Raw genomic sequence first — 115,343 nt, 5'->3', positions numbered from 1 at the left:
CGTAAGAAAGATGCATCAATGGTGAAAATGGCAGAGGCAGTTAAGAATGGTGAAGCAGACGCTTGCGTATCAGCAGGGAATACAGGTGCATTAATGGCCGCTGGATTATTTGTAGTAGGTCGTATTAAAGGTATTGATCGTCCTGCATTATCAACTACCTTACCAACTTTAGATGGTAAAGGTTTTGATATGTTAGATCTTGGATCAAATGCCGATGCAAAACCAGAAAACTTGGCTCAATTTGCAATTATGGCTAGCATTTATGCACAACAAGTACGAGATATTCAAAATCCAACAGTCGGATTATTGAATATCGGGACAGAAGATAAAAAAGGAAATGAGCTTACTAAAGCTGCTTTTGGTTTATTGCAAGAAGCACCAATTAACTTTATCGGTAATGTTGAAGCACGTGAATTATTAAATAGTGCTGCAGATGTTGTCGTGACTGATGGGTTTACAGGTAATATGGTGTTAAAAACAATCGAAGGTACAGCTGATAGCATCTTTTCTATGTTAAAAGGAGCATTTATGGCTTCAGGGAAAACAAAAGTTGCAGCGTTAATGATGAAGAGTAATTTAAAAGAAATTAAAACTAAAATGGACTACACAGAGTATGGTGGAGCCGCTTTATTCGGTTTGAAAGCACCGGTAGTAAAAGCGCATGGCTCATCAAATGCAAATGCTTTTGCTAGTGCTATTCGCCAAGCAAATATTATGGTTAAACACAACGTATGTGCAACGATTGATTCTACAATTTCAAAGGAGAACTAATCATGACGAAAATCGCTTTTATCTTTCCAGGACAGGGCTCACAATCAGTTGGTATGGGAGCCGAATTTGTGGCTGAGCACCAAGAGTGCAAAGCCTACTATAATAAGGCAGATGAATTATTAGGTTATTCATTATCAAAGTTAATGCTTGAAGGTCCAGCTGAAGATTTGACATTGACTTACAACGCGCAACCTGCATTGTTAACGACAAGTGCAATGATTGCTGATAAACTGACAAAAGTAGGTATTACACCAGATTACACTGCGGGACATAGCTTAGGTGAATATACAGCGTTAGTGGCTTCAGGGGTAATGTCATTTCAAGATGGCGTACAAGCCGTACATAGTCGAGGAATGTTTATGAACGAAGCAGTACCTGCAGGTGAAGGCGCTATGGCTGCTATTTTAGGCTTGGACCGAGATGCGTTGAAAGCTGTGACGGACGAAGTTTCAGCATCAGGAGAAGTTGTACAGCTTGCTAACTTAAATTGCCCAGGTCAAATTGTGATTTCTGGTACAAAGACTGGAGTAGACAAGGCGAGTGTTAAGGCGAAGGAAGCAGGAGCAAAACGTGCACTTCCTTTAGTAGTGAGCGGGCCATTCCATTCTGAATTAATGCGTCCAGCTGCTGGCAAGTTACAAGAGAATTTAAAGCAAAAAGCAATGCAAGATGCTAAAATTCCAGTAATCTCAAATGTTACGGCTAAACCAGTAACAGAACAAAATGAAATCCAGCAACTATTAGTAGAACAATTGTACTCACCTGTATTATGGGAAGATTCTGTTCGAAAAATGATCGACCTGGGTGTGGACGTATTTATCGAATGTGGTCCTGGAAAAGTATTAAGCGGACTTGTAAAAAAAGTAGATCGTCAAGTGAAAACGTATTGTGTATATGATGAAGCAACGTTTGAACAAGTTGTAGAAGCGTCGAAGGAGTGGTCTCATGAAGAAGCTAGAGGGTAAAACAGCTGTTGTAACTGGTGCTTCAAGAGGTATCGGCCGTGCCATTGCATTAGAATTAGCAGAACAAGGTGCGCGGGTTGTTGTCAATTATAGCGGTAGCCAATCTAAAGCTGAAGAAGTAGTAGCAGAAATTACTGGGAATGGCGGCGAAGCAATCGCAGTCCAAGCAAATGTAGCTGATGCTGACGAAGTAACAGCTTTAATGAAGGCTGCAACAGATACATTTGGTAGTCTTGATATTCTTGTAAATAATGCTGGGATAACACGTGATAATCTATTAATGCGTATGAAAGAACAGGACTGGGATGACGTAATGAATACTAACCTAAAAGGTGTATTCCTATGTACGAAGGCTGTCTCACGCCAAATGATGAAACAACGTGCTGGTCGTATTATTAATGTTGCATCGATTGTTGGTGTTTCTGGTAATGCAGGTCAAGCAAACTATGTTGCGGCAAAAGCAGGTGTTATTGGTTTAACGAAAACAACTGCAAAAGAATTAGCAGCGCGTAATATTTATGTTAATGCTGTAGCACCTGGTTTTATTGCGACAGAAATGACAGATGAACTGCCTGCTGAAGTAAAAGATCAAATGCTTGGACAAATTCCATTAGCGAAGCTAGGAGATCCAAAAGACGTTGCAAAAGTCGTACTATTTTTAGCGTCAGATGATGCAAGTTATATTACAGGACAAACAATCCATGTAGATGGTGGAATGGTCATGTAATTTATGCCTATGAACAAACGGGCTTTTTATGTATAATCATTGAGGGGAGGTGACAGATTTGGCAACTGTTATAGAACGTGTAACTAAAGTTGTTGTTGACCGTTTAGGTGTCGACGAGAGCGAAGTGAAATTAGAAGCTTCTTTCCGTGATGATTTAGGTGCGGATTCACTAGATGTAGTAGAACTAGTAATGGAACTTGAAGAAGAATTCGATATGCAAATTGACGACGAGGATGCAGAGAAAATTGCAACTGTTGGAAACGCGGTATCATTCATCGAAAGCAAAATTGGCTAATTATACATTGCTAGGGGCACTTCTTTCATAATTTTGAAGGAAGTGTCTCTTTTTGTTTTTGCACATTGTAAGAGAAAAAGGTAAACTAAACAGGAGTATCAAAAGGAAGATAAGAAGGTTGATGACGATGATGAAAAAAAAGGGACTCTCACAAAAAAATGGTGCAATTTCCGAGAAAGCACGCCTCCAATTTGAGGAATTATTAAATAATTTAGGATTGCATTTTGATAATGCAAGTTTACTTTACAATGCATTTACGCATTCATCATATGTGAATGAGCATCGTCGTAAACTATTTGAAGATAACGAACGCCTAGAATTTTTAGGAGATGCAGTGTTAGAACTATCTGTCTCTAAATTTCTTTTCCTTAAATTCCCTAAAATGAGTGAAGGTGAGCTTACAAAATTGCGTGCAGCAATAGTATGCGAACCGTCATTAGTCATTTTTGCAAATGAATTAAACTTTGGGAAATACGTTTTACTAGGAAAAGGTGAAGAATTAACAGGTGGTCGAGAACGCCCAGCTCTTCTTGCAGATTGTTTTGAAGCATTTGTTGGTGCACTATATTTAGACCAAGGATTAGAAACAGTCGTTGGATTTTTAGAACGTGTCGTTTATCCAAAAGTAGAAATCGGTGCTTTTTCGCATGTGATGGATTTTAAAAGTCAGCTACAAGAAATGGTGCAACAAGCCAATTCTGGTGCGCTTCAATATGAGATTATTAATGAAAACGGACCAGCACATAATCGTACATTCGTGTCACATGTTTTATTGAATGAGCGCGAATTAGGTGTTGGTCACGGAAAATCGAAGAAAGAAGCTGAACAAAGAGCTGCTCAAAGTGCAATGATTGAATTGCAAAAACAGTCAGCTGACAATCAGGAGGTATAATTTTGTTTCTTAAACGGCTTGAAGTGATTGGTTTTAAATCTTTCGCCGATCGTATTGGAATTGACTTTGTACCGGGAGTTACTGCTGTCGTTGGACCAAATGGCAGTGGAAAAAGTAACGTAACGGATGCAATTCGATGGGTACTCGGAGAACAATCCGCAAAGTCTCTTCGTGGTGCAAAAATGGAAGATGTCATTTTTGCTGGAAGTGACTCGCGCAAACCGCTTAACTTTGCAGAAGTATCATTGATATTAGACAACGAGGATGAACGATTACCAATCCCGTATAACGAAGTAAGTGTCACTCGTCGAGTATACCGCTCGGGCGATAGCGAATATCTATTAAATAAACAACAATGTAGATTAAAAGATATAACGGATTTGTTCTTAGACTCTGGTCTAGGAAAAGAAGCTTTCTCGATTATTTCACAAGGTCGAGTAGATGAAATTTTAAACAGTCGTCCGGATGATAGACGCTCTATTTTCGAAGAGGCTGCCGGTGTATTGAAATATAAGCAACGTAAGAAAAAAGCCGAGCATAAATTATTTGAAACAGAGGATAATTTGCATCGAGTCCTTGATATATTGCACGAATTAGACAATCGTATCGAGCCTTTGAAAATACAAGCGTCAGCTGCTGCGGATTATTTAAAGATGTCCAAAGAATTAAAGGACATTGATATAGCGGTTATCGTTCATGATTTACGTGTGTTGCAACAAACACTTGAAACAATTATGCGTGATAAAAAGCAATTTACGGTGACTGAGCAAGAACATATACACAATATGGAGAATAAAGAGTCACAAGTGGCTTCTATTCGAAAACAAATTACTAAACTAGATAATTTACTAGACCTATCGCAACATCAGCTTGTGGAAGCAAGTTCAGAAGTAGAGCGATGGGAAGGTCGTAAAGTATTAATGGCTGAAAAACGTCATAATGCCAGTGCGCAACTAGAAAAATTACAGCAATCACTTGAAAAAGCCCAAATCGCTGAGCGAGAGTGGCACGTACAACAAGTAGACAAACAAGAACAATTAACAATAAGACAAAAAACGTTTCAATCATTGAAAAAAAGTGTGAAACAGCTAGAAGATAACTTAAATCGTTCATCAACGGACATTGAAAAAGATATCGAAAACTGGAAAAACACATATATTGATCGCCTCAATGAAGAAGCAACAGTTAAAAATGAATACAAAAATATAACACAACAGCTAGAACAACAAGAACAAGCTTCGTTCAAAATCACTAACCAATCGTCAGAAATGGCAGAGGAATTAACTCAGTTGACGAAAGAACAGCAGGTTGTTGAAAGTAAATTAAACGATGTGAAGCAACAGCTAGAAGAAAAACTGGCTGCTTATTCAGCTTGTCAATTGGAGCTAGCGAGTGCGACAAAACAATTTGAAAGCAAACAAGATATGCTTTTTAAAGGCTATCAACATTTACAACAGTTAAAGTCTCGGAAAGAAACTTTAGCGGAACTTGAAGCAGACTTCTCAGGCTTTTTCCATGGTGTAAAAGAAATTTTAGTGGCTAGAGAAAATAAAAAACTCTCTGGTATTCACGGCGCTGTTGCAGAGTTAATTCAAGTTAGTGGAGAATATACAAAAGCACTTGAAACAGCATTAGGCGCAGCTTCTCAACATATTGTGACTGAAACTCAACAGGATGCTCAAAAAGCTATTGCATGGCTAAAAGAAAAACGAGCAGGTCGTGCAACGTTTTTACCGAAAAATGTTATGAAATCTCGAAAAATATCACGTGATGCACTTGGAGCGGCTGCAACTCATCCGTCGTTTATTAATACTGCAGATGAGCTAGCAACATTTGACCCAACATTCAAAACGATTGCAGAAAATTTATTGGGTAATGTATTAGTTGCAAAAGATTTACAGAGTGCAACACAAATAGCCAAATCATGCAATTATCGTTATCGCGTAGTAACGTTAGATGGTGACATAGTAAATGCCGGCGGTTCACTTACAGGTGGTTCTACAAAACAACAAACATCGTTATTTACTCGTAAAGCAGAACTGGAAGACTTAACTGGTCAGCTTGTGCAAATGCAAACAAAAATAGAACAAGCTGAAAAAGTTGTTGCAGAGCAAAAAAACTTTGTATCTGTTAAAACGGTTCTTCTAGAGGACTTACGTAAGCAAGGTGAAGTGTTACGTGATGAAGAATTTGAACTGAGTGGACATTACCGTGAATTAGAAGCAACGACAAAACGACTTGCATTACGTGTTACTTTAGTAGCTACTGAAAAAGAAGATGCTACCGATCGCTCTTCAAATTTACAAGAAAGTCAAATTTCTGCTAAAAAGCGTTTGAAAGAATTAAAGGAAGAGCTTGCTGAGATAAATACGACAATAGAACAATTAAATATTCTTAAAGTACAAAGTGAAACAGCTCAAGATGCATTGAAAGAACAGTATGCAGAAAAGCGCTCAGAGCTTGCCGTACTACAAGAACAAGTAACGCAACTAAAACAAGCTTCTGAGGAAGTAACCGTGCAATATGACAAGGCGAAGTTGGAAGTCAATAATATTAGTCAAGAAATCAAATGGTTGACGAATGACGAAAGTCAAAATGGACCGTCTGATGAAGAAATAACAGCAAATATTACTACTTGGCAGTTGAAAAAAACTGATTTAATATCGACCATTGCTACAAGTAAGGAAGAAAGAACTCAGCTACAAGTTACTTTGGATAGCTGTGAAGTGGAACTGAAGGAATTACAACGAGTGCATAAAGGCTTATTAGATGGCTTGCGTAATTATGATGTAAAACTTTCTCAACTGGAGTTTTCTAAGCAAGCTTTATTAGACCAACTTGCTGAAGATTATGAGCTTTCTTTAGACGAAGCCATACGGGAAGTAAATGAAGATATAGATGTTGAGATATCAAGAAGAAAAGTAAAATTATTAAAGCAATCTATTATAGAACTAGGTCCCGTAAACTTAAATGCAATAGAAGAATTCGAAACCGTTTCAGAACGACATACTTTTTTAACAGATCAAAGATCAGATCTCATGGAAGCGAAAGAAACATTGCATGAAGCGATTCGTGAAATGGATGAAGAAATGTCAACACGCTTTAACGAAACATTCTTGAAAATCCGTGAACACTTCCAAGTTGTTTTCCGTGAATTATTTGGTGGCGGTCATGCAGATTTACAGCTAGTTAAGCCTGACGATATACTCGAAACAGGAATTGAAATTGTCGCTCAACCACCAGGGAAAAAGTTGCAAAGTTTAAGCTTACTATCAGGCGGAGAACGTGCTTTAACGGCAATTGCACTACTGTTTTCTATTTTAAAAACGCGTCCTGTACCGTTCTGTATACTAGATGAAGTAGAAGCTGCACTTGATGAATCGAATGTTACTCGCTATAGTCAGTATTTGAAAAAGTTTAGCCAAGAAACACAATTCATCGTTATCACGCATCGCAAAGGTACGATGGAAGGTGCGGATGTATTGTACGGTATTACGATGCAAGAATCAGGTGTATCGAAACTAGTATCTGTGAAATTAGAACAAGAAGAACCGGTTCTTGTAGGACAAAGGAGCGAATAACAATGAGCTTTTTAAAGCGTATGAAAGAAAAACTAATGGGCGCGAAGCCTGAAGAACTTGATGTACAATCGGTAGAGACAAGCGTTGAAAAACCGTTTGACGATGTGGTAGTCCCTCCAGACCGAGAAGTAGCTGTCCCAACTGTAGTTACTCCGGAAATTGAGCGAGAATCTATTGCATCTGATCAAGCTCCTCAAGAAGGAGAATCACAAACTAATGAAGTAATCGTCGTTGAAGAATCAACAACAGAAGTTGTAAAAGTGGAAGAACCCCAAGAAGAGAAAAAATCAAAATGGGGCTTCTCAGCATTTTCGATTACAGAAAAATTCAAAGCGGGCTTAGAGAAAACACGTGATTCATTTACATCAAAAGTGAATGATTTAGTAGCTCGTTACCGTACAGTAGATGAAGATTTCTTTGAAGAACTTGAAGACTTATTACTACAAGCGGACGTTGGTTTTGAGACTGTAATGGAGCTAATGGATAAATTACGCTTTGAAGTTCAACGTCAAAATATTAAAGATACGAGCGGTATCCAATCAATTATTTCAGAAAAGCTTGTTGAAATTTACGAATCAAGTGATGAAGAGTCAATTGAGTTAAATATACAAGATGATGAGTTAACAGTTATTCTTTTTGTTGGTGTGAACGGTGTTGGTAAAACAACAACAATTGGGAAATTGGCGCATCGTCTAAAACAAGAAGGGAAATCAGTAATACTTGCAGCAGGTGATACATTCCGTGCAGGTGCGATTGATCAACTTCAAGTTTGGGGAGACCGTGTTGGTGTGGAAGTTATTAAGCAAGCAGAAGGATCTGATCCTGCTGCAGTAATGTATGATGCCATTCGTGCAGCCAAAAATCGTGGAGCAGATGTACTTATTTGTGATACAGCGGGACGTCTGCAAAATAAAGTTAACTTAATGAATGAATTAGAAAAGGTACACCGTGTAATTTCCCGGGAAATACCGAATGCTCCGCATGAAGTTTTATTAGCTTTAGATGCAACTACTGGACAAAATGCACTAGTGCAGGCACAGACATTTAAAGAAGCAACAAACGTGACAGGTATTGTATTAACAAAACTAGACGGTACTGCAAAAGGTGGTATTGTACTTGCTATTCGTAACAAATTGCATATTCCAGTAAAGTTTGTTGGCTTGGGTGAGAAAATGGATGATTTACAACCATTTGATACAGAACGCTATGTGTATGGCTTATTTGCTGATGCACTTGATCAACAGCTAGCAAAAGAAGAGGAATTAAACGAGCAATAAATAGATAGAAGAAGGATGCATAGCTTTTTGGCTATGCATTTTTCAGCTTTGTAGATTTGGGTTTATATGAGGACTAAAATGTATTTAGACAAGTATATTTACTTGACAGAAATCGGATTATTCCTTATGATACTAAAAGAATGTGTAAAACAGGGGAGAGATTTCTTATGCTTCTTGAAAAAACGACACGCATGAACTTTCTCTTCGACTTTTATCAAGCATTGTTGACTGATAAACAACGTAGCTATATGCAACTTTATTATTTAGATGACCATTCTCTTGGTGAAATTGCTGAAGCTTATGAAGTATCGCGTCAAGCAGTTTACGATAATATTCGTAGAACAGAAGCGATGCTTGAAGAATATGAAGACAAACTTCGATTATTCGAGAAATTTCAAAACAGACAACAAATAATTGCAGAGCTATCGAAAAAAACTACTGACAATAGTGCCTCGCAAACTGTGTGGCTAGAACTTATTGAGCAGTTAAAGCAATGGGATTAGGAGGCGGCATGCATGGCATTTGAAGGATTAGCGGAGCGACTCCAAGGCACGATTTCGAAGATTAAAGGCAAAGGGAAAGTGACGGAACAAGACGTTAAAGAAATGATGCGTGAAGTCCGTTTTGCCTTAATTGAAGCGGACGTAAACTTAAAAGTTGTAAAATCTTTTATTAAGCGCGTTAGTGAACGAGCAATCGGTCAAGACGTCATGAAAAGTCTAACACCCGGTCAACAAGTTATTAAAATCGTAAAAGACGAACTGACAGAATTAATGGGTGGCGAACAAAGCCCTATTAAATTCTCTCAAAAACCACCAACTGTTATTTTAATGGTAGGTTTACAAGGTGCCGGTAAAACAACAACTACTGGTAAACTTGCTAATGTTTTACGCAAAAAGTACAATCGTAAACCATTGCTTGTGGCGGCGGATGTCTACCGTCCAGCAGCCATTAAGCAATTGCAAACATTAGGTGATCAGCTATCTTTGCCGGTATTTGCTCTTGGTACGGAAGTATCTCCTGTGGATATTGTTCGCCAAGCGCTAGAACATGCAAAGGAAGAGCATCATGATGTTGTATTAATCGATACTGCAGGTCGTCTTCATATTGATGAAAACTTAATGCAAGAATTGAAAGATATTCGTGCATTAAGAGAACCAGATGAAGTCTTCTTAGTTGTCGATTCTATGACAGGTCAAGATGCTGTAAATGTAGCTAATAGCTTCAATGAAGCAGTAGGTATTACGGGTGTAGTTCTAACGAAGTTAGATGGGGATACACGTGGTGGTGCGGCTTTATCAATCCGCTCTGTTACAGAAAAACCAATTAAATTTGTCGGTATGGGTGAGAAAATGGATGCTTTAGAGCCATTCCATCCAGAACGTATGGCTTCACGTATTCTTGGTATGGGCGACATGATGTCCTTAATCGAGAAAGCTCAAGCAAACGTTGACGAAGAAAAAGCAAGAGAAATGGAAGAAAAGTTCAGAACACAGAGCTTTACTTTCGATGATTTCTTAGATCAAATGAGCCAAGTAAAAAAAATGGGACCTTTGGATGAAATTTTAAAAATGCTTCCAGGTGCCAATAAAATTAAAGGCTTAGAAAATGCGAAAATCGATGATAAACAAATTGGGCATATAGAGGCGATTATTCTCTCGATGACGCCAGCTGAAAAAACGAACCCTGAGATTATCAACTCAAGTCGTAAAAAACGAATTGCAAAAGGTTCAGGTTGCTCTGTTCAAGAAATAAACCGACTTTTAAAACAATTTGAAGATATGAAGAAAATGATGAAGCAAATGACGGGTATGACGCAAAAAGGGAAGAAAAAAATGAAACTTCCTGGTTTGGATTCACTGTTTAAATAACTTTTTAATCTAAAATTTAGTGTGTTAAGAAAAAACACTTTACAAACAATCCAAAGCTTGCTATTATACTATCTTGTGTGAAACTATTCGGAGGTGCAATTAAAAATGGCAGTAAAAATTCGCTTAAAACGTATCGGGGCAAAAAAAGCTCCTTTCTATCGTATTGTAGTAGCAGACGCTCGCGCACCACGCGACGGCCGCTCAATTGAAACAATTGGTACATTCAATCCTTTAACTACTCCAGAAGAAGTTAAGATTGATGAAGAAAAAGCATTAGCATGGTTAGCAAATGGTGCAAAACCATCTGATACAGTACGCAACTTGTTCTCATCACAAGGCATTATGGAAAAATTCCATAACTCAAAAATCAGTAAATAATCGGAGGTGACAGCATGAAGCAGCTGATTGAAACAATCGTTAAACCTTTAGTCGATTATCCAGAAGAAGTTCGTATTATAACCGAGGAGAGTCCGAATCGGATTGTATATAAACTATCTGTTCACCCTAGTGATATGGGCAAAGTAATTGGTAAACAGGGCCGTGTTGCAAAAGCGATGCGTACAATTGTTTATTCAGCAGCGGGCAGTCATCATAAGAAGAAGACGTATGTCGATATTCTAGATTAGTCAAAAAGGAGGGAGCTTTAGTTCCTTCCTTTTTTGTTACGATTAAAATCAATTAGTCCTCTAATAATGTATTGAGGATGTTCACATATTTATTAAGAGGTGATTTAGATGGAATGGTATAACGTAGGTAAAATCGTTAATACACATGGTATAAGAGGTGAGGTGCGTGTCATCTCACAAACGGACTTCCCTGAAGAACGCTATGTAGTGGGAGAACAAATTGCACTGTTTAAGAAAGATTCTAAAAAACCATTGCGACTAACAATCGCATCAGCCCGTGCTCATAAAAACTTCATTCTACTAACGTTTGAAGGATATCCAAATATTAATGATGTAGAAGACTTCCGTGACGGTATTTTAAAAGTATCAGAAAAGCAACTAAGTGAATTAGCTGATGATGAATACTATTACCATGAAATCATTGGCTGTACTGTTTTTGATGAAGAGGGTACAGAAATTGGACAAGTGAAAGAAATTTTCGAAACCGGTGCTAATGATGTCTGGACTCTAAAAGGTGTTAATGGTAAAGATCAATATATTCCAGTAATAGACGACGTCATTAAAGAAATCGACGTTGACGAGAAGAAGATCATTATTCATGTGATGGATGGTTTATTATCATGATGAATATCCACGTACTATCGCTATTCCCGAATATGTTTGAAGGCGTATTTGGTTCTTCTATTTTAAAAAAGGCTCAAGAAAAAGGAGCTGTTACGTTAGGTGTAACAGATTTTCGTGAATTTTCAATTAATAAACACAACCAAGTGGATGATTATCCGTACGGTGGAGGAGCTGGTATGGTATTAAAGCCAGAACCCCTTTTTAACGCCGTAGAAGCGCTTGTAAGCGAAGGAAAAAAGCCGCGTATCATTTTGATGTGTCCACAAGGAGAACGCTATACACAGGCTAAAGCAGAGGAATTAGCGCAAGAGGAAGACTTAATCTTCCTTTGTGGTCATTATGAAGGTTATGATGAGCGTATTCGTCAGCATCTTGTAACGGATGAAATTTCTATTGGGGATTATGTCTTAACGGGTGGTGAGTTGGGGGCAATGACGGTGATTGATAGTGTCGTTCGCCTGTTGCCTGGGGTTTTAGGCAATAATGATTCACCTGTATTAGATTCTTTTTCAACTGGTTTACTAGAACACCCACATTACACTCGTCCTGCTGAATTCCGTGGTATGAAAGTGCCAGATGTTTTACTTTCTGGTAATCATGCAAAAATTGACGAATGGCGTGAGCAACAATCTATAAAAAGAACGTTTGAGAGACGTCCGGATCTGCTTGAAAAAATGGAGTTAAATCCAAAGCAACAAAACTACTTGGATATATTAAAATCGGGTAAATAATTATTGCATATTATCATATCATGTGATAATATTAAAAATGCATTTCTATGAGAAATGCCGAATTACGGTGTTCCGCTGTATCATCAAGAGGAGTTACAAGAACATCTGTCTAAGGAGAGAAAATAATGTCAAACATCATTACAGAAATCACTAAAGAACAACTTCGCACAGACATTCCTGCGTTCCGCGCTGGAGATACTGTAAAAATCGACGTTAAAGTAGTCGAAGGAACTCGCGAACGTATCCAAGTATACGAAGGAGTAGTTATTAAACGTCGTGGTGGCGGTATTAGCGAAACTTTCACAGTTCGTAAAATTTCTTACGGCGTAGGTGTTGAGCGTACGTTCCCAGTTAACACTCCAAAAATCGCTAACTTACAAGTAGTACGTCGCGGTAAAGTACGTCGCGCTAAATTATACTACCTACGTAACTTACGTGGTAAAGCGGCTCGTATTAAAGAAATTCGATAATACATTTTTTTGCCGAAGAGAGAGCTTGTTTTACAAGCTCTCTTTCTTTTTGCTTGAAATGATAAATCCTTGTACAATAAGAACAGAATAGTCAAGGGGGACATCGAAATGGAAAAAACAAAAAAAGAGAAAAATGAGTTATGGGAATGGACAAAGGCATTAGTCATTGCTTTTGCATTAGCTGCAATTATTCGTTATTTTTTATTTACGCCGATTGTAGTAGATGGCGAGTCTATGATGCCAACCCTTGAAAATGGCGACCGCATGATTGTAAATAAGATTGGCTATAAAATCGGTGACTTGCACCGTTTTGATATAGTTGTATTCCACGCACCGGAAAAGAAAGATTATATTAAACGTATTATTGGTTTACCAGGAGATCAGGTAGAATATAAAAATGATCAGCTTTATATCAATGGCAAAGCAATTGCTGAGCCTTATTTACAACAATATAAAGATGAAATTACGGATGAAGGTACATTAACTGAAGATTTTACACTTGTGGATATCCCGGATATGGAACAACTGGATAAAATTCCGGATGGTTATGTTTTTGTAATGGGAGATAATCGTCGTTATAGTAAAGATAGTCGTCACATTGGGATTGTATCAGTAGATGAAATTATCGGTAAAACAAGTATTGTTTTTTGGCCTTTTGATCAAATTGGTACCGTGAAATAACGAATAGGAGTGAAACACATGACCATTCAATGGTTTCCGGGACATATGGCGAAGGCTCGTCGACAAGTAACCGAACAACTGAAATTGGTTGATATTATTTTTGAATTGATTGATGCACGCTTGCCATTATCTTCAAGAAATCCAATGTTAGATGAAGTAATTCATCAAAAAACACGTTTACTTATTTTGAACAAAGCGGATATGGCTGATGAAGTTCAAACACGTAAATGGATAGATTATTTTGAATCAAAAGGGCACAGGGCTGTGGCTATTAATTCATTAGATGGTAAGGGACTTAATAAAGTAACTAAAGCCGCACAAGAATTACTAGCAGAGAAATGGGATCGTATGCGCTCAAAAGGTATGAAACCTCGCGCAATTCGTGCAATGATTGTAGGTATACCAAACGTAGGCAAGTCGACATTGATTAATCGACTTGCTAAAAAGAATATTGCTAAAACAGGAAATACACCTGGTGTAACAAAATCACAACAGTGGATTAAATTTGGTAAAGAGCTTGAACTATTAGATACACCGGGAATTCTATGGCCGAAATTTGAAGACCAAGAAGTAGGGTATAAACTTGCCTTAACAGGTGCTATCAAAGATACCATTACAAATATGGATGACTTAGCTATATATGGATTAAACTTTTTGAGTAAGCATTATAAAGGTCGAATGGAAGAGCGATATAAATTTTCAGAAGTCAGTGAAGATCTTGTAGAGACTTATAATCATATCGGTCAATTGCGTAGAGTATACGCAACTGGCGGTGAAATTGACTATGACCAAGTTGCTGAACTAATTGTACGAGATATTCGTAACCAGCAATTAGGTAAGCTGACATTCGACTTTGTAGAAGACATAATCGAAGAATAAAAACTAACCTTTTTTACCTTTTGGTGAAAAAGGTTTTTTTCTAGATTTTTTAGAAATAGTGCCGATAGTATAAATAGATACAAAAGGGAGTTCTAGTTTTGAAAACGATAAAAGACATTAAAGAAGCATTAAATAATGAGCAACAATACCAATCTTGGATGGTGGAGATAGAAGCAGATGAACGCTTGGGCGTACAAAAAGCATGGCAACAATGGCTTAGAAAAAAAACGAAGCTAGACAAACTATTAGCCGAGCATCAGGCGAAACTGGAATTCGACAATGCTTATCGGCCACACCCTACTGCAAGTATTGCAGGTACAGATGAAGCAGGGAGAGGCCCGTTAGCAGGTCCTGTTGTTACAGCAGCAGTTATTTTACCTAAGGATTGTCCGGAGCTTGTTGGGTTAAATGACTCCAAACAATTATCAAAAGAAACAAGAGAAGCATTTTTCTCTAAAATTATGGAATGTGCTATCGCAACATCTATTCATTTTCAGCCTGAAGAAGTAATTGACAATCTCAATATTTACGAAGCGACAAAGCAGTCAATGAAGGCTTCAATAGAAACACTACAAGTGAAACCTGATTTTGTTTTAGCGGATGCAATGACTTTACCAATCGATATTCCACAAGATTCCATCATTAAAGGTGATGCCAAAAGCTTAGCAATTGCAGCAGCTTCAATATTGGCGAAAACAGCGCGGGATCACTATATGGAAGAAATGGATGAAAAATACCCTCAATACGGTTTTGCACAACACGCAGGTTACGGTACAAAACAACATTTAGAGGCTTTACGTGAATTTGGACCTACAGACATTCATAGAACAACATTTGAACCAATTAAATCAATGATTCTTAAGAGAGGGTGAAGAGTATTGGCTTATACTTCGTTTTCGTCCATACAAATGCAACAAAATCAAAGTTTAAACACACAACAACCAGTGGCTTTAAAACAAGGCCAAGTATTTCACGGTACGATTAAACAGCTTTTTCCTGACAACCAAGCAGAGGTGCAGCTAGGTGGTCATCGTTTTATGGCAAAGTTAGAAGTGCCAATGCAAGCTGGTAATGCACACTATTTTCAAGTAACAGGCATAGAGCCAGACTTACAACTTAAAGTCGTATCGGGTCCTATTAATCAAACAGGAACAATAACACAACAAATTAATCAATTATTAGATTCTATGCATCTTCCGAAGACATCGGAAATGCAACAAATTGCAGCCTATTTCTTAAAGGAAAACGTGCCGATGTCCAAAGAACAGTTAACGCAAGCAGAACAGTTGGTAAAACAATTACCTGCTGGTGTTACGATGAAGGATGCCTTACATGCTTTGCAAAAAATAATTGACTTGAAAATGCCTATGCAACAAGACACATTCCAAGCACTCATTCAAGGTGGGATGAAACAAGGTTTTACACAAACAATTGATGCTTTACGACAACTATTGCAACAGGATACATCCTTATCACCAGCTATACGCGACCAACTATTACAACAATTACAATTGCTAGCTAAACCGTTTGAAACAGAAACAGGTGGTGCAATTTTAGCGAAAATTATTCAATCTTTAACAGACGCAAATACATCGTCTACTGATAAGAATATTCTAATCCAAATGCTCAAAGAGGTAGGTATCTTACCAAAAAACGCTAATATTTTTAATTGGTCGACAACTGCATTGCAAGGACCATTTGTATCACATTCCAACTCAATTGGACATTTATTACAACAAATTCAAACGGCAACACCAAAGGAAGCTACGCAACTTATCTCCCAATTACAAATGGCAATTACAAATAATGCCGATTTTACAGATTCTCAAAGAGCAGAGCTACAGCAGAACTTGATGAAATTCAATGCTGCTCAATCATCACAACAAGCGTTGTCAACGCTTGTGAAGGAACTGCAGGGACAGTTAGGGAAAATGAGACAAATGAGCATTACAGCACCTTCTACGACGCAATTACTGCAAAGTATTCAGTCTGTTAGTCAAAAAGATATGCCAGACTTCATCACCCAGCTAAAGGTATCCATTGAATCACAAAGTTTATTATCAGCTTCACAGAAAGAAATTCTTATTAATACCCTTGGGAAATTTTCACTGGCAAACAATACCCCTCAATCAATTCAAGTTTTGGGTAAGGAATTACAAGGTCAGCTAATGCAAGCATTTAGCCGAATAGCAGAACAACAACCTTTCAAAACTGATGAACAAAATATAACAGCTAAACAACATTTAATAACATTAATGAATGTGTCTAATTCAACGACTGATGATATGACATTTAGAGTGTTGACACAAATCACAAGTAAGTCTGGGGAACCCTTCATTCAGCAACTTGTATCGCAAGCTGAGCAGAGTGTTCATAATGCAATTGATAGTAAAGCTTTAGAGTCTGCTATGAAACAAACTTTGCATCACCTAGGATTAAGCTATGAAGCAAAATTATTAGATAAAACAGCAGATATGCAGCAACTTGCAGGGCAATTGAAACCACAGTTATTATCATTGTTACAAGAGCCTACTGCTTCAAATGCTACAAAAGCAGTGGCCGAGCAAATCGTTGCTCGTATGAATGGTATGCAATACTTATCAGGAGAAAACGGACCTCAACATCAACTGATTATGCAAATTCCATTAGAGTTTTTTGGACGAAAAACAGATGCCACATTGCAGTGGAATGGTCGTATGAAGGACAATGGTAAAATTGACGCAGACTATGCGAGAATTTTATTTTATTTGCAATTGAATTCACTTCAAGAAACAGTAGTTGATATGCAGGTACAGAGTCGCGTCGTCACAGTAACTGTTTACAATGAGAATGATCAGTTGAAAGAATTAGCAGAGCCGCTTAAAACAGCATTAAAAAAAGGATTATCATCACATGATTATCAATTATCAGGGGTCTTTATGAAAAAATTCGCAGAAAATCAACCAGTGAAAACGACATTAAATGCAAAAACTTCAAAGGATGTCAACGGGGGAGTCGATTTCCGCATATGACAGTAGAAAAACAACAACTTGAACGGAAAGAAGCTGTTGCCCTTTCCTTTAACCCAGGTGGGTTTGAAGCTCCTAAAGTGATTGCGAAAGGTAAAGGGAAAATAGCGGAAAATATTTTAGAACAAGCAAAAGATAATAATATCCCAATTCAAGAAGACCCATCCCTCGTCCAATTATTAGGGCAACTGGACTTAAATGAGTCGATTCCAGAGGAACTATACCAAGCAGTTGCTGAAGTATTTGCGTTTATTTACCGTTTAGATAAAAATTATGAAAATTCAAAATAATGGTCGAAAAAAGTCGATATAAGTCGCGGTCAAAACATTGATATATGTATATTTCGAGCGAATTTGCGGATAACTAAAGGTGAAAGTCGAAATAACAAGAATGTAGACATAGTGAATCAGATTATATACAATGGTTATGTAATAGTTAAACTCTATGGGATTTTGATGGGAGGAAGTTAGATGAATATCCATGAGTACCAAGGGAAAGAAATTCTAAGACAGTACGGGGTATCAGTTCCAAATGGCCGAGTAGCATTTTCACCAGAGGAAGCTGTAAAAGTAGCGAAAGAATTAAGTACAAGTGTAGTCGTTGTTAAGGCTCAAATCCATGCAGGTGGACGTGGTAAAGCAGGTGGCGTTAAAATTGCCAAAAATTTGGACGAGGTACGTTCGTATTCGAAAGAATTATTAGGGAAAATCCTGGTCACTCACCAAACTGGTCCAGAAGGTAAAGAAGTCAAGCGCCTCTACATAGAAGAAGGCTCTGATATTAAAAAAGAGTACTATTTGGGATTTGTAGTAGATCGTGCAACTTCTAGAATTACTTTGATGGGGTCTGAAGAAGGCGGGATGGACATTGAAGAGGTTGCTGAAGCAACCCCTGAGAAAATTTTCAAAGAAGTAGTTGATCCAGCTATCGGACTAACAGGTTTCCAAGCACGTCGTCTTGCGTTTAATATGAATATTCCAGACAAATTAATAAATAAAGCTGCATCACTTATGCTTGGAATTTATAAAGCATTTACTGAAAAAGATGCTTCTATTTTAGAAATCAACCCACTTGTTGTGACTGGTGATGGTAACGTAGTGGCGTTAGATGCAAAATTCAACTTCGATGGAAACGCTTTATATCGTCATAAAGATGTTGTTGAATTACGAGATTTCGAAGAAGAAGATCCAAAGGAAATTGAAGCTTCAAAATATGATTTAAGCTATATTTCATTAGACGGTAGCATTGGTTGTATGGTCAATGGTGCTGGACTTGCTATGGCTACAATGGACACCATTAGTTATTATGGCGGATCACCCGCAAACTTCCTGGACGTTGGGGGCGGTGCAACTGCTGAAAAAGTAACAGAAGCCTTCAAAATCATTCTTTCTGATGCAAGTGTAAAAGGTATATTCGTTAACATTTTCGGGGGTATCATGAAATGTGATATTATCGCAGAAGGTGTTATTACAGCGGCCAAAGAAGTTGGCTTAAATGTACCATTAGTTGTTCGCTTGGAAGGTACGAATGTTGAACTTGGTAAAGCGTTGTTAAATGAATCGGGTATTAATATCGTTACAGCAGATTCAATGGCTGATGGTGCAAGAAAAATTGTAGAACTTGTAGGCTAAGAAGGGCGGGGACTTGAAATGAGCGTTTATATTAATAAAGAAACTAAAGTGCTTGTACAAGGGATTACAGGGTCAACGGCTCTATTCCATACAAAGCAAATGCTAGAATATGGTACAAAAGTTGTAGCAGGAGTTACACCTGGTAAAGGTGGTACAACTGTAGAAGGCGTACCGGTTTTTAACACGGTGGTTGACGCTGTTGAAGCAACAGGTTGTAATGTTTCTGTCATCTACGTACCAGCACCATTTGCGGCAGACGCGATATTAGAAGCTGTAGATGCTGATTTAGATTTAGTTATTTGTATTACTGAGCATATCCCGGTATTAGATATGGTTAAAGTGAAACGTTATATGGAAGGTAAGAAAACACGTCTAATTGGTCCGAACTGTCCAGGTGTTATTACTGCAGATGAATGTAAAATTGGTATTATGCCAGGTTATATCCATAAAAAAGGCCATGTAGGAGTTGTTTCACGCTCTGGTACATTAACTTATGAAGCTGTTCATCAACTTTCTCAAGAGGGTATTGGTCAAACGACTGCTGTTGGGATTGGGGGAGACCCAGTTAATGGTACAAACTTCATTGATGTTTTAAAAGAATTTAATGAGGATCCTGAAACTTATGGTGTCGTAATGATTGGCGAGATTGGCGGTACAGCAGAAGAAGAAGCAGCTGAGTGGATTAAAGCAAATATGACAAAACCTGTTGTAGGCTTTATTGGTGGACAAACTGCTCCTCCTGGGAAACGTATGGGCCATGCTGGTGCCATTATTTCTGGTGGTAAAGGAACAGCTGCAGATAAAATTAAAGCAATGAATGCAGCTGGAATCCAAGTAGCAGAAACGCCATCTGTTATTGGTGAAACATTTATTAAAGTTATTAAAGAACAAGGTTTATACGAAAAATGTAAAACCCATTAATATAGAAGGTGTAGCAAAGTCATATTAGACATTGCTACACCTTTTAAGTAGTTATCTGAATGGAGGGCAAAGATGAATGAAGTACAATTGACGCAGAGACTCTTAGCATTGCATTATGTATTTCCCGTGCCTCTAAACAGGTTAGCGCCTTTGTTTAAAGAGGATGTAGAACTTGTAAAATTTGAACAAATGTCCACACAAAAAATTGCGCAATTATTAAATCTCTCCTATGAAAAAGCTACTAGATTAAGAGTTGCTTATATAGAAGCAATGGAAACCCCCTTACTCCAAGCTTATGAACAAAAGTTGATTACCCCTATTCCGTTCTTTCATCCCTTATTCCCTAAAGAGTTATTCGAATTATATGATCCTCCTGTATGTCTATATGTAAAAGGTAAAGTAGATTTACTAGTAAACAAACGTAAGATTGCTATAGTTGGTTCTAGAAAGGCGACAGCCTATACAGAAAATGCATTACAGTATATTATGCCGGCATTGGTAGAAAATGATTATATCATCATCAGCGGCCTAGCAAAGGGAGCTGATCGAATGGCGCATGAAAGTGCAATTGCAAACGGAGGTAAAACAATCGCAATTCTTGGACATGGATTATTTCACCTATATCCGAAAGAAAATAAGAAATTAGCCGAAATAATTAGCAAAGATCATTTATTAATGACAGAATATCCGCCATATATCGAGCCGAAACGATGGTATTTTCCAATGCGGAATCGTATTATTAGCGGTATATCAAAGGCAATACTAGTCACTGAAGCCGCTGAAAAAAGCGGTACTTCCAGTACAATGGACCACGCCTTAGAGCACGGGAAAGAAATTTTCATTGTACCTGGAGATATCACATCAAAACTTTCATTAGGACCTCATAAATTGCTCACAGAAGGTGCTACACCAGTCTGGAATGGTTATCAAATAATAGAAGAATTAGAAAGATATTTTATTTGACGATGAAATATAACTTGCAAAAATTTCTTTTCTGTTATACATTTTGCAACAGGTATTCTTTTGTAAACGCTAAGAAAAAAAGTTATAGTTGAATGGTAAGGTTTTTAACAATATTTTCATGCACTTATTCAATTTTAACAAGTGAAACTAAAGAAAATGAAACATCACCTCTATAAGGGGGAACTCACATGTCGGATTATTTAGTAATAGTAGAATCGCCCGCAAAAGCAAAAACAATCGAGCGATATTTAGGGAAAAAATATAAAGTAAAAGCATCAATTGGTCACGTACGTGATTTACCTAGAAGTACAATGGGAATTGATACGGAAAATAATTTTGAACCAAGATACATTACCATTCGTGGTAAAGGTCCTGTTTTACAAGATTTAAAATCCGCAGCTAAAAAAGCCAAGAAAATCTATCTCGCGGCCGATCCAGATCGTGAAGGAGAAGCAATTGCTTGGCATTTAGCAACAGCTCTTAACATTGATATAAAATCGGACTGTCGTGTATTATTTAACGAAATCACGAAAGATGCTATTAAAGAGTCATTTAAGCATCCACGTCCTATTGATATGGATTTAGTTGATGCTCAACAAGCACGTCGTATTCTAGACCGTCTTGTAGGGTATAACATTAGTCCTCTTCTATGGAAGAAAGTCAAAAAAGGTTTATCTGCTGGTCGAGTGCAATCAGTTGCACTACGTATGATTATCGACCGTGAAAACGAAATTAAAAACTTCCAGCCTGAAGAATATTGGACAATCGAAGGTAACTTTGAAAAAGGTAACAAGCAATTTGATGCTATTTATTATGGAAATAGTAAAGAGAAAATCAAATTGTCTAATGAAGCACAAGTAAAAGATGTCTTGAAGCTAATGAAGGGCGAAGATTTTGAAGTTGCAAAAGTAGTTAAACGTGAGCGTAAGCGTAATGCGGCTCCATCTTTTACAACATCATCCCTACAACAAGAAGCCGCTCGTAAATTAAACTTCCGGGCGAAAAAAACAATGATGCTTGCACAGCAATTATACGAAGGTATAGATGTTGGAAAAGAAGGCACGGTTGGTTTAATTACGTATATGCGTACCGATTCGACACGTATATCTGAAACGGCGAAAAAAGAAGCATTTGAATACGTGCAATCAACATACGGTAACGAATATACAACGCCCCTTGATCAACAAGCAAAAAAATCTGAAAAGGCGCAAGATGCACATGAAGCAATTCGTCCAACAAGCACGTTGCGTACTCCTGATCAGTTAAAAGCTGTTTTATCTAGAGACCAACTTCGTCTTTATCGTCTAATCTGGGAACGCTTTATAGCGAGCCAAATGGCATCAGCTGTATTAGATACAGTAACAGCAGACTTACAAAATGGTGATGTATTCTTTAGAGCTACAGGTTCTCAAGTGAAATTCCCAGGTTTCATGAAGCTTTATATTGAAGGGTCAGATGACCAAAAAGAAGAAAAGGATAAGCTATTGCCACCAATGGAAAAAGGCGACATTGTAAAATCCTTGAATATTGAACCAAAACAACATTTCACACAGCCGCCACCTCGCTTCTCAGAGGCGCGACTTGTTAAAACGATGGAAGAAATAGGGATAGGTCGACCGTCAACTTACGCTCCAACATTAGATACAATTCAGAAGCGTGGGTATGTCACATTAGATAATAAACGTTTTGTACCTACAGAATTAGGTGAAATTGTTCACTCATTAGTTTTAGAATTTTTCCCAGATATTATTAATATCGAGTTCACTGCAAAAATGGAGCACGATTTAGATAGTATTGAAGAAGGTAATACAAAATGGGTGAGTATCATCGATGAGTTCTATCAAGATTTTGAAAAACATGTACAACACGCTGAAGTGGCAATGGAAAAAGTTGAAATTAAAGATGAACCTGCTGGTGAAGATTGCGAACATTGTGGTTCACCAATGGTATTCAAACTTGGTCGCTATGGTAAATTCATGGCATGTAGCAACTTCCCTGATTGTCGTAATACTAAAGCAATTGTTAAAGCAATCGGCGTAACATGCCCAACATGTAAAGAGGGAGAAATAGTAGAACGTAAGAGTAAAACAAAACGCATTTTCTATGGTTGTAATCGTTATCCTGACTGTGAGTTTGTATCATGGGATAAACCAATTAACAGACCATGTCCAAAATGTAGTGAATTATTAGTTGAGAAGAAACTGAAAAAAGGCGTGCAAATTCAGTGTACGAAATGTGACTATAAAGAGACAGCATCACAATGATGAGTAAAAGAAAGAGGTATATATTAGCATGACAACAATCGTAAATGTAATCGGTGCAGGACTAGCAGGTAGTGAAGCAGCTTGGCAAATTGCGAAAAGAGGCATTCAAGTTCGTTTATATGAAATGCGTCCAGTAAAACAAACGCCTGCTCACCACACAGATAAATTTGCAGAATTAGTATGTAGTAACTCACTACGTGCCAATAACTTAACAAATGCTGTTGGCGTTATTAAAGAAGAAATGCGTATGTTAGATTCGGTTATTATAGAAGCAGCAGATCGTAGTTCAGTTCCTGCCGGTGGAGCGCTAGCGGTAGATCGCCACGAATTCGCTGGCTATGTAACAGAAAAAGTCAAAAATCATCCACTTATTGAAGTAATTAATGAAGAAGTAACTGAAATTCCTGAAGAGGGTATAACAGTTATTGCTACAGGTCCATTAACTTCAAAAGCATTAGCAGAACAAATTCAAGCTTTAACAGGAGAAGAATATCTTTATTTCTATGATGCAGCTGCGCCGATAATAGAAAAAGACAGCATTGATATGGATAAAGTATATTTAAAATCTCGTTATGATAAAGGTGAAGCAGCATACTTAAATTGCCCAATGACTGAAGAGGAATTCAACCGTTTCCAAGAAGCCTTAATTAACGCTGAAGTTGCACCATTAAAAGAGTTTGAAAAAGAAAAGTACTTTGAAGGTTGTATGCCGATTGAAGTAATGGCTGCACGCGGTCCGAAAACTATGCTATTTGGTCCTATGAAACCAGTAGGCTTAGAAGATCCTAGAACAGGTAAACGTCCCCATGCAGTTGTACAACTACGCCAAGATGACGCTGCAGGTACGCTTTATAACTTAGTAGGTTTCCAAACACATTTAAAATGGGGAGCACAAAAAGAAGTATTTAGTATGATTCCTGGTTTGGAAAATGTGGAAATCGTTCGTTATGGTGTTATGCATCGAAATACTTTTATCAATTCTCCTAAAGCATTAGCACCAACTTATCAACTAAAAAGTCGTCCAAACATTTTCTTTGCCGGCCAAATGACAGGTGTAGAGGGTTATGTTGAGTCAGCAGGTAGTGGTCTAATTGCAGGTATTAATGCTGCACATCTTGCAATGGAGAAAGACTTGTTAATCTTCCCAGCAGAAACGGCTTTAGGAAGTATGGCGCGTTATATAACAGAAGCGGATTCAAAGCACTTCCAACCAATGAATGTGAATTTTGGTTTATTCCCTAAACTGGGTGAAAAAATTAAATCGAAGCAAGAACGCGGAGAAAAACACGCAGAGCGCGCATTGGCTGCTATTCAAAATTTTAAAAATACAACAAATATCTAATTGTTTTAAGCCTTTAAAATTGTTACAATTTTAGAGGCTTTTTTGTTTATAAATGAAGATAATTTCTCATAATTGAAAATAAGATACAAATAGTGGTAATTCGATAGTTAGAATAATACATTTAAGTGTAACAAAGTTATCTAAAAGACATGAATAAACTTTTCTTTAAAAACTTTATTTTGACTTATGAACTGAAGTGTCGAACAATTCACATGAGTGTGTTATACTCATATGTGCCTTAAACAACTAGGATTAACATTAGCTCTAGATTAGTACTCGTTTTTGCTTTATAAAAATGCTTAGAGTTAGATGGTTAAATTTGGAACTTTTATTAACGAGGTGTTCAAATGAACATACGATCTGAACAAGCACTTGAGCAATTTGTTATTTACATTCAATTAGAAAAAAATTTTTCACCATTAACAGTGCGAGAATATCAATCTGATTTACATGAATTTTTATCTTTCTTAAAAGTAGAAGGCGTAGTAGATTTAGCTGATGTTGAATATATTCACGCACGACTTTACGTAACAAAATTGTACGAAGAAAAAAAAGCGAGAACAACTATCTCAAGGAAGATTTCCTCAATCCGTTCTTTTTTTCGTTTTTTGAATAAAGAATATGGATTGGATGATGCCGGCTTTCAAGCCCTTTATCATCCGAAAAAAGAAGATAGATTACCGCGCTTTTTTTATGAAGAAGAGCTTGCCAGATTGTTTCAGGCAAACGAAGGGGAAGATCCGAAGTCGTTACGAGATACAGCCATTCTTGAATTGTTGTATGCTACAGGTATTCGGGTTAGTGAATTGACATCTATTGAAATGAAAGATGTTGATTTTTCGATATGCATTTTACGTGTGATGGGAAAAGGGAGAAAAGAACGTTATGTACCATTTGGACATTTTGCTTCGGAGGCATTGCAACAATACCTAGCAAATTCACGTCCTAAACTTATGAAAGGCCTTCAAAACCCTCAACTATTTGTCAATATGCGAGGTGGAGCCCTTACTGCAAGAGGTATTCGTTATATATTAAATGATATGATGAAAAATGCAGAATTACATTCTAATATTTATCCTCATATGTTAAGACACACCTTTGCCACGCATTTATTAAACAATGGAGCAGATTTACGTACCGTGCAAGAATTACTCGGACACGCAAATTTATCTTCTACGCAAGTTTATACGCATGTGACAAAAGAACATCTAAGAAACACATATATGAATGCTCATCCAAGAGCGTAACAATTGGGAGGAGGGTTATTATGGTTGAAATGCATGCAACCACAATTTTTGCAGTACAACATAAAGGGCAGAGCGCGATGGCAGGTGACGGACAGGTGACACTTGGTAATGCAGTCGTGATGAAACACACAGCTAAGAAAGTGCGTCGTCTTTATAACGGTAAAGTATTAGCGGGGTTTGCTGGTTCTGTTGCTGACGCGTTTACATTGTTTGAAATGTTTGAAGGGAAACTTATGGAGTTTGATGGCAACCTTCAACGTGCTTCAGTCGAAGTAGCTAAGCAGTGGCGCGGAGATAAAATGTTGCAAAAATTAGAAGCAATGTTACTTGTGATGAATAGTGAAACACTACTACTTGTTTCTGGTTCTGGTGAAGTCATTGAACCTGATGACGGCATCTTAGCAATTGGCTCGGGAGGTAACTATGCTTTATCAGCTGGTCGAGCGTTGAAGCAATACTCTGGTGAAACATTATCGGCAGAAGAAATTGCAAAAGCATCGCTTGAAATTGCGGCAGATATTTGTGTATTTACGAACCATAATATTATCGTGGAGGCACTGTAACTATGACACAACAACAAACGCCTAGACAAATGACCGAGTATTTAGATCGTTATATCGTTGGACAACGTGATGCTAAACGCGCGGTAGCTGTTGCGCTTCGTAATCGTCATCGTCGTCAACTTTTAGATGAAGAGATGAAAAATGAAGTCATCCCTAAAAACATCTTAATGATTGGACCAACTGGAGTTGGTAAAACGGAGATTGCTAGACGTATCGCACGTTTAGCAAAAGCGCCTTTCATAAAAATAGAAGCGACAAAATTTACTGAAGTGGGTTATGTAGGTCGTGATGTGGAATCGATGGTACGTGACTTAGTAGAAGTAGCTAATCGACTCGTGAAAGAAGAAAAATATGAAGAAGTGAAGGACCAAGCTGAAACACTAGCTAATGAACAAATTGTAAAATTACTTGTACCGAGTATGCGTAAAAAGCAATCAACTTCAAATCCCTTCGAAATGTTTTTCGGACAAAATTCCGAGAAGGAAGAAGAAACAACTACAGATGATACAGAAATACGTTTAAAACGTTCGCAAATTGCAGAAGATTTAAAAGCAGGTAAGCTTGAAGATGAGTGGATATCTGTAGAAGTGACGGAACAAGCACCATCTATGTTTGGTGGGTTTCCTGGAGCGGGTATGGATATGGGTGGTAGTAACATGGGTGATATGTTATCAAGCTTAATGCCAAAGCAAAAGAAGAAACGTCGTCTACAAGTAAAAGATGCTAGACGTATACTTATAATAGAAGAAGCTAATAATTTAATTGACTCTGATGAGGTTTCTCAAGAAGCAATTACGCGTGCTGAGCAAACGGGTATCATCTTTATCGATGAAATTGACAAAATTGCAAACAAGAATGGCAATTCTGGTTCTGCTAATGTATCAAGAGAAGGCGTTCAACGTGATATTTTACCAATTGTTGAAGGTTCGACTGTTAATACGAAGTATGGTCCTGTCAAAACAGATTATATGCTATTCATTGCTGCAGGTGCATTCCATATGTCTAAGCCATCAGATTTAATCCCTGAGCTACAAGGGCGCTTCCCAATTCGCGTTGAATTAGAAAAGCTGACGAAGGAAGACTTCGTACGTATTTTAAAAGAGCCAGACCATTCGTTAATTCTTCAGTATAAGGCATTACTAAATACTGAAGGTGTTGAAATTGAGTTTACAGAAGAAGCGATTGACCGTATTGCGGAAATTGCAACATTCGTTAACCAAGAAACAGATAATATCGGGGCACGCCGCCTGCATACGATTTTGGAACGTCTTTTAGAAGAGTTGTCATTTGAAGCAGCAGATATCGCTCCAGCTCACATCGATATTACACCGTCATACGTAGATCAAAAACTTGGAGAAATTGCTAAGAACAAAGATTTGTCTCAATTTATTTTATAGTTTATAATCTAGGTTGTTATATGAAAATTTATAAAATTATGAAAATTAAATAAACTACGCAGAAAATATTACAGGAGGCTAAATAAAAATGAATTTATTAGCTAAAACAAGAAAAATTAACTCAATGCTTCAAGCATCTGCTGGGAAACCAGTTAACTTTAAAGAAATGGCTGACACATTAGGAACAGTCATCGAAAGTAACGTATACATTGTAAGTCGTAAAGGTAAATTATTAGGTATTTCAATTACTCAACAAATTGAAAACGAGCGCATTAATAAAATGTTTGAAGAGCGTCGTTTCCCTGAAGAATATACTCAAAATTTATATGACTTCTCTGAAACTGCTCCTAATCTTGATGTCCATGATGAACATAGTGCATTCCCGTTTGAAAACAAAGAGCTTTTCAAATCAGGTCTAACTACAATTGTACCGATTATTGGTGGTGGCGAACGCCTAGGAACATTAATTTTAGCACGTCTAGCAGGTACTTTTGAGGATGACGATTTAATCCTTGCTGAATACGGTGCAACAGTAGTAGGTATGGAAATTCTTCGTGAAAAAGCTGAAGAAATAGAAGAGGAAGCTCGTAGCAAAGCAGTCGTACAAATGGCGATCAACTCATTATCATACAGTGAATTAGAAGCTATTGAGCATATCTTCGAAGAACTAGATGGCAGCGAAGGATTACTAGTCGCTTCTAAAATTGCTGACCGAGTAGGTATTACACGTTCAGTTATCGTTAATGCTTTACGTAAACTAGAATCAGCTGGTGTAATTGAATCACGCTCACTAGGTATGAAAGGTACGTATATTAAAGTATTAAACGATAAATTCCTAAATGCATTAGCAGAAATCAAAATGCGCTAATAATTCCGACCTAACTATCCCAAAGTCTATGGAAGACTTTGGGATAGTTTTTTTATACCACTAAATCAATAATTGTACCTAGTGAATTATTGATCTATATTTGAAAAATCATTAAAAGACAAAGGGAATTCAAAAATATTGTCGATTAAAATGGTGGATTTACAAAATCAATTGAATATGCTGAAAAAACATAATTCTTTTGTATGAAATGATTATATAATATATAGTTACCATTTTACCTTTTAAAAAGGATGGAAAGTAATGAAAAGGTAGTTATTTTTAGAATAAATTAGTAAAGAACTATTATTATATGTGAAGTCTGTTATAGTAATATCAAGTTAAATTATTAGAAAATTGTACAAAAAATATCAAATGAATATGTGTCGAATTGGTGTTATTAGGAGGATTTAACTTTCTAATAATATTGAATGGCTAAGAAATACCTATAAACTCAATAGCCGCTTAAGAAGTGGATAAAATAAAGGATTAAGTTTATTAACACTATTGTTATAGTGAATAATACCTTTACCCCTTATAGGATAAGGGGTTTATAAGTTTTGAAAGAAAAGGGGAGTAAAGTGATAAAAATGGGTTTTTGTACCTATCAAAAAGAACCTAATACGGATAGACACTAGGATACATCTCTAATACAATTAGATAGTAAAAATAAAATTGAAATTTGGTAGTTTATATCGAATTGGGGTGAAATATTTGGATTTATTTAGTGGAACGATAAGTAATTTGGAAAACGGCCTCGCTTATGCTACGGTGAAGAATAAAACAATCGCTCAAAATATAGCGAATAATGACACACCAAACTATAAGGCGAAAGACGTTAGTTTTAAAAAAATGTTAACTGAGGCACAAAATACATATATTCAAGCAAACAGAACAGATCAAAGACATTTTGATTTTACTACTAAGAATTCGACACCAGGTGTTTATAGTTATTCTAATCTTCGCTACCGAGAAAATGGTAATGGTGTAGATATGGATAAAGAACAAGCAAGTTTGGCGGAGAACACAATTTTCTATAATGCCTTGGTTGACCGTATTAACGGTAAATTAAATACATTACAAACTGTCATTAAAGGGGGTAACTAATTTTGTCTATCTTCCATAGTATGAACACGACTGGCTCAGCACTTACTGCTCAGCGTCTAAGAATGGATGTCATTTCGTCTAATATGGCAAATGTCGATACTACACGAGCGACAATGGAAAATGGTGAATGGGTTCCGTATCGTCGTAAAACAGTAACGTTAACTTCGAAAGAAGGACAATTTTCTAATTATTTAAATACGGCAATGGGTTCAACAAGTAAACAAGGAGTTGGCAATGGTGTCAAAGTGACAGGGATAAATAATGATACTGAAACACCATTCAAACTTATTTATGATCCAACACATCCAGATGCTAATGATGAAGGTTATGTGCAAACTTCAAATGTTGATCCTTTAAAAGAAATGGTAAACCTAATATCTGCTACACGATCATACGAAGCGAACGTAACGGTTTTTAATGCAAATAAATCGATGCTAACAAAAGCTCTAGAAATAGGTAAATAATTTCAATAAAGGAGGATGGGTTAATTGCCAGTATCACAAGTATCTGTAATGCAACCAGTTCAACCAACTATGACACAAAGAGTTGCTGAAACGATGCCTACAGAATCAAAAGAGAGTTTTGGAACAATGTTAAAAGATGCTATTCAATCTGTAAACGACAGTCAAGTCGCTTCAGATAATATGACAACTAAGTTGATAAACGGTGATAATGTTGAACTTCATGACGTTATGATTACTTCTCAAAAAGCGAGTATAACATTGAATACAGCATTACAAGTACGTAATAAAGTAGTAGAGGCGTATCAAGAAATTATGCGAATGACAGTTTAATTCGAACGGTTAGTGCGGATTTAACCACGTATTAGAACATTCACTATAACCGGAGGCTTAAAATGAATGAAAGACTGACAAAAATCAAAACCGACTCCACGAGGTTTTGGGGAAGTCGTACGAAAGCACAAAAAGGTACGTTAATAGGTTCCCTTCTTGGAATTATTATTTTGGCAGCTGTTATTACATACTTTGCAACTCGAGTTACGTATGCGCCACTTTATTCAGACTTATCGACTGCTGAAGTAGGGAAAATAAAAGAAACCCTTGATGCTCAAGGAACAAAATATAAAATTGCACCAGGTGGAACATCTATCTTAGTTCCAGAAAATCAAGTCGATCCACTATTAGTACAATTAGCATCGGAAGGTTTTCCTCAATCTGGTAAAATAGATTACTCATTTTTCTCTCAAAACGCTGGATTTGGTATGACAGATAATGAATTTAGCGTTCTAAAATTAGCTTCTACACAAACAGAACTAGCTAATTTAATTAAAGGTATTAAAGGTGTAAAAGACGCCAAAGTAATGATCACTTTACCTGAAGAGGGTGTATTCGTAAGTGATACACAGCAACCAGCTAGTGCATCGATAGTTTTGAATACGGAACCAGGCTATCAATTTACTGAAACGCAAATTCAAACACTTTATAATTTGGCATCTAAAAGTGTTCCGAACCTAACACCCGAAAATATTGTAATTACAAATCAATACTTTGAATATTACGATTTACAGTCTACTAATACTGCAACAGCGGGAGCTAGTGGAGCGGATGTCAATCAACAATTGACACTTAAAAAGCAAATTGAACGTGATTTGCAACGCCAAGTGCAAACAATGTTAGGTACTTTAATGGGAGCAGATAAAGTAGCCGTTGTAGTGACTACTGATATTGATTTTACCCAAGAACAACGTGAAGAAAATTTAGTTGAACCAGTAGATAAAGAGAATATGGCTGGTATCCAAATCAGTGCACAGCGTATTAGTGAAACATTTACAGGTACTGGAGCAGCAGCTTCGGGTACACCAGAAGCTGAAAATGCAACTGATAATTTTACAAACTATCAGTCTGGGTCAACTGGAGATGGAGATTACGAGAAAACTGAAGAGACGATTAATAATGAAGTGAATCGTATTAAACGTCAGATTGTAGAAAGTCCGTATCGTATTCGTGACTTAGGTATTCAAGTAATGGTAGAACCACCAACTGCTAACGACGCAACGACATTACCAACAAATGTACAACAGGATATTCAAAGTATGCTTGCATCAATCGTCCGTACTTCAATTGATAAAAATGAAGCTGGACAATTAACTGATGCTCAAATCGATCAAAAAATAAATGTTACTGTTCAACAATTGAATGGTAAAGCACAATTAGCTTCAACTGAGACAAGTAAAATTCCATGGTGGGTATATGTGATTGGCGGTATTTTAGTAGCTGCTATTATTTTACTAGCATTCTTTATTTTACGTTCTAGAAAACAAAACGCGACAGAAGAAAATATGATTCTAGAAGATCAAGAGGAAATAGTTGAAGTAGAAGATATCTCTACAGAAAAAGAAACAGAATCAACCGTACGACGTAAACAGCTTGAGAAGATGGCAAAAGACAAGCCAGATGATTTCGCGAAATTATTACGTACATGGATAACTGAAGATTAATGGGGGGAAAAGCTGTGTCAAGGAAAGAAAAAGGTTTATCTGGTAAACAAAAAGCAGCACTCCTGTTAATATCACTAGGACCAGAAGTGTCCGCTGCGGTATATAAACACTTAAGCGAAGAGGAAATAGAACGTTTAACGTTAGAAATTTCAGGAGTTAAAAAAGTTGAACCAGAGATAAAAGAAGAAATCATCGAAGAGTTCCATAATATTGCACTCGCACAAGACTACATTTCTCAAGGTGGAATTGGTTATGCGAAAACTGTATTAGAAAAGGCTCTTGGATCGGATCAGGCTCAAACAATTATCAATCGATTAACATCTTCTCTACAAGTAAGACCTTTTGATTTTGCGAGACGCACAGATCCTGCTCAAATTTTCAACTTTATTCAAAATGAACATCCGCAAACAATTGCGCTAATACTTTCATATTTAGAGCCACAGCAAGCGGGTATTATACTTTCATCTTTACCTCAAGAGGTACAAGCTGATATAGCGAAACGTATCGCAATGATGGATTCAACATCGCCCGAAGTTATTAGTGAAATTGAATCAGTATTAGAACGCAAATTGTCATCAACTGTGACGCAAGATTACACCGAAACTGGTGGCGTTGATGCAGTTGTAGAAGTCCTTAATGGTGTTGATAGACAAACAGAAAAAACAATTCTGGATGCACTTGAAATTCAAGATCCAGAACTAGCAGAAGAAATCAAAAAACGTATGTTTGTCTTCGAAGATATTGTTACACTGGATAACCGCTCAATTCAACGTGTTATACGCGATTGTGAAAATGAAGATTTACTCCTTGCAATGAAGATTTCAAGCGAAGAAGTAAAAGAAATTATTTTCAAAAATATGTCCCAACGTATGGCTGAAACATTTAGAGAAGAGATGGAAGTAATGGGACCTGTTCGCCTGAGAGATGTTGAAGATGCACAAATGAGAATCGTTGCAGTAACACGACGCTTAGAGGACGCAGGTGAAATCATTATCGCTCGTGGTGGAGGAGATGACGTCATTGTCTAGAATCATTCGATTCGATGATACTCTATCATCCAAAGAGAAAATTAGAACAATTGAAATACGCGAGTTAAGATTGCCCGAAGATCAGCAAGAAGTCGTTGAGGATTATTCCTTAGAAGATGTAATAGCTGAAAGAGAACGTATTATTGCTGAAGCGCAGTCCGAGATTACTATTCAACAACAAAAATTCTTCGCACAGTGCGAAGAACAACAGCAGGTACTTGATTTTGCTAAAGAGCAATGGGAACAAGATAAGCTTATTCTTCAACAACAAGCTTACGATGAAGGTTTTCAGCAAGGCTTAGAAGAAGGACGCTTAAAAGCTGAAGACAATATGTCAGAAGCAGTTCAAATAGCTAATGAAACTACTATCAGTTCACAAGAAAATGCTCAACAATATCTAGAAAGTCAAGAAAGAGTCATTTTAGAACTGGCTATGAATGCTGCGACTCGCATTTTAGGGACAGCCTTAGAAGAAAATGGAGAGCTGTTTTTGAATGTGGTCCGTCGAGGTTTAAAAGAGGCAAGAGAGATGAAAGAAATTAAGCTGTATGTATCACTTACTTATCATAAGCTCGTATCAAGTCATCGAGACGAATTAGCTTCCATCTTCCCAGTGGATGTCCCATTCATGATTTTCGTAAATGAAGAACTAAATGATACGGATGGTTATATCGAAACAAATCACGGAAGAATTGTCGTGAGTATCGATGAACAGCTTAATGAATTACGATTGAAACTAATAGAAATATTAGAAAGCGTGGATCAGAAATGATGAAAGCGTCGCAGTTGGTTGAGCATATTCCATCAGTACAAACATTTAAAAAGTATGGTCGAATAACTCGTGTAGTTGGTCTAATGATTGAATCGCAAGGTCCTGAAAGCTCTGTTGGTGATGTATGTAAAATTCATGTGCAATCTTCAAAAAATGGACCTACAGAGATTTTAGCTGAAGTTGTCGGTTTTAAAGATGAAATCGTTGTACTCATGCCGTTTACATCAATTAGAGAGATTTCGATAGGATGTTTAGTTGAGGGAACAGGGTCACCTTTAGAAGTAAAAGTAGGGCCTGAACTTATTGGTAAAGTATTGGACTCAATGGGATTACCTATTGATGGACACAACTTACCAAAAGGCCTTGCTACTGTTCAGACAGAGGAAGACCCACCAAACCCTTTAACTAGACCACCTATAAATGAAACCCTTGAAGTGGGTGTAAAAGCAATAGATGGCATGTTAACGGTTGGTAATGGCCAGCGTGTTGGTATATTCGCCGGTTCAGGTGTTGGTAAAAGTACCCTCCTAGGAATGATAGCGCGAAATACAGAAGCAGATTTAAATGTTATCGCACTTATTGGAGAACGTGGTCGTGAGGTTCGTGAATTCATCGAACGAGATCTTGGCCCTGAAGGCTTGAAGCGCTCAATCGTTGTCGCTGCTACATCTGATCAACCTGCTCTGATGCGTATTAAAGGGGCATTTACAGCTACAGCAATTGCAGAGTACTTCAGAAATAGAGGACTAAATGTCATGCTCATGATGGATTCTGTCACTCGTGTTGCTATGGCTCAACGTGAAATTGGTTTGGCGGTTGGTGAACCACCTGCTACGAGAGGTTATACACCTTCTGTATTCTCTATTTTGCCAAAGTTATTAGAACGAACAGGTACAAATGAACATGGTTCTATAACAGCTTTCTATACGGTATTAGTAGACGGGGATGACATGAATGAACCAATCGCAGATACAGTACGAGGTATTTTAGATGGACATATCGTGCTTGATCGTACATTGGCAAATAAAGGGCAATATCCGGCTATTAACGTTTTAAAAAGTGTCAGCCGTTTGATGAATCATATTGTCTCTAAAGAACATGTACAAGCTGCAGAACGGTTGCGAGAACTGTACTATACGTATAACAAATCAGAAGACTTGATAAATATAGGTGCCTATAAGCGAGGAACTTCCAAAGAAATTGATCAAGCCATTCATTATGAGCCTCTAATTACAGCATTTTTGAAACAAGGATATTTAGATAATGTTAGTATGCAGCAGAGTGTGAATGAACTAATCAGTTTATCGAATGGTGGTGGGCTGTAAATGAGCGCATATACATATCGCTTTGAAAAAGTAATGACAGTGAGAGAGCAAGAAAAAAATGAAACAGAAATTGCTTATAAAGAATCTGTCAGAGTTTTTGAAGAAGTAGCTACCAAACTTTATAATCTGCTAAAGAAAAAAGAAGATCTAATTGGTTTTCAACAACAACGAATGTCTACTGGTTCTAGTATCGATGAAATTCATCATTATTCAAGATTTATTGATAGTCTTGAAAAGACAATAGTGGATGTACAGCAAAAGGTTATTCAAGCTCGCTCTAAAATGGAGTGGCATGAACAGAAACTGCTGGAAAAGTCGTTAGAGTTTCGGAAGTATGAAAAGATGAAAGAAAAAGATCTTGAAACTTTTAAAGAAGAACAAGAAAGACTTGAAGCAATTCGACTAGATGAACTATCATCAGTCGCATATTACAACAAAGAAATCAGGTGATGGCATGGCGAAAAAAAATTTGGAGCATACAAAAGCTTCGGAAATAAAAGCACCTAGTACGCTTCAAAGGCTTTTTTATTGGGTGATTATACCATTACTATTTACAACTGCCGTTCTCCTGATCATTGCGCATTTATTAAACGTAAATGTTTTTGAAAAAGCAAAAGAATGGACAAGTGGTACAGCCCAAAGTACTAACGAAAAAGTGTTAAATGAAAATGATGCAAAAGAAAATGCTAAACAAACTGTGGAGCTAAAAGCTCAAATTAAAGAAAAAGAAGCCCAAATTGCGCAATTACAAGGTCAAATAGAAGACTCGAAAAACGAAAAATCTAAGCTAGTTATTGAACAAGATCGACTAATAGCTGAAATCGATAAGCTTGAAAAGGGAAAAGTAGAAACACAAAAAGAATTTAGCAGTATAGTGTCAACCTTTGAAAAAATGACACCAAAAGCAGCAGCTCCAGTCATCATAAATATGAGTGATTCGGAAGCAATTAAAATACTAGCTAGCTTAAAACCTGAAACGTTGGCGAAAGTATTAGAGAAGATGCCAGCAAAAGACGCTGCACGATATACGGTATTGTTAGCTAAATAAAAATTCTATTAGTCGGAAGGAGGTGAAATCATGAATATAGATTCGATACAAATAGAAGCACCCAAAGCAAGTAGTCAATCAAAAAATTCAACTGATAGCTCAACTAATACTGGATTTTCGGATTACTTGTTATCTTCTAATAAGACTGAACCGCCAACTTCATCTACAACAAATAGTAATAGTAATCAAAGTAATATAGATAAGTTGAATAATCAGTCCATAAAGGAATCCACATTTAGCTCAAATAGATTATCTATCGATCTATCAAGAGGTCTAGAAGGTTTACTTGGACAAGTGCTAAAAAGCAATACTGCTGGAGATCAAGAACAAGCAATCACTATAGAAGATATGTCAAACATCCTTGGTGTAACTTCTCTAACTGATTTAAATAAATTGCTGAACAGTGCAATCGATGAAGCTACTCTAAGTACTGAAAGTATTTCATTAGATAAATTAGGCGAGTTGTTAGGAGTAAACGTTGAAGATTTACAAGCTGCGATTCAAAAGTTAACAGGTGATGATACACAGGCAAAAGATGTTTGGGATTTACTTGCCGGTATCGATCAAAATGCCTTTGCATTTATGCAGAATTTGATGGCTTCTATTAGTGGAGAAAAGGGTGCAACAGTTTCTCAAAATCAGGCTTCAGATGTACTGAAATTTTTAAAATTAGTTGAGCTTGCAGTACCTAAAACAGATTTAGTCTTAAATCAGGAATTACAAGTATTTCAAGTGAAAGAATGGATGTCTGCTTTATCTACAAAAGTAGAACAGCTTCTAAATCAAGCATCGAGCAGTCAACTTCCACTCATAAAATCTAAAGATGTACAACCATTAATGCTTAATTTAACCGATGCCAGTGCCAATGAAAGTGTAACAACAACTTTGACAGAAACAAAAGGTACAGCTAACACGACTGTGACATTAACATTACCAACAAACAAGGCTTCTCAGGCTGAAACGTTTGTCAAAGAGTTCCAAGCAATTATGAATCGTAGTCAAACTTCAAATGCACAAGGAATGACGAAGCTTTTGATTAAACTGTACCCAGAAAATTTAGGGACGATTCGTGTGGAACTAGTACAAAAAGATGGTGTTATGACAGCTAGATTGTTAGCCTCAACAGCACTTGGTAAAGAAATGCTAGATAGTCAGTTAAATACTTTAAAACAAGGTTTAGTTAACCAAAATATACAACTTGATCGTATTGATGTCACACAAGCCTTAAGTGATGCAAATCGTCAAGAAAAAGGCCAGAATCAATTCAATCAATCATTTAAGCAACAAGCACAGGACCAAGACGCTAAAAATAAAGACGAGCAAGATGAAGAACTAACATTTAGCGACTATTTAATGGAAATGGAGGTGTAGGATTATGGCAGATACAACGAAAATTCCAGATAAAAAGAGTATTTTAGATGATTACAATGTTGCCAATAAACCATCTAACCAAAGACAAACAGGTAACTCTGCTTTAGGTAAAGACGCATTCTTGCAATTGCTAATTACACAATTACAAAACCAAGATCCAACAAACCCAATGGATGATAAAGAATTTATCGCACAAATGGCTCAATTTTCATCTCTTGAACAAATGACGAATATGACAACAGCACTAGAGAATTTAACGCAATTACAACAACAATCGCAGTTAATTGAATTTAATTCATTCATCGGCAAAGATGTGAAATGGCATGAAGTAACAGATAAAAAAGGTGAAGATGGTAAACCGATTGTTAATGAAGGAACTGGTACTGTAGTTCGAGTTAAATACAATGGTGAGGGAGTTATCTTTGTATTAGCAGACGGTAAAGAATTAACACCATCAAATATTTCAGAAGTGATTAATGGAAGTACAGGCAGTACCGGGGGGTCCCTAGTAGAAGCGAGTATGTTAATTGGGAAAAATATTACATACAAAGTGACTGAGGATAAAGATGATAATGAAGAATCTGAAGAATCTCCAAATGAAGTAACTAATGAAGCAACCGTCCAATCCGTTTCAAAAAAAGATGGACAAATCAAATATATACTTAGTAACGGTGATGAAGTAACAGCTGATCAAATCGTGTCCATTGCTCAAGGGAAATAAAATATATGGTGGATAAAATTAGATTTCAGCAACATATACAACAACTTCAACCAACTTTAAGACAACAGTCAATTGCAAGACCGAATGTTTCTACAAGCAAACAATCCTTTAGTCAAGAGTTAGAAAAAGCAACAAGTAGCCAACAGTTAAAGATAAGTAAGCACGCTTCAGTTCGTCTGAACGAACGAGATATTCATATTGATGAAAAGCAATGGCAAAGAATTACTGAAAAAGTATTCGAAGCACGCTCAAAAGGTGTGAATGATTCACTTGTTTTAACTGATCAGGCAGCGCTCATAGTTAGTGCGAAAAACGCCACAGTAATAACAGCAATGGATCGTAATGAAGCAAAAGATCAATTATTCACCAATATCGACGGCACAATTGTGCTGACATAAGGCAGGACCTTTTAAGGGTGCCTTAGTACTGCCAAATGACAGAAGCAGTACACTCTAAAATCGAAGGGAGAAAATTAAGTTATGCTACGTTCAATGTATTCAGGCATCAGTGGTCTTAAAAATTTCCAAACAAAATTAGATGTAATCGGTAACAATATCGCCAATGTTAATACCTACGGGTTCAAAAAAGGTCGCGTCGTGTTTAAAGATGTATTCTCACAGACAAGCGCAGGTGCTTCAGCGCCGACTGCTACTACTGGAGGTACAAACCCAAAACAAATTGGCTTAGGTTCTCAAATTGCTGCAATAGATACAATGCATGAAGGTGGTTCATTGCAAACCACTAACCGAGTGTTAGATTTAGCGATTTCTGGTGATGGATTCTTTGTTGTTATGGATAAGGATGGGAAAAACTTAAAGTATACACGTGCTGGGAACTTTTATATGGATAAAAATGGAGACCTAGTTAATGCTGAAGGTAAGTATTTAAAAGGAACTGCTGGAGTAATAAATATTCCTACAACTGCTCAAAGTATGTCTGTCGGTAAAGATGGGTCTGTAGATTATGTTGATGAAGCAGGTGTATTGCAAAAAGCAGGTCAATTAGAATTAGCTAAGTTCCCAAATGCTGGAGGTTTATCTAAGGAAGGTTCTAATTATTATAATGAAACTTCAAACTCAGGGGCACCTACAGTAGGCACAGCTGGTCTAAAGGGTATTGGTGTAATCGCTTCTGGTGCTCTCGAAATGTCCAACGTAGATCTATCAGAAGAATTCACTGATATGATCGTAGCGCAACGTGGTTTCCAGGCGAATACACGTATTATCACTACATCAGATGAAATTTTACAAGAGCTTGTTAACTTAAAACGATAAGTTTTAGCTAAAATTTTTTCATTAAAAGGAGGGGGCTGGGTCGGCTCTCATGACTCGGCCCTTATTTCCTATGATTACAGTAACTAAATTAAATGGTAAACCATTCTCATTAAATGCTTTATACATAGAATCGGTCGAGGAGTTTCCTGATACGACGATTACGTTAACGACCGGACGAAAATATGTTGTATTAGAAACTGAGAAAGAAGTGAGTAATCGTATGATTGCTTTTTATCACAGTGTTCAGCTCCTATCAAACCCGCACTTAAGAGGTGAAGAAGATGAAGAATAACAAACTTTTAACCATTATGTTGATTATCTTAGTTTCAATTACACTGCTTGGTGTTATTGCATTGGTAACTGTCAATCAGTTGAACAAAGGAAGTGCCAAAGAGCCAAGTATCGATGATATCATCGAAGCTTCTGTAGATGTTCCAGAATTGACAACAAACCTTGCCGGAACAAATTTTGTTAAAATTTCACTAAAAATCCAAACTGATAGCAAAAAAGCTGCTGAAGAAATCGGTAAACGTGATTTCCAGGTGAAGAGTATTGTGATTGAAGAAATGTCAGAGATGACAAAAGGTGATTTAGAAGGAAAAAAAGGAAAGAAAATGCTACAAACAACGTTAAAAACAAGATTTAATGAACTGATGCAAGACGGTAAGGTACAAGAAGTTTACATTACTTCCTACATCATTCAGTAAGGTCAATTATTTTGAAATGGAGGTGGGAAAATGGCAGGAGATGTGTTATCCCAGTCCGAAATTGATGCGCTTTTATCAGCGTTATCAACGGGTGAGATGACGGCTGATGATATTAAGAAAGATGAAGAGGCTAGAAAAGTTAAAGTTTATGACTTTAAACGAGCTCTACGTTTTTCAAAAGATCAAATCCGAAGTTTGACCCGAATACATGAAAACTTTGCACGTCTTTTAACGACGTTTTTCTCAGCTCAGCTTAGGACGTACGTGCAAATAACTGTAGCTTCTGTGGATCAGATTCCATTTGAAGAGTTTATTCGTTCAATTCCGAATATGACACTCATAAATGTTTTCGAAGTACCACCTTTAGATGGCAATATCCTAATGGAGATTAATCCTAATATTGCGTATTCAATGCTAGATCGTTTAATGGGTGGAACTGGAGCAAGTCATAGTAACGTCGATAACTTAACTGAAATTGAAACAAAAATTATGACAAATTTATTTGAACGTTCGTTCGATAACTTGCGTGAAGCATGGGCAAACATAGCCGATATTGATCCAGCTTTATCTGAGCTTGAAGTGAATCCACAGTTCTTACAAATGATTTCTCCAAATGAAACGGTTGTTGTTATTTCATTCAACTCAATCATTGGAGAAACAAGTGGCATGATTAATATTTGTATCCCTCATGTCGTATTAGAGCCGATTGTACCGAATCTATCGGTTCGTTACTGGATGCAATCTAACAAAAAAGAAGTTTCACCAGAACAAACAGCAATTCTTGAAAATAGTGTGAAACAATCTAATTTACCAGTAATAGCAGAGCTTGGTAATGCTGAAATAACAATTGAAGACTTCCTTCTATTGTTGCAAGGTGATGTTATTCAACTGGATCAGAAAATTAGCCAACCACTTACATTAAAAGTTGGCGATATACCTAAATTTACTGTTCAACCAGGGAAACTGAAAAAACGAATGGCTGTTCAAGTTTTAGAGTCTTTGAAAGGAGGAGACGAAGTTGATGAGTGATGAAATGTTATCACAAGAAGAAATTGAAGCCCTATTAAGAGGCGAATCTCCAGAACTAGAAAATAAGAAGTCTTCTCAAATTGAATACAAAGTAGAGGAATATTTAGATGCATTATCTCAAGATGCACTAGGTGAAATCGGTAATATTTCCTTTGGTAGTTCTGCAACGGCGTTATCATCGTTACTTGGCCAAAAAGTTGATATTACAACACCAACAATCAGTATGATTAATCGTGATAATTTGGAGGAAGAGTTTCCTCATCCATATGTAGCGGTTCAAGTAGAATATACGACGGGCCTTGTGGGTATGAACTTATTAGTCATCAAACAATCGGATGCAGCAATTATAGCTGATTTAATGTTAGGTGGAGATGGTGCTAGCCCTGCAGATGAACTTGGTGAGATTCATTTAAGTGCTGTACAGGAAGCAATGAATCAAATGATGGGTTCTGCTGCAACATCTATGTCTACGATCTTTAATAAAAAAGTGGACATTTCACCGCCATCAATCGATTTGATGAATATTTCAAAAAATGAAGGTAGAGATAATATTCCGGAAGAAGATTTACTTGTTAAAGTTTCATTCCGCTTGAAAATTGGTACTTTAATAGATTCAGATATTATGCAACTACTACCTCTTGGATTTAGTAAGAAGTTGGTTAACCAATTACTGAATCAAGATACTGAAGAAATTGCTTCAACTATGGTTGCGCCTGCGCCAACACCAACACCACAGGCAGCACCAGTTCAAGCACCTCCTGTACAACAGGTACCAGTAGCCCAACCTGCTCCAATGCAAGAACAACAATATCAACAATCGTATGCAATGCCTGAAAGACCAATGTATACACAACAGCCAGCAAATGTACAACAAGCGCAATTTGCTAGCTTTGAAAATGCATCATTGAAGCAAGCAGAAGCTAGAAATTTGAATATGCTACTTGACATACCACTGCAAGTTACTGTTGAATTAGGACGTACGAAGCGTTCCGTAAAAGAGATATTAGAACTAGCAAGTGGATCTATTATTGAACTTGATAAACTTGCTGGGGAACCGGTTGATATTCTAGTAAATAGCCGTCTCATTGCTAAAGGAGAAGTAGTTGTAATAGACGAAAACTTCGGTGTTCGTATTACAGATATTTTGAGTAAAGCGGATCGCTTAAACAATCTAAGATAGATAGTTATTGGAGGAGTTAGACATGTCTAAAAGGATTTTAATTGTGGATGACGCAGCTTTCATGCGCATGATGATCAAGGATATTTTAACAAAAAATGGTTTTGAAGTTGTGGGGGAAGCTGGAGATGGTGCTCAAGCTATTGAGAAATACAGCGAATTAAAACCAGATTTAGTAACAATGGATATTACTATGCCTGAGATGGATGGAATTGCCGCATTAAAATCTATTAAAGAAAAAGATCCAAGTGCAATTGTTATTATGTGCTCAGCAATGGGACAACAAGCAATGGTAATCGATGCAATCCAAGCAGGTGCAAAAGACTTTATCGTAAAACCTTTCCAAGCTGACCGTGTTATCGAAGCGATCCAAAAAGCGTTAGGTTGATCAGAATGTTTTATAAAGCCTTATTGAAACTGATGTTGTGTGCATCATTATTAACAATTACATTAATTAATCCTATGCTAAACCCGACACCAGCCTTTGCTGAGAAGGGTGGTATGGTGGATGATTGCTATAACAAAGATAAAGATGTATGCAAAGAGGATTCAACTACAGCTGTCGATAAAAACACACAATCGACAGCTGTCGGCTTGTCTCCATGGGATTATATTAAAATGGTCCTAGCTCTTATCTTTGTAGTAGCCCTATTGTACGGAATGTTAAAATTCGTCAATAGTCGCAACCAAAAATATCAACATAATCAATTGATGCAAAATTTAGGTGGATTATCTTTAGGCCAACAGAAATCGGTGCAGCTCTTAAAAGTAGGAGATTCGCTCTATTTAGTTGGCGTAGGTGAAGATGTACATATTCTTAAGGAAATCTCAAACGAAGTCGAAAAAGAGCGTCTAATGACCTTATATAACGATAAACAGGAATTTGCAAATCAAGTTCCATATATTGCAGACCTTTTTACTAGTTTAAAAGAAAAAGTACGACCTTCATCAAAAGTAGATGAAAAACCAAATGAAGAATTCAAAGATCTTTTTCAACAAAAAATCTCAAAAATAAAATCTGATCGTAGTAAGGATTTGAATGAGTGGAAGCAAAAGGAGAGCGATAAAGAATGAGTGATTTAGTTAATTATTTCTCAGACAGTAATCCATCCAATGTTTCTACTTCTGTAAAACTGATGTTAATGCTAACGGTCCTATCATTAGCACCAAGTATATTAATACTAATGACATCCTTTACGAGGATTGTTATAGTCCTATCGTTCGTACGTACAGCTCTAGCTACACAACAAATGCCTCCAAACCAAGTAATAGTTGGATTGGCACTTTTTTTAACATTCTTTATCATGGCACCAACATTCCAAGAAGTGAATAAAGAAGCATTACAGCCTCTTTTTGATGAGAAAATCACACTGGATGAAGCTTACGACAAAGCGAGTGGGCCATTCAAAGACTTTATGAGTCAGCATACAAGACAGAAGGATTTAGATTTATTTTTAAAATATTCTGGTGCAGAACGTCCTGAAACGATTCAGGATATTTCATTAACTACTTTAGTACCTGCTTTTGCGTTAAGTGAGATTAAAACTGCTTTTCAAATTGGTTTCATGATTTTCATACCATTCCTTGTAATCGATATGATTGTCGCAAGTGTATTAATGTCTATGGGGATGATGATGTTACCGCCAGTTATGATTTCACTACCATTTAAAATCCTATTATTTGTACTTGTAGATGGCTGGTATCTTGTAATGAAATCATTGCTGCAAAGCTTTTAGGGGATGAATCAATATGACAGGTGAAATGGTCATTTCAGTTGCAGAACGTGCGATCATGGTTGTCCTACTTACTTCAGGGCCTTTATTACTAATCGCTTTAATTACTGGTTTGGCGGTCAGTATTTTCCAAGCAACGACACAAATTCAAGAGCAAACGCTTGCCTTTGTGCCAAAAATTATCGCTGTTTTAGTCGGTATTGTGTTTTTTGGACCTTGGATGCTTACGCAAGTGACTTCGTATGCAACAGATATTTTTGAAAATTTACTGCGATATGTAGGGTGATCGAATGGAAGAACTAGTACCTAAAGTAACTGTGTTCCTTCTCATTCTTGTGCGAATCTCGGCATTTTTTATAACGGTACCCTTGTTTTCTTATAAAACAATCCCGTCGAAAATGCGACTTACATTAGCGGCAGTAATTGCATGGATGATGTACTACACAATTGACGTTACTCCTATGGAAGTAAACGGGGAATACATATTATTAGTTATGAAAGAAGCCATGGTTGGTTTAATTATCGGCTTAATTGCTTATATGATTATGTCAGCTATCCAAATAGCAGGAAGTTTTATAGACTTCCAAATGGGTTTTGCTATTGCGAATATTATAGATCCACAGACAGGGGCACAAAGTCCTCTCTTAGGACAATTCTTTAATACATTGGCATTGTTAGTATTGCTAGGTATCAATGGGCATCATTTACTACTAGATGGTATTTATTATAGTTATGAATACTTGCCAATTGGTGAAATGTGGCCATCCTTTGGATCGGAAAATTCCACTGAATTTATTATTAAAATGTTTGCTACAGTGTTTGGTATTGCCTTTCAAATGGCTATCCCAATTGTTGCTACGTTATTCTTAGTTGATATTGCTTTAGGGATAACAGCTAGAACAGTTCCACAGTTGAACATTTTTGTGGTTGGTTTCCCAATTAAAATTGGTGTGAGTTTTCTAGTTCTTGTAGCAATGATGGGGGTAATGGTAGCAGTTATTCAAAAGTTATTTAATATTATGATTGTTAGTATGCGTGATTTTATGGTTCTAATAGGTGGTGGATAAGATGCAATATATTCGTCTAGACTTGCAATTTTTTGCGGGAGAAAAAACTGAAAAAGCAACGCCAAAGAAACGATTAGATGCCCGAAAAAAAGGTCAAGTATTAAAAAGTCAGGATGTCACAAGTGCAATTGTCCTCCTATCTGTTTTTTTATTTTTATTATTTGGCGCCGCCTCTATGCGAGATAGCGTCATGGCATTTTTTAAACAAACATTTAGTCGATACTTGTTAGTTGAATCCATTTCGATTAGCTCAGTTATGGAAGTCTATAAAGAAGTCATGATTGAGATGGCATTTGTCTTGTTACCTATTATGGTGATTGCGGTAATTGCTAGTCTCGCGGGAAACTTCTTTCAATTTGGATTACTTTTTACAACAGAGTCATTAAAATTTGATTTAAAGAAGATTGATCCAATTAAAGGCTTAAAACGGATGTTCTCAATGAGGGCTATTATTGAGTTATTAAAATCAGTTTTAAAAATAACCTTTATCGGATCAGTTACAACAGTTATTCTTCTCATGAATATAGATGATGTACTAAGTTTGTCTTTTAAATCTCCGTGGGTCACTTTAATAACTGTTGGAAAATTAACAGTAATAATGGGGATTGCAGCTTCACTTACATTATTTTGTGTGGCAATCTTGGATTATTTCTACCAGAAGTTTGATTATGAAAAAAACTTAAAAATGTCCAAGCAGGATATTAAAGATGAATATAAAAATACCGAGGGTGACCCTCTCATAAAATCAAAAATTAAACAACGTCAACGTGAAATGGCCATGCGTCGTATGATGTCGGAAGTACCTAAAGCGGACGTGGTTATAACCAACCCAACCCATTATGCAATCGCGCTGCAGTATGATGATGAAAGTATGGATGCGCCAAAAGTTGTAGCTAAAGGGACCGACTTTATCGCACAAAAGATTAAATTGATTGCCAAAGAAAATGATGTTGAGATGGTGGAAAATAGACCATTGGCTAGAGCAATGTACGATCAAGTGGAAGTTGGGGGCCGCATCCCAGACGAGTTTTTCAAAGCGGTTGCGGAAGTTTTAGCTTATGTATACCGTATTAAACGCAAAATTTAAAGTTTTAAGCAGGAGGGACAAGTATGAAAATTCGCGACATAGGGGTATTATCGGCAGTTATTTTAATTGTAGCGATGCTCATTATCCCTCTACCTCCGTGGATGTTAAGCTTTCTCATTATTATTAATATATCGCTAGCGTTATTAGTTTTATTAACAGCTATGAACATGCAAGAGGCACTTCAATTTTCAATTTTCCCATCATTACTTTTATTACTTACATTGTTTCGCTTAGGATTAAATGTTTCAACAACCCGAGCAATTTTAAGTGGTGGTGAAGCTGGGAACGTAGTTGAAACATTTGGTACCTTTGTTGTAGGTGGCAATATTCTTGTCGGTTTAGTCGTGTTCGTAATTTTGATAATCATTCAGTTTATCGTTATTACGAAAGGGTCTGAGCGTGTTTCTGAAGTTGCAGCCCGTTTTACATTGGATGCGATGCCAGGTAAGCAAATGGCGATTGATGCAGATTTAAATGCAGGATTAATTTCTGAAACAGATGCTCGTCAAAGACGTGAAAAAGTAAGTAATGAGGCCGATTTCTACGGAGCTATGGACGGTGCCACAAAATTTGTAAAAGGGGACGCCATTGCAGGTATTATTATCGTCATCATTAACCTGCTTGTAGGAATGATTATCGGCGTTGTGCAAATGGATTTAGAGTTTTCTGAAGCAGTGCATTTGTTCTCTACTTTAACAGTAGGTGACGGTTTAGTATCACAAATTCCAGCATTATTAATTTCTACAGCAACTGGTATTGTAGTAACCCGCGCAGCTTCTGACGGTAATTTAAGTACAGATATTACGGGGCAATTACTTGCTAATCCGAAGTTGTTGTATATTGCAGCAGGTACAATCTTTCTGTTAGGGATTGTAACTCCAATTGAATTAATTTATACAGTGCCATTGGCTGGGCTACTTGCATTCGTCGCCTATCGTATAAGTCATCAAAAACAAGAAGAAATTGAAGAGTTACAAGAAATTGAAGAAGAAGTGGCTTCTGATAATCTGAAAAGTCCAGAAAATGTCATTAATTTATTGAATGTTGATCCAATTGAATTTGAATTCGGATATGGATTAATACCATTAGTAGATGCAGCCCAGGGTGGGGATTTATTAGATCGTGTTGTAATGATTCGACGACAACTTGCGCTTGAGTTAGGGATTGTCATTCCGGTTGTTCGTATTCGCGATAATATTCAATTACAACCGAATGAATATCGTATCAAAATAAAAGGGAACGAACTTGCGCAAGGTGAACTATTATTAGATCACTACTTAGCAATGAGTCCTGGAGATGATGACTCCATTGAAGGAATCGATACAGTAGAGCCCTCATTTGGTTTACCTGCAAAATGGATTACTGAGCAAGTGAAAGAGGAAGCCGAAATGCTTGGGTATACAGTAGTAGATCCGCCTAGTGTTGTTTCTACTCATTTGACTGAAATTATTCGTGCAAACGCTTCAGACTTACTTGGTCGCCAAGAAACAAAACAATTAATCGATCATTTAAGAGAATCAGCACCAATTTTAGTTGAAGAGTTAACACCAACGCCATTATCAATTGGTGAAATTCAAAAAGTATTGGCAAAATTATTGGAAGAAAATGTTTCAGTTCGCAATTTACCAATTATTTTCGAGACATTAGCAGATTATGCAAAGCTAACATCAGATGTAGATGTTCTTACTGAGTATGTCCGCCAAGCACTTGCTCGTCAAATTACTGCTCAGCATGCAGGCAGTCAGCCAGAATTAAAAGTATTAACTGTAGCTGCTAAAGTGGAAAAAATGATTGCAGATAGTATTCAACAAACGGATCACGGAAACTATTTAGCGATGGATCCACAAGATTCTCAAGCGATATTAGAATCTATTGCAAGAGAAATAGAACGTATTGCATTCTTTGAACAATCTCCGGTGATCTTATGCTCACCAGCTGTTCGAATGTACCTACGACAATTGACAGAGAGATATTTCCCTCAAATTCCAATTCTTTCGTATAATGAACTGGAAGCATCAATTGAGATCCAAAGTGTTGGGGTGGTGAATGTTGAATGAAAATGAAAAAGTATGTAGCACCGTCAATGCCAGCCGCAATGAAAAAAGTTCGTGCTGATTTTGGTGATGATGCAGTCATTGTCAATTCAAAAGTAGTTTATTCAAAGGGTTTTTTAGGATTATTCAAAAAGAAAAGTATTGAAGTGGTAGCAGGGCTAGATCGCGCAGAAGTAAGAGAGTCTGCGCCTCTTCTAGCTCCAGTTCAGCCTTTGATTGAAAAAAGTATTCATTCAGATCAAAATTCTGAAGAAATCAAAAAAGAAATAGCTGATCTAAAATTACTTATGCAATCAATGCAACGACACTCTGTAGGGGCCAAGTATCCAGATGAACTCTTACCTCTGATTGAACAACTAGAGAAACAGGAGCTAAATCAAGAGCTTGTCACATGTATTGGTGATGAGCTTTTTGCAATTATAAAAAATAGTAAAGGAGATTTATTGCAAGAGGAGCTTTTCAAACTTGCAAAAGAATCTCTAATAGCTAGTATTGAACAACTTCCTTTCGGTGGCATTTCTTATGAGAAAAAATATATAAACGTTTTAGGACCAACTGGAGTTGGTAAAACGACAACAATTGCCAAAATGGCTGCTAGAGCCGTACTTGAGAAGAAACAAAAAATAGGTTTCATTACGACTGATACGTATAGAATTGCTGCGATTGAACAATTGAAAACGTATGCGAATTTATTACAAGCACCTGTAGAGATTGTTTACAACAAACAAGACTATGAACATGCGCTAGAAAAATTTGATCATCTAGATTTAATCTTTATAGATACCGCTGGGCGTAACTACAAAGAAGTGAAGTACGTAGAAGATTTACAAAAATTAATCGATTTCGAACAAAACATGGAAAGCTTTTTAGTCCTATCAATGACATCAAAAGAGCGAGACATGGAAACGATAATTCAACAATTTTTGGCATTTCCTATTACTAAACTAATATTTACTAAGCTTGATGAAACAAATTCTATTGGCTCAATGATTAATTTAATGGTTAAATATAATAAAGGACTTGCTTACTATACGACTGGTCAAGAAGTACCAGAGGATATTGAGGAGGCTTCTTTAGAAAGTGTAGTTGAATTGTTCTTTCAAGGAGATAGGAAATGAGAGATCAAGCAGAATCTTTAAGAATGTATATGATGCGTAGCCAAGGATTAATAGGGAAATCTATTGCGGTTGTCAGTGGTAAAGGTGGCGTTGGAAAAAGCAATTTCACCACGAATTTTTCTAATACTTTAGCCTCTTATGGTAAAAAAGTTGTCATTGTTGATATGGATATCGGGATGGGCAATATTCATATTCTTTTAGGTGAAAGTGCTAGGAAAAGTTTGAAGGACTATTTACAGGGGGAGTGTTCATTACAAGAGGTTATTTTTGAGGGGCCAAATGGTTTGCAATATATTTCCGGTGGTACGGGTATGGTTGGGCTAATGGAATGGTCTGATAAAATGTTTAATCGTTTGATTGAAGCATTTGAAGCGTTGCAAAAGTCATTTGATTACATAGTGTTCGATATGGGAGCAGGAGCAACTAATTGGTCTTTAGATTTGTTAGTCGCTGTTGAAGATATTATTGTCATTTCTACAACTGAGCCAACATCAATTACAGATGCTTATTCAATGATGAAATATATTCACTTTAAAGACCCAGAGAAAAAATTCTATCTTCTTTGTAATCGTACAATGGATCAAGAAGAAGGTCCTGATGCCCTTAGACGTTTAAGCCATGCTATGTCACGATTTTTGTCAAAAGAAGTCACTGTGTTAGGGTCTTTACCTGAAGACCCACTTGTAAGACAGGCTGTTCGTAAACAAGTTCCTTTTTCGATTTTATTTCCAAATGCGCCAATTACGAAAACGTTACGAGATATAACTTATCGTTATATGAAAGATTGCATTGAGGAAGTACATGCACCGGCTCAGACGAATAAGTTTTTGTCTAAATTGAAGAGTATTTTTTCGAAAGGTCGTGATTAGTTGAACATTTCTCAACCGAAAAAGTTACTCATCGTTGATGATTCTGCTTTTATGAGGAAGCTCATATCAGATTTTTTTACGGATAATACTAAAATACAAGTTATAGGCACGGCTCGTAACGGTAATGATGCATTGCGCAAGATTAAAAGTCTTAAGCCTGATGTTGTGACTATGGATGTTGAAATGCCAGAAATGAATGGTTTAGAAGCTCTTAAAAGAATCATGGCAGAGTCACCAGTACCGGTTGTTATGCTATCAAGTACGACAGAACGGGGTGCGGATTCGACCTTAGAAGCAATGGCAAATGGTGCTGTTGATTTTATTGCTAAACCTAGTGGTACAATTTCGCTTGATTTACATAAAATCAAAAATGATCTTGTGTATAAAGTTGAACATGCTGCAAATGTACAAGTTTCAAAACTTCGGCAAACGATTGTCCAATCAAATACAACTAAATTAACTGGAGAATTGAGTGGTTCTGGTCTTTTATCACGAAATGTACCGAGAGTTCAGCAACAGATAAGAATGGCTGAAACAGCTGCAACACAAGTCAAAAAAGAATGGTCAGCTCATACTAAGAAACTGATACTTATTGGTACTTCAACTGGAGGTCCAAGAGCTTTACAAGAAGTCATTACTAAAATACCGGCAACCATCAAAGCTCCCATCCTAATAGTTCAACATATGCCTGCTGGTTTTACAAAGTCATTATCCAATCGATTAGATCAACTGGCTGATATTACTGTAAAAGAAGCTGAAAATGGTGACATTTTGCAAAATGGAGTTGCTTACATAGCTCCTGGTGGCTATCATATGAAACTTCGCAAAATAGGTATGTCTTATGGCATCACACTAGATGCTCAAGAGCCTCCTCGTGGAGGGCATAGACCTTCTGTTGACGTACTTTTTGAAGATACTTGTCAATTTCATGAAATTGATAAAATAGCCGTTATTATGACGGGAATGGGTGCCGATGGAACGAAGGGTTTAATTCAATTAAAGAATACAGGAAAAGTTATAGCCATTACTGAATCTGCTAATACATGTATTGTGTATGGCATGCCTAAAGCTGCTTTTGAAACTGGATTAGTTGATGAAGTAGCGGATGTAGATGATATTGCAGATACGATAATGAAATATTTGCCTTAAAGGGGGCCATTCTATGGATACGAATCAATATTTAGAAGTGTTTATTGATGAAAGTAAAGAGCATCTTCAGTCTTGTAGTGAAAGTCTACTAGAATTAGAGAAAAACCCAGATGATTTAGCAATTGTGAATGATATTTTCCGTAATGCTCATACATTAAAAGGTATGTCAGCGACAATGGGCTTCGAAGATTTAGCTGATTTAACTCATAAAATGGAAAATGTTTTAGATGCTATTCGTAACGAAAAGATTAAGGTTACACCAGAAATTTTGGATGTTGTCTTTGAGTCAGTAGACCATCTTGAAGAAATGGTTAACGATATTGCAAGTGGTGGAGATGGGAAAAAGGATGTAAGTGCAACAGTAGAATCTCTAAAGAAAATTGAATTAGGTGAAGTATTTACGAATACAATTTCAAATAACGAAGTGGCAGCAACTACAAATGTTGAACCCGCAGTGTTACTTGAATACGATGACTTTGAATTAACGGTTATACAACAATCACAAGAACAAGACTTTAACACTTATGAAATTTCAGTTCATCTACGTGAAGATTGTTTATTAAAAGCAGCACGCGTATATATGGTGTTTGAATTACTTGAAAAATTGGGTGATGTTATCAAATCATCTCCTTCTGTTGAAAAGCTTGAAGAAGAGCAATTTGATAATGACTTCTATATTGCCTTTATAACAAAAGAGCCAGCTGAAGATATTGAAAAGAAATTGTTAAAAGTATCTGAAGTAGATCGTGTCATTGTACAGCTAGTTGATTTCCAAGTCTTAAATCAAGCAATGCTAGGAACGGTAGAAACTCCACAAATTGAACAAGCCGTTGTAGAACAACCACAACAACAGGTTGCCAAGAAAGAATCTGTCGATGCACCTGCTGCTAAAAAGACACCTGTAAAAAATGGTGGTGGTCACGCAACTAGTAAAACAATTCGTGTGAATATTGAACGACTTGATATTTTAATGAATCTGTTTGAAGAGTTAGTAATTGATCGTGGGCGTTTACAATCAATCGCGTCAGAATTAAATCATAGCGAACTAAATGAAACAGTTGAAAGAATGTCCCGAATTTCTGGGGACTTACAAAATATCATTTTAACAATGCGAATGGTGCCAGTTGAAACAGTATTTAATCGTTTCCCTAAAATGGTGCGACAGTTAACGCGTGAATTAAACAAAAAAGTAAATCTAGAAATTATCGGAGCTGAAACAGAATTAGATCGTACTGTTATTGATGAAATCGGTGATCCACTTGTTCACTTAATTCGCAATGGCTTAGATCATGGTGTTGAGAGCCCTGAAGTACGTCGTGCTAAAGGAAAACCAGAAGAAGGTACAATCGTTCTGCGTGCTTACCATAGCGGTAACCATGTCTTCATCGAATTAGAGGATGACGGCGCAGGTATTAACCGTGAAAAAGTATTGTCTAAAGCAATCTCTAAAGGTGTCGTAACGCCAGAAGTTGCAGCATCAATGACAGACAATCAAGTAAATGAATTAATTTTATCATCCGGGTTCTCAACGGCAGACGTTATTTCAGACGTATCCGGTCGTGGTGTAGGACTAGATGTAGTTAAATCCACAATAGAATCTTTAGGTGGGAATATTACAATCGAATCGACTGAGGGTAAAGGTTCATTGTTCTCAATTCAACTACCGTTAACATTATCTATTATTTCTGTAATGCTTGTGGAAATTGAAAAAGAGATTTATGCAATTCCTTTATCTTCAATTATTGAAACATCAATTATTCGCTCTTCGGATATTATGAATGCACACAATCAAAAAGTAATTGATTTCCGCGGAAAAGTTGTGCCTCTTGTATTTTTAGAGGAAATCTTTGAAGTACCACGTAATGAAGCAATAGATGAAGAGTTCCATTCAGTGGTCATCGTCCGTAAAGGTGAGAAAATGGCTGGACTAGTTGTTGATTCATTTATTGGACAACAAGAAATTGTTCTGAAAGCTTTAGGAAATTATTTAACAAATGTCTTTGCTATTTCTGGTGCAACAATTCTTGGTAACGGAAAAGTTGCATTAATCGTAGACTGTAACGCGCTTATTAAATAATGAAATGATTGAAAGAGGTGTAAATGATGGTAAATACGCTCGATATAGAAAGTTTGAAAGTAATTGTTTTTCAATTGGCAGATAAAGAGTACGCAATTCCTGTTAGTCAAGTTCAAGGAATTGAAAAAACAATGCATATTACACGTGTTCCAAAAACACCGAGATACGTGAAAGGTGTTATCAACTTACGAGGTGTAGTAACGCCAATCATTGATTTACGCGAACGTTTTGACTTGGATACTTCTTCAGATAATGAAAGTACTAGAATCATCATTATTTCATTGGATGAAATGGAAGTAGGATTTATTGTTGATGCAGCTAATGATGTAATGGATATACCAAAGGAATCAATTGAACCGCAACCTGAAGTGGTTGGTTCATTAGAAGAAGAATTCATTTCAGGTGTTGCGAAAGTCGGTAAGCGCCTTCTTATTTTGCTTCATTTAGATAAAGTACTAAATACGTTAAAGTAAAGAAAGGTATGAACCTATGACATTTCAAGATAAAATCACGTCATTACATTTAGATGTTTTGAAAGAGATTGGTAACATTGGAGCAGCGCATGCTGCTACTGCTCTTTCATCTTTATTGAATACAAAAATAGATATGCGTGTACCGAAAGTTGAAATGGTGTCATTTAATGAAATGATGGAAAGAGGTGGCGGTGCGGAACAAGTAGTCGCTGGCATCTATTTGAGAATTGAAGGAGATGCTAAAGGTGGAATGTTCTTTATTCTACCGATTGAACAAGCTAATCACTTCATACAAAAATTAATACGAGATGAAGGCTTTGATTTCCGTAAAACACCTGTTTCCGAATTAGGTTTTTCTGCAATGCAAGAGCTCGGAAATATTTTATCGGGCTCATACTTATCAGCGCTCTCGGATTTCACTGGTTTGAAAATTTATCCAACTCCACCTGCGTTAAGTATTGATATGTTTGGTGCTATTATCAGTTTTGGATTAATTGAAGTATCTCAAGTGAGCGATCATGTTATCGTCATTGATACTACGATTTATGAAGAAAATATGGGAGATACAGAGACTGTAAGAGGACATTTCTTCTTGTTACCTGATCCCGACTCCTTTGAATCTATTTTTAGAGCATTAGGAGTTTCTTAATATGATAGATAGCCCTAGTGTAGTCAAAGTAGGAATAGCTCAAATGGACGTAGCAAAAGCGCCTAACACAATCCGAACATCTGGATTAGGTTCATGTGTAGGTGTAGTGTTATATGATGAATCAAAAGGGATAGCAGGGTTAATTCATGTGATGCTTCCAGATTCACAACTCGGTAGAACAGACTCGATCAATGTGGCGAAATTTGCCGATACAGGTATTCCTGCCATGGTAAATCAACTGAAACAAGAGGGGATCCAACTTTTTAAGCTAAAAGCAAAAATAGCTGGAGGGGCGCAGATGTTCCAATTTACATCGAGTAGAGATTCTATGAGAATTGGACCACGCAATGTAGAGGCTGTGAAGTTGCAATTAAAGAAACTGTCCATTCCTCTAATTGCGGAAGATACTGGTGGTAGTAGTGGTCGAACGATAGAGTTTGATTTACAAACGACCAAATTAAATATTCGAACAGTAAATCAAGGAGTGAAAGATATATAATGGTTGGTTCTATTTTATGGAATTGTTGGGCTTCTCTGATTGGATTTTCAATTTATTTTTTCATAACATTCCAATCATTTAAGACGCCAACGACGATATTATCAAGTTCATTTATTGTTGCGTTAGTCGTATTTTTAATTGCGTTTTTAGTACGTTTTGTCATTGCATTTGTCTTTTTTTCACCACTATCAGAAGAGACTCATGCTGAGGGTGAACTTGCAATGAACAATGAACAAGTAAAAGAGCAACAGACTGGTCAAACGAATAATAACATTGAAGAAAATGCTGAAGAAGTAGCAAAAGTAGTTCAATCCATGATGTTAGAAGACATCAAATGATCATGATTTGCTTGGAATTAGAGGATTTTATACAGAAATAGATTGATATAATAGATTTACAAATTGTACTTTACTAAATGGGAGGATTCGGCGATGCAACCAACTGTTAATGAAGAGCAGAAGCTTTGGAGTAGCTGGACTGCTGAACGAGATCCTCGTGCAGGAGACTTGCTAATACGAAAGTATATCCCATTAGTATCCTATCACGTACAGCGTATTAGTACTGGCTTACCTAAAAATGTGTCAAGGGATGAATTAACAAGCCTTGGAATGATGGGACTCTTCGATGCATTAAATAAATTTGATCCAACTCGTGATTTGAAATTTGATACATATGCATCATTTCGCGTTCGTGGTGCTATTATTGATGGTCTTAGAAAAGAAGATTGGCTTCCACGTTCTGCTCGTGAAAAAGCAAAAAAATTAGATGCACAAATTGAGTCGTTAGAACAACGTTTAATGCGTCATGTAACACCAGAGGAAATTGCTGCTACTTTAGATGTGCCTGTTGATGATATCTATCAAACAATGCAAGAACACTTTATTTCAAATGTATTATCAATGGACGAGCAGTCTTCAGACCAGGATGATCATGAAGGTAAATCATTTATTATCCGTGATGATACTGTGAAAACACCTGAACAAGAAGTTGTGAAAATGGAATTACTCGGGGATCTTGCGGACAATATATTGAAGTTAAATGAGAAAGAGCAACTTGTATTAAGTCTGTTTTATACAGAAGAAATGACACTCACTGAAATTGGAGAAATGCTAGAGCTTTCAACTTCACGTATTTCACAAATCCATTCAAAAGCATTATTTAAATTGCGGAATCTATTATCATCTGAAATGCAAAATGCATAAATGGAGGCATGTTGTATGAGCTTAAAAGGTGTCGAGCTTCAAATAGCTATTCCAAAAACATTTGAAGCGGGTAAAATGGCTGACCAAGCACAACAACAAGTAAACACGAACCAAGACTTGGCCAATGCAGCTTTGCAACGCCAAATTGAGCGCAATCGCACTTCTGTATTGGAATCGGAAAGTACCGATGAGATTAAAGATGAAGATCCATCTGCGAATAATCAATCAGGTAGTGGCAAGAATAGTAAGAAAAAGCATGACTCAGAAGAAGTGAAAGAAAAAGCTAAACATCCATATAAAGGACAATTTGTGGATTATAGCGGTTAGGAGCAACAATGGTAGTTGCAATACTTGTCTTTTTATTCATGGCGCAAATCATCAGCTTTTTTTTAATTATCATGCTATATACTAAGCTTTCTCGTTTTAAAGATATTGAAGTAAAACAAGAGCGTTTAAAAGATGACATGGATAATGCTGTTGGTGCATATTTGGCTGAAATGCGTGATGAAAACAATCGATTAATCGAAGAGCTTTCCAACATTAATATAATAAATAAAACAACTAACAATGAGCCGGTGGTACAATTGTTGGAAGAAAAAGAAGTTCCAGTTGTACCTGAAAGGGAACAAAAGCAAAAAAGCGAAGAAGCTTTTTTACTATCAACAATTAGTGCATCAAAAAATGTTGCAGCAAAAGCTTATAATCAGAACCAAACTCAACCACAAAAAAAACACCAAACGTTTGAAGCAGTTCTTCAAACGGAAAAAGAGACCGTAGCAGGCATAGAAATTTCGGTAGAGGATCAAGTTCGAGAACTATATTCTCAAGGTCGATCAATCGAAGAAATTGCAAAATCTTTACAAAAAGGTAAAACTGAAATTGAACTGATACTAAAGTTTAAACACTAAATTTGTTGCAGTTGTAAGTATTGTGTGATATAGTAGCAAGTGGTGTTACAATACACACGTATTCTGATGTATGGAGCAGGTGCTCTTTTAATAGAGTTACTCTTACAAATGACGAATACGGAGGACAAAAAAACCATTTTCAGGAGGAAACACACATGTCAGTAATTTCTATGAAACAATTACTTGAGGCTGGTGTACATTTCGGTCACCAAACTCGCCGTTGGAACCCAAAAATGAAGAAATACATTTTTGTTGAGCGTAACGGTATCTACATTATCGATTTACAAAAAACTGTTAAAAAATTAGAGGAAGCTTATGACTTCATGCGCCAAGTTGGTGCTGATGGTGGTAAAGTGCTTTTCGTTGGTACGAAAAAACAAGCACAAGAAGCTATCAAAGAAGAAGCAGAGCGTTCTGGTAACTACTATATTAACCAACGTTGGTTAGGTGGTACTTTAACTAACTTCGGTACTATCCAAAAACGTGTTGCTCGTATGAAACAAATCGAAAAAATGGAAGAAGACGGTACTTTCGAAGTTCTTCCTAAAAAAGAAGTTGTTCAACTTAAAAAACAACACGAACGTTTAGTTAAATTCTTAGGCGGTATCCGCGACATGCAAGGTATTCCTGATGTTATGTTCGTTGTAGATCCACGTAAAGAACGTATTGCTGTTGCTGAAGCACGCAAACTAAACATCCCTCTTGTAGGTATTGTTGATACTAACTGTGATCCAGATGAAATCGACTACGTTATTCCTGCAAATGACGATGCAATTCGCGCTGTTAAATTATTAACTGCAAAAATGGCAGACGCTTTAATTGAGTCTAAACAAGGTGAAGAAGAAGCTCCAGCTACTGAAGCTGCAGCAGAGTAATTCACAAGTAAGAAACAGGTGATAAGCGGCTAAACCCTCTTATCGCCTTTTTTTGAGAAAACAAAAAAATTCATAACATGATTACACAAGGAGGAACTAACAATGGCAGTAACTGCACAAATGGTAAAAGAATTACGCGAAAAAACTGGTGCCGGTATGATGGATTGTAAAAAAGCATTAGTACAAGTAGACGGAGATATGGACGCAGCAATCGACTTCCTACGTGAAAAAGGTCTTTCTTCTGCAGCTAAAAAAGCAGATCGTATTGCAGCTGAAGGTACAACTTTCATTTTAGAAGAAGGAAACGAAGCTGTACTAGTTGAAGTAAATGCTGAAACTGACTTCGTAGCTAAAAACGAAGGCTTCCAAGTTCTTGTAAAAGAATTAGCAGCTTACCTTCTAGCTACTAAACCTGCTTCAGTTGAAGTGGCTTTAGAATCTACTATGGAAAACGGTTTAACAGTAGCGGATCACATTTCAAATGCGATTGCTAAAATTGGTGAAAAAATCACTCTTCGTCGTTTTGAAATCGCTACAAAAACTGACGCTGACTCATTCGGACCATACCTACACATGGGCGGTCGTATCGGCGTATTAACTGTAGTTGAAGGAACAACTGATTCTTCAGTCGCTAAAGACGTAGCTATGCACGTTGCAGCTTTAAATCCTAAATACATTACTCATGACCAAATTTCTCAAGAAGAAATCGATCACGAGCGTAAAGTATTAACTGAACAAGCTCTTAACGAAGGTAAACCAGAAAATATCGTAGCTAAAATGGTTGAAGGCCGTCTACGTAAATACTTCGAAGAAATCTGTGTTCTTGACCAACCATTCGTTAAAAACCCAGACCAAAAAGTTGGCGATTTCGTTAAAGCTGCTGGCGGTACTTTAAAATCATTCGTACGCTATGAAGTGGGCGAAGGTATTGAAAAACGCGAAGACAACTTTGCTGAAGAAGTAATGAACCAAGTTAAAGGTAACTAATTATTACACATTTAATATATCAGACTAGGGAGCACAGCTTTTCGTGTTCCCTATTTTTCAAGAAAAAAGTATGACGGAGGTTTCCAATGAGTGTGCCACAATACAAAAGAGTCGTCATCAAATTAAGCGGTGAGGCTTTAGCAGGGGATCAAGGCTTCGGACTTGTTCCTAATATCGTAAAATCAGTAGCAGAACAAATTAAAGAAGTTGTGGACCTAGGAGTAGAAGTTGCCCTTGTTGTTGGCGGCGGTAATATTTGGAGAGGTAAGATCGGTAGCGAAATGGGTATGGAACGTGCAAATGCGGACTATATGGGTATGTTAGCTACTGTGATGAACGCTTTAGCATTACAAGATTCATTAGAAAACCTTGGTGTTGAAACACGCGTGCAATCTTCAATAGTTATGACACAAGTAGCGGAACCTTATATTCGTCGTAAAGCAGTACGCCATTTAGAGAAAAAACGCGTAGTTATTTTTGCGGCTGGTACAGGTAATCCTTACTTCTCGACAGATACAACAGCTGCATTACGTGCAGCTGAGATTAACGCCGATGTAATATTAATGGCGAAAAACAATGTAGATGGCGTATATTCAGCTGATCCAAAAACAAATGCAGATGCAGTAAAATATGATAATTTGACATACTTAGAAGTTATTCAACAAGGTTTGCAGGTAATGGATTCTACTGCTTCAACACTTTGTATGGACAATGATATCCCGCTCATAGTATTCTCAATAATGGAGAATGGAAATATTAAACGTGCCGTTCAGGGTGAAACTATTGGCACAGTTGTTAGGAGGAATTCGTAATGCCTAAAGAAGTGATGACTCAAGCGAATGAGAAAATGACAAAAACAATCAACGCGTATTCTCGCGAACTAGCTTCAATTCGTGCTGGACGTGCGAACGCTTCACTATTAGACCGAATTTCAGTTGAATATTACGGTGCACCAACACTAATTAATCAATTAGCAGGTATATCTGTTCCTGAAGCTCGTCTTTTAGTAATTCAACCATATGACAAAACAGTTCTAGGTGATATCGAAAAAGCACTAATGAAATCAGATATTGGTATTACACCAACTAATGATGGGAATGTAATTCGTTTAGCAATCCCTGCATTAACTGAAGAGCGCCGTAAAGAACTTGTTAAAGTCGTTAAAAAGTCTGCTGAAGATGCTAAAGTTGCAATTCGTAACGTGCGTCGTGATGCAAATGAGGATTTCAAAAAGCTCGAAAAAAATGGCGATATTACAGAAGACGATTTACGCGGCTATGCTGATGATGTCCAAAAGGCTACAGACGAAAGCATTGTAAAAGTTGATGAACTTGCTAAAGAAAAAGAGAAAGAAATAATGGCAGTTTAATTTCAAGAACCTTGTTTTCTAAAAGACGTCCTAACTAAGGGGACGTCTTTTTTTTAAACAAGATTAAGGAAAAGAATTCTTATTTTTGATATGATAGATGAAGTATACGTTCCGATTTGTAAGCTAGTGGAGGATTCTAAATGTTGAATAAACTCGTATGGAGAAAATCAGATAAACAAAATCGAAATTTACAGGAACGAATTTCAGATATGACTGGAGAAATTGTGCCCAAACACATTGCTATTATTATGGATGGTAACGGTCGTTGGGCAAAAAAACGTGCAATGCCACGTGTAGCTGGTCACCATGAAGGTATGAAAAATGTTCGTAAAATTACAAGGGCTGCAAATGCGATTGGCGTGAAGGCTCTTACTTTGTATGCTTTCTCAACTGAAAATTGGAAGCGACCTAAAATGGAAGTAGAATTTTTAATGCGCTTACCTGAGGAATTTTTAACTTCATTTTTACCCGAACTCATGGAACTGAATATTCGAATCGCTATGATTGGAGAAATGGACTCTCTTCCTGAACATACACAAAATGCTGTAAAAAAAGCGATGAAAGATACGGAAAAAAATACAGGGATGGTATTAAATTTTGCACTAAATTATGGTAGCCGTTCTGAGATAGTATCAGCGGTACAACAATTAGTTCAGAAAGCTCAAGATGGTGAAATTGCATTGGAAGATATTACAGAAGATAGTATTTCAACGCATTTAATGACTAGTGAGTTACCAGAACCTGATTTATTAATTCGTACAAGCGGAGAGATTCGTTTGAGTAATTTTATGCTTTGGCAGCTAGCATATACTGAATTTTGTTTTACTGACACGCTCTGGCCGGATTTTGACGAACATTCACTTTTAGATGCGGTGAACGATTATCAAAAACGTAATCGTCGATACGGAGGATTGAAAGGGGAATAAAACGTGAAACAGCGTATTATCACAGGCGTCATTGCTGCTGCGTTATTTATACCATTTGTTGTTTTGGGAGGACTTCCATTTTCGTTATTAGTATATGCGATGGCAGCAGTTGGTCTGTATGAAATTTTACGAATGAAGGGTATATCGCTATTTTCAGTACAAGGCATTCTAACATTACTAACAATGTTTATTTTGCTAATGCCAAATGATTGGGAGGCAAAAGTTTTAGAAGTAACATCTTATTCGAAAATGGAATTTCTATTTTTAGGTGCTATTCTATTACTAATTTATACAGTGCTAATTAAAAACAAGTTCACCTATGATGAAGTAGGGTTTGTTATTATTAGTGTGCTTTATGTAGGTATGGGTTTCCATTATTTGATTGAAACACGAATGGAAGGGTTAGAATATGTTATCTATGCCTTGGTTATCGTGTGGACAACTGACTCAGGTGCTTATTTTGTAGGGCGCAAGCTTGGAAAAAACAAATTGTGGCCAGAAATTTCACCAAATAAGACAATTGAAGGATTTGTAGGCGGGATTGTTACCGCTATTGTCTTTGCAATACTATTCCAACTGATTGTTGGTATTGAAACAACATATGTCACTTTAATTATTGTAACGGTTATTGCTTCTATTTTCGGTCAATTGGGCGATTTAGTAGAATCAGCGATTAAACGTCATTATGATGTAAAGGACTCCGGTAAAATATTACCTGGACATGGCGGTATTTTAGACCGTTTTGATAGTTTATTATTTGTATTACCATTGTTGCATTTCTTGCACTTTGTTGGATGAAGAAGGAGAATATTTTGATGAAATCAATTAGTTTACTAGGCGCAACAGGATCTATTGGTATTCAAACGTTAGATATTGTGAAGGACCATAAAGATTCGTTTCAACTTGTAGCCTTCTCTGCAGGGAAAAATATCGAAAAAACACGTGAAATTGTAAAGGAATTTAAACCTCTTATCGTATCAGTGCAATTGGCTGAAGATGCAGTTGCATTGCAAAAAGAGTTTCCGAAAACTGATTTTGTTTTTGGTGCACAAGGCTTACTAGACGTAGCTACTTGCCCTGAAGCTGATGTGTTGGTCAACGCAGTATTAGGTAGTGTTGGATTAGAACCAACATTAGCTGCGATTAAAGCTAAGAAGAATATTGCCATTGCTAATAAAGAAACATTAGTTACTGCCGGTCATATAGTAATGTCGGAAGCTAAAAAACATGGTGTGGCAATTTTACCAGTAGATAGTGAACATTCAGCTTTATGGCAATCGATGCACGGCGAGAACCGAAAAGACATTTCACGTTTAATATTAACTGCTTCTGGTGGTAGTTTCCGCGATCAAACGCGTGAAGATTTAAAAAACGTAACTATAAAAGAGGCGTTAAATCATCCGAACTGGTCAATGGGAGCCAAAATTACAATTGATTCAGCAACATTGATGAATAAAGGACTTGAAGTCATTGAAGCGGCAGTGTTATATGATGTGGATTATGATAATATTGACGTGTTAATACATAGAGAAAGTATTATTCACTCAATGGTTGAATATCATGATACTAGTATTATGGCTCAACTAGGTACACCTGATATGCGAACACCAATTCAATATGCTCTTAGTTATCCTGAGCGTTTACCACGTTCAACCGCAGAACGTCTTGATTTGGCGAAAATATCTCAATTACATTTTGAAAATGTAGATTTACAACGTTTCCGCTGCCTTGATTTCGCATATAAAGCAGGTCGAATGGGAGGGACAATTCTTACAGCCATGAATGCGGCAAATGAAGCAGCTGTTGGAGCTTTTTTGCAAGAAAAGATTAAATTCTTGGAAATTGAAGATCTTATTGAAAGAATTATGGACAAACACGTGAACATTTTACAACCTGATTTAGAAACTATTTTACACGTAGACAAAGAAACGAGAAAATCAGTTCAAAGCATGATAAAATAACTACAGGATTGAATGATATTTTTTCAAGCTGAAGAAGGTGGGATTCCATGCAATCAATCATTGCATTCATAGTAGTGTTCGGCTCAATTGTATTTTTTCATGAGCTCGGTCACTTTATTTTTGCGAAACGTTCAGGTATTTTAGTTAGAGAATTTGCAATCGGCTTTGGTCCTAAAATTTTAGGGATTACAAAAGGTGAAACATTGTATACTATTCGATTACTTCCACTTGGTGGTTATGTACGAATGGCTGGAGACGATATGGACAATATCGAATTACAACCTGGTTATAGAATCGGTATGCAACTGAATGACAAAGATGAAATCGAAAAAATTGTTTTAAATCAAAATAAGCAACTACCGGACATGTTATTTTTGGAAGTTGAAAAGGCGGATCTACAAAAGGAATTGTGGATTGAAGGCTATGACGAAGATGAAAAACTTGTGCGTTATGATGTAGCGCGTGATGCAGTTATTAATGAAAATGGCACGGAAACAATTATTGCTCCTTATGATCGTCAGTTTAATTCAAAATCATTAGGTAAACGTGCAATGACGATTTTTGCAGGGCCATTATTTAACTTTATCCTTTCATGCATAATATTCATTGTTATTGGACTAGTTCAGGGAATTCCAACAAATGAGCCTGTTATTGCTGATGTAGTAAAAGGTAGTCCAGCTCAAGCGGCGGGTATCGCTAAAGGGGATGTCGTTACGGCTATTAATGGCAAAGCGATTGACAGTTGGCAAGAATTATCTGAAGCTATTCAAAATAGCCCGAAAAAAGAAATGACCTTGGATGTACAACGTGGTGAAGAAAAAGCGCAAATTACACTAACACCAAAAGAAGTTGTAGTAAATGAACAAAAAATGGGACAAATAGGTGTACAATATTCAAGTCCGATGGAAAAAAATCCACTAAAAGCATTCTCGTATGGTGTGGAGCAAACGTATACATGGACAATGAAAATCTTTGAACTATTAGGTATGCTTGTAACTGGTAAATTTACACTAGATGCATTATCTGGTCCTGTTGGTATATACAAAGCAACTGAAGAGGTAGCTAAATACGGGTGGACAAATGTCATGAACTGGGCAGCTATTTTAAGTATCAACCTAGGAATCATGAATTTATTACCTCTACCAGCTTTAGATGGTGGACGCCTATTATTCTTCGGTTTTGAAGCTATACGTGGCAAACCGGTTGATCGTCAAAAAGAAGGCATGGTGCATTTTGTTGGTATTATGTTGTTAATGATTTTAATGATTGTCGTTACTTGGAACGATATTCAAAGATTTTTCTTTTAATAAATAATTATAAATAACGCAAAAGGTGTGGTTTTTATGAAACAAAGCAAAACATTTATCCCAACCTTACGTGAAATACCTGCTGATGCTGACGTTAAGTCTCATCAGCTATTATTACGTGCAGGTTTTATTCGTCAAAATACAAGTGGTGTCTATTCATACTTACCACTAGCTACAAAAGTACTTAAAAAAATAGAGCAAATTGTTCGCGAGGAAATGGAAGCAATCGATGCTGTCGAATTGTTAATGCCTGCTTTACAGCAAGCTGAGCTTTGGCAAGAAACAGGACGTTGGGAAGCATATGGTCCAGAGTTAATGCGTTTAAAAGACCGTCATAACCGTGATTTTGCATTAGGAGCTACACACGAAGAAGTTATTACTTCTTTAGTGCGTGATGAAGTAAAATCTTACAAAAAATTACCATTAACACTTTATCAAATTCAAAATAAATTCCGTGATGAAAAGCGCCCTCGTTTTGGTTTATTACGTGGTCGTGAATTTGTTATGAAAGATGCATATTCATTCCATGCTACACGTGAAAGTTTAGATGAAACATATAATGATATGGTAAAAGCTTATACGAATATTTTCACTCGACTTGGCTTAAACTTCCGTGCAGTTATCGCAGATTCAGGTTCAATAGGCGGTAAAGATACACACGAATTTATGGTGTTATCTGAAATTGGAGAAGATACAATTGCGTTCTCTGATGAATCAAGTTTTGCTGCAAATATTGAAATGGCTGAAGTAAACGTAGAGTATAGTCATTCAAATGAAGATATGAAAGAACTTGAAAAAGTTTCTACACCTGACCAGAAGTCAATCGATGAGATTGTTGAATTCTTAAAAGTATCACCTGAATCTTGTATTAAATCATTAGTATTTAATGTAGATGACGACCTAGTTGTTGTATTAGCTCGTGGAGATCATGAAATCAACGATATTAAATTAAAAAACGCACTGGATGCACAATCTGTTGAGTTAGCAGATGACAAAGTTATCTTTGATTTACTAGGTAGTCATGTTGGTTCTTTGGGACCTGTAAAACTTCCTATTAATGTAAAAGTGGTTGCGGATAATGCAATCAAATCTATCCGTAACGGTGTATGTGGTGCAAATGAAGACGGTTTCCACTATATTAATGTAAATCCAGGCCGTGACTTTGCAATTGATCGTTTTGAAGATTTACGCTTTATTCAAATTGGCGACCCATCTCCAGACGGAAAGGGCACAATTAAATTTGCTGAGGGTATTGAAGTTGGGCATGTATTCAAACTAGGTACAACATACAGTGACTCTATGAAAGCAACTTTCCTGGATGAGAATGGACGAGCTCAATCATTTATCATGGGTTGTTATGGTATCGGTGTGTCTCGCCTGGTAGCTGCAGTTGCAGAACAATTCCAAGATAGCTATGGCTTTGTTTGGCCAAAACAAATTGCTCCTTATGATATTCACTTGATTTCAGTGAATGAAAAAGATGAGGCACAAAAGAACTTAACTGAAGAAACGTACAAATTGTTACAATCATATCGCTATGATGTGCTTTATGATGATCGTAAAGAGCGTGCAGGAGTTAAATTCGCAGATGCAGATTTAATCGGTTTACCAGTACGTGTTACAATTGGTAAAAAAGCTTCAGAAGGTATTTTAGAAGTGAAATTTAGACAGTCTGGCGAAACTTTCGAATGGGCTAAAGAAGAGTTAGTCGATCGTTTGAATAACTTTTTTCACGCTGAGTAATGTTGAATGAGTCAAAAGGGGGAAGTACTTTAATGTACTTCTTTTCTTTTTTTACAGAAGGTAGGTGGGATAATGACAAACGAGCAAGACGCAAAGTTGAAATTTCAACTACTGCTCCAACAAATTGATTTAACAGAAGACGTATATATGCCTTATTTTAATGCTGCTGAATTAGCTAGAATGACCGTACACAAAAAAGAACGCGTTTGGCGATTTTCTCTCAAATTACCTGCGATTCTACCATTTGGTGTGTATCGCGAATTTGAAACACGCTTAACAAAGGCATTTTCGCAAATTGCTCAAATTGAATTGGATATTAAAGCTCCGCAACAAACAATTTCAAAGGAATTAGTAACAGATTATTGGCTAAAAGTGATTGAAGACATAGATGAACTATCCCCGCCATTGCGAGAAGGTTTAGTGAAACAACTGCCTGAATGGAATGGTCAGAAAATGATGATCACTTGTCAACAAGAGCTAGAAATGATGACTCTTAAGAAAAAGTACACAGAGATCATAGCGGACGCTTATGAAACCTATGGATTCCCGCATATGCCAATTGATTTTCAACTTAATGAATCAACTGAAGCATTAGCAGAAGCGCAACTTGCATTTTTAGAACAACGCCGTATAGAAGAGGAAGCTTTTGCAAAAAAAGCCGTCGAAGATATGCAAAAGCGTGAAAAAGAACGCAACGATAATCCAAGTGGTGTAGACGTATCAGACCGACCATTCCAACTGGGGATTCCTATAAAGCCAGATGAGGCAATGATGGAAATTCAACAAATTCAAGATGAAGAACGACGTATCACGATTGAAGGATTTGTTTTCGATGCAGAAGTAAAAGAGTTACGTAGTGGTCGATCGCTACTGACTTTGAAAATTACCGACTATACTGATTCCATTTTAGTTAAAATGTTCTCACGAGATAAAGAGGATGCTGCACTTATGCAACAGGCTAAAAAGGGTATGTGGGTGAAGGCACGAGGCTCCGTTCAAAATGATACATTTGTTCGTGATCTAATTGTTATGGCACAAGATATTATGGAAATAAAGCCTATCTTACGTAAAGATACTGCTCCAGAAGGTGAAAAGCGTGTCGAACTACATCTTCATACTCCAATGAGTCAAATGGACGCCGTTACATCTGTTGGTGATCTTGTTGCTCAAGCAGCTAAATGGGGACATCCGGCAATTGCAATTACAGATCATGCTGTTGCTCAATCATTCCCAGATGCCTATAATGCGGGTAAGAAGCACGGTATAAAAATTTTATACGGATTAGAAGCCAATCTAGTAGATGACGGTGTACCTATTGCATATGATGAACAGCATCGCCTCCTTGAAACGGATACATTTGTTGTCTTTGACGTAGAAACAACTGGATTATCAGCTGCATACGACACGATTATCGAGCTTGCTGCAGTTAGAATCGTTAATGGTGAAGTTGTCGATAAATTCGAGAGTTTTGCAAATCCTCATCATCCTCTTTCTGCAACAACGATCGAACTAACAGGTATTACAGATGATATGGTTAGAAATGCACCAGAAGTTGTGGATATGATAAAGAAATTCCATGATTTTATTGGTGATGGAATTGTTGTTGCTCACAATGCTTCATTTGATATAGGTTTCTTATATGAAGCTTATAAAAAAGCAGGAATTGATGAGAAGAATCATCCGGTTATTGATACATTGGAGCTTGCACGTTTCTTACACCCAGAAATGAAGAATCACAGATTAAATTCTTTATGTAAAAAGTTCAATATAGAATTAACACAACATCACCGTGCAATTTATGATACGGAAGCTACAGGATTTCTACTTTTACATCTCTTAAAAGAAGCAGATGAAAAAGGTATTAAATATCACGATGATTTCAACAAAAATATCGGTGGAGGCGACTCATACAAACGAGCTCGACCTACACACTGTACAATTTTAGCAACTGATAATGTCGGTCTGAAGAATCTCTTTAAACTTATTAGCTTTTCACATACGCAAACTTTTTACCGTGTACCGCGTCTTACACGTTCAATGTTAACGAAGTACCGAGAAGGATTAATTATCGGTTCAGCTTGCGATAAAGGTGAAGTTTTCACAACTGTTATGCAAAAATCAATGGAAGAAGCAGAACAAGTTGCAAAATTCTACGATTATCTAGAAGTACATCCAAAGGCTGTATATTCACATTTGATTGATAGTGAACTTGTACGTGATGAATGGAACTTAGAAGATATAATCCGTAAAATTGTCAAGTTAGGAAAAAAATTAGATAAGCCTGTTGTGGCAACAGGCAATGTTCATTATTTAAATGAAAATGATGCTATATTCCGTCAAATTTTAATCCGTTCACAAGGTGGGGCAAACCCATTGAATCGTCATACATTACCAAAAGTGCATTTCCGCACTACTAATGAAATGCTAGATGCATTTGCTTTTTTAGGTGACGATATTGCAAAAGAGATTGTTGTAACGAACCCTCAGAAAATTGCTAATATGATTGGCGATGTGAAACCGGTAAAAGATGATCTTTATACACCTAAAATTGAGGGTGCAGACGAAGAAGTACGTAATATGAGTTATGATATGGCTCATTCTATTTACGGACCCAACTTACCTGAGGTTGTAGAAGCACGTCTTGAGAAAGAATTAAAATCGATTATTGGCCATGGATTTGCTGTTATATATTTAATTTCACATAAACTTGTGAAGAAATCATTAAATGATGGTTACTTGGTAGGTTCGAGGGGGTCGGTAGGTTCGTCACTTGTTGCAACAATGATGGAAATTACCGAAGTAAATCCTTTACCTCCACACTATGTATGTCCAAATTGCCAGCATGCAGAATTTTTTGATGACGGTTCTGTTGGGTCAGGCTTTGACCTCCCGAATAAGGATTGTTCTGAATGTGGTACGCCCTATCAAAAAGATGGTCACGACATTCCATTCGAAACTTTCCTTGGATTTAAAGGAGATAAAGTTCCAGATATCGACCTTAACTTTAGTGGTGAATATCAACCACAAGCCCACAACTATACGAAAGTATTATTTGGCGAAGAGTATGTGTATCGCGCGGGAACAATTGGTACGGTCGCAGAGAAAACTGCATATGGATATGTAAAAGGTTATGCAAGTGACAATAACTTAAATTTCCGTGGTGCAGAAGTAGACAGACTTGTACAAGGGTGTACGGGTGTTAAACGAACAACAGGGCAACATCCAGGCGGTATTATCGTAGTACCTGATTATATGGATATTTACGATTTTTCGCCGATTCAGTTTCCAGCAGATGCACAGGATTCTGAATGGAAAACAACCCATTTCGACTTCCACTCAATCCATGATAACGTATTAAAACTAGACATACTTGGACATGATGATCCGACAGTTATTCGTATGCTACAAGATTTATCAGGAATTGATCCCAAAACAATTCCTACTGATGACGTAGAGGTTATGCAAATTTTCAATGGACCAGAGTCATTAGGTGTTACAGCTGAGCAAATCAACTGTAAAACAGGTACTTTGGGTATTCCTGAGTTTGGTACACGATTTGTTCGTCAAATGTTAGAAGAAACGAAACCGTCGACATTTTCAGAGCTTGTCCAAATTTCTGGACTATCTCACGGTACTGATGTTTGGTTAGGGAATGCTAGTGAATTAATCCAAAATGGTACATGTGTATTATCTGAAGTTATAGGCTGTCGTGATGATATTATGGTGTATCTAATCTATCAAGGGTTGGAGCCGTCATTGGCCTTTAAAATTATGGAGTCAGTGCGTAAAGGGAAAGGTTTATCAGAAGAATTTGAAGCAGAAATGAAAGCTAATAAAGTGCCTGGGTGGTACATTGATTCATGTAAGAAAATTAAATACATGTTCCCAAAAGCCCATGCTGCTGCATATGTATTAATGGCAGTGCGTATTGCATATTTTAAAGTACATTTACCAATTCTTTATTATTGTGCATACTTTAGTGTGCGTGCTTCAGACTTCGATCTTATCGCGATGGTGAATGGTTCACAAATGATTAAGTCAAAAATTGATGAAATTGATGCAAAAGGGTTAGAAGCTTCTACGAAGGAAAAAAGTTTGCTAACTGTCCTTGAGCTTTCTTTAGAAATGTGCGAACGTGGTTATCATTTCCAAAAGGTAGATTTGTATCGTTCTAAAGCAACGGAATTTGTGATTGATGGGGATAGTTTAATCCCTCCTTTCAATGCAATTCCAGGTCTTGGTAACAACGTAGCGTTTGCTATTGTTAAAGCTCGAGAAGATGGCGAGTTCTTATCAAAAGAGGATTTGCAACAACGTGGACGTGTATCAAAAACATTGATCGAATATATGGATAAACTTGGTTGTTTAGAAGGTATGCCAGATGCTAACCAACTCTCTCTGTTCTAGGGTTTATTTGCATTTCGGGCTATACTGTGCTATCATTTATTTAATTAATTTGTTGATAGAACACCAGCAAAAGAGTGGGATTTCCCGCTCTTTTCTGTTGTTATGACAACATGAAGTGAGTCAGGAGGATTGTATGAGCAAAGTTATCTCAGCAGTGGAACAACTTGCAACGCCTATAGTAGAAGGGTTAAACCTTGAATTAGTCGAAGTTGAATTCGTTAAAGAGGGTCGCGATTGGTTTTTGCGCGTTTACATTGATACTCCTGAAGGAAGCATTGACATTGAACAATGTGCTCAAGTAAGTGAATTATTAAGTTTAAAATTGGATGAATCTGATCCAATTGAACAAAATTATTTCCTTGAAGTGTCATCTCCAGGAGCAGAACGACCATTAAAAAAAGAAGCTGATTTTGAAAAGGCTATCGGTCAATTCGTGCATATTAAATCATATGAAGCCATTAACGGTATGAAAGTATTTGAAGGTTATTTAAAATCTTATTCAGACGCAGGTGTAGAACTTGACGTTAAGATTAAAACAAGAAAAATTAAGGTCGTTATCGATAAAGATAAAATAGCATTAGCTCGATTAGCAATCGATTTTTCCGCAGAAAGTTAATAGTAGGAGTGAAATAGACAATGAGTAAAGAATTGGTTGGTGCGTTAAATGCACTTGAAGCAAAAGGTATCTCTCGTGATATCATTATTGAAGCAATCGAGGCGGCACTTATTAATGCATATAAAAAGAATTACAACCAAGCGCAAAACGTGCGTGTTGATTTAAACCTTGACCGCGGTACAATGCACTTGTATTCAAGAAAAGATGTAGTAGAGGTAGTAGAAGACGATCGCTTACAAATCTCTGTAGAAGATGCGCAAGTTATCAACCCTGCCTATGAGATTGGTGATATCGTGGAACAGGAAGAAACACCACGTAATTTCGGACGTATCGCTGCAACTACAGCGAAACAAATCGTTACTCAACGATTCCGTGAAGCAGAACGTGGCATTGTCTATGAAGAATATGTGGATCGCGAAGATGATATCGTAAATGGTATTGTAGAGCGTTTAGACCCACGTAATATTTACGTTGGTTTAGGTAAAGTCGAAGCGGTATTACCACAAAATGAACAAATTCAAGGCGAGTCTTATGCGCCTCACGATCGTATCAAAGTGTATATCACGAAAGTAGAACGTACTTCTCGTGGGCCACAAGTATACGTATCACGTACTCACCCAGGTTTACTTCGTCGTTTATTTGAATTAGAAGTTCCTGAAATCTTCCAAGGTACAGTAGAAATTAAATCAATAGCTCGTGAAGCTGGCGATCGCTCTAAAATTTCTGTCTTTGCACATAATGAAGAAGTGGATCCTGTAGGTTCATGCGTAGGTACTAAAGGTGCCCGTGTACAAACAATTGTTAACGAACTAAACGGTGAGAAAATCGATATCGTTGAATGGTCAGAAGATCCTGTAGTATTCGTTGCAAACGCACTAAGTCCTTCAAAAGTTCTTGATGTGCAAGTTGATGAAGAAGAAAAGTCAACTACAGTAGTTGTTCCTGACTATCAATTATCTTTAGCTATTGGTAAACGCGGTCAAAATGCGCGCCTTGCTGCTAAATTGACTGGCTGGAAGATTGATATTAAGAGTGAAACAGATGCAAGAGAATTAGGAATCTACCCAACTCAATCATCAACTGTTGTTTATGAGGAAGCTCAAGACGAAGAAGATGTAGATTATGACGTTGAGGTTGATTTATATAAAGACGACGAAGAATAAGTAATAGCATTTGGTCATATGCAAAGTCTTCTAATAGAACCATTATGGCCAATAGTTCTTACGCTAAAAGGAAGGTGTGTTCTTATGTCGATAAACAGAAAAATTCCTTTAAGAAAATGTGTAGCAACTGGTGAAATGTTTCCTAAAAAAGAAATGATCCGGGTTGTTCGTTCTAAAGAAGGCGAAGTTTCCGTTGATGTTACAGGCAAGAAATCAGGTCGCGGTGCATATGTTTCGAAATCCGAAACAGCTGTTGCAGAAGCGAAAAAGAAAAATGTACTGAAACATCAGTTAGAAGTGGAAATTCCTGAACAAGTATATGAAGACCTTTTAAAAGTCATTCGCAAGGAGACGTTAACATGACGCCACAGCAATCTATTTTAAATTTACTTGGATTGGCTGCCAGGGCTCGTAAAATCGTTTCAGGCGAAGAACAAGTTATTAAAGAAGTGCGCAATAATGGTGCGAAGCTTGTTATTTTAGCAACAGATGCATCTGCCAATACGCGCAAAAAAATGCAAGATAAATGTCATTCTTTCAACGTTGAGTTGCAGGAGTTCGGGACTAGATATGATCTCGGACATGCCACGGGGAAAGACGCACGGGTCTCATTAGCCATCGTGGATGACGGTTTTGCGAAAAAACTGTCCGAGCTTCTCAACGAAATCTAACCGGGGGTGAATACATGACAAAATTACGCGTCCATGAATATGCGAAACAAGTAAATAAGTCAAGTAAAGAAGTTATTGATCAGCTTACAAAGCTACAAATAAACGTCACAAACCATATGTCTACGTTAGAAAAAGATGCAGTTAGCAAATTAGATGGTGTATTTAAAATGAAAATTAACGCACAATCATCTCAAGGACCAAAAAAAACTGAGCACCAAAACAGAGGACAACAAGGGAATCGTCCGAACGCTAGAAAAGACGAAAAAGCACCACAAACTAGCGCTGCTCAACCAAAACAAAATACTAATCAAGGAAGTACTATGAATAACAATTCCACTTCAAAAAACAACTCAAACTCAAATTCAAACAATCGTTCTAACTCAAATTCAAGACCAAATACTAATTCAAGACCAAACACAAACACAGGTTCAAGACCAAACACAAACACAAGTTCAAGACCAAATTCGAATTCAAATACGAACACAAACTCAAGACCAAATACAGGTTCAAACAATAAACCAAATACGAATTCGAACACAAGAACTGGCTCGAATTCAAATTCAAGCCAAAACCGTAACACAAATCGCGGACCTGGTGGTCAATCCAACCAACAAGGTGGAAACCGTAACTTTAATCAAAGAAAAAAACCAGGTATTAATGGTGGGCAACGTCGTAAACAAAGACCACAACCAGTTGTACCTGCAGTGAAAAAAGAATTACCAGAAAAAATCACTTTCTTCGAATCATTATCTGTAGGCGAATTAGCGAAAAAATTAGGCCGTGAACCATCTGAAATCATCAAAAAATTATTCATGCTTGGCGTTATGGCGACAATTAACCAAGAGCTTGAACAAGATGCGATCGAACTAATCTGTGCTGATTATGGTGTGGAAGTTGAGGAAGAAATTCGTATCGACGTAACAGACCTAGAAACTTACTTTGAGGGTGACCAAGAAGAAGTAAATACAAATAACATAGCAGAACGTCCACCAGTTGTAACAATTATGGGTCACGTTGACCATGGTAAAACAACATTACTAGATTCAATTCGTAACACAAAAGTAACTGCTGGAGAAGCTGGCGGTATTACACAACATATTGGTGCTTACCAAGTAGTCGTAAACGACAAAAAAATTACATTCCTAGATACACCTGGACACGCAGCGTTCACAACAATGCGTGCGCGTGGTGCAAGAATTACTGACTTAACAATTTTAGTAGTTGCTGCTGATGATGGTGTAATGCCTCAAACAGTTGAAGCAATCAACCATGCAAAAGCTGCAGAAGTTCCAATTATTGTTGCTGTAAACAAAATGGATAAACCAACAGCTAACCCTGATCGCGTAATGCAAGAGCTTACTGAGCATGGTCTAGTACCAGAAGCTTGGGGCGGCGAAACGATCTTTGTTCCTATCTCAGCATTAAAAGGAGATGGCATTGATTCATTACTTGAAATGGTATTGTTAGTTTCAGAAGTAGGCGAATTAACAGCTGATCCAAAACGTAAAGCTATTGGTACTGTAATCGAAGCACAACTAGATAAAGGTCGCGGATCTGTTGCTACTTTATTAGTACAAAATGGTACTCTTAACATAGGAGATCCAATTGTAGTTGGCCACGCTTACGGACGTGTTCGTGCAATGGTTAATGATATTGGACGTCGCGTAAAAACTGCAGGTCCTTCTACACCAGTTGAAATTACTGGATTAAGTGAAGTTCCTCAAGCTGGCGACCGTTTTGTAGTATTCGAAGATGAAAAAACAGCTCGTCAAGTAGGGGAAGCACGTGCAACGACTGCTATTCAAGCACAACGCTCTGAAAAACAACGAGTAACTCTTGATAATTTATTTGAACAAATGAGCCAAGGCGAAATGAAAGAGTTAAACTTAATCGTTAAAGCTGACGTTCAAGGTACAGTAGAAGCAATGGCAGCTTCGTTAATGAAAATTGATGTAGAAGGTGTAAATGTGCGTATCATCCACACGGGTGCTGGTGCAATTACAGAATCTGATATTTCATTAGCAGCCGCATCAAATGCAATTGTCATTGGTTTCAACGTACGTCCAGATACTAATGCGAAACGTGCAGCTGAAGCTGAAGGAGTAGATATCCGTCTACACCGTGTTATTTATAAAGTAATTGAAGAAATCGAAGCTGCAATGAAAGGATTATTAGATCCTGAATTCCAAGAAAAAATAATTGGTTCAGCAGAAGTTCGTGAAACATTCAAAGTATCTAAAGTCGGCACAATTGCTGGTGGATATGTACTTGAAGGTAAGATTACGCGCGATAGTGGTGTTCGTGTTATCCGTGAGGGTATCGTTATTTTCGAAGGCGAATTAGACTCTTTAAAACGTTTCAAAGATGATGCAAAAGAAGTAGCTAAAGGTTATGAATGTGGATTTACAGTGAAAAACTTCAATGACATTAAAACAGAAGATGTAATTGAAGCATTCATCATGGAAGAAATTGTCCGCAAATGATTGTCTACGCAGAGTGTGAATTCTTCATCCCTGCGGCCCATTCGTTAAAAGAAAAACGTGCTGTCTTGCAAAGTATGATTACCCGTACAAAACAGCGGTACAATGTTTCCATTGCAGAAATTGATCATCAAGATGTTTGGCAAAGAGCATTGCTCGCGATTGTTACTGTTGCTTCTTCTAAGGATGCAGCAGATCGTGAGCTCACTCGTGCTCTTCAACTTCTAGAATCAAATCCCGAATGGGAACGACTAAACATACAAAGAGAGTACTTATAAAAATTGAGGTGAAACGATTATGAGTATGCGCGCGAACCGTGTTGCAGAACAAATGAAAAAGGAACTCGGCGATATTATCGTTCGTAAACTAAAAGACCCTCGCGTCGGATTTGTTACTGTAACAGATGTTGAAGTAACAGGTGACTTACAACAAGCAACAATTTATATTACTAGCTTAGGTACTGAGAGAGAGCGTCAGGACACATTAAAAGGACTTGAAAAAGCAAAAGGCTTTATTCGTTCTGAAATTGGTCAACGTATTCGTTTAAGAATTACACCAGAATTATCCTTTGAATTTGACTCATCGGCTGAATATGGTAATAAAATTGACACGCTTTTACGTCAACTACATGAATCAAAAGATCAATAATTGAAACAAGCCTGCAAACCTTATTATTTGCAGGCTTTTTCTGTCTTTAAAATAAAATTATTTATACTAAAAAGGAGTTGACACGAATGCAACATGGCATTCTTCCTCTATGGAAAGAACGGGGAATGACTTCTCACGATTGCGTATTTAAATTACGCAAAATATTGCAAACGAAAAAAGTAGGGCATACAGGTACACTTGATCCGGGTGTAGAAGGTGTTTTGCCGATTTGTATTGGCAATGCAACACGTCTAGCAGAATATCTGACAGACGCAGGTAAAACGTATGAGGCTGTTATTTCAATTGGCACATCTACTACAACTGAAGATGCTGAAGGGGAAATAGTGGCAGAAGATAGTAGTATCAAAACCATTTCTCGTGAACAATTATTACAGGTACTTGCTAACCTTACTGGAGAAATTTCACAAACACCACCGATGTATTCAGCTGTGAAAGTAAATGGACGGAAATTATATGAATACGCACGCCAAGGTCAGATTATAGAACGTCCTTCTCGTAATGTTATGATTTATAGCTTAGAACTACTAGATGATGAATTGGTCTATGAGGGAGCTACTATCACTTTCCCAGTTCGCATTGCATGTAGCAAAGGGACATATATTCGCACTTTAGCTGTACAAATAGGTGAAGAGTTAGGGTACCCTGCGCATATGGCTTCACTAGTTCGTACAGCTTCTGGAAATTTTAAGAAGGAAGATTGTGTCACAATTTCTGAATTACGTGAAATTGCTGAGGCGGAGGAATTGGATAAAGTAATAATGCCAATTGAGCAAGCATTAACTAATTATCCAACTTTCCAAATTGATGAAGAGAATCATAAGCAAATTACAAATGGACAAGTACTTCCTATGCACTCATCTCTAGAAGAACATGATAAAATAGTATTTGTAGAAAATGGGAGAGCGGTTGCTATTTATATTAAGCATCCAACAAAAGATGGGCTTATGAAGCCAGAAAAAATGTTCCCAGCTGTTGATTAGGAGGCAGTCTTTATGATGAAAGTTATTCAATTAATGTACCCTCACCAAATTAGTCATCCAGATATTGAAGGACCCTATTCGCTTGCAATCGGCTTTTTTGATGGAGTACATCGAGGTCATCAAGCGGTGATTGAGCATGCGAAAAAGCAAGCACACGAGAAAAACTTGAAAACGGCTGTTATGACGTTTGATCCTCACCCTTCGATTGTATTAGGCCAAAGTAAAGAACAAGTTTTTTATATTACACCAATAAAGCAAAAGCTAGATATCCTTGAAAGTATGGGAGTTGATACGGTATTCGTCGTACGCTTCACTTCGGATTTCGCTAAGCTTAGTCCTAGTAAATTTGTAGATGTATTTATTCGTAAATTAAATGTAAAACATGTGACAGCAGGCTTCGATTTTACATTTGGTGCATTTGGAAAAGGAACGATGGAAGAAATGAAGTCACTCAGCAATGAAGACTTCGATGTTACTATAATTAATAAGCAAGTTCAGGAAGACGAGAAAATTAGCTCGACTAGAATTCGTAAGTTGTTACAAGTGGGTGAAATGGAAGCTGTTCATATTCTTCTAGGAAGACCATACCAAATTCCAGGGATTGTCGTACATGGTGATAAACGAGGACGTCAGATTGGTTTTCCAACTGCGAATATTCAAGCGCATGAAGGTACGTTCATACCGGCTAATGGTGTTTATGCTGTAAGAATGCGAGTACAAAATGAATGGTTCGATGGTGTTTGTAACGTGGGATATAAACCAACATTCAAAAACCCAGATGAAAAAAGTTTATCAATAGAAGTACATATTATGGACTTCAACAAAAATATTTATGCTGAAGAAGTACAAATAGATTGGTATAAGCATTTAAGATCAGAACAAAAGTTTGATGGAATCGACGCGCTGAAAAGACAAATCGAAATAGATAAGGCAACTGCAATGAAATATTTACGTGAACGTTAGATAATAGTTGATTCTATTAGGCGCTTATGTTACTATTTCATAAGTGAGTTGCTCTAAATGAAGTATTTCATTTGCAACCACTGAACCATTGCTTGGCTTTCGAATCACCAACGTTTGCTCAGCATTTGGGGATATTTCAATTTAGGAGGTGAATAGGATGGCACTAACACAAGAACGCAAAAACGAAATCATTTCTGAATTCCGTGTACACGAAAGTGATACTGGTTCACCAGAAGTTCAAATCGCTATCCTTACGGAAGAGATTAACAACTTAAATGAGCACTTACGTACTCATAAAAAAGACCACCATTCTCGTCGCGGTTTATTCAAAATGGTTGGACGTCGTCGTAACTTATTAAAATATTTACGTGAAAATGACGTACCACGCTACCGTGAAATCATTACTAAACTCGGCTTACGTCGATAACATGCAATTTTGTGAAAGCGGGCTTGTCCCGCTTTTTCTTTATGCTTCAATAAACTAACCTCCTACGACAATTTGAATATAAAGAATTGAAATGTTTCGCATAAGCCTCCCTTTTTTGATAAACTAATAGTACTACATAAATACATGAATAGATGTTTTCTTTGAGAGAGGAGTTCAAATAAATGAACGAAAAAAAGGTTTATACCTATGAATGGGCCGGACGACCTTTACAAATCGAAGTAGGTCAGCTCGCAAAGCAAGCTAATGGGTCGGTATTAGTACGTTATGGAGAAACGGTTGTACTATCAAATGCAACTGCTTCAAAACACCCAAAACCATTAGACTTCTTCCCATTAACAGTTAACTATGAAGAAAAATTATATGCAGTTGGTAAGATCCCTGGTGGGTTTATCAAACGTGAAGGACGTCCTTCTGAAAAAGCGGTATTAACATCTCGCTTAATCGACCGTCCAATCCGTCCATTATTCCCTGATGGCTTCCGTAATGAAGTACAAGTAATCTCTATGGTTATGTCAGCAGATCAAGATTGCCCTTCAGAAATGGCAGCTATGCTCGGATCATCACTTGCTTTGATGGTTTCTGATATTCCATTTGACGGACCAATCGCAGGTGTCCAAGTTGGGCTTGTTGACGGTGAATTCATCGTAAACCCAACAGTTGCACAATGGGAAAATTCAACAATTAATTTAATTGTTGCTGGTACAAAAGATGCGATTAACATGGTTGAAGCAGGTGCTTTAGAAGTTCCTGAAGAAAAAATGTTAGAAGCTATTATGTTTGGACATGAAGAAATCAAAAAAATAATTGCTTTCCAAGAAACAATTGCTGCTGAAGTCGGCAAAGAAAAAATGGAAGTAATATTACACGGAATAAATGAAGAATTATACGCTGAAATCAATGCGGAATTCGGAACTAAAATGGTTGCTGCTATCCAAACTTATGAAAAGCATGCTCGTGAAGAAGCAATTAATGCTGTAAAAGCTGAAGTTGTTGCAAAATACGAAGAAGCTGAAGCGGATGAAGCAACTTTAAAACAAGTTGGCGAAATTCTAGATAAAATGGTGAAAGAAGAAGTTCGCCGTTTAATCACAGAAGATAAAATTCGTCCTGATGGTCGTAAATTAGATGAAATTCGTCCATTATCTTCAGAAGTAAGTTTACTTCCAAGAGCACATGGATCTGGCTTGTTTACACGTGGACAAACTCAAGCACTTTCAGTTTGTACTTTAGGAGCACTAGGTGATGTTCAAATTATCGATGGTTTAGGTGTTGAAGAGTCTAAACGCTTTATGCATCATTATAACTTCCCTCAATTCTCAGTAGGAGAAACTGGACCTATTCGTGGACCAGGCCGTCGTGAAATCGGCCATGGTGCGTTAGGTGAACGTGCTTTAGAAGCAGTTATTCCAAACGAAAAAGACTTCCCTTACACAATCCGTTGCGTATCAGAAGTATTAGAATCTAATGGATCTACTTCACAAGCAAGTATTTGTGCTTCAACTTTAGCGATGATGGATGCAGGTGTTCCTCTTAAAGCACCAGTTGCAGGTATTGCAATGGGTCTTATTAAAAAAGATGAACATTATTCAATCTTAACTGATATTCAAGGAATGGAAGATCACCTGGGTGATATGGACTTCAAAGTAGCGGGTACTGCAAAAGGTGTTACTGCACTTCAAATGGATATTAAAATTGATGGATTATCAAATCAAATTTTAGAAGAAGCTTTAACTCAAGCGAAAATTGGTCGTATGCATATACTAGAGTCTATGCTTGCAACTATGCCAGAAAGACGTGATCATCTTTCTAAATATGCTCCGAAAATTATCATGGTTAAAATTAACCCAGATAAAATTCGTGATGTTATCGGACCTGGCGGTAAACAAATCAATAAAATCATCGAAGAAACTGGCGTGAAAATTGATACTGAACAAGACGGTACAATTTACATCTCTTCTGTTGATGAAGCAATGAACGCACGTGCAAAAGAAATCATTGAAAATATCGTACGTGAAGCAGTTGTAGGCGAATATTACATGGGTAAAGTAAAACGTATCGAAAAATTCGGTGCATTTGTTCAAATCTTCCCAGGTAAAGACGGTTTACTACACATTTCTGAAATTCAAGAAGAGCGCACTAAAGCCGTAGAAGATGTTCTAAAACTAGAAGATGAACTACTTGTAAAAGTCATCGAAATCGACAACCAAGGTCGCGTAAACCTTTCTCGTAAAGTAGTATTAAAAGAAGAAAAAGAACGCGAAGAGCAAAAGTAAACTGAGGTTTACGATATAGGGTATTACAAGTCGATACTCCTCGCGTACAACTTAAGTTACTAAACATCATAATGTTTAAATTATTGAGGTCGTCCGTTTACAGCAAAACGGCGACCTCTTTTGCTTGTATTATAAGGAGGAAACTATTTGGTTACAAAACATATTTGTGCTAATGGAGTACGCATCGTTGCGGAAGATATACCGCATGTACGTTCAGTAGCAATGGGTATTTGGGTAAATGTTGGATCACGATATGAACAACCGCATGAAAATGGAATGACACATTTCATTGAGCATATGTTATTTAAAGGAACAGCTAAACGTTCTGCAAAAGAAATAGCTGAAGAATTTGATCGTATTGGTGGGCAACTAAATGCCTTCACATCAAAAGAAAATACATGTTACTATGCAGTTGTTCTTGATCATCATGCAGAAAAAGCAATTGAAATGCTGTCTGATATGTTCTTTCATTCCAAATTTAGTCCTGATGATATTGAAAAGGAAAGACAAGTGATATTAGAAGAAATTGCAATGACTGAAGATGCACCTGATGATGATGTAGATGAAAGGTTATGGCAGGCAATGTTCCCAAATAGTGCATTAGGTTCGCCTATACTAGGAACAACAGAAACTTTACAAACGTTTAATCGTGAAAATCTTCTGGCATATATGCACAAGCATTATCGTCCCGAACAAGTAGTAATTTCAATTGCGGGTCATTTGACACCAAAGTTAATTCAAACGATTGAGAAATTATTCAATCAATTCCCAACAACAACATCATATAAGCCTACAATTTTTACTTCACCAACATTTGTTCCAGCGAAAATCGAAAAGACGAGTCAAGTAGAACAGTCACATTTGGCATTAGGCTATCCGGGGTTAAGTATGCAAGCACCTAATCTATTAAGCTTAGTTGTATTAAATAGTGTACTGGGAGATTCTATGTCTTCTCGTTTATTTCAAGAAGTAAGAGAGGAAAAAGCACTTGCTTATTCCGTCTACTCCTATTATTCTGCGTATCAAGATGCTGGTGCATTTGTGATTTATGCTGGAACTTCACCACATCAACTACCTTTGTTGCAGCAAACAATTACTCGTTCTATCGACACGATATGCCTAGAAGGTATTACTGAAAAAGAATTATTATTTGCTAAAGAACAACTTGAAAGTAATCTGCTACTCGGATTAGAAACAGCATATGATTTTATGAGTCGCAATGCTAAAAATGAACTTGTATTTGGTTATGATCGCACGATTGAAAAAGCACTAGCTGAATTACAACAAGTAACGGTACAATCAGTAAATCAAATTATTGAAGACCATTTAAAACAACCATTTGCAAGCTCCATCATTACACCAGCTAAGGGAAGCAACTAATGCCCTTAGCTTTTTCTTTTGATCTTTTTTCCTTTGATGCAAAAAATCACTAAAAACCAGGAAAAAGCATATACATAATATACATGCGAAAAGGAGGGGAAGCATGCTCTTATCAGAGTTAGCTGAGAAAGAATTAATTCAAATGAATGATGGTATACGTTTTGGTATTTTGGCTGAGACAGAGTGTTTACTTGACCCAAAAACAGGTCAAATTTTTGGTTTTGAAATGATTCATAAAGGGCATCGAATTCCATTTAAAGCAAAATCACCGAAAATGCAGGAATATATCCCGTGGGATGAAATAGTTCTCATCGGAGAAGATCGAATTCTATTTAATCAAGTAAAGCCAATGAATTCGGGGTTAACAGAATGACGGATGAAAGATGGCTACTCATAGGAACGGACGCACGTTTTAAAAAGCTTGCCGTACAACTTTCAAAGCCTCATCGAACTGTTGTGTACAAATATACAGATGAGTGGAATGAAGAGCTCGTAATGTTGAGCAAAAAGCTTCAACCGAATCGCATTGTTTTACCTATTCACCCACCTAAATGGTCAGCAGATATGAATAGTTTTCTAAGTGTGGCAGAGAATGCAAAGTTGTTTGTTGGAAGAACGACACCAGACTTTAAACAACAGTTGTCTACTTCACAAACTGTTAACTACCTAGAAGATGAACAATTTATATGGCAAAATGCAAAGCTCACCGCTGAAGGTATGCTCAGATCATTCTACGATCATGAACAAAGATCAATGAATGGGCAACACCTAATAATTACAGGATTTGGAAGAGTTGCAAAGATGACTGCTGCATTATGTAGAGACCTAGGTGCTTCAATTCATGTTATGGCACGCTCTGCAACTCAAATATATGAGGCGGAAGCTTTTGGCTATAAAGCTTCTGTTTTGGCACCTGAGGCATTGGAAGGTAAATCAGATTACGTCATTAACACAATTCCCGTAAAATGGCTTACAGTAGCCTTTAGTGAGAAGTTACAATCATCTACTACAGTGTTTGATTTAGCATCAGCTCCAGGATGTCTGGCGTTTGAAGAACAACCCGATTTTGACTATATTCAATTACCAGCATTGCCCGGGAAATTTTTCCCCATAGATGCTGCAGATTTACTAATTCAAACGATAGAACTGCATAATGCAAAGTATAAGGAGGAACATCATGCTTGATGGAAAGCGCATCGGCTTTGGCATAACTGCATCACATTGTACGTATGAAGAAGTTGTACCGAAAATCAAATTTCTTAAAGATGAAGGCGCGACAGTTGTGCCCATTATTACTCACTCAGTATTGCATGCAGCAACCAGATTTGGTACAGGAGAAGAGTGGATTGCAAAAATAGAGGAAGTTGCAGGTCATGAAGTGATTAAGACAATGGCTGAGGCAGAGCCGCTTGGACCGAGAAATCCCCTAGATTGTATGGTGATTGCACCGATGACTGGGAACTCATTAAGTAAATTTGCAAATGCTGCAACGGAATCGCCAGTTTTAATGGCAGCAAAGGCGACACTACGTAACGGCAGTCCAGTTGTCATCGGTGTTTCTACCAATGATGCCTTAGGATTAAATGGTATGAATCTCATGAAACTTTTAAATACAAAGAACATTTTCTTTATACCATTTGGCCAAGATGATCCATATAAAAAGCCAAATTCGTTAATTTCTGATTTTACAAAAATAAATGAAACGATTAAAAATGCGTTAGAAAAGAAACAATTACAACCATTATTGATTCAATATACTAAATAATTTAATTTTTATACACAATTATGAAAAATTATGATACAATAGCGCCAATATCAATGATGAGTTGAGGAGAGATGTATGATGACTAAGCAATATACAGTAGCTGTCGTAGGAGCTACAGGAGCAGTAGGGACGAAAATGATGGAGCAGCTTGCTAAGCGTAAGTTTCCGATTGGTAAGATTAAATTACTAGCTTCCAAAAAATCTGCTGGAAAAGATATTACATTTAATGGTCAGTCATACACGATTGAGGAAGCAACACCTGAAGCATTTGAAGGTGTAGATATTGCGCTATTCAGTGCAGGTGGTGCTGTATCAAAAGTGTTAGCACCAGAAGCTGCAAGACGTGGTGCTGTTGCAATTGATAACACAAGCGCTTTTCGAATGGATCCAGAAGTACCGCTTGTTGTACCTGAAGTAAACCCTGGTGATTTAGCTAAACACAAAGGGATTATTGCTAATCCAAACTGTTCAACAATTCAAATGGTCGCAGCATTAGAACCAATAAAAAAAGCATTTGGCTTATCAAATGTAATCGTATCTACATATCAAGCAGTATCTGGTTCAGGTATAAATGCCATTGAAGAGCTTAAAATACAAAGTGGTGAGTGGGAAAAAGGTAAAGACGTGGAAGCGAATGTATTACCAGTTAAAAGCGATAAAAAACATTATCCAATTGCTAGAAATGTTATTCCTCAAATTGATGTCTTCACTGAAAATGGCTTCACATATGAAGAGATGAAAATGATAAATGAAACGAAGAAAATTATGCATATGCCAGAGCTTCCAGTCGCAGCAACTTGTGTTCGTGTTCCAGTTGTATCAGGACACTCTGAATCTGTTTATATTGAAGTAGAAAAAGATAATGTGTCAGTAGAAGATGTAAAGAAGGTGCTTGAAAATGCTTCTGGCATCAAACTAGTTGACGATATTACAGCGCAAGGTTATCCAATGCCAATCTATGCAGAAGGCGAAGATGAAGTATTTGTAGGCCGTATTCGCAAAGATTTAGCGAAGGATAATGGCTTCCATTTATGGATTGTTGCTGACAACCTATTAAAGGGTGCGGCACTTAATTCTATCCAAATCGCAGAAGCTTTGATTGATGAAGGTATAATCTAAGGGGGCGTCACGTATGAACATAGGGAATGTAGCAACAGCGTTGATTACTCCATTTCACGAAGATGGCTCTATCCATTATGAAATGGTGGCAAAGGTAGTAGAACATCTAATCGCAACAGGTACTGATTCAATTGTTGTTTGTGGTACAACTGGCGAATCACCAACATTAACACACGAAGAGAAAATGCATCTTATCCAATTTGTTGTCGAAACTGTACGTAAACGAGTGCCAGTAATTGCTGGTACAGGAAGTAATAATACGGCTGAATCGATTCGAGCGACAAAAGAAGCTGAAGAAGCAGGTGTTGATGGCGTTATGCTGGTGACACCATATTATAATAAGCCTAGCCAACGTGGTATGTATGCACACTTTGCCGCAATTGCTAAAGAAACAACGTTACCGATTATGCTTTACAATATACCAGGACGTTCAATAGTAAATCTATTACCTGAAACGATCCTAGAATTAAGTAAAATACCAAACATCCATATTGTGAAAGAAGCAAGTGGTAGTCTTGATCAAATGACAGAAATTCTATCTGGTGCACCTAAGGGATTCAAAGTATACTCGGGTGATGATGGTTTAACTTTACCACTTTTAGCAGTTGGAGGTTCAGGTATCATTTCTGTAGCAGCACATGTTGTTGGCGAAGATATGCAGAAAATGATCAAAGCTTTTAAAGAGGGGCGCCATGGAGACGCAGCGTTTATACATCAAGCATTACTACCTTTAATTCGTGCCTTGTTTGCAACTCCGAATCCTACTGCCGTTAAATATGCTCTTAGTAAATTGAATATTTCATCTGAAACGGTTAGGTTGCCATTAGTGGAATTGACTGAACAAGAAAAAGCACATTTTGATATAGTTTGGGAACATTATTTAGCGAAACAAAAACAGTTCCAATAAAAAAATGGAATGGGTGATAAAACCCATTCTTTTTTTGTTTGTGAAAACGGTCTACTACCGATATAATAAAAACAAGTGGATGCTGTTCGGGATTATTTTTAGGAGGAAAACAAGTGGTTAAAACAAAAAATGAAGTAATACGAGTAATACCTCTAGGTGGGGTTAGTGAAATCGGCAAAGCAATGTATGTCGTTGAAATTGATGACGAGCTATTTGTAGTCGATAGTGGATTAATGTTCCCAGAGGATGAGATGCTAGGAATTGATTTTGTTATTCCAGACATTTCATATTTAGAAGAAAACAAAACAAGAGTAAAAGGAATCTTCTTGACACATGGTCATGAAGATGCAATTGGCTCAATTGCGTACTTATTACAAAAAGTCAATGCACCAGTTTATGGTTCAAAACTTACAATTGCTTTAGCAAAAGAACATTTAAAAGAATTGCCCGCTCCACAACAAGTGAAGTTCTTTGAAGTGACAAGCAAAAGTCGTATGAATTTCCAAACGACGTATGTGACATTTTTCCATACAACGCACAGTATTCCAGATTCACTTGGCGTTGCGTTCCATACATCTGAAGGTGCAATCGTACACACTGGCGAATTTAAATTTGACCAATCAGCACAAGGAAAGTACAAGCCCGATATCGCTAAAATGGCTGGTCTTGGTGAAGAGGGTGTATTCATCTTAATGTCTGATTCAACAGAAGCAGAACGCCCAGGATATACAATCTCAGAATCAATTATCCGTGAAAGATTATCGAAAACATTCCATCGTGCAGAAGGAAGAATCCTTGTAGCACTTTATGCATCAAACTTCATCCGTATTCAACAAGTATTTGACCAAGCGGCAGCATCAAATCGTAAAATTGCTGTTGTAGGACGTAGCCTAGAAAATGTGTTTGAAGTAGGTATGCGTTTAGGCTATCTTTCTGTTGATCCAGAAAGAATTATTCCAGTAAGTAAAATCAATGATTACCCTGAAAATGAAATTGTTGCAATTGTAACAGGTAATCAAGGAGAGCCTTTAGAAGGTCTTGAGAAAATCATTCGTAAGCATCACCGTGATATTCGTATTAAACCTACTGATACTGTATTAATTACATTCACACCTTCTCCAGGTATGGAAGTACAAATTGCTGAAACAATGAATAGCCTAGCCAAAGCAGGCGCTAAAGTAATGTCTGCTGATAAAAAGGTACATGTATCTGGTCATGGTTCGCAAGAAGACCTTAAATTAATGCTTAACCTTATGAAACCAAAGTACTTTATTCCTATTCAAGGGGAATATCGTATGTTAATAGCGCACTCTAAACTTGCGCAAGAAACAGGTTTATCGAAAGCGCAAATTTTCATCGCTGATAAAGGTGATATTGTAGAATATAAAAACGGTAAAATGCGTATGAGTGGCCGTGTAACTGCTGGTAATGTTTTAATAGATGGTATTGGCGTTGGTGATGTAGGTAACATCGTTCTACGTGATCGTAAATTATTAAGTCAAGATGGTATCTTTATCGTTGTTGTTACTATTGACCGTCAACATAAGAAAATCGCTTCCGGTCCAGAAATTTTATCTAGAGGATTCGTATATGTTCGTGAGTCAGAAGAACTAATGGAAGAGTCTGCAGCACTAGTAAAGAATGTTGTCGAAAAGTATGTGAATAAAGGTACGTATGAATGGACAAACATTAAACAAGAAATCCGTGACACGCTAAATTCTTACTTATTCCAAAAAACGAAGCGCCGCCCAATGATCATCCCGATTATTATGGAATATTAATGCGTAGCGGATACAAAGGATTTCCTAGCCGATTTGTGGTGGGAAATCCTTTTTTCCTTTAAAAGAGAAAGGCAGGTAAGAAAATTGGCTACAAAAAAGAAAAAAGAGACAAAACCTAAAAAGCCAGAACAAAAATTAACGATGCATCCTCTTATGTATGAAATCATTGGCCTCCTATTGGTAGGGATTGCTATCATTACATTCTTTGAATATGGCTTAGTTGGACGATTCTTTCAAACAGCTGCTTTGTTTTTATTTGGTAATTGGTCAATTGCTGTATCATTCATGCTTATTCTTAGTGCCCTTATTTTAATGATTCGTAGAACCATCCCGAATATGAAGAACAGAACAATTCTAGGTTGTGCATTTATACTAGGGAGCCTAACTTTATTTAGTCATATTGCACTGTTTGAGCAATTACTAAATGGAAATGGAATTGGAAGTAATTCGGTGTTGAAAGAAACATGGCGAATACTCATAACGAGCGGTGGTATAGAAGAACGTAGTCAATCACTTGGTGGTGGGATGGTCGGCGCTTTATTATTTGCATGTTTCTTTATTTTATTTGACTCTGCAGGAGCGTCTATTGCTAGTTGGTTAATGCTATTTATTGGGATGATTTTATTAACTGGTAAGGCATTAGTTCCATACTTATTGCAAAAGACGCCTGAATGGCAAACGAAATGGAGAGAACGTCGTACACAAGCGAAAAGAGCGAAGCAAGCCAGAAGAACTCCACAAAGTCAAGAGGCGCCAAAAGCTTCATCACGTCGCGCTCGTAAATCTGTAAAAGATGAAGCGCCGCAACAAGTTGAAGAAAATCTTGAAGCTGCCACAGAAGTAGAGCTTCCTGTCCATAAGGAACCTATTATTTCAGCTTTTACACAACGTATTGTAGAACCTGAAGTAATACCACAGGATATAGAACCAGAAGAAGAAATAGAGATTCAACCAATGGCGGGTGATGAGGTTATTGAAAATGTCAATTACCAATTACCGGCAATGTCTTTATTAAAAGCACCACCACATGTTGATCAAAGTGGAGAATTCACATTGATTCAAGCAAATGCACGAAAGCTTGAACAAACTTTTCAATCGTTTGGTGTGAAAGCAACTGTGACAGAAGTCCATTTAGGGCCAGCTGTTACAGAGTATGAAGTACTGCCAGATAAAGGGGTTAAAGTAAGCAAAATTGTCGGTTTGCAAGACGATTTAGCATTAGCATTAGCAGCTGAAGATATACGTATCGAAGCACCTATTCCGGGTAAATCAGCTGTCGGTATCGAAGTACCAAACAAAGAAGTGGCAATTGTTAGTTTGCGTGAAGTGTTAGAGGCAAAAGAAAATAATCAACCAAATGCCAAACTACTAATTGGATTAGGTAGAGATATTACAGGTGAAGCGAAGTTGGCCCAGTTAAATAAAATGCCACATTTATTGGTAGCTGGTTCTACAGGTAGCGGTAAGAGTGTTTGTATTAATGGCATCATAGTAAGTATATTAATGCGTGCAAAACCTCATGAAGTGAAACTCATGATGATTGATCCGAAAATGGTTGAGCTAAATGTTTATAATGGCATTCCGCATCTGTTAGCACCAGTTGTTACGGATGCACGTAAAGCTTCTCAAGCTTTGAAAAAAGTTGTATCTGAAATGGAGCGCCGTTATGACCTGTTTTCACATACAGGAACACGTAATATTGAAGGCTACAATGGACATGTTGATGCGTTTAATGCTGAAAATGATGAGAAGCATCCTAAATTACCATTTATTGTCGTTATTGTTGATGAACTAGCGGATTTAATGATGGTTGCCTCAAGTGATGTAGAAGACTCCATTACTAGACTTGCCCAAATGGCACGAGCGGCAGGTATTCATTTAATTATCGCTACCCAAAGACCGAGTGTCGATGTCATTACGGGTGTCATAAAAGCAAATATTCCATCTCGAATTGCTTTTGCAGTATCTTCTTCAATTGATTCTCGTACTATCTTAGACATGGGTGGAGCGGAACGTCTTCTCGGAAGAGGGGATATGCTATTTTTACCAGCTGGACAATCGAAACCTGTTCGAGTCCAAGGGGCTTTTCTGTCAGATAATGAAGTACAGGATGTTGTTGATTTTGTTATTAGTCAACAAAAGGCACAATACCAAGAAGAGATGATACCGACAGAAGAGGATGACTTAAAGAACTTAGATGACACAGATGATTTGTATGAAGAGGCAGTACAATTAGTAATGGATCAAGAAACGGCATCGGTATCATATTTGCAAAGAAAGTTAAAAGTGGGGTATGCTAGAGCGGCTCGTATAATGGATCAGATGGAAGAAAGAGGAGTTGTAGGACCTGCTGAAAAAAGCAAGCCACGTCAAGTCCTTATCGGAAAATAATGATGGAAAAATTTTCTTTATCAAAAAAATACTAAAATAACTACAGATGAAAAAAAAAAAAACTGTTTTAGCACAGTTTTTAAAAAAACCTATTTATTTACCTAAATAATAATGGTATAGTAACGAATTAGTAGGAATGTTTTACGTCAGATGTCTGATCTCTCTAGGTGGTGGTATGTATGACGATTAAAACAGATAGTCGGCATTTGTATCTCCAAGTAATCGATCGTTTGAAAGAAGATATTGAAAAAGGAGTTTTTAAAGAAAAAGAAAAACTCCCATCTGAATTCGAATTATCCAAAAAACTTGGAGTCAGTCGTGCCACTCTACGTGAGGCACTTAGACTGTTGGAAGAAGAAAACATCATTGTTCGCCGACATGGAGTGGGAACATTTGTGAATCCAAAACCTGTGTTTACATCAGGAATTGAACATTTATCAAGTATCTCCTCTATGATCCTAAATGCTGGAATGGAACCCGGAACAAACTATTTAAGTTCATTCGGGTTGCCAGCTTCTGAGGATGATGTAAAACGCTTTCATTGCGAAGAAGATGAAACTATCATATCAATTGAAAGAGTTCGTACTGCGAACGGAGAGCCCGTGGTTTATTGTGTGGACCAAGTACCTTCAAAGTATTTGCCTAATGATTTTTCAAATCGTAAAGATTCTTCAATCTTTTCTGCGATAGAGGAATCTGGTGATATTCATGTCGCGTATGCAATCACATTTATCGATCCGGTTGGTTATCATAACCAAGCATCTCCAATTTTAGAGTGTGAGCCTGAAACAGCTCTCCTCGTCTTAAAACAGCTCCACTACGATGATAACGATCGAGTGGTGTTATATTCAAAAAACTATTTTAGAGCTGATAAATTTAGCTTCCATGTAGTTCGAAAACGTGTGTAAAACTGTATGCATTCCTGCTAACATCAAACACTTTTGGGGGGACTCCAATTGAAAAAACGTAAATTTGGCTTAGCACTTTCAGTAGTATTAGCTGCGGGTACTTTATTAGGTGCTTGTGGATCTAAAGATGACACTTCTAAAGGTGACAAAGAAGACAACTTCTCACTTGCTATGGTTACTGACCTTGGTGGTGTGGATGACAAATCATTCAACCAATCAGCTTGGGAAGGGATCCAAAAATTCGGTAAAGACAATGGTATGAAAAAAGGCGATGGTGGCTATGACTACTTGCAATCTGCGTCTTCTTCTGAGTACAACACGAACTTAACGAATATGAATCGTCGTAACTTTGATCTTATCTTCGGTGTTGGTTACTTAATGGCTGATGCTGTAAAAGAAGTTGCTGACCAAAAACCTGATACAAACTTCTCAATTATTGATGCTACAGTTGATGCTCCAAACGTAGCTTCTATCTTGTTTAAAGAGCAAGAAGGTGCTTTCCTTGCAGGTGTAGCTGCAGCTAGTGCTACAAAATCAAACAAAATCGGTTTTGTAGGTGGTATTGATATTCCTGTAATTAACCGCTTCCATGCTGGATTCGTTGAAGGTGTAAAAGCAGTAAATCCAGATATTAAAGTTGATGTTCAATATACAGGTGCTTTTGATAAAGCAGAACTTGGAAAAACAACTGCTAATCGTATGTTTACTACAGGCGTAGATGTAATTTTCCACGCTGCTGGTGCAACAGGTAATGGTGTATTTACTGAAGCAAAAGAACGTAAAGCTAAAGACCCAAATGCAAATGTATGGGTAATCGGCGTAGATGCTGACCAATATAAAGAAGGTCAAGTTAACGATAAAACTAACGTTACTTTAACTTCTGTTATGAAACGTGTAGATGTTGCGGTACAAGACGTTGCGAAACAAGCTAAAGAAGGTAAATTCCCAGGTGGAGAAACTTTAGTATATGGTTTATCAGACAATGGTATGGCATTAGCAGATTCACACGGTGCTATTTCAGATGAAACTATGAAAAAAATCGATGATTTTGCTAAACAAATCGCTGACGGTACAATTAAAGTTCCAGAAAAAGTAGAAAAAAAGAAATAATTTAATTTAAGTCATCATCATAAAGGCTAGTTAACTATTAGTCTTTATGATGATTTTTATCTGCATAAATTAATAGATAAAAGGTTTTGAATTTTTGAAATTTCAAAATCTTTCCTGTATTAATTTTTTTAACCTATGTTAATTTATTAATAACAACAAATATAATTTACAGTGTCCAAGGGAGTGAACACATTGGAATATGTGATAGAAATGCTGGGTATTCGAAAACAATTCGGATCTTTTGTAGCAAATGATAATATCACCCTTCAGCTGAAAAAAGGCGAAATTCATGCATTGCTTGGAGAAAACGGTGCAGGAAAATCGACTTTAATGAACGTGCTTTTTGGACTTTATCAACCTGAAGCTGGGGAAATTCGTGTAAATGGAAAGAAAGTTAAAATTTCTGATCCGAATGTAGCGAATGATCTAGGTATTGGAATGGTTCATCAACACTTCATGTTAGTTGAAAACTTTACGGTAACAGAAAATATTATTTTAGGTAGTGAACCTACTAAAGGTGGCATTGTTAGTATCAAAGATGCAGCCAAAAAAGTACAGGCTCTATCTGAAAAATATGGATTGAATGTCGATCCATATGCAAAAATCGAGGATATTTCAGTTGGTATGCAACAACGAGTGGAAATTATCAAAACATTGTACCGTGGGGCAGAAAATATCATTTTCGATGAACCAACAGCATCATTAACCCCACAAGAAATATCAGAACTGATTCAAATTATGAAACGTTTAATTGCAGAAGGCAAATCTATAATCTTAATCACTCATAAATTGCAAGAAATTATGGAAGTTTCAGATAGGGTCACTGTTATCCGTAAAGGGCAAGGTATTGGAACTGTAACAACTTCAGAAACATCGCCAGACCAATTAGCCGAGTTAATGGTTGGACGCCAAGTTGAATTTAAAACTAAAAAATCTAAGGCTAATCCAAAAGAAGAAATTTTGAAAATTGAAAACTTAGTAGTAACTGACTACCGAAATATTGAAAAAGTGAAAGGTTTAAATCTTTCGATACGCAGTGGTGAAATTGTCGGTATTGCTGGTATTGATGGTAACGGGCAGACCGAATTAATCGAAGCAATTACTGGGCTTCGTAAAGTGAAATCAGGCATAGTTTCTTTAAACAATCAAAACATTACTAATCTAAAACCGCGTGATATTACTGAATCTGGTGTTGGACATATCCCACAAGATCGTCATAAACACGGTTTAGTATTAGATTTCCCAATCGGACACAATATTGCACTACAAACATACTATCAGTCTCCAATCGCAAAAGCTGGAGTTATAGATTATAGCAAAATCTCTGAACTTGCGCAAAAGATAATGAAAGAATACGATGTTCGTTCAGGTCATGGTGAAGTTACACCAGCTCGAGCGTTATCTGGTGGTAATCAACAAAAAGCTATTATTGGGCGTGAAGTGGATCGAAATCCAGATTTACTAATTGCAGCATTACCAACACGAGGTTTAGATGTCGGTGCAATTGAGTTTATTCACCAACGTTTAATCGAACAACGTGATAAAGGAAAGGCAGTTCTATTAATTTCATTTGAATTAGATGAAGTTATGAATGTCTCTGATAGAATCGCAGTTATATATGACGGCCAAATTATCGATACAGTAAATCCAAATGAAACGACTGAACAAGAGTTAGGTTTATTAATGGCGGGTCAAGATCGAAAATCAAACAACGGACAAGTAAAGGAAGGTGACGAATAACATGTCGAACAAGTTGACTAATATCCTCGTCCCTGTGATCTCAGTAATTTTAGGCTTACTTGTCGGAGCAATTGTGATGCTTGTAAGTGGGTATGATCCTGTACAAGGTTATATTGCTCTTTGGGAAGGTATTTTTGGGGATATGTTTACGATTGGTGGTACTATCCGACAAATCACCCCTTATATATTGGCAGGTTTAGCGGTAGCATTTGCGTTCCGCACGGGTTTATTTAATATCGGTGTTGAAGGTCAATTAATAATGGGTTGGTTAGCAGCTGCTTATGTAGGTTATGCTTTTGAATTGCCAGCTATTATTCACCTTCCGTTAGCTATAATAGCTGCTGCAGTAGCAGGAGCACTTTGGGCATTTATCCCAGGGATATTAAAGGCGAAATTACAAGTGCATGAGGTTATCGTCACAATTATGATGAACTATATTGCGTTACATGTAGCGAACGCAGTGATTCAATCTCTTTCTGATAGTGGAGAAAAAACGCCGATGATTCATGAGTCGGCATCACTACGTTCTACTTTTTTAGATACATTAACAGACTACTCCCGTATGCATTACGGTTTTGTAATCGCTTTAATAATGGTTGTTATTATGTGGTTCATTTTAGAGAAAACGAAACGTGGTTTTGAACTTAAAGCCGTTGGTTTTAACCAAAATGCTTCTGAGTATGCAGGTATGAATGTTAAAAGTAATATCATACTTGCTATGGTTATTTCTGGGTCATTTGCAGGACTTGCAGGTGCAATGGAAGCGCTTGGAACGTTTGGTAATATTACAGTTCAAGCTGGCTTTACAGGTATCGGTTTTGATGGTATCGCAGTCGCATTACTCGGTGCAAATGCACCATTTGGAGTATTATTAGGTGCAATTTTATTTGGGGCATTGAAATTCGGGTCTTTAAATATGCCGAACGTCGGAATTCCTGTAGAAATCGTTTCAATTATTATTGCATTAGTTATTTTCTTTGTAGCTTCGGGTTATATCATTAGGGTATTCCTTGAACGATTGAGCAAGAAAAAGGAGGCGAAATAACATGAGCTTTTTAGAAGTGTTATATTTCCTAGTGCCTACTGCAATTTTCTATGCAGCGCCTCTTATATTGACTGCTATCGGTGGAGTGTTCTCAGAACGTTCTGGTGTGGTTAATATTGGACTAGAAGGTTTAATGGTTATGGGTGCTTTTGTTGGAATCGTGTTTAACTTAACGTATGTTGATACATTTGGTTCTTGGACACCTTGGATTGCATTATTAGTAGCAGGGCTAGTAGCGGGTATTTTCTCAATACTACATGCAGTAGCTGCCATTTCATTCCGTGCAGATCAAACGGTTTCAGGGGTAGCAATCAATTTACTTGGTCTTGCTATAGCATTATTCTCTGTGAAAATGTTGTATGATAAAGGGCAAACAGATATGATTAAAGTTCGTTTCCCGCGTTTTAATATTCCTTTTTTAGAGGATATTCCATTAATCGGCCCTATGCTTTTTAAGGATGTTTATGGTACTTCAATTCTAGCAATTGCAGTTGCGGTTCTTGCTTGGGTGATTATTTATAAGACACCATTCGGTTTGCGTTTACGTGCTGTTGGGGAGCATCCAACTGCGGCAGATACAATGGGTATAAATGTAACGAAAATGCGTTATATCGCCGTAATCCTTTCAGGTGTATTAGGTGGTATAGGTGGTGCAATTTATTCTCAAACAATCTCTGGTGACTTTGGTCACGGAACAATTAATGGGCAAGGGTTCATGGCTCTTGCGGCAATGATCTTTGGTAAATGGCATCCACTTGGTGCTTTAGGAGCGGCTATTTTCTTCGGATTTGCGCAATCTCTAAGTATAGCAGGGAACTCAATTCCATATATTCAAGACATTCCAGCTGTTTACTTGCATATTTTACCTTATGTGTTAACAATCTTTGCTGTAGCCGGATTTATTGGTAAGGCAAATGCACCTAAAGCAGTTGGTCAACCATATATTAAAGGTAAGCGTTAATTTTTTACTCAAAAGGAAGGACTGGGCATTCGCTCGGTCTTTTTCTTTATGAATAAAGACCCTTTAATATCAAGTCTAAATACTTACTTTGCCTGAAGTTGCTTTTTTATTTAAAAGGCATGTATAGTGAGTGTAATGGTTTGTTATATTAAAGAGATAGGAGGGGTCTACATGTTTCAATCAATTCAAGTAGCAAAAGGTGTCAATATTCATACAAGAACAACTGACCAATTTAAAACTGTCAATTTTTCAGTGAAATTTAAAAGACCTTTAACTGTCGAGGATGCTTCAGAAAGAACAGTATTAACAAACGTACTGCAACATAGCAGTGCAAAATATCCGTCTTCTGCTGCAATGCGTATGTATTTAGATGATTTATACGGTACGGTGTTGTATTTTGATACTACTAAACGTGGCGATGAACATACTGTATTATTAAATGTTGAAACAGTTAATGATCAATATTTAAAAAATGGTGAAGTTTTAGGTAAAGTACTCGATCTTATGCATACGGTATTATTTGAACCGAATTTTGATAACGGTTTATTCCGTGAAAATATTGTTGCTCGTGAAAAAGAAATGGTGATTGAGCGAATTCAATCTGTTTTTGATGATAAATCGCGCTATGCCCAACAGAAATTATTGAGTATTATGCGCCCAAATCACCCTGCATCTATCTCAGCTAACGGCACAATTGAAGAGGTTAAAAAAGTTACGCCAGCGTCACTAGTTAAAACGTACGAAGAGATGTTAGCCGATGATTTAATCGATATCTACGTAGTTGGGGATATCGATGAAAAAACAATAGTTGAAAGCTTAAAAAAAGCATTACCATTTGCTGATCGTACAGTAGACTATGCTACACGTCCAACCGTAGAAAGTAAACCGACTAAATCGTTTGTTAGTGAACAGCAAGATATGAAGCAAGGTAAATTACATATCGGCTATCATACACCTGTCACTTTCACGCACCCCGATTTTCCAAAAATGCAAATTTTTAATGGCATTTTTGGAGGATATCCACATGCAAAATTATTTATGAATGTACGTGAAAAAGAAAGTATGGCTTATTACTGCTCAAGCTCATATTCTGCCCAATATGGCTTAGTATTCGTCATATCAGGAATTGATGCCAACAAAGAGAAAAAGGCGATTTCATTAATCGACGAACAACTTGTTGCGATTCAAAAAGGCGACATTACAGATTTAGAATTAGCGCAAACAAAAGCGATGTTAACAAACCAAATAAAAGAAGCACTTGATTCAGCAAGAGGGCAAATCGAAATATATGATCAATATAAAGAATTGCCAACAGAGTTCTCGGTAGAAAATATGGCCGCGAAATGGCTAGCTGTAACAAAGGAAGATGTAGTTGATATGGCAAAACAAGTAGAAAAAGAAACAGTATATTTCTTAAGGGGTAAGGAGGATGCTGCAGAATGAAAACAATCCAATTCGATCAATTAGAAGAAACACTTTACTACGAGAAGTTAGATAATGGATTAGATGTTTATATTTTGCCTAAAAAAGGCTTCTCTAAAACATTTGTCACTTTTACTACAAAATATGGTTCCATCGATCGCTCATTCATCCCGCTTGGTGAAACTGAAGCTATTACAGTGCCAGACGGTATTGCACATTTTTTAGAGCATAAAATGTTTGAAAAAGAAGATGGCGATGTATTCCAAAAGTTCGGTGAAAAAGGTGCTTCAGCAAATGCTTTCACATCTTTCACACGAACAGCGTATTTATTCTCTGCAACCGATCATTTATATGAGAGTACGAAAACTTTACTTGATTTCGTACAACAACCATACTTCACGGAGCAAACCGTGGAGAAGGAAAAAGGTATTATAGGTCAAGAAATTACGATGTATGATGACCAACCAGACTGGCGTTTATACTTTGGAACGATTGAGAATATGTTCCATGAGCATCCAGTGAAAATTGATATAGCAGGTACTATTGAGTCAATCGATGATATTACAGCGGATCATTTATACACTTGCTATAATACGTTTTATCATCCATCTAATATGCTTCTATTTGTCATCGGTGCTGTTGAACCAGAGAAAATGATGGATTTTATTCGTGCTGATCAAGCAGATAAAACATTTGAGGAACCAACACCAATTCAGCGAATTGAAGTGACTGAACCTACAGATGTTGCGGTAAAAAGTAGCACGTTAGAAATGGATGTTTTAAAACCAAAAGTTATTGTTGGTTTAAAAGCCAAAGAAACAAGCCTTTCGGGCAAAGCTATGCTAAAGCATGAGCTATCTATCCAATTAGCGCTTGATGTTTTATTTGGTCGTTCTTCGGACTTTTATACAAATGTATATGAAAAAGGCATGATTGATGAATCATATTCTTATGACTTCTCATTAGAAAAGGGCTTTGGTTTTGCCTTAATTGGTTCGGATACGAATCAAACAGATGAGTTAGTTGAAGCTATTCAAAATGTACTAGAAAATACACAAGAAAAATGGCCTTTTGGTGATGATGAATTAGAGAGAGTAAAACGTCGTAAAATCGGCTTTTATTTAAGAGCATTAAATTCAATTGAATTTATCGCAAATCAATTCACAAGATATGCTTTTAATGATATGAATTTATTTGACGCAGTTCCTGTCATTGAAGAATTGACGATAGCAGACGTGCAACAAGCTTTCGCTTCACTACAAGGAGAATCACAGCAAACAGTATTTAAGATTTTACCTGTAGGAAATAAAGCGAAAACAAGTAATGATAAAGAAGGTCAAGAGAAATAATGAAAAAGTTTTGCTTAGTACTTGGCGCGTCCGGTGCAATTGGACGTGCCATAAGTGAGCAGCTTGCTAAAGATGGCTGGTCTTTATATTTGCAGTATAATCATGGTGAAGAGGTGGCTGTCGAGCTTGAAAGTAATCTGTCAGCTTTCTATCCAAAGCAAGAATTTATGAAGATTCAAGCTGATTTAACAGATCCTCTTGCTGCAGAAAGGATTACCCATTCTGTATTTTCACTACAATCGATTGTTGTAGCTAGTGGTCAAGCTTTATACAAGCTAGTAGAGGATACCTCAGTTGATGAAATGGATGCACTCTGGAAAGTCCATGTACAAACACCAATTAGATTGATTAGCCTCCTAGCTTCAAAATTACGCCGAAACGAAATAAGTCATATCATTATGATTGGTTCTGTTTGGGGCGAAGCAGGGGCATCAGGAGAAGCTTTGTACGCTACTGTGAAAGGTGCACTTCATGCTTTTGTGAAATCGTACGCACAAGAAGCAGCGGGAAATGGTATTCTCGTTAATGCAGTAGCGCCAGGCTTAATTAATACTAAAATGAATGGGCATTTGACGGATAAAGAAGAGCAAGAACTAATTGATGAAATTCCATTAGCAAGGGCTGGAGAATCAGCTGAAGTTGGTTATTTAGTATCCTTCTTGTTATCAGGGCGTGCCAATTATATTACTGGCCAAATACTTCGAATTAATGGTGGATGGTACATATAAATAACTTTTTTACACATACTAAATGTGAAAAGGAGGGATTCTATATGGATATCATAGAAAACTGGCAGAAGTGGACGAGCTTTTTAGGCCAAAATGTTGCAAAAGCGGAATCTGCGGGAATGTCACAAAAGGTAATTCAAGAAGCCGCAGTTCAAATTGGTGAGTATTTGGCAAATAATGTAGATCCAAAAAATGAACAAGAGAGAGTGCTTTCTGAGCTTTGGTCGGTGGCAACCGATGATGAGAAGCAATCTCTAGCTAATTGTGTTGTAAAATTAGTGCAGAATAGGAAGGTACAATAGGAAAAATGGGGTTATAGCCCCTCTTTTCCTTTTTTTCTTTCCATATGTACAAAAATCGGCTATTATGGAACTTAGAAATGTTTTAAGCGTCGTATAATAGAAGGGATCGTTGTATGTGAGAGAATGGTATTTTGAATATGAAATACAAATCAATCGCCCCGGCTTATTAGGAGATATTGCTTCCTTATTAGGTATGCTTCGTGTGAATATTGTAACAATCAACGGTGTCGATCAAGTTCGAAGAGGGATGCTTTTACGAGCTGAAAAGGACGAACAGATTGAACGATTTGAGAATATCGTTTCGACTATGGAAATGATAAGTGTAACAAAATTCCGCGAGCCAACAACACGTGATCGTCTAGCGATCCGACATGGTCGTTATATACAAAGAGAAGCAGATGAAAAAAAGACGTTTCGCTTTGTACGTGATGAACTAGGTATTTTAGTAGATTTTATGGCAGAACTTTTTAAAAAGGACGGTCATAAACTTATTGGAGTTCGAGGTATGCCTCGTGTCGGAAAGACGGAATCAGTCGTAGCGGCTAGTGTTTGTGCAAATAAGAGATGGTTATTTTTATCATCGACTATGATTAAACAAACTGCACGCAACAAGTTGCTTGGAGACGAATTTAATAGCAATAATATATTCATTCTGGATGGAATTGTCACAAGGAGATCTTCTGATGAAAAACATCAACAACTTGTACGTGAAATGATGAGTATGCCATCTATTAAGGTAGTGGAGCATCCTGATATGTTCGTGCAACATTCTGAATATACAATTGAAGACTTTGATTATATTATCGAATTAAGACATCATCCAGATGAAGAAATTACATACGAAATCATGGAGAAACATAACAGCTTACTTCAAGATTCGAGTGGTTTCGGTGGTTTTGGAGGATTTAATTTTTAACAGGTAGGTGTTACAGTTGACAGAATTAGGAGCTCGTTTAAAAGAAGCGAGATTGTCAAAAGGGTATAGTCTGGATGACTTACAAGAAATTACGAAAATTCAAAAACGCTATCTTTCTGCAATTGAAGAGGGAAATTATAGCATAATGCCTGGAACGTTTTATGTTCGAGCATTTATTAAACAGTATGCAGAAGCGGTTGATTTAAGTGCCGATGAATTACTTGAGACGTATAAATCTGAAGTACCTGCAAACAAAACAGTTGAAAGTACAACGACAGCAACAATTCAACAACCGCAATCGCGTAGAAGCTTGTCTAAAATACCATCAAAAGGTTTTATGGACTTAATGCCGAAACTTGTTGTTGCTTTATTTATCATAATTGCAATCGTAGTAATCTGGGTATTGTTCCAAAATAAAGCCGATAATTCTACACCAGATATTAAAAATGAAGCACCAATAACTGTAGATACAAAAACTCCAACTACAAATAATAAGAATAAAGACAATGAAGTAGCCGGTTCAAAAGACCAAGATAAGAACGATGAAAAAACAACAAAAAAAGAAGAAGAAAAACAAAAACTTTCTAAAGGTACGCTAGTGAACGATAATGAGACAACTAATTATACTTTAACGGGTACAGAAGAGTATAAAATCCGTGTTGAAGTTACTGGCGATACATGGGTTGGTGTACAAGATGAAAATCGTACAGAAATCTCTGATAGAGCAGATGTATACCATGCTAATGATGTAGTTGAAGTTGATGCGAAGGGTAAGCAAAGCGTTCGTATTCGATTAGGTGCAGCTGCAAATGCTAATGTTTTTGTCAATGATGAGAAATTGAAACTTGCGGCTTCTCCAAGCGAGCGAAGTACTCAAAATATCGTCATTAATTTTTCAGAGAAAGAATAGTCATCTAGAGAAAGATGGCTATTTTCTTTGAAAGAAGGGTGAGGAAATCGTGAATATACCAAATAGAATTACAGTTTCAAGAGTTTTGCTAATCCCGGTATTCGTGCTTTTAATGTTAGTGGATTTTGGATGGGGGCAAATGACGGTGCTGGGGGCACAATTGCCTATTGAGCACTTTGTTGGTGCGATGATTTTCATCATAGCTTCTATCACAGATTGGGTAGATGGCTACTACGCACGTAAATATAATTTAGTAACGAATATGGGTAAATTTTTGGACCCATTAGCGGATAAATTGTTAGTTTCTGCTGCATTTATCCTGCTTGTTGAATTAGGAACTGCACCGGCATGGGTTGTTATTATCATTATCAGCCGTGAATTTGCTGTAACTGGCTTACGACTAATTTTAGCTGGTGGTGGAGAGGTAGTTGCTGCAAACCAATTAGGTAAAATCAAGACATGGGCACAAATTGTGGCAATTGCAGCGCTATTGCTAGATAATATTTTCTTTACTATGTTCGGCATTCCTTTTGCTGACATTGCATTATATGTTGCTCTATTCTTTACTGTTTGGTCTGGAGCAGATTATTTCTACTTGAATCGACGTGTATTATTAGATTCAAAATAAAGGTAAAATGAATTATAGTAGGCGAGGATGTATGTGTGGAGAATTTTCTCCTACATTATATACCTCGCCTTTTGTAACTTTTCGCTTTTGCGAACTATACATAATATGAAATAACGGAAGGGATTGTTAGAGATGAATGCTGAAATCATTGCAGTAGGGTCAGAGCTTTTGCTTGGTCAAATTACGAATACAAATGCGCGTTTTATTTCAGGTCAATTATCTGAATTAGGTATTAATGTGTATTATCACACTGTAGTTGGAGATAATGTAGATCGTTTAATAAAGGCGATTGAAGTAGCTGAGACACGTGCAGATCTCATTATTTTCTCTGGTGGCTTAGGGCCAACAAAAGATGATTTAACAAAGGAAACAATCGCACAACACCTAGGAACTGTACTGGAAATAGATAATTTTGCTATGCAATCGATTGAAGAATTCTTCATGCTTCAAAATCGTATTATGACAGATAATAATCGTAAACAGGCGCTCGTATTAAAAGATTGTGAAGTACTAATAAATCGTCATGGTATGGCGCCTGGCATGTTGTTAGAAAAAAATAACCGTATATATATGTTGTTACCAGGACCACCGAAAGAGTTGGAGCCTATGTTTCAATTTGAAGCAAAGCCAAAATTAGCGGCAAGAGTAAATGATGGAGCACAGATTATGTCGCACGTACTACGCTTCTACGGCATCGGTGAGGCAGAGTTAGAGGTAAAGGTACAAGACTTACTAGACAACCAAACAAACCCTACTATCGCGCCTCTAGCATCAGATGGAGAAGTAACTCTACGTATTACAGCTAAAGCTTATAGTCTTGATCAAGCTGAACAGTTAATAGCTGGAACAAAAGATGAAATAATTCGCAGAGTTGGGCAGTTTATGTACGGTGTGAATGATGATTCTCTGTCTTCTAAAACGGCTGAAATTCTTATTGAAAACGATCTAACTATCGCTGCAGCAGAAAGTTTAACTGCTGGGCTATTTCAATCTGAGTTAGCAGAAAATCCAGGTATAAGCCAATCGTTAATTGGTGGAGTTGTTACTTATACAGAACAAGCAAAACGTGAGCAACTAGGAATTCCAGCTGACTTATTAGAAAATTATGGAGTTGTAAGCTCCCAATGTGCGGTGGCTATGGCTAGCAAAGTAAAAGAAAAGTTCGGTACAGATATAGGGATTGGTTTAACAGGGGCAGCAGGTCCTGAAGGGCATGATAATCAACCAGCCGGCACTGTGTGGATAGCTGTAGTTATCGGTGATAATGAACCTCGAACGTATCAATTACATTTAACTGGGCAACGCAATACAAATCGTTTACGTGCAGTGAAGCGTACTTTTGCTTTTATTATTCAATTATTGACCGAACAAGGTTATCGTAAAATATAAATTTGTCCATTCAAAGTGGTTTATAATCAGCTTTTGAGCAATAAATGGTGTTTATATTTCGATTTTGATTAAATTTTTCCGAATAAATGTTCGCTTTTTTCTTGTGTATTTCTCAAAAAAGAAGTATAGTAGATACAGATATAAAAGAGATAATGTTTTCGAAGGAGGAACAAGATTGAGCGATCGTAAAGCAGCATTAGACATGGCCCTTAAACAAATTGAAAAGCAATTTGGTAAAGGTTCAGTTATGAAATTAGGCGAAAAAACAGACATCGAAATTATGACTTCTTCAAGTGGCTCTTTAGCACTTGATACAGTACTTGGAGTAGGTGGATATCCACGAGGTCGCGTTATTGAAATATATGGACCAGAGAGTTCTGGTAAAACAACTGTAGCACTTCATGCGATTGCAGAAGTACAAGCTAACGGTGGCACAGCAGCGTTTATTGATGCGGAACATGCACTTGATCCTGTCTATGCACAAAAACTAGGCGTTAATATTGATGAATTATTACTATCACAGCCAGATACAGGGGAGCAAGCGTTAGAAATCGCTGAAGCTCTTGTACGTAGCGGCGCAATCGATATCATTATCATCGATTCTGTAGCAGCCCTTGTACCAAAAGCCGAAATCGAAGGTGACATGGGTGATTCGCATGTTGGTCTACAAGCACGTTTAATGTCTCAAGCATTACGTAAATTATCAGGGATTATTAACAAGTCAAATACAATTGCTATTTTCATTAACCAAATTCGTGAGAAGATTGGTGTTATGTTCGGTAACCCAGAAACAACACCAGGTGGACGCGCTTTAAAATTCTACAGTTCTGTACGTTTAGAAGTACGTCGCGCAGAAACAATCAAACAAGGTAATGATATGGTAGGTAACAGAACTAAAATTAAAGTCGTTAAAAACAAAGTGGCACCGCCATTCAAAACAGCTGAAGTAGATATTATGTATGGTGAAGGGATTTCTAAAGAAGGCGAAATCATCGATATCGGTGTAGAAAAAGAAATCGTGCAAAAAAGTGGTTCTTGGTATGCTTATGAAGAAGAGCGTTTAGGCCAAGGACGCGAAAATGCAAAACAATTCTTAAAAGAAAACCCTGAAATCAGCAATGAAATTGCACATAAAATCCGCGTAGCTTCTGGGATTGCAACTGATTCATATACAGTTGAAAATGAAGAAGACGAAGCAATGGATGCAGAACTATCATCATTATTAAATGAAGAGTAAGATTTTCTGAGGGTCTTTCAATGTCAATTGAAGGGCCCTTTTGACTATAACTATAACTGTGAATCCTTGACATTGTTTTTTTTCAACTATACAATTAAACTTGTATAATTTCTAAAATTGAAATGAAATAGGCAGTATATTGAGAGCTCATAGAAATACTTAATGTATAGCCGACTAAAAATGAAAACAATACAGCAAGAGGAGGTGTTCGAATGACTGGAAACATCATCTCCGCTTTGCTTGGACTCATCGTCGGTGCCGCTGTTATCTATTACGTCAATAAAAGAGTGAATGATTCAAAAGTGACAGGTGCAAAGAGTTCCGCAGAGATCATCATAGATGAAGGTAAAAGAGAAGCGGAAGCTCTAAAGAAAGAAGCACTTCTAGAAGCAAAAGATGAAACTCACACACTTCGAACTGAAGCAGAAAACGACATCCGTGAACGCCGGTCTGAGCTTCAGAAACAAGAAAACCGGTTATTGCAAAGAGAAGAAAATCTTGATCGCAAGGATGAAGCTCTGAATAAGAGGGAAGCAGGTTTAGAGCGCAAAGAAGACGCTCTTAACGACAGACAACAGCATATTGAACAGATGGAAAGCAAAGTGGAAGATCTCGTAGCTAAACAGCAATCTGAAATCGAACGTATCTCAGCATTAACTCGTGAAGAAGCAAAAGTCATTATTCTAAAACAAGTAGAAAACGAGTTATCAACTGATATAGCAGTTATGACGAAAGAATCTGAAATGCGAGCGAAAGAAGAATCTGACAAAAAAGCACGAGAAATTTTATCACTAGCCCTTCAGCGCTTTGCAGCTGATCACGTTGCAGAAACGACTGTCTCCGTCGTCACTTTACCAAATGACGAGATGAAAGGTCGTATTATTGGACGTGAAGGCCGAAACATTCGAACACTTGAAACGCTAACAGGTATCGATTTAATTATTGATGACACACCTGAAGCCGTTATTTTATCAGGATTCGATCCAATCCGTAGAGAAACAGCACGTCTAGCACTTGAAAAATTAGTACAAGACGGCCGTATTCATCCAGCTCGTATAGAAGAGATGGTTGAGAAATCTCGCCGTGAAGTGGACGAGCAAATTCGTGAAACAGGTGAACAAACAACATTCGAAGTGGGTATCCACAATTTACATCCGGATTTAATGAAAATTTTAGGCCGTATGAAATATCGTACAAGCTATGGTCAAAACGTCCTGAAACACTCTGTAGAGGTAGCTCACTTAGCGGGCTTACTAGCAGCTGAATTAGGCGAAGATGTACTTTTAGCAAAACGTGCAGGGTTACTGCATGATATTGGTAAAGCAATTGATCATGAAGTAGAAGGAAGTCACGTAGAAATAGGCGTAGAATTGGCCACAAAATACAAAGAGCATCCTGTTGTTATTAATAGTATTGCTTCTCACCATGGTGATACTGAACCAACTTCAGTAATTGCTGTATTAGTGGCTGCTGCTGATGCTTTATCTGCAGCGCGCCCAGGTGCACGAAGTGAAACACTTGAAAACTATATTCGTCGACTAGAAAAACTAGAAGAAATCTCTGAATCATATGAAGGCGTTGAGAAATCATTCGCTATTCAAGCAGGTCGTGAAATACGTATAATCGTACGTCCTGATCAAATTGATGATTTAGCTTCACATCGTTTAGCACGTGATATTCGCAAACGTATTGAGGATGAACTGGATTATCCAGGGCATATTAAAGTGACAGTTATTCGTGAAACACGCGCAGTCGAATATGCGAAATAGTTAATTTCAGAATAAGAAATAAGTTTATGCCAAATGTAAAGTAAGAAAACTGAATTGAAAAATTCAAATATTTTATAAAGAAGGCTTCTTAGAACCTCGGTCGAGAAGCCTTTTTTGTTGGAAAAGAGTGAATCAATAATGAAAGTACTATTTATCGGAGACATTGTCGGCTCAATTGGCCGTACAGCTGTTGAAACATATTTACCAAGATTAAAGAGAAAATATGCACCAGATGTTGTCATTGCGAACGGGGAGAACGCCGCTGCTGGACGTGGGATTACAAGAGCCATTTATCAAGAGTTATTAATGACGGGCGTAGATGTCATTACAATGGGTAACCACACATGGGATCAAAAAGAAATTTTCGATTTCATTGATGATGCAGAATTTTTAATCAGACCTGCAAACTTCTCAGACGAAGCGCCCGGCAAAGGGATGACGACTATTTCAAAAAATGGTCATACTTTATCTGTAATCAATTTACATGGACGTACTTTCTTACCACCACATGGCGATCCATTTGCTAAAGCAGACGAATTAATAGAAGAAGCAAAAAAAGTTTCTCCACTTATTTTCGTAGATTTCCATGCTGAAACGACGAGTGAAAAAATTGCAATGGGTTGGTATTTAGATGGCCGAGTATCAACTCTTGTAGGGACGCATACACATGTACAAACAGCGGATGCACGCATTTACCCTGGTGGTACAGCGTATATTACTGACGTTGGAATGACTGGACCTTATGATGAAGTTCTTGGAATGAATAAAGAAAGTGTAATCTACCGATTTAAAACAAATATGCCAACACGTTTTGAAGTACCAAAACAAGGCCGAGAAGTACTAAGTGGCTTCTTTGTTGATCTTGATGATAAAACGGGCTTAGCGAAATCATTTGAGCGCATATATATTAATGCAGATTATCCTTTCAAAGCATAATTGTAAGTCTATTCCCAAAACTCGCTGCATACAATAATCCATGGACAAGAGAGATGTCCCACATTTTTTCAAATTAAGGGAGGAATTGTTGTGGATTCATTGAAAGTATCTTCTCGCTCAAACCCGAACTCAGTAGCTGGCGCATTAGTAGCAGTCATTAGAGAGCAAGGCTATGCAGAGATGCAAGCAGTTGGAGCAGGTGCACTAAATCAAGCTGTTAAAGCAGTTGCAATTGCAAGAGGATTTGTTGCACCAAGTGGAACGGACTTGACTTGTTCGCCTGCATTTACGGATATTTTAATTGCAGGTGAAGATCGAACGGCTATGAAGCTTTTAGTAGAAAAGCGTACGAGATAAATAAAAAACTAAAATACCGGGAAACCGGTATTTTTTTATGGGGAAAATAATGAGCGTTTGTATTTTGCTTATTTGAAATGGAATTTTAAGGTGACCACTAATACATGTTGTGAAATGAAGTGAGCACACCAAGCTTTTTTACTATACATAAAAAAATATGTTAACATAGTGAGTATTGTCAGTGATTATTATTACAACTTATTGAACGAGCTTTTCCGTCAAAGGTCTGAATTTCAAAGAAATCGCTTATAAACAATAGTTTACATCGGGTCTTCGTGATAAACTGATGAAGGATAAAAAGCTAAAAACCTGTAATTAAGGAGATGTTATAAATGTTACATCAGCTTTCATGGAAAGTCGGTGGGCAACAAGGGGAAGGTATTGAGAGTACGGGGGAAATTTTCTCTACGGCTATGAACCGTCTTGGATACCATTTATATGGATACCGTCACTTCTCTTCCCGTATTAAAGGTGGCCATACGAACAATAAAATTAACGTACGCACATCTGTCGTACACACGATTCCAGATGATTTAGATATATTGGTTGCATTTGACCAAGAAACAATCGATGTCAATTATAAAGAATTAACATCAGAAGGTGTTATTTTAGCAGACGCTAAATTTAAACCAGTAAAACCAGAAGATTGTCCTGCAACACTTTATATTGTACCATTCACTGAAGTAGCCGCTGAATTAGGGACTACTTTAATGAAAAACATGGTGGCGATCGGTGCAACTGCTGCATTATTAAATCTAGAAGATGAAGTTTTCCAAAGTGTCGTTGATGAAATCTTCGGTCGTAAAGGTGAAACAGTTGTCCAAAAAAATATGACAGCCATCGCACAAGGACACGAACTAATGAACGGTATGCTTGGTGATAATATTGGTAAATTCGAATTAGAACCAGCTGATGGTAAACACCGTCTATTTATGATCGGTAATGAAGCTATTGCACTAGGTGCATTAGCTGCAGGCTCTCGTATTATGGCAGCATATCCGATCACTCCAGCTTCAGAAATAATGGAATATTTAATCAAAAAATTGCCTAAATTCGGTGGTACTGTTATCCAAACAGAAGATGAGATCGCGGCTGCAACAATGGCAATCGGCGCAAATTATGGTGGCGTTCGTTCATTTACAGCATCTGCAGGTCCAGGCTTATCATTAATGATGGAAGCAATTGGCCTTTCTGGTATGACAGAACAACCACTTGTTATAGTAGATACACAACGAGGTGGCCCATCAACAGGCCTACCAACAAAACAAGAACAATCTGATTTAATGGCAATGCTATACGGAACACATGGTGAAATTCCGAAAGTTGTTATCGCACCAAGTACTGGTGAAGAGGCATTCTACGATACAATTCAAGCGTTTAACATTGCGGAAGAATTACAAATACCGGTTATATTATTATCTGATCTTCAATTATCACTTGGTAAACAAACTGTTGAACCATTTGATTACTCTAAAATCGAAATTCGTCGAGGTAAGCTAGAACTTGGTGAATTACCTGAAGCAGAGGATAAAGCATATTTTAAACGCTATGAAGTAACAGAAGATGGCGTGTCAACTCGTGTCGTGCCTGGTCAAAAACACGGTATTCACCACGTTACAGGTGTTGAACATGATGAGACAGGTAAACCATCTGAAGCAGCAGGCAACCGTAAAGCGCAAATGGATAAACGTTTCCGTAAATTAAATCACGTAAACTTTAATATGCCTGTATTTAAAAACACACCACACGAGGAAGCGGATGTACTATTAGTTGGCTTTAACTCGACTAAAGGTGCAATAGAAGAAATTCAACCGATGTTAAACGAAGAAGGCATCAAAACAAACCACGCACATATTCGACTAATTCACCCATTCCCAGCAGAGGAAATGAAAGAATTGATCGACAATGCGAAAAAAGTAATTGTCGTTGAGAATAATGCCACTGGTCAATTAGCTAATGTAATGAAAATGAATATTGGCGCACACGATAAAATTATTAGCTTAGTGAAATATGATGGCACACCATTCTTGCCAAAAGAATTGTTAGGCCGCGTGAAGGAGTTGCTAACAGATGGTAACATTTAAGGACTTTCGAAATAATGTTAAACCTAACTGGTGTCCTGGGTGTGGTGACTTTTCAGTGCAAGCTGCAATCCAACGTGCTGCAGCAAACCTAGAAATCCAACCGCATGAACTAGCAGTTGTTTCAGGAATTGGCTGTTCAGGTCGTATCTCAGGATACATTAATTCATATGGTTTACACGGTATTCACGGACGTGCATTACCAATTGCACAAGGGTTGAAAATGGCTAACCGTGATTTAAAAGTAATCGCTTCTGGCGGTGACGGTGACGGTTTCGCAATCGGTATGGGTCATACAATTCACTCAATCCGTCGTAACGTTGATATCACGTACATCGTCATGGATAATCAAATCTATGGTTTAACTAAAGGACAAACATCACCACGCTCAGCTGCTGGTTTTGTCACAAAATCAACACCAGGTGGCGCAATCGAACCGTCATTAAAACCATTAGAAGTAGCATTATCTGCTGGCGCAACATTCGTAGCACAAAGTTTTTCGACAGATTTAAAAGAGCTAACTGCGATCATTGAAGCAGGTATGAATCACAACGGCTTCGCATTTATTAATGTATTCAGCCCTTGTGTAACGTACAATAAAATCAACACTTATGACTGGTTCAAAGAAAACATTACAAAACTATCGAGCATTGAAGGCTACGATTCAACAAACCGTGCCCAAGCTATGGCGACTGTAATGGAGCATGAAGGTCTAGTAACAGGTATCATTTATCAAGACGAGGAAACACCTTCGTATCAAAACTTAGTAAATGGATATAGTGAAGAACCCCTTAACCAGCAGGATATGATGATTGAAGAAAAAGATCTTCAAGAGCTAATGAAGGAATTTATGTAATAAATAATGTAGAGACTAATTCTCGAGTCGTTTAACTGACTAGAGAATTAGTTTTTTTATTGTTGAAAAAGAGAGTGAGTAGCGCCAAATAGGTTGTAAGTAGCGCTAAAGAGGTTGTGAGTAGCGCCAAAGAGAGTGAGTAGCGCCAAAGAGATAGTAAGTAGCGCTAAAGAGGTTGTGAGTAGCGCTATAGAGCACAAACAGCACCAAAGTAAGTCCAAGTAGACTCCACATAGCACACGGCCTCGCCCCACAAAACAAGCTATATGTCGAAACACCGACAATTAACGTTCTTTTCTTGTAGGAACCATACTCCATTAAGTATAATAAGAAAATGGGTATTCGAGTGTGCGAATACGAGCGGAAGGAGTTTACTGATGAACGAAGAACAACGACTTGCTAGTCAACAAGTGAAACATCCAGATCCATCGGACAAAAAATCCGAGAAGGACTATAGTAAATATTTTCAATCTGTATATACAGCGCCATCTCTAAAAGATGCAAAGAAACGTGGTAAGGAAGAAGTTCAATACCATAAAGACTTCGCGATTGACGAAAAATACATGGGTATGGGACATGGTCGTAAATTCTACATTCGTACGTACGGTTGCCAAATGAATGAACACGATACAGAAGTAATGGCTGGTATTTTCCTACAACTTGGTTATGAAGCAACAAATAACGTTGATGATGCGAATGTCATCTTAATGAATACTTGTGCCATTCGCGAAAATGCTGAGAACAAAGTATTTGGTGAACTTGGTCACTTTAAACCGTTAAAGCAAAAAAATCCTGATTTATTAATTGGTGTATGTGGCTGTATGTCGCAAGAAGAGGCAGTAGTTAAGAAAATCTTGAAAACATATGACCAAGTTGATATGATTTTTGGGACGCATAATATTCATCGTTTACCAGACATTTTAAACGAAGCTTATATGTCGAAAGAAATGGTTATCGAAGTGTGGTCTAAAGAAGGGGACGTTATTGAAAACCTTCCGAAAGTTCGCAAAGGGAATACAAAGGCTTGGGTTAATATCATGTACGGCTGTGATAAATTCTGTACATATTGTATCGTACCTTATACACGCGGAAAAGAACGTAGTCGACGACCAGATGATATTATTCAAGAAGTACGCCAACTAGCTGCACAAGGCTATAAAGAAGTGACATTACTTGGTCAAAACGTAAACGCTTACGGAAAAGACTTTGAGGATCTAAAGTATGGTCTTGGTGATTTAATGAATGAATTACGTACAATTGATATTCCTCGTATTCGTTTTACCACAAGTCACCCACGTGATTTTGATGATTATTTAATCGAAGTATTAGCGAAAAAAGGAAACTTAGTTGAGCACATTCATTTACCAGTGCAATCAGGTTCAAGTGATATGTTGAAGATTATGGCTCGTAAATATACGCGCGAAAGCTATCTAGAACTTGTGCGAAAAATTAGAAAAGCAATTCCAGATGTGGCGTTAACAACTGATATTATCGTTGGATTTCCAAATGAAACAGACGAGCAATTTGAAGAAACGCTATCTTTATATAAAGAAGTTGGCTTCGAAATGGCATTCACCTACATTTATTCACCACGTGAAGGTACGCCTGCAGCGAAAATGCAGGATAATGTACCAATGGAAGTGAAAAAAGAACGTCTACAACGTTTAAATGACGTAGTGAACCAACTATGTGGAGAAGCAATTAAACAATATGACGGTCAAATCGTTGAAGTGTTAGTAGAAGGGGAAAGTAAACGTAACCCGAATGTATTAGCAGGTTATACAAGAAAAAATAAACTCGTAAACTTTGTAGCCCCTAAAGAAGTAATTGGTCAAATTGTTAAAGTACAAGTTACTGAAGCAAAAACTTGGTCATTACAAGGGGATTTTATCGAAGTTGTAACGGACCAAAAGGTGGAATTATAATGGCAGAAATATATACTAAAGATCAAATCATCGCAAAAGCAATGGAAATTGCCCATATGGTAGCTAACACGGAAGAAGTAGATTTCTTCAAACGTGCAGAAGCACAAATTAATGAAAACCAAATGGTACGTGAAAAAATCGCTAGTCTAAAAAGTTTACAAAAACAAGCAGTAAACTTTCAACATTATGGTAAAGAAAAAGCACTTCGTTTAATTGAAGATAAAATTGCGAAAATTGAAGAAGAAATTAATTCTTTACCAATCGTTGAAGAATTTAAACAATCTCAGGGCGATGTAAATGATCTATTGCAATTAGTATCAAACACAATTGCGAATAGTGTGACAGATGAAATTGTTGAATCAACTGGTGGCGACGTATTACGTGGTGAAACAGGGTCAAAAGTACAAAACTCAAAACCAGGTAGCTGTTCTTAATATAATAATCGAAAACCCTTATAAAAAATAACGATTTTTATAAGGGTTTTCTTTATTTTGGAATAGAAGATTCATAGCATAAAACTGAAAGCAATGTTGGAGAAGCAAATTATCTTTCCTCATTTAACTTACTTGGTATGGAATGGTTCTTGTCTAGAACAGGATGATGGGAAGTTTAAGTAAGTGAATTAGGCTTTGTGGCGAATTTTCTACATTAAGTACAGTGAAAATAAACGCGGATGGCCAAAGAAATTAAAGATAATTAGTACGATGGGTCATACGAAGCAGTTGGACTAAGTTTGATAATGCGTACTATGTATCCTATTTCAATGCCTTACCGGTTACTAATGAGCGTTTAATGTAGTCGCTACTGATGAAAAAGGATAAAATCTAATTGATTTTTACCCTGGAATTTATAAACAGAAGGTATTAGATGCGGATATAACATTAATTCCGCGATTATATTACGGTCACCCTATATGTTTAGCATTCAAAGTACCGGAAAAATAACAGACTACTGTGTAGCCAAAGAAAGAACGGCTATTCAGTAGTTTTTTTATTTTTAAAAATTAATCTAATCACCCAATAGGCACATGGCGCATAAGATGAAATTAAGAGAAGCAAAGGAGGAATCGCACTGAAACAGTTGCGTCAAATTGTCACAAAGGCGGTCGTCGCGAAGGGTAAAAAAAGAACAGAAGTATGTGAAAATTTAAGACCACCGAATCAACCATCAAGTATATTAGGGTGCTGGGTAATCAACCATACGCATACAGCGAAAAAACATGGTAATTTTGTAGAAGTATCAGGCAAATTTGATGTCAATGTTTGGTACGCTTATCATAATCATTCAAAAACAGCAGTATATTCTGAGACGGTACTGTATAGAGACCGTATCAAACTACATTATAGAGATAACGAAACAACTGGTAAAGAAGAGGTTCATGTCAAGGTGATTCAACACCCGAACTGTACAGAAGCTATTATTACGCCTTGCGGTGAGCAATTCCAAGTCACAATTGAGCGGGAATTGCTTGCAGAAGTTGTAGGTGAGACAACAATTTGTATCTCAGTACATCCATTAGATTTTGAAGAAGAGTGGGATTTCGAAGATGAAAGCTCATCATCAAGCTCATCATCAAGCTCATCATCAAGCTCATCGTCAAGTTCATCATCGAGCTCTTCATCATCAGGTCCATCATTTGAATCTTCATCATTTCATTAAACATTTTAAAGCCGGAGGCGACGCCGGCTTATTTTTTTTTGAGTAAAGTCTCTAAAAGGTATGAAACGCATTTCAATACTTATTTTGTTATAATAGAAATAAGATTTAGCTACACAAGAGAGGTTTTAAAATGACAACGTATACACCAATGATTCAACAATATCTACAAGTGAAAGCAGATTATCAAGATGCTTTTTTATTTTTTAGATTAGGTGATTTTTATGAAATGTTCTTTGATGATGCTATAAAAGCTTCTCAAATTTTAGAAATTACATTAACGAGCCGAGATGCCGGGATGAAAGAACGCATTCCCATGTGTGGTGTCCCTCATCATTCCGCTAAAAATTATATCGAGACACTAGTTCAAAAAGGTTTTAAAGTAGCAGTTTGTGAACAAACAGAAGATGTCAAACAAGCAAAAGGTGTCGTAAAACGTGAAGT

The 115,343-nt window shown here is 37.2% G+C and carries 115 protein-coding genes (2 of these 115 only partly in view); all 115 read left to right on the top strand.

The genetic code is table 11. The features are described from left to right. Nucleotides 1-771, top strand: the 3' portion of a protein-coding gene (plsX, locus tag MKY02_RS16770) for a phosphate acyltransferase PlsX (RefSeq protein WP_038183989.1). Its footprint begins 216 nt before the window's first position; 771 of the gene's 987 nt are visible here — the last part of the coding sequence; the start codon falls outside the window, past its left edge; it ends in the stop codon at nucleotides 769-771. A 2-nt stretch (nucleotides 772-773) separates the two neighbouring features. Beyond that, entirely contained in the window at nucleotides 774-1,736 is a 963-nt protein-coding gene (fabD, locus tag MKY02_RS16765; protein WP_038183991.1) for an ACP S-malonyltransferase, read from the top strand. Continuing rightward, the gene (fabG, locus tag MKY02_RS16760) at nucleotides 1,717-2,463 is read left to right on the top strand and encodes a 3-oxoacyl-[acyl-carrier-protein] reductase (RefSeq protein ID WP_038183993.1); all 747 of its coding nucleotides are present in this window, start codon (nucleotides 1,717-1,719) and stop codon (nucleotides 2,461-2,463) included. The genes fabD and fabG overlap by 20 nt, the downstream gene beginning before the upstream one ends. A 58-nt stretch (nucleotides 2,464-2,521) precedes the next feature. Continuing rightward, nucleotides 2,522-2,758: an acyl carrier protein gene (locus MKY02_RS16755; RefSeq protein ID WP_038183995.1), complete on the top strand. Its 237-nt coding sequence runs from the start codon at nucleotides 2,522-2,524 to the stop codon at nucleotides 2,756-2,758. 130 nt (nucleotides 2,759-2,888) lie between these two features. After that, nucleotides 2,889-3,650 (top strand): ribonuclease III, encoded by a 762-nt coding sequence (gene rnc, locus MKY02_RS16750; RefSeq protein ID WP_412104688.1) that lies wholly within the window; start codon nucleotides 2,889-2,891, stop codon nucleotides 3,648-3,650. A 2-nt stretch (nucleotides 3,651-3,652) separates the two neighbouring features. Further along, nucleotides 3,653-7,231, top strand: coding sequence for a chromosome segregation protein SMC (gene smc, locus MKY02_RS16745; protein WP_340711558.1), 3,579 nt, complete (start codon nucleotides 3,653-3,655; stop codon nucleotides 7,229-7,231). A 2-nt stretch (nucleotides 7,232-7,233) separates the two neighbouring features. After that, nucleotides 7,234-8,508, top strand: a complete 1,275-nt coding sequence (gene ftsY, locus MKY02_RS16740) for a signal recognition particle-docking protein FtsY (protein ID WP_340711557.1) — start codon at nucleotides 7,234-7,236, stop codon at nucleotides 8,506-8,508. Nucleotides 8,509-8,675: 167 nt separating this feature from the next. Continuing rightward, nucleotides 8,676-9,011 (top strand): putative DNA-binding protein, encoded by a 336-nt coding sequence (locus MKY02_RS16735; protein ID WP_038184004.1) that lies wholly within the window; start codon nucleotides 8,676-8,678, stop codon nucleotides 9,009-9,011. A gap of 12 nt (nucleotides 9,012-9,023) precedes the next feature. After that, a complete protein-coding gene (gene ffh, locus MKY02_RS16730) occupies nucleotides 9,024-10,379 on the top strand; it encodes a signal recognition particle protein (RefSeq protein WP_038184008.1) in 1,356 nt (451 codons plus the stop codon). 105 nt (nucleotides 10,380-10,484) lie between these two features. Further along, a complete protein-coding gene (gene rpsP, locus MKY02_RS16725; protein ID WP_038184010.1) occupies nucleotides 10,485-10,757 on the top strand; it encodes a 30S ribosomal protein S16 in 273 nt (90 codons plus the stop codon). Nucleotides 10,758-10,771: 14 nt separating this feature from the next. Then, nucleotides 10,772-11,005, top strand: coding sequence for a KH domain-containing protein (locus tag MKY02_RS16720; RefSeq protein ID WP_038184012.1), 234 nt, complete (start codon nucleotides 10,772-10,774; stop codon nucleotides 11,003-11,005). Nucleotides 11,006-11,113: 108 nt separating this feature from the next. Continuing rightward, nucleotides 11,114-11,629, top strand: coding sequence for a ribosome maturation factor RimM (gene rimM / locus MKY02_RS16715; protein WP_038184015.1), 516 nt, complete (start codon nucleotides 11,114-11,116; stop codon nucleotides 11,627-11,629). Beyond that, entirely contained in the window at nucleotides 11,629-12,360 is a 732-nt protein-coding gene (gene trmD, locus MKY02_RS16710) for a tRNA (guanosine(37)-N1)-methyltransferase TrmD (RefSeq protein WP_076034180.1), read from the top strand. Before rimM ends, trmD begins: the two co-directional genes overlap by 1 nt. Nucleotides 12,361-12,485: 125 nt before the next feature. After that, a complete protein-coding gene (rplS, locus tag MKY02_RS16705) occupies nucleotides 12,486-12,830 on the top strand; it encodes a 50S ribosomal protein L19 (RefSeq protein WP_038184017.1) in 345 nt (114 codons plus the stop codon). Between the two features lie 108 nt (nucleotides 12,831-12,938). Then, nucleotides 12,939-13,511, top strand: coding sequence for a signal peptidase I (gene lepB, locus MKY02_RS16700; RefSeq protein WP_038184020.1), 573 nt, complete (start codon nucleotides 12,939-12,941; stop codon nucleotides 13,509-13,511). 18 nt (nucleotides 13,512-13,529) lie between these two features. Continuing rightward, nucleotides 13,530-14,390 (top strand): ribosome biogenesis GTPase YlqF, encoded by an 861-nt coding sequence (ylqF, locus tag MKY02_RS16695; protein ID WP_038184024.1) that lies wholly within the window; start codon nucleotides 13,530-13,532, stop codon nucleotides 14,388-14,390. 98 nt (nucleotides 14,391-14,488) lie between these two features. Beyond that, a complete protein-coding gene (locus tag MKY02_RS16690; RefSeq protein WP_076034018.1) occupies nucleotides 14,489-15,262 on the top strand; it encodes a ribonuclease HII in 774 nt (257 codons plus the stop codon). A gap of 6 nt (nucleotides 15,263-15,268) precedes the next feature. Continuing rightward, the gene (locus MKY02_RS16685) at nucleotides 15,269-17,401 is read left to right on the top strand and encodes a hypothetical protein (RefSeq protein ID WP_340711556.1); all 2,133 of its coding nucleotides are present in this window, start codon (nucleotides 15,269-15,271) and stop codon (nucleotides 17,399-17,401) included. Further along, nucleotides 17,398-17,688, top strand: coding sequence for an EscU/YscU/HrcU family type III secretion system export apparatus switch protein (locus MKY02_RS16680; protein ID WP_038184034.1), 291 nt, complete (start codon nucleotides 17,398-17,400; stop codon nucleotides 17,686-17,688). Before MKY02_RS16685 ends, MKY02_RS16680 begins: the two co-directional genes overlap by 4 nt. A 180-nt stretch (nucleotides 17,689-17,868) precedes the next feature. Continuing rightward, entirely contained in the window at nucleotides 17,869-19,029 is a 1,161-nt protein-coding gene (sucC, locus tag MKY02_RS16675; protein ID WP_038184037.1) for an ADP-forming succinate--CoA ligase subunit beta, read from the top strand. 18 nt (nucleotides 19,030-19,047) lie between these two features. Next, a complete protein-coding gene (gene sucD, locus MKY02_RS16670) occupies nucleotides 19,048-19,950 on the top strand; it encodes a succinate--CoA ligase subunit alpha (protein ID WP_038184052.1) in 903 nt (300 codons plus the stop codon). 72 nt (nucleotides 19,951-20,022) lie between these two features. Beyond that, nucleotides 20,023-20,913 carry a DNA-processing protein DprA gene (gene dprA, locus MKY02_RS16665; RefSeq protein ID WP_076034017.1) on the top strand — a complete coding sequence of 297 codons (891 nt, stop codon included), beginning with the start codon at nucleotides 20,023-20,025 and terminating at the stop codon, nucleotides 20,911-20,913. A gap of 188 nt (nucleotides 20,914-21,101) precedes the next feature. Next, nucleotides 21,102-23,177 (top strand): type I DNA topoisomerase, encoded by a 2,076-nt coding sequence (gene topA, locus MKY02_RS16660; RefSeq protein ID WP_038184057.1) that lies wholly within the window; start codon nucleotides 21,102-21,104, stop codon nucleotides 23,175-23,177. A 28-nt stretch (nucleotides 23,178-23,205) separates the two neighbouring features. Then, complete coding sequence (gene trmFO / locus MKY02_RS16655) at nucleotides 23,206-24,519, top strand: FADH(2)-oxidizing methylenetetrahydrofolate--tRNA-(uracil(54)-C(5))-methyltransferase TrmFO (protein ID WP_038184061.1); 1,314 nt, start codon at nucleotides 23,206-23,208, stop codon at nucleotides 24,517-24,519. Between the two features lie 347 nt (nucleotides 24,520-24,866). Further along, entirely contained in the window at nucleotides 24,867-25,766 is a 900-nt protein-coding gene (xerC, locus tag MKY02_RS16650) for a tyrosine recombinase XerC (RefSeq protein ID WP_038184063.1), read from the top strand. A 20-nt stretch (nucleotides 25,767-25,786) separates the two neighbouring features. Beyond that, nucleotides 25,787-26,329: an ATP-dependent protease subunit HslV gene (gene hslV, locus MKY02_RS16645; protein WP_038184066.1), complete on the top strand. Its 543-nt coding sequence runs from the start codon at nucleotides 25,787-25,789 to the stop codon at nucleotides 26,327-26,329. Nucleotides 26,330-26,331: 2 nt separating this feature from the next. Then, entirely contained in the window at nucleotides 26,332-27,726 is a 1,395-nt protein-coding gene (hslU, locus tag MKY02_RS16640) for an ATP-dependent protease ATPase subunit HslU (protein WP_038184069.1), read from the top strand. A gap of 88 nt (nucleotides 27,727-27,814) precedes the next feature. After that, entirely contained in the window at nucleotides 27,815-28,594 is a 780-nt protein-coding gene (gene codY / locus MKY02_RS16635) for a GTP-sensing pleiotropic transcriptional regulator CodY (protein ID WP_038184082.1), read from the top strand. 711 nt (nucleotides 28,595-29,305) lie between these two features. Then, complete coding sequence (flgB, locus tag MKY02_RS16630) at nucleotides 29,306-29,698, top strand: flagellar basal body rod protein FlgB (RefSeq protein ID WP_076065423.1); 393 nt, start codon at nucleotides 29,306-29,308, stop codon at nucleotides 29,696-29,698. Nucleotides 29,699-29,700: 2 nt separating this feature from the next. Next, nucleotides 29,701-30,162: a flagellar basal body rod protein FlgC gene (gene flgC / locus MKY02_RS16625; RefSeq protein WP_038184088.1), complete on the top strand. Its 462-nt coding sequence runs from the start codon at nucleotides 29,701-29,703 to the stop codon at nucleotides 30,160-30,162. Nucleotides 30,163-30,186: 24 nt separating this feature from the next. Further along, nucleotides 30,187-30,492 (top strand): flagellar hook-basal body complex protein FliE, encoded by a 306-nt coding sequence (gene fliE / locus MKY02_RS16620; protein ID WP_412104686.1) that lies wholly within the window; start codon nucleotides 30,187-30,189, stop codon nucleotides 30,490-30,492. Nucleotides 30,493-30,554: 62 nt separating this feature from the next. Next, nucleotides 30,555-32,156 carry a flagellar basal-body MS-ring/collar protein FliF gene (fliF, locus tag MKY02_RS16615; protein WP_038184091.1) on the top strand — a complete coding sequence of 534 codons (1,602 nt, stop codon included), beginning with the start codon at nucleotides 30,555-30,557 and terminating at the stop codon, nucleotides 32,154-32,156. Nucleotides 32,157-32,170: 14 nt separating this feature from the next. Then, a complete protein-coding gene (gene fliG / locus MKY02_RS16610; protein ID WP_038184093.1) occupies nucleotides 32,171-33,184 on the top strand; it encodes a flagellar motor switch protein FliG in 1,014 nt (337 codons plus the stop codon). Next, the gene (fliH, locus tag MKY02_RS16605; protein ID WP_210402663.1) at nucleotides 33,168-33,956 is read left to right on the top strand and encodes a flagellar assembly protein FliH; all 789 of its coding nucleotides are present in this window, start codon (nucleotides 33,168-33,170) and stop codon (nucleotides 33,954-33,956) included. Before fliG ends, fliH begins: the two co-directional genes overlap by 17 nt. Beyond that, entirely contained in the window at nucleotides 33,956-35,281 is a 1,326-nt protein-coding gene (fliI, locus tag MKY02_RS16600) for a flagellar protein export ATPase FliI (RefSeq protein WP_076034178.1), read from the top strand. The genes fliH and fliI overlap by 1 nt, the downstream gene beginning before the upstream one ends. Continuing rightward, nucleotides 35,282-35,731: a flagellar export protein FliJ gene (gene fliJ, locus MKY02_RS16595; protein WP_038184109.1), complete on the top strand. Its 450-nt coding sequence runs from the start codon at nucleotides 35,282-35,284 to the stop codon at nucleotides 35,729-35,731. After that, nucleotides 35,688-36,329, top strand: coding sequence for a MotE family protein (locus MKY02_RS16590; RefSeq protein WP_340711554.1), 642 nt, complete (start codon nucleotides 35,688-35,690; stop codon nucleotides 36,327-36,329). Before fliJ ends, MKY02_RS16590 begins: the two co-directional genes overlap by 44 nt. A gap of 30 nt (nucleotides 36,330-36,359) precedes the next feature. Next, nucleotides 36,360-37,700: a flagellar hook-length control protein FliK gene (locus tag MKY02_RS16585; RefSeq protein ID WP_076065420.1), complete on the top strand. Its 1,341-nt coding sequence runs from the start codon at nucleotides 36,360-36,362 to the stop codon at nucleotides 37,698-37,700. Nucleotides 37,701-37,704: 4 nt separating this feature from the next. Then, nucleotides 37,705-38,421: a flagellar hook assembly protein FlgD gene (flgD, locus tag MKY02_RS16580; protein ID WP_076065419.1), complete on the top strand. Its 717-nt coding sequence runs from the start codon at nucleotides 37,705-37,707 to the stop codon at nucleotides 38,419-38,421. Nucleotides 38,422-38,429: 8 nt separating this feature from the next. Next, nucleotides 38,430-38,819: a TIGR02530 family flagellar biosynthesis protein gene (locus MKY02_RS16575; RefSeq protein WP_038184448.1), complete on the top strand. Its 390-nt coding sequence runs from the start codon at nucleotides 38,430-38,432 to the stop codon at nucleotides 38,817-38,819. 81 nt (nucleotides 38,820-38,900) lie between these two features. Then, complete coding sequence (gene flgG / locus MKY02_RS16570) at nucleotides 38,901-39,695, top strand: flagellar basal body rod protein FlgG (RefSeq protein WP_038184115.1); 795 nt, start codon at nucleotides 38,901-38,903, stop codon at nucleotides 39,693-39,695. A 70-nt stretch (nucleotides 39,696-39,765) separates the two neighbouring features. Beyond that, complete coding sequence (locus MKY02_RS16565) at nucleotides 39,766-39,987, top strand: flagellar FlbD family protein (protein ID WP_076034177.1); 222 nt, start codon at nucleotides 39,766-39,768, stop codon at nucleotides 39,985-39,987. Next, nucleotides 39,977-40,402 carry a flagellar basal body-associated protein FliL gene (gene fliL / locus MKY02_RS16560; RefSeq protein ID WP_076034010.1) on the top strand — a complete coding sequence of 142 codons (426 nt, stop codon included), beginning with the start codon at nucleotides 39,977-39,979 and terminating at the stop codon, nucleotides 40,400-40,402. Before MKY02_RS16565 ends, fliL begins: the two co-directional genes overlap by 11 nt. A 30-nt stretch (nucleotides 40,403-40,432) precedes the next feature. Beyond that, nucleotides 40,433-41,431, top strand: a complete 999-nt coding sequence (fliM, locus tag MKY02_RS16555) for a flagellar motor switch protein FliM (protein WP_038184120.1) — start codon at nucleotides 40,433-40,435, stop codon at nucleotides 41,429-41,431. Further along, on the top strand, nucleotides 41,424-42,611 hold the full coding sequence (gene fliY, locus MKY02_RS16550; RefSeq protein ID WP_076065418.1) for a flagellar motor switch phosphatase FliY: 1,188 nt from the start codon (nucleotides 41,424-41,426) through the stop codon (nucleotides 42,609-42,611). Before fliM ends, fliY begins: the two co-directional genes overlap by 8 nt. A 22-nt stretch (nucleotides 42,612-42,633) precedes the next feature. Next, on the top strand, nucleotides 42,634-42,996 hold the full coding sequence (locus MKY02_RS16545) for a response regulator (protein WP_038184126.1): 363 nt from the start codon (nucleotides 42,634-42,636) through the stop codon (nucleotides 42,994-42,996). 5 nt (nucleotides 42,997-43,001) lie between these two features. Then, a complete protein-coding gene (locus MKY02_RS16540) occupies nucleotides 43,002-43,682 on the top strand; it encodes a flagellar biosynthetic protein FliO (protein ID WP_076065417.1) in 681 nt (226 codons plus the stop codon). Beyond that, a complete protein-coding gene (fliP, locus tag MKY02_RS16535) occupies nucleotides 43,679-44,344 on the top strand; it encodes a flagellar type III secretion system pore protein FliP (protein ID WP_038184132.1) in 666 nt (221 codons plus the stop codon). The genes MKY02_RS16540 and fliP overlap by 4 nt, the downstream gene beginning before the upstream one ends. A gap of 13 nt (nucleotides 44,345-44,357) precedes the next feature. After that, nucleotides 44,358-44,627, top strand: a complete 270-nt coding sequence (gene fliQ, locus MKY02_RS16530; protein WP_038184135.1) for a flagellar biosynthesis protein FliQ — start codon at nucleotides 44,358-44,360, stop codon at nucleotides 44,625-44,627. Nucleotides 44,628-44,631: 4 nt separating this feature from the next. After that, on the top strand, nucleotides 44,632-45,408 hold the full coding sequence (fliR, locus tag MKY02_RS16525) for a flagellar biosynthetic protein FliR (protein WP_038184138.1): 777 nt from the start codon (nucleotides 44,632-44,634) through the stop codon (nucleotides 45,406-45,408). A 1-nt stretch (nucleotide 45,409) separates the two neighbouring features. Continuing rightward, entirely contained in the window at nucleotides 45,410-46,495 is a 1,086-nt protein-coding gene (gene flhB, locus MKY02_RS16520) for a flagellar biosynthesis protein FlhB (protein ID WP_038184141.1), read from the top strand. 23 nt (nucleotides 46,496-46,518) lie between these two features. After that, entirely contained in the window at nucleotides 46,519-48,552 is a 2,034-nt protein-coding gene (gene flhA / locus MKY02_RS16515) for a flagellar biosynthesis protein FlhA (RefSeq protein ID WP_038184144.1), read from the top strand. Continuing rightward, entirely contained in the window at nucleotides 48,549-49,667 is a 1,119-nt protein-coding gene (flhF, locus tag MKY02_RS16510; protein ID WP_038184157.1) for a flagellar biosynthesis protein FlhF, read from the top strand. Before flhA ends, flhF begins: the two co-directional genes overlap by 4 nt. Next, nucleotides 49,664-50,536, top strand: coding sequence for a MinD/ParA family protein (locus MKY02_RS16505; protein ID WP_038184160.1), 873 nt, complete (start codon nucleotides 49,664-49,666; stop codon nucleotides 50,534-50,536). Before flhF ends, MKY02_RS16505 begins: the two co-directional genes overlap by 4 nt. Before the next feature lie 51 nt (nucleotides 50,537-50,587). Further along, a complete protein-coding gene (locus MKY02_RS16500; RefSeq protein WP_235175723.1) occupies nucleotides 50,588-51,685 on the top strand; it encodes a protein-glutamate methylesterase/protein-glutamine glutaminase in 1,098 nt (365 codons plus the stop codon). 13 nt (nucleotides 51,686-51,698) lie between these two features. Beyond that, nucleotides 51,699-53,762, top strand: coding sequence for a chemotaxis protein CheA (locus tag MKY02_RS16495; RefSeq protein ID WP_038184165.1), 2,064 nt, complete (start codon nucleotides 51,699-51,701; stop codon nucleotides 53,760-53,762). A gap of 26 nt (nucleotides 53,763-53,788) precedes the next feature. Further along, nucleotides 53,789-54,235 carry a chemotaxis protein CheW gene (locus tag MKY02_RS16490; RefSeq protein WP_038184167.1) on the top strand — a complete coding sequence of 149 codons (447 nt, stop codon included), beginning with the start codon at nucleotides 53,789-53,791 and terminating at the stop codon, nucleotides 54,233-54,235. 16 nt (nucleotides 54,236-54,251) lie between these two features. Further along, a complete protein-coding gene (locus MKY02_RS16485) occupies nucleotides 54,252-54,884 on the top strand; it encodes a chemotaxis protein CheC (protein ID WP_038184169.1) in 633 nt (210 codons plus the stop codon). Between the two features lies 1 nt (nucleotide 54,885). Next, nucleotides 54,886-55,383, top strand: a complete 498-nt coding sequence (locus MKY02_RS16480; protein ID WP_038184171.1) for a chemotaxis protein CheD — start codon at nucleotides 54,886-54,888, stop codon at nucleotides 55,381-55,383. Then, entirely contained in the window at nucleotides 55,383-55,721 is a 339-nt protein-coding gene (locus tag MKY02_RS16475; protein ID WP_038184173.1) for a hypothetical protein, read from the top strand. Before MKY02_RS16480 ends, MKY02_RS16475 begins: the two co-directional genes overlap by 1 nt. 93 nt (nucleotides 55,722-55,814) lie before the next feature. Continuing rightward, nucleotides 55,815-56,585 (top strand): FliA/WhiG family RNA polymerase sigma factor, encoded by a 771-nt coding sequence (locus tag MKY02_RS16470; RefSeq protein WP_076034006.1) that lies wholly within the window; start codon nucleotides 55,815-55,817, stop codon nucleotides 56,583-56,585. 15 nt (nucleotides 56,586-56,600) lie between these two features. Next, nucleotides 56,601-56,912, top strand: coding sequence for a hypothetical protein (locus MKY02_RS16465; protein ID WP_038184179.1), 312 nt, complete (start codon nucleotides 56,601-56,603; stop codon nucleotides 56,910-56,912). Nucleotides 56,913-56,920: 8 nt separating this feature from the next. Then, nucleotides 56,921-57,493, top strand: coding sequence for a hypothetical protein (locus tag MKY02_RS16460; RefSeq protein ID WP_340711549.1), 573 nt, complete (start codon nucleotides 56,921-56,923; stop codon nucleotides 57,491-57,493). A gap of 155 nt (nucleotides 57,494-57,648) precedes the next feature. Next, on the top strand, nucleotides 57,649-58,368 hold the full coding sequence (gene rpsB / locus MKY02_RS16455) for a 30S ribosomal protein S2 (RefSeq protein ID WP_038184184.1): 720 nt from the start codon (nucleotides 57,649-57,651) through the stop codon (nucleotides 58,366-58,368). 102 nt (nucleotides 58,369-58,470) lie between these two features. Continuing rightward, nucleotides 58,471-59,355 carry a translation elongation factor Ts gene (gene tsf / locus MKY02_RS16450; RefSeq protein WP_038184187.1) on the top strand — a complete coding sequence of 295 codons (885 nt, stop codon included), beginning with the start codon at nucleotides 58,471-58,473 and terminating at the stop codon, nucleotides 59,353-59,355. 86 nt (nucleotides 59,356-59,441) lie between these two features. After that, a complete protein-coding gene (gene pyrH, locus MKY02_RS16445; protein ID WP_038184190.1) occupies nucleotides 59,442-60,167 on the top strand; it encodes a UMP kinase in 726 nt (241 codons plus the stop codon). Continuing rightward, on the top strand, nucleotides 60,167-60,724 hold the full coding sequence (gene frr, locus MKY02_RS16440) for a ribosome recycling factor (RefSeq protein WP_038184193.1): 558 nt from the start codon (nucleotides 60,167-60,169) through the stop codon (nucleotides 60,722-60,724). Before pyrH ends, frr begins: the two co-directional genes overlap by 1 nt. 140 nt (nucleotides 60,725-60,864) lie before the next feature. After that, nucleotides 60,865-61,650, top strand: coding sequence for an isoprenyl transferase (locus tag MKY02_RS16435; RefSeq protein ID WP_038184196.1), 786 nt, complete (start codon nucleotides 60,865-60,867; stop codon nucleotides 61,648-61,650). Between the two features lie 3 nt (nucleotides 61,651-61,653). Next, the gene (locus MKY02_RS16430) at nucleotides 61,654-62,448 is read left to right on the top strand and encodes a phosphatidate cytidylyltransferase (RefSeq protein ID WP_038184199.1); all 795 of its coding nucleotides are present in this window, start codon (nucleotides 61,654-61,656) and stop codon (nucleotides 62,446-62,448) included. 17 nt (nucleotides 62,449-62,465) lie between these two features. Next, nucleotides 62,466-63,611, top strand: coding sequence for a 1-deoxy-D-xylulose-5-phosphate reductoisomerase (locus MKY02_RS16425; RefSeq protein WP_038184202.1), 1,146 nt, complete (start codon nucleotides 62,466-62,468; stop codon nucleotides 63,609-63,611). A gap of 47 nt (nucleotides 63,612-63,658) precedes the next feature. Continuing rightward, nucleotides 63,659-64,918 carry an RIP metalloprotease RseP gene (gene rseP, locus MKY02_RS16420; protein ID WP_038184205.1) on the top strand — a complete coding sequence of 420 codons (1,260 nt, stop codon included), beginning with the start codon at nucleotides 63,659-63,661 and terminating at the stop codon, nucleotides 64,916-64,918. Between the two features lie 36 nt (nucleotides 64,919-64,954). Next, a complete protein-coding gene (locus tag MKY02_RS16415; protein WP_038184209.1) occupies nucleotides 64,955-66,661 on the top strand; it encodes a proline--tRNA ligase in 1,707 nt (568 codons plus the stop codon). Between the two features lie 72 nt (nucleotides 66,662-66,733). Further along, nucleotides 66,734-71,068, top strand: a complete 4,335-nt coding sequence (locus MKY02_RS16410; RefSeq protein WP_076065414.1) for a PolC-type DNA polymerase III — start codon at nucleotides 66,734-66,736, stop codon at nucleotides 71,066-71,068. Nucleotides 71,069-71,201: 133 nt separating this feature from the next. Beyond that, nucleotides 71,202-71,684, top strand: a complete 483-nt coding sequence (rimP, locus tag MKY02_RS16405; RefSeq protein ID WP_038184215.1) for a ribosome maturation factor RimP — start codon at nucleotides 71,202-71,204, stop codon at nucleotides 71,682-71,684. Between the two features lie 20 nt (nucleotides 71,685-71,704). Then, complete coding sequence (gene nusA / locus MKY02_RS16400) at nucleotides 71,705-72,847, top strand: transcription termination factor NusA (protein WP_038184218.1); 1,143 nt, start codon at nucleotides 71,705-71,707, stop codon at nucleotides 72,845-72,847. Between the two features lie 84 nt (nucleotides 72,848-72,931). Further along, nucleotides 72,932-73,210 (top strand): RNase P modulator RnpM, encoded by a 279-nt coding sequence (gene rnpM, locus MKY02_RS16395; RefSeq protein WP_038184222.1) that lies wholly within the window; start codon nucleotides 72,932-72,934, stop codon nucleotides 73,208-73,210. Then, nucleotides 73,207-73,518, top strand: a complete 312-nt coding sequence (locus MKY02_RS16390) for a YlxQ family RNA-binding protein (RefSeq protein ID WP_038184225.1) — start codon at nucleotides 73,207-73,209, stop codon at nucleotides 73,516-73,518. The genes rnpM and MKY02_RS16390 overlap by 4 nt, the downstream gene beginning before the upstream one ends. 14 nt (nucleotides 73,519-73,532) lie before the next feature. Beyond that, complete coding sequence (infB, locus tag MKY02_RS16385; RefSeq protein WP_038184228.1) at nucleotides 73,533-76,001, top strand: translation initiation factor IF-2; 2,469 nt, start codon at nucleotides 73,533-73,535, stop codon at nucleotides 75,999-76,001. After that, nucleotides 75,998-76,276, top strand: a complete 279-nt coding sequence (locus MKY02_RS16380; protein WP_038184231.1) for a DUF503 domain-containing protein — start codon at nucleotides 75,998-76,000, stop codon at nucleotides 76,274-76,276. Before infB ends, MKY02_RS16380 begins: the two co-directional genes overlap by 4 nt. Before the next feature lie 19 nt (nucleotides 76,277-76,295). After that, nucleotides 76,296-76,646, top strand: coding sequence for a 30S ribosome-binding factor RbfA (rbfA, locus tag MKY02_RS16375; RefSeq protein ID WP_038184234.1), 351 nt, complete (start codon nucleotides 76,296-76,298; stop codon nucleotides 76,644-76,646). Between the two features lie 86 nt (nucleotides 76,647-76,732). Further along, complete coding sequence (truB, locus tag MKY02_RS16370; protein ID WP_076034001.1) at nucleotides 76,733-77,647, top strand: tRNA pseudouridine(55) synthase TruB; 915 nt, start codon at nucleotides 76,733-76,735, stop codon at nucleotides 77,645-77,647. 15 nt (nucleotides 77,648-77,662) lie between these two features. Further along, nucleotides 77,663-78,610 (top strand): riboflavin biosynthesis protein RibF, encoded by a 948-nt coding sequence (gene ribF / locus MKY02_RS16365; RefSeq protein WP_076065504.1) that lies wholly within the window; start codon nucleotides 77,663-77,665, stop codon nucleotides 78,608-78,610. Nucleotides 78,611-78,767: 157 nt separating this feature from the next. Continuing rightward, on the top strand, nucleotides 78,768-79,037 hold the full coding sequence (gene rpsO / locus MKY02_RS16360; protein ID WP_038184240.1) for a 30S ribosomal protein S15: 270 nt from the start codon (nucleotides 78,768-78,770) through the stop codon (nucleotides 79,035-79,037). Nucleotides 79,038-79,219: 182 nt separating this feature from the next. Then, entirely contained in the window at nucleotides 79,220-81,331 is a 2,112-nt protein-coding gene (gene pnp, locus MKY02_RS16355; RefSeq protein ID WP_038184243.1) for a polyribonucleotide nucleotidyltransferase, read from the top strand. Between the two features lie 147 nt (nucleotides 81,332-81,478). Next, a complete protein-coding gene (locus MKY02_RS16350) occupies nucleotides 81,479-82,711 on the top strand; it encodes a M16 family metallopeptidase (RefSeq protein ID WP_038184246.1) in 1,233 nt (410 codons plus the stop codon). Between the two features lie 103 nt (nucleotides 82,712-82,814). Further along, entirely contained in the window at nucleotides 82,815-83,084 is a 270-nt protein-coding gene (locus tag MKY02_RS16345; RefSeq protein WP_038184249.1) for a YlmC/YmxH family sporulation protein, read from the top strand. Further along, entirely contained in the window at nucleotides 83,081-83,896 is an 816-nt protein-coding gene (locus MKY02_RS16340) for an NAD(P)-dependent oxidoreductase (protein ID WP_038184252.1), read from the top strand. Before MKY02_RS16345 ends, MKY02_RS16340 begins: the two co-directional genes overlap by 4 nt. Further along, nucleotides 83,889-84,476 (top strand): dipicolinate synthase subunit B, encoded by a 588-nt coding sequence (locus tag MKY02_RS16335; RefSeq protein WP_038184255.1) that lies wholly within the window; start codon nucleotides 83,889-83,891, stop codon nucleotides 84,474-84,476. The genes MKY02_RS16340 and MKY02_RS16335 overlap by 8 nt, the downstream gene beginning before the upstream one ends. Before the next feature lie 78 nt (nucleotides 84,477-84,554). Beyond that, a complete protein-coding gene (locus MKY02_RS16330) occupies nucleotides 84,555-85,595 on the top strand; it encodes an aspartate-semialdehyde dehydrogenase (RefSeq protein ID WP_076034000.1) in 1,041 nt (346 codons plus the stop codon). 13 nt (nucleotides 85,596-85,608) lie between these two features. Continuing rightward, entirely contained in the window at nucleotides 85,609-86,502 is an 894-nt protein-coding gene (dapA, locus tag MKY02_RS16325) for a 4-hydroxy-tetrahydrodipicolinate synthase (protein ID WP_076033999.1), read from the top strand. 113 nt (nucleotides 86,503-86,615) lie between these two features. Continuing rightward, nucleotides 86,616-88,283, top strand: a complete 1,668-nt coding sequence (locus tag MKY02_RS16320) for a ribonuclease J (RefSeq protein WP_038184264.1) — start codon at nucleotides 86,616-86,618, stop codon at nucleotides 88,281-88,283. A 141-nt stretch (nucleotides 88,284-88,424) separates the two neighbouring features. Next, nucleotides 88,425-90,674, top strand: coding sequence for an FtsK/SpoIIIE family DNA translocase (locus MKY02_RS16315; RefSeq protein WP_081730079.1), 2,250 nt, complete (start codon nucleotides 88,425-88,427; stop codon nucleotides 90,672-90,674). Nucleotides 90,675-90,853: 179 nt separating this feature from the next. Next, entirely contained in the window at nucleotides 90,854-91,582 is a 729-nt protein-coding gene (locus MKY02_RS16310; RefSeq protein ID WP_038184268.1) for a GntR family transcriptional regulator, read from the top strand. Between the two features lie 48 nt (nucleotides 91,583-91,630). After that, on the top strand, nucleotides 91,631-92,692 hold the full coding sequence (locus MKY02_RS16305) for a BMP family lipoprotein (RefSeq protein ID WP_038184271.1): 1,062 nt from the start codon (nucleotides 91,631-91,633) through the stop codon (nucleotides 92,690-92,692). 192 nt (nucleotides 92,693-92,884) lie between these two features. Next, nucleotides 92,885-94,432, top strand: a complete 1,548-nt coding sequence (locus MKY02_RS16300) for an ABC transporter ATP-binding protein (protein ID WP_038184275.1) — start codon at nucleotides 92,885-92,887, stop codon at nucleotides 94,430-94,432. 1 nt (nucleotide 94,433) lies between these two features. Further along, nucleotides 94,434-95,477, top strand: a complete 1,044-nt coding sequence (locus MKY02_RS16295) for an ABC transporter permease (protein WP_038184278.1) — start codon at nucleotides 94,434-94,436, stop codon at nucleotides 95,475-95,477. A 1-nt stretch (nucleotide 95,478) separates the two neighbouring features. Then, nucleotides 95,479-96,438: an ABC transporter permease gene (locus MKY02_RS16290; protein ID WP_038184281.1), complete on the top strand. Its 960-nt coding sequence runs from the start codon at nucleotides 95,479-95,481 to the stop codon at nucleotides 96,436-96,438. A gap of 171 nt (nucleotides 96,439-96,609) precedes the next feature. Further along, nucleotides 96,610-97,881: an EF-P 5-aminopentanol modification-associated protein YfmF gene (yfmF, locus tag MKY02_RS16285; protein ID WP_038184284.1), complete on the top strand. Its 1,272-nt coding sequence runs from the start codon at nucleotides 96,610-96,612 to the stop codon at nucleotides 97,879-97,881. Next, nucleotides 97,878-99,209, top strand: a complete 1,332-nt coding sequence (yfmH, locus tag MKY02_RS16280; protein ID WP_076033997.1) for an EF-P 5-aminopentanol modification-associated protein YfmH — start codon at nucleotides 97,878-97,880, stop codon at nucleotides 99,207-99,209. Before yfmF ends, yfmH begins: the two co-directional genes overlap by 4 nt. Beyond that, nucleotides 99,209-99,937 carry an elongation factor P 5-aminopentanone reductase gene (gene ymfI, locus MKY02_RS16275; protein WP_076033996.1) on the top strand — a complete coding sequence of 243 codons (729 nt, stop codon included), beginning with the start codon at nucleotides 99,209-99,211 and terminating at the stop codon, nucleotides 99,935-99,937. Before yfmH ends, ymfI begins: the two co-directional genes overlap by 1 nt. 44 nt (nucleotides 99,938-99,981) lie before the next feature. Next, nucleotides 99,982-100,239 carry a DUF3243 domain-containing protein gene (locus tag MKY02_RS16270; RefSeq protein ID WP_038184292.1) on the top strand — a complete coding sequence of 86 codons (258 nt, stop codon included), beginning with the start codon at nucleotides 99,982-99,984 and terminating at the stop codon, nucleotides 100,237-100,239. 115 nt (nucleotides 100,240-100,354) lie between these two features. Beyond that, complete coding sequence (locus tag MKY02_RS16265) at nucleotides 100,355-101,155, top strand: DUF3388 domain-containing protein (protein WP_038184458.1); 801 nt, start codon at nucleotides 100,355-100,357, stop codon at nucleotides 101,153-101,155. A gap of 7 nt (nucleotides 101,156-101,162) precedes the next feature. Then, nucleotides 101,163-102,065: a helix-turn-helix domain-containing protein gene (locus tag MKY02_RS16260; protein ID WP_051448685.1), complete on the top strand. Its 903-nt coding sequence runs from the start codon at nucleotides 101,163-101,165 to the stop codon at nucleotides 102,063-102,065. Nucleotides 102,066-102,114: 49 nt separating this feature from the next. Beyond that, on the top strand, nucleotides 102,115-102,693 hold the full coding sequence (gene pgsA / locus MKY02_RS16255; protein WP_038184299.1) for a CDP-diacylglycerol--glycerol-3-phosphate 3-phosphatidyltransferase: 579 nt from the start codon (nucleotides 102,115-102,117) through the stop codon (nucleotides 102,691-102,693). Nucleotides 102,694-102,825: 132 nt separating this feature from the next. After that, nucleotides 102,826-104,082, top strand: coding sequence for a competence/damage-inducible protein A (locus tag MKY02_RS16250; protein WP_038184302.1), 1,257 nt, complete (start codon nucleotides 102,826-102,828; stop codon nucleotides 104,080-104,082). A gap of 175 nt (nucleotides 104,083-104,257) precedes the next feature. Further along, nucleotides 104,258-105,319, top strand: coding sequence for a recombinase RecA (gene recA / locus MKY02_RS16245; RefSeq protein WP_038184305.1), 1,062 nt, complete (start codon nucleotides 104,258-104,260; stop codon nucleotides 105,317-105,319). Between the two features lie 212 nt (nucleotides 105,320-105,531). Further along, nucleotides 105,532-107,088 carry a ribonuclease Y gene (gene rny / locus MKY02_RS16240; RefSeq protein ID WP_076033994.1) on the top strand — a complete coding sequence of 519 codons (1,557 nt, stop codon included), beginning with the start codon at nucleotides 105,532-105,534 and terminating at the stop codon, nucleotides 107,086-107,088. Between the two features lie 138 nt (nucleotides 107,089-107,226). Beyond that, the gene (locus tag MKY02_RS16235; RefSeq protein WP_038184310.1) at nucleotides 107,227-108,024 is read left to right on the top strand and encodes a TIGR00282 family metallophosphoesterase; all 798 of its coding nucleotides are present in this window, start codon (nucleotides 107,227-107,229) and stop codon (nucleotides 108,022-108,024) included. A 90-nt stretch (nucleotides 108,025-108,114) separates the two neighbouring features. Next, the gene (locus MKY02_RS16230) at nucleotides 108,115-108,381 is read left to right on the top strand and encodes a stage V sporulation protein S (protein WP_038184313.1); all 267 of its coding nucleotides are present in this window, start codon (nucleotides 108,115-108,117) and stop codon (nucleotides 108,379-108,381) included. A 332-nt stretch (nucleotides 108,382-108,713) separates the two neighbouring features. After that, a complete protein-coding gene (locus tag MKY02_RS16225; protein ID WP_038184316.1) occupies nucleotides 108,714-110,465 on the top strand; it encodes a 2-oxoacid:acceptor oxidoreductase subunit alpha in 1,752 nt (583 codons plus the stop codon). Beyond that, nucleotides 110,452-111,318, top strand: a complete 867-nt coding sequence (locus MKY02_RS16220) for a 2-oxoacid:ferredoxin oxidoreductase subunit beta (protein ID WP_038184318.1) — start codon at nucleotides 110,452-110,454, stop codon at nucleotides 111,316-111,318. The genes MKY02_RS16225 and MKY02_RS16220 overlap by 14 nt, the downstream gene beginning before the upstream one ends. A gap of 377 nt (nucleotides 111,319-111,695) precedes the next feature. After that, nucleotides 111,696-113,243: a tRNA (N6-isopentenyl adenosine(37)-C2)-methylthiotransferase MiaB gene (miaB, locus tag MKY02_RS16215; RefSeq protein ID WP_038184321.1), complete on the top strand. Its 1,548-nt coding sequence runs from the start codon at nucleotides 111,696-111,698 to the stop codon at nucleotides 113,241-113,243. Next, nucleotides 113,243-113,677 (top strand): RicAFT regulatory complex protein RicA family protein, encoded by a 435-nt coding sequence (locus tag MKY02_RS16210; RefSeq protein WP_038184323.1) that lies wholly within the window; start codon nucleotides 113,243-113,245, stop codon nucleotides 113,675-113,677. Before miaB ends, MKY02_RS16210 begins: the two co-directional genes overlap by 1 nt. A 637-nt stretch (nucleotides 113,678-114,314) precedes the next feature. Beyond that, on the top strand, nucleotides 114,315-114,902 hold the full coding sequence (gene cotE / locus MKY02_RS16205; RefSeq protein WP_038184325.1) for an outer spore coat protein CotE: 588 nt from the start codon (nucleotides 114,315-114,317) through the stop codon (nucleotides 114,900-114,902). 130 nt (nucleotides 114,903-115,032) lie between these two features. Then, nucleotides 115,033-115,343: the start of a DNA mismatch repair protein MutS gene (gene mutS, locus MKY02_RS16200; RefSeq protein WP_340711545.1), read on the top strand. Its footprint extends 2,320 nt past the window's final position; only the first 311 of its 2,631 coding nucleotides appear in the window; it begins with the start codon at nucleotides 115,033-115,035; the stop codon falls past the right edge of the window.

It is taken from the genome of Viridibacillus sp. FSL R5-0888 (genome assembly GCF_038009105.1).
Classification (GTDB): Bacteria; Bacillota; Bacilli; order Bacillales_A; family Planococcaceae; genus Viridibacillus; species Viridibacillus arenosi.
Note: the sequence above shows the minus strand (reverse complement) of the source record. Positions and strands in the feature narration are given on the sequence as shown.

What these genes read in the sequence shown, in the direction of transcription:
- fabD (WP_038183991.1), top strand. Translation starts at nt 774, where the DNA reads ATGACGAAAATCGCTTTTATCTTTCCAGGACAGGGCTCACAATCAGTT.
- fabG (WP_038183993.1), top strand. Translation starts at nt 1,717, where the DNA reads ATGAAGAAGCTAGAGGGTAAAACAGCTGTTGTAACTGGTGCTTCAAGA.
- rnc (WP_412104688.1), top strand. Translation starts at nt 2,889, where the DNA reads ATGAAAAAAAAGGGACTCTCACAAAAAAATGGTGCAATTTCCGAGAAA.
- ftsY (WP_340711557.1), top strand. Translation starts at nt 7,234, where the DNA reads ATGAGCTTTTTAAAGCGTATGAAAGAAAAACTAATGGGCGCGAAGCCT.
- MKY02_RS16735 (WP_038184004.1), top strand. Translation starts at nt 8,676, where the DNA reads ATGCTTCTTGAAAAAACGACACGCATGAACTTTCTCTTCGACTTTTAT.
- ffh (WP_038184008.1), top strand. Translation starts at nt 9,024, where the DNA reads ATGGCATTTGAAGGATTAGCGGAGCGACTCCAAGGCACGATTTCGAAG.
- rpsP (WP_038184010.1), top strand. Translation starts at nt 10,485, where the DNA reads ATGGCAGTAAAAATTCGCTTAAAACGTATCGGGGCAAAAAAAGCTCCT.
- MKY02_RS16720 (WP_038184012.1), top strand. Translation starts at nt 10,772, where the DNA reads ATGAAGCAGCTGATTGAAACAATCGTTAAACCTTTAGTCGATTATCCA.
- rimM (WP_038184015.1), top strand. Translation starts at nt 11,114, where the DNA reads ATGGAATGGTATAACGTAGGTAAAATCGTTAATACACATGGTATAAGA.
- trmD (WP_076034180.1), top strand. Translation starts at nt 11,629, where the DNA reads ATGAATATCCACGTACTATCGCTATTCCCGAATATGTTTGAAGGCGTA.
- rplS (WP_038184017.1), top strand. Translation starts at nt 12,486, where the DNA reads ATGTCAAACATCATTACAGAAATCACTAAAGAACAACTTCGCACAGAC.
- lepB (WP_038184020.1), top strand. Translation starts at nt 12,939, where the DNA reads ATGGAAAAAACAAAAAAAGAGAAAAATGAGTTATGGGAATGGACAAAG.
- ylqF (WP_038184024.1), top strand. Translation starts at nt 13,530, where the DNA reads ATGACCATTCAATGGTTTCCGGGACATATGGCGAAGGCTCGTCGACAA.
- MKY02_RS16680 (WP_038184034.1), top strand. Translation starts at nt 17,398, where the DNA reads ATGACAGTAGAAAAACAACAACTTGAACGGAAAGAAGCTGTTGCCCTT.
- sucC (WP_038184037.1), top strand. Translation starts at nt 17,869, where the DNA reads ATGAATATCCATGAGTACCAAGGGAAAGAAATTCTAAGACAGTACGGG.
- sucD (WP_038184052.1), top strand. Translation starts at nt 19,048, where the DNA reads ATGAGCGTTTATATTAATAAAGAAACTAAAGTGCTTGTACAAGGGATT.
- dprA (WP_076034017.1), top strand. Translation starts at nt 20,023, where the DNA reads ATGAATGAAGTACAATTGACGCAGAGACTCTTAGCATTGCATTATGTA.
- topA (WP_038184057.1), top strand. Translation starts at nt 21,102, where the DNA reads ATGTCGGATTATTTAGTAATAGTAGAATCGCCCGCAAAAGCAAAAACA.
- trmFO (WP_038184061.1), top strand. Translation starts at nt 23,206, where the DNA reads ATGACAACAATCGTAAATGTAATCGGTGCAGGACTAGCAGGTAGTGAA.
- xerC (WP_038184063.1), top strand. Translation starts at nt 24,867, where the DNA reads ATGAACATACGATCTGAACAAGCACTTGAGCAATTTGTTATTTACATT.
- hslV (WP_038184066.1), top strand. Translation starts at nt 25,787, where the DNA reads ATGGTTGAAATGCATGCAACCACAATTTTTGCAGTACAACATAAAGGG.
- hslU (WP_038184069.1), top strand. Translation starts at nt 26,332, where the DNA reads ATGACACAACAACAAACGCCTAGACAAATGACCGAGTATTTAGATCGT.
- codY (WP_038184082.1), top strand. Translation starts at nt 27,815, where the DNA reads ATGAATTTATTAGCTAAAACAAGAAAAATTAACTCAATGCTTCAAGCA.
- fliF (WP_038184091.1), top strand. Translation starts at nt 30,555, where the DNA reads ATGAATGAAAGACTGACAAAAATCAAAACCGACTCCACGAGGTTTTGG.
- fliH (WP_210402663.1), top strand. Translation starts at nt 33,168, where the DNA reads ATGACGTCATTGTCTAGAATCATTCGATTCGATGATACTCTATCATCC.
- fliI (WP_076034178.1), top strand. Translation starts at nt 33,956, where the DNA reads ATGAAAGCGTCGCAGTTGGTTGAGCATATTCCATCAGTACAAACATTT.
- fliJ (WP_038184109.1), top strand. Translation starts at nt 35,282, where the DNA reads ATGAGCGCATATACATATCGCTTTGAAAAAGTAATGACAGTGAGAGAG.
- MKY02_RS16590 (WP_340711554.1), top strand. Translation starts at nt 35,688, where the DNA reads ATGAACTATCATCAGTCGCATATTACAACAAAGAAATCAGGTGATGGC.
- MKY02_RS16585 (WP_076065420.1), top strand. Translation starts at nt 36,360, where the DNA reads ATGAATATAGATTCGATACAAATAGAAGCACCCAAAGCAAGTAGTCAA.
- flgD (WP_076065419.1), top strand. Translation starts at nt 37,705, where the DNA reads ATGGCAGATACAACGAAAATTCCAGATAAAAAGAGTATTTTAGATGAT.
- flgG (WP_038184115.1), top strand. Translation starts at nt 38,901, where the DNA reads ATGCTACGTTCAATGTATTCAGGCATCAGTGGTCTTAAAAATTTCCAA.
- MKY02_RS16565 (WP_076034177.1), top strand. Translation starts at nt 39,766, where the DNA reads ATGATTACAGTAACTAAATTAAATGGTAAACCATTCTCATTAAATGCT.
- fliL (WP_076034010.1), top strand. Translation starts at nt 39,977, where the DNA reads ATGAAGAATAACAAACTTTTAACCATTATGTTGATTATCTTAGTTTCA.
- fliM (WP_038184120.1), top strand. Translation starts at nt 40,433, where the DNA reads ATGGCAGGAGATGTGTTATCCCAGTCCGAAATTGATGCGCTTTTATCA.
- fliY (WP_076065418.1), top strand. Translation starts at nt 41,424, where the DNA reads ATGAGTGATGAAATGTTATCACAAGAAGAAATTGAAGCCCTATTAAGA.
- MKY02_RS16545 (WP_038184126.1), top strand. Translation starts at nt 42,634, where the DNA reads ATGTCTAAAAGGATTTTAATTGTGGATGACGCAGCTTTCATGCGCATG.
- MKY02_RS16540 (WP_076065417.1), top strand. Translation starts at nt 43,002, where the DNA reads ATGTTTTATAAAGCCTTATTGAAACTGATGTTGTGTGCATCATTATTA.
- fliP (WP_038184132.1), top strand. Translation starts at nt 43,679, where the DNA reads ATGAGTGATTTAGTTAATTATTTCTCAGACAGTAATCCATCCAATGTT.
- fliQ (WP_038184135.1), top strand. Translation starts at nt 44,358, where the DNA reads ATGACAGGTGAAATGGTCATTTCAGTTGCAGAACGTGCGATCATGGTT.
- fliR (WP_038184138.1), top strand. Translation starts at nt 44,632, where the DNA reads ATGGAAGAACTAGTACCTAAAGTAACTGTGTTCCTTCTCATTCTTGTG.
- flhB (WP_038184141.1), top strand. Translation starts at nt 45,410, where the DNA reads ATGCAATATATTCGTCTAGACTTGCAATTTTTTGCGGGAGAAAAAACT.
- flhA (WP_038184144.1), top strand. Translation starts at nt 46,519, where the DNA reads ATGAAAATTCGCGACATAGGGGTATTATCGGCAGTTATTTTAATTGTA.
- flhF (WP_038184157.1), top strand. Translation starts at nt 48,549, where the DNA reads ATGAAAATGAAAAAGTATGTAGCACCGTCAATGCCAGCCGCAATGAAA.
- MKY02_RS16505 (WP_038184160.1), top strand. Translation starts at nt 49,664, where the DNA reads ATGAGAGATCAAGCAGAATCTTTAAGAATGTATATGATGCGTAGCCAA.
- MKY02_RS16500 (WP_235175723.1), top strand. Translation starts at nt 50,588, where the DNA reads ATGAGGAAGCTCATATCAGATTTTTTTACGGATAATACTAAAATACAA.
- MKY02_RS16495 (WP_038184165.1), top strand. Translation starts at nt 51,699, where the DNA reads ATGGATACGAATCAATATTTAGAAGTGTTTATTGATGAAAGTAAAGAG.
- MKY02_RS16490 (WP_038184167.1), top strand. Translation starts at nt 53,789, where the DNA reads ATGGTAAATACGCTCGATATAGAAAGTTTGAAAGTAATTGTTTTTCAA.
- MKY02_RS16485 (WP_038184169.1), top strand. Translation starts at nt 54,252, where the DNA reads ATGACATTTCAAGATAAAATCACGTCATTACATTTAGATGTTTTGAAA.
- MKY02_RS16480 (WP_038184171.1), top strand. Translation starts at nt 54,886, where the DNA reads ATGATAGATAGCCCTAGTGTAGTCAAAGTAGGAATAGCTCAAATGGAC.
- MKY02_RS16475 (WP_038184173.1), top strand. Translation starts at nt 55,383, where the DNA reads ATGGTTGGTTCTATTTTATGGAATTGTTGGGCTTCTCTGATTGGATTT.
- MKY02_RS16470 (WP_076034006.1), top strand. Translation starts at nt 55,815, where the DNA reads ATGCAACCAACTGTTAATGAAGAGCAGAAGCTTTGGAGTAGCTGGACT.
- MKY02_RS16465 (WP_038184179.1), top strand. Translation starts at nt 56,601, where the DNA reads ATGAGCTTAAAAGGTGTCGAGCTTCAAATAGCTATTCCAAAAACATTT.
- MKY02_RS16460 (WP_340711549.1), top strand. Translation starts at nt 56,921, where the DNA reads ATGGTAGTTGCAATACTTGTCTTTTTATTCATGGCGCAAATCATCAGC.
- rpsB (WP_038184184.1), top strand. Translation starts at nt 57,649, where the DNA reads ATGTCAGTAATTTCTATGAAACAATTACTTGAGGCTGGTGTACATTTC.
- tsf (WP_038184187.1), top strand. Translation starts at nt 58,471, where the DNA reads ATGGCAGTAACTGCACAAATGGTAAAAGAATTACGCGAAAAAACTGGT.
- pyrH (WP_038184190.1), top strand. Translation starts at nt 59,442, where the DNA reads ATGAGTGTGCCACAATACAAAAGAGTCGTCATCAAATTAAGCGGTGAG.
- frr (WP_038184193.1), top strand. Translation starts at nt 60,167, where the DNA reads ATGCCTAAAGAAGTGATGACTCAAGCGAATGAGAAAATGACAAAAACA.
- MKY02_RS16435 (WP_038184196.1), top strand. Translation starts at nt 60,865, where the DNA reads ATGTTGAATAAACTCGTATGGAGAAAATCAGATAAACAAAATCGAAAT.
- MKY02_RS16425 (WP_038184202.1), top strand. Translation starts at nt 62,466, where the DNA reads ATGAAATCAATTAGTTTACTAGGCGCAACAGGATCTATTGGTATTCAA.
- rseP (WP_038184205.1), top strand. Translation starts at nt 63,659, where the DNA reads ATGCAATCAATCATTGCATTCATAGTAGTGTTCGGCTCAATTGTATTT.
- MKY02_RS16415 (WP_038184209.1), top strand. Translation starts at nt 64,955, where the DNA reads ATGAAACAAAGCAAAACATTTATCCCAACCTTACGTGAAATACCTGCT.
- MKY02_RS16410 (WP_076065414.1), top strand. Translation starts at nt 66,734, where the DNA reads ATGACAAACGAGCAAGACGCAAAGTTGAAATTTCAACTACTGCTCCAA.
- rimP (WP_038184215.1), top strand. Translation starts at nt 71,202, where the DNA reads ATGAGCAAAGTTATCTCAGCAGTGGAACAACTTGCAACGCCTATAGTA.
- nusA (WP_038184218.1), top strand. Translation starts at nt 71,705, where the DNA reads ATGAGTAAAGAATTGGTTGGTGCGTTAAATGCACTTGAAGCAAAAGGT.
- rnpM (WP_038184222.1), top strand. Translation starts at nt 72,932, where the DNA reads ATGTCGATAAACAGAAAAATTCCTTTAAGAAAATGTGTAGCAACTGGT.
- MKY02_RS16390 (WP_038184225.1), top strand. Translation starts at nt 73,207, where the DNA reads ATGACGCCACAGCAATCTATTTTAAATTTACTTGGATTGGCTGCCAGG.
- infB (WP_038184228.1), top strand. Translation starts at nt 73,533, where the DNA reads ATGACAAAATTACGCGTCCATGAATATGCGAAACAAGTAAATAAGTCA.
- MKY02_RS16380 (WP_038184231.1), top strand. Translation starts at nt 75,998, where the DNA reads ATGATTGTCTACGCAGAGTGTGAATTCTTCATCCCTGCGGCCCATTCG.
- rbfA (WP_038184234.1), top strand. Translation starts at nt 76,296, where the DNA reads ATGAGTATGCGCGCGAACCGTGTTGCAGAACAAATGAAAAAGGAACTC.
- truB (WP_076034001.1), top strand. Translation starts at nt 76,733, where the DNA reads ATGCAACATGGCATTCTTCCTCTATGGAAAGAACGGGGAATGACTTCT.
- ribF (WP_076065504.1), top strand. Translation starts at nt 77,663, where the DNA reads ATGAAAGTTATTCAATTAATGTACCCTCACCAAATTAGTCATCCAGAT.
- rpsO (WP_038184240.1), top strand. Translation starts at nt 78,768, where the DNA reads ATGGCACTAACACAAGAACGCAAAAACGAAATCATTTCTGAATTCCGT.
- pnp (WP_038184243.1), top strand. Translation starts at nt 79,220, where the DNA reads ATGAACGAAAAAAAGGTTTATACCTATGAATGGGCCGGACGACCTTTA.
- MKY02_RS16345 (WP_038184249.1), top strand. Translation starts at nt 82,815, where the DNA reads ATGCTCTTATCAGAGTTAGCTGAGAAAGAATTAATTCAAATGAATGAT.
- MKY02_RS16340 (WP_038184252.1), top strand. Translation starts at nt 83,081, where the DNA reads ATGACGGATGAAAGATGGCTACTCATAGGAACGGACGCACGTTTTAAA.
- MKY02_RS16335 (WP_038184255.1), top strand. Translation starts at nt 83,889, where the DNA reads ATGCTTGATGGAAAGCGCATCGGCTTTGGCATAACTGCATCACATTGT.
- MKY02_RS16330 (WP_076034000.1), top strand. Translation starts at nt 84,555, where the DNA reads ATGACTAAGCAATATACAGTAGCTGTCGTAGGAGCTACAGGAGCAGTA.
- dapA (WP_076033999.1), top strand. Translation starts at nt 85,609, where the DNA reads ATGAACATAGGGAATGTAGCAACAGCGTTGATTACTCCATTTCACGAA.
- MKY02_RS16315 (WP_081730079.1), top strand. Translation starts at nt 88,425, where the DNA reads ATGCATCCTCTTATGTATGAAATCATTGGCCTCCTATTGGTAGGGATT.
- MKY02_RS16310 (WP_038184268.1), top strand. Translation starts at nt 90,854, where the DNA reads ATGACGATTAAAACAGATAGTCGGCATTTGTATCTCCAAGTAATCGAT.
- MKY02_RS16295 (WP_038184278.1), top strand. Translation starts at nt 94,434, where the DNA reads ATGTCGAACAAGTTGACTAATATCCTCGTCCCTGTGATCTCAGTAATT.
- MKY02_RS16290 (WP_038184281.1), top strand. Translation starts at nt 95,479, where the DNA reads ATGAGCTTTTTAGAAGTGTTATATTTCCTAGTGCCTACTGCAATTTTC.
- yfmF (WP_038184284.1), top strand. Translation starts at nt 96,610, where the DNA reads ATGTTTCAATCAATTCAAGTAGCAAAAGGTGTCAATATTCATACAAGA.
- yfmH (WP_076033997.1), top strand. Translation starts at nt 97,878, where the DNA reads ATGAAAACAATCCAATTCGATCAATTAGAAGAAACACTTTACTACGAG.
- ymfI (WP_076033996.1), top strand. Translation starts at nt 99,209, where the DNA reads ATGAAAAAGTTTTGCTTAGTACTTGGCGCGTCCGGTGCAATTGGACGT.
- MKY02_RS16270 (WP_038184292.1), top strand. Translation starts at nt 99,982, where the DNA reads ATGGATATCATAGAAAACTGGCAGAAGTGGACGAGCTTTTTAGGCCAA.
- MKY02_RS16250 (WP_038184302.1), top strand. Translation starts at nt 102,826, where the DNA reads ATGAATGCTGAAATCATTGCAGTAGGGTCAGAGCTTTTGCTTGGTCAA.
- rny (WP_076033994.1), top strand. Translation starts at nt 105,532, where the DNA reads ATGACTGGAAACATCATCTCCGCTTTGCTTGGACTCATCGTCGGTGCC.
- MKY02_RS16235 (WP_038184310.1), top strand. Translation starts at nt 107,227, where the DNA reads ATGAAAGTACTATTTATCGGAGACATTGTCGGCTCAATTGGCCGTACA.
- MKY02_RS16225 (WP_038184316.1), top strand. Translation starts at nt 108,714, where the DNA reads ATGTTACATCAGCTTTCATGGAAAGTCGGTGGGCAACAAGGGGAAGGT.
- MKY02_RS16220 (WP_038184318.1), top strand. Translation starts at nt 110,452, where the DNA reads ATGGTAACATTTAAGGACTTTCGAAATAATGTTAAACCTAACTGGTGT.
- miaB (WP_038184321.1), top strand. Translation starts at nt 111,696, where the DNA reads ATGAACGAAGAACAACGACTTGCTAGTCAACAAGTGAAACATCCAGAT.
- MKY02_RS16210 (WP_038184323.1), top strand. Translation starts at nt 113,243, where the DNA reads ATGGCAGAAATATATACTAAAGATCAAATCATCGCAAAAGCAATGGAA.